The sequence below is a fragment of the Terriglobia bacterium genome, assembly GCA_020072565.1.
Classification (GTDB): Bacteria; Acidobacteriota; UBA6911; order UBA6911; family UBA6911; genus JAFNAG01.
This window is the reverse complement of the sequence record JAIQGI010000025.1, coordinates 1-85384: the sequence shown is the minus strand read 5'-3', so window position 1 is coordinate 85384 and position 85384 is coordinate 1. Positions and strand designations below refer to the sequence as shown.

The window sequence follows — 85384 nt, the reverse complement described above, 5'->3', positions numbered from 1 at the left end:
ATCCTCGCATCCGGTATCATGGATCAGCCCGTGCCAGTCCCCTGGTGGGACAATCGAATGCTCAGATTGACCACCTTCCAAGGATCCCCAAAACCGGCTAGTTCTTAGGCGAACGGTTGTCCGTGGAAATCCAGGCTAGTGAACCTGCCTTGCGCCCCCGAGAAGTACCTGGCCCCGAAGTAATCGAGCCCGGACTCGGCATCCCGTTCTTTGCCGCTGAAGCGCTGGTGGGTGTCGTCGGGGGCGCCGTAGCCGGGGACTCCGTATCTCGGGTCGCCCGGGGCCGCCGACGGCATTTCTTCGCCGAATGGCAGGTAGTCGTAGCGCGCGATGACGCCGCCCGTCTCATTCGTCGTCACTCGCGTGCTCCCGAGGTGGTCCTGCATTATGTACGTCGTTCCGGCCGATTCAAGCATCTGCGTCGAATACTCCGCTGCCAGCCGCCCCAGGGCATCGTAGACAAACCACGTGTCCACGCCTCCCTCCAGCTTGTGCACACGATGCCCGTCTCCGTCGTACTGGTAGCTTGCCTGACCGTTATTATAGCTCGTCTGCCGGTTCTCCGCATCATAGCCAAAATTCCGCAACAGCGCGTCCGACGTCTGGTTGCCCGCATAATCATATCCGCTCGCCACCAGCCGGTTATTGCTCGCGTTGAACGCGTCTTGCGATCGCGGCGTCAATTGCGAATTTGGTATCACCGGCCCCGACTCCACCCACCGGTTGCCGTACCGGTCGTACCCGTAAGTCTGCACCCGGGCACCCTCATCCACATACCTCAGCCGGTTCAACCCGTCGTACTCATACTCTTGAAGCCAAGTCCCCACCGGGGACGCTATCTGCTGGCTCCGGACGTTGCCGTTGTTATCGTTCGTGCCGTACTCGTACGTCAGCCCCAGTTTATCTAAACCTCCGTCCCAGCTTACCAGACGCAGCACGTGTGGCTGCAACCGGCTGTTGTACTCCGCCGTTTGCCACAGCCCGTTTCTAGTCCTCATCCTCACGCTCGCGCCGTGCGCCGCATAGGCCATGTCGCTCGCGTACGTCTTGTTTCCCGTCCCCGTGACCGTGCTGATCCGCCCGGAATCGTCGTAGGCCGTTACCACCTGCCGCCCCGACGGATAAGCGCCGCTGGGCTGTGCCCTCTACGAAATTCTTGACGAATTTGCGACCGAAATTGGGAGAGTAATTCGCCTCCCCCTGAGTTTAAGAATGCCGTGTGCAACGAGCGCACGGGTAATGGCCCGGCGGTCGATGGCCGCTCTCGTACCGGACACGGGATCAATGCCGGGCAGACAACCAAACTCCTTCCGTGTTTCCTCACGCAACATTTCCAAACTTGCCCGAAACCGCTCCCGTTCTTTCGGGGAGAGCAACATTCGGATGCGCCATTGGTCATTCGGAGTGGGCGCATGAAAGCCCCCAGGCCGCGAGGTTTCGTTGGCCATGAGGCGTGCGGCTTCAACATCATCGGAGGTCCACTCCCCGGGACGATCGTTGCGTGCTGACTCGTGATGGGCTCGGGTTTTCAAGGAACCGATTCCGGCTTCGCATGCCCCATTATAAGACGGCAGCCGCGGCGGCGACAGCAGATGATACACGTCGCGTGCCTCCAAAAAACCCTCGACCTCCTCGGCGGTGAAGGCGCTGCCGTTATCCGATTTCAGAACCAGCGGGGCGCCGTACTCACGGAAAGTGCGTGCAGGGCAGCGCATGTCTCCTGCGCCGTGGCTGCTTCCACCGGCAGAGCCAGAAGCTGCAGCCCGCTCGCAAGATCGCGCACGACCAGTATCGACCGGTAGATGCCATCGATGGGCGAGGGAGGAACCGTATAGTCCATCGCCCACACCGCGCCGACTCGTTGCCAGCGGAGAGCATGTACGAGTACCCGGCTCATTTTCCTATGCGCGTCCCGGTACCGACGCTGCAGGTCCTCCAGTTCGCGGCGGGCGACTCCCGGGAAGAACTCCTGCAATACCGACAGCCCGACTCCCGGACCCATGAGTTGAAACAGCGCGATCACACCGTCCCGCGTTTCGCGATCGGTTCTTTGCGCAGGCCGGCCGCGCGGCTCCGCATGCAACCTGACGCCCTCCCAATCCCGCTGCCACATCGAGACCGTGCTTGCGGAAAGTCCGAGGCACGCCGCCGCATAGCCCAGAGTCACGCGCTCGAGATGCATCCAGCGGGTAAAGGCCACGGCTTCGATCCGCACAATCCTCTCCAGCTCGCGCCGCGCCTGCTGCGCCCCGAAGCCCCGGACTTTCCTGTTTTCGTGCTCGAGCGTTCTCAACTCACAGATCCTCCGGATTTGTCCTGCGTGCCGCCTCTCCCGCCGCGCGATCGCGCTTTGGCTGCCGTTTTTTTTCCGCGCCCCTCCGGCACTTTCACCAGATGGGGCATCAGCAACGCCACTTCTTCCCGGATCTGCGCCGCCCGCAGTTCGATCCGCAACTGCCGGATCTCCTCCTGCATGTCCTCCGCCCGTTCGTCCAGCTCCATCCTGGCAGCCGGGGGCCTTCCCGGGGCCGCCGGCTCCAGGCTGGCCAGGGCCCCCGCGATCATCTTGCGGCGGGGGGGGATGGGGGACTGACAACGCCAAGGTGCTCACGGGTCGGAATTTTGGGGGATTACTATGACGCCTGGGATGCGGACTTTAGATTGAAAAATCGGCCTCCAATTCTTGTCTTAGGCCTCTCATAGAGGCACCCAACCTTCGGTTTTGCCAACTATATCAAACAGTTGCCGTCGTCAGTCCCCGTCCCCCGACCGGCCCTTCTGGGGCGAAGCCGGCGCGGACATCCTCGTGAATCCCTACGCGGATTCGGTTTACACGAAGGGCAACGTGCTGATTCGCGCATTTGTGGATGCGGACGTGCTGATCCGGCACCCGGAAGGCTTCTGCTTCTGCGATGGGATCACGCTGTGATTACCCTTGAACGCAGGGCCATAAGTGAATTGAGGGCTGCGGGCCGTAAGTTGGAGGGCTACGCAGCCCGTTTCGGCGTTGAGGCGCGGATCGGGGATTTTACCGAGGTGATCCGATCCGGCGCCTTCGCCGGCAGTCTCGCCAGCGGCCGGGACATCCTGGCTTTAGTCGATCATGACCGAACGCGGATCCTCGCACGGACACGCAGCGGCAGCCTGAAGCTGTCGGAAGACGGCAACGGATTGCAATTTGAATTGTCCGTTCCTGAAACGCAGCCCGGCAGGGATGTGCTGGCACTGGCCGAACGCGGCGACCTGGGCGGCATGAGTTTCGCGTTTACCGTACCGAAGAACGGCGAACGCTGGACCGGCCGCAAGCGGGAATTGCTGGCCGTGGACCTTCATGAAATCAGCGTCGTGTCGGCATGGCCGGCGTATGACGGGACCGTGGTCATCCCGCGATCAGCAACGCCGCGGCTGAACGTGGCTTCCCGTTACCTGGAGACAATATGAAACTGCTGAAACGAATTGCAAACTTCCTGGACCCGGAACGGCGCGGCATCTCAAGCCGGGATCCGGTTCTTGCGCGGGCTTTGGGCGGCCTGGACATGGGCGGATGCCTTGTCAATCCGAGGACTGCTGAGAACCTGTCAACCGTTTTGGCCTGCGTGGGCGCGATCAGTTCCGGGATTGCATCCCTGCCGGCCTACGTGTATCGCAGCGTGGCGAACGGCAGGGAGTTGGATGATAACCATGCTATCGCGCGTCTGATTGCTGCTGGACCGAACCAGCATCAAACGTGGGCCGACTGGTGCGAATGGACAATGGCCAGCGTCCTGCTGCGCGGCAATGCTCTTTCAGAGATTGTCACGGACAGCGCGGGCGCGGCTGTGGGCCTGCGGCCGGTTCCGTGGGAGTGGGTCGCGGTTCAGCTCCTGCCGAACGGACGCCTTGTTTACGACGTATCGGAAGTAACCAGCATCTACGGTGGGACCGGAGGAACGCGGCGATTGCTCCAGGACGAAGTGTTTCACTTACGGGACCGCACGGACGATGGCCTGATCGGGCGCAGCCGGCTGCAACGCGCGGCGGCCGTGGTCCAGGCGGGACTTAGCATTCAGACCTTTGCCAATTCCCTTTACGAGAATGGCGCGAATCCAAGCGGAGTCTTGGAAATCGCGGGCAAGCTCTCGCAGGAGGGCTTCCAATATCTCGTGCAACGATTCCGGGATGTCTATTCGGGACCGCAACAGGCGGCGAAGGTCATGGTCTTGGACCAAGGACTCACGTGGAAACAGGTATCAGTCAGTCCCGAGGACGCCGAATTTTTGGCTTCCAGGCAATTCACCGTTGAGGAGTTGGCGAGACTGTTCAACGTTCCTCCACCGATCATCGGAGATCTGCAATACGGGACATTCAGCAACGTCGAAACACTGCTGCGTTGGTTCGCACAGAATACGCTTTCACCCTGGATCCGCAAAATTGAGGCGGAATTCACCCGTAGTGTTTTTGGTGGATCCAGAAGCCATCGGCTAGAAATCGACCTGTCGGGACTCATGCGCGGCGATCCGGCGCAACGATGGCAAGCGTGGGAGATTGCCGTGAAGAATAACATTTTGACGGCGGACGAGGTGAGGGCCGAAGAAGGATGGAATCCACGGCCAACGCAGACGACTTAAACATTGGCCGGCCTGGAACTATTTCGAGTGCACTGTTAAAACCCGAAAGTTCTTGGGACCGCCTCCGCCAGCGCACAAAAGATCACCGTCGAAAACCTGACAATCATAAACAGAGTGCGGCAATGTCTGTTTGATCCAGGTAGTTCCACCATCTCTTGTAAATAGCATTTGATTGCCATTGCTCTGGAAATTGCTCTCGAACAGGAACCCCAGTCTATCGGAAACAAATCGCACCACAGATATCCAATTGCCTTTCCCCTGAAAGGCTAAATCTGTGTTGGCGACCCAGGTTTTCCCACCGTTTTCAGTGGAGTACAGATATGTCCCGCCGTCATTCAATTGCCATGTGACAAGCCAACCCCGGTTTGGGTTCAGAAAGAAGATATCTCGCACACTGGCTAATTCCTTAGGAGGCGTGGTTCTGGATTTTTCCCAATTCTCACCGCCGTTCGTAGTCCGGAAAACAAAGAAATCCTTACCATCAGTGCCCGCAAGCCAACCGATCTCGGGGGTAAGAAAGAACATGCGATCGATGAAACGGACGTCGGGAATCTGAGTCTCCGTCCAGTGGCGACCTCCGTCATTGGTACGAAGAAATGTAGTAACTTCGGTCCCATAACCCCGGCTATCGTCAAAGAAAACTATTTTCTGAGCGATCTTGTCGGATACGTCCAGCCAGTGCCGCCCGCCATCCCGCGTACGTATCATCTTTGGCTCTCGGGCTGGGTCCCACCACGCGATCCAGCCCCGCTCGGAATCGAGAAAGGAAAAGGCTGGAGGGCCATCTTCATCACCTGCATGCTCGCGTGTCTGGCGTAGTTCCCTCCATGTGTGACCGGCATCCTTGGTGTGAACAACTATAAAGTCTCCTGCACCCTGAGCGCCAGGTGGCGGGTAGGCGACTCCAACCGCCCAAGCTTCATTACGGCTCACAAACTGGATTCGACCAAGCATAAGAGCGGTTTGGCAATCGACGCACTTGCCCTCAACCCAAGCAAGACTAAACGGTACAGTTTCACCGAACTTGTCTTGTCCGTGAATGAGAGCCGAGATAGCGAACATCACAACTAAGGAACTGTGCCAGAATTTCACGAGATTCCCCTCCAAATGGCTCAAAGCGCAGCAATAAGATAATTTTAACGCAAAATGATTTTGTGGTACGTGGGGAAATTGGAACGGTCGAGGAATTGCTACCTCTGCGCTACCTTTTTGGTTCTTTTGTTTTGGATGGGATCAGTAAATTGTTGATTCTATTGGTGGAGCTGGCGAGGATCGAACTCGCGACCTCCTGACTGCCAGTCAGGCACTCTCCCAGCTGAGCTACAGCCCCACGGCGCATAACTCTACACGGGCACGATACTTGAGTCAAGCAACCTCCCGGGAAAGCTGCGACGAAAGCTCCGATGCCCGTTGCGCCGAGACTGTTCATGCCTCAGACAATAGCTCCGGTTGATCTCGCCGGCCGCGATATGGGTCCGGCGTGTTGAGCGCCATGAATTTGCCGAAACCGTGCCCACGCGACAGAATTTGAGGCTTATTGTACGAAAATTTTCGTTGACAATACGAAATCCTTCGTATTATATAGCGAATATGAAAAAGACAACCGATCCGCGACCTACCGGCGCCGAGCTCGAGATCCTCGGGGTGTTGTGGCACCGAGGTCCATCAACCGTCCGCGACGTCTACAACGTCCTGGGCCGCACCAGGCCCATCGGCTATACCACCGTCCTGAAACTGATGCAGATCATGGCCGAGAAGGGTCTGGTATTACGGAACGAAGACCAACGCGCGCACATTTATGAAGCGCGGGCGCCGCAAGACCAGACTCAGAAGCTGCTGGTGCGCGACCTGCTGGACCGCGCCTTCAACGGTTCCGCGCTCAACTTGGTGATGCAGGCCCTGAGCTCCCGGCGGGCTTCGGCCGAGGAGTTGGCACAGATCCGGAAGTTGCTGGACGAATACGAGCGAGGTGGCCGATGAATCCGCCGGCGTTTCTTGGGGAACCCCTCATGATTGCCCTGGGCTGGGCTTTGATGCATTTTCTCTGGCAGGGCACCGGGATCGCATTGATCCTCGCCGCTGCCAATGCCTCTTTGCGAAAATCGAGTGCCGGCGTCCGTTATGGCCTGGCGTGCATTGCCATGGTACTGATGGTGATGGCGCTGGCAGGCACGTTCGTCTGGTTCGCGTTTGCGCTTCCGGCCGCGCCCGCCGCGGCTTCCGATAAGGGTACTCTTTTTGCCGGGCCGGAGTTCGTTGCAGCGGTCGGCTCCTCCACGCGCGCCTTGCAGGTGAAGGCCCTGCTGGCAACATGCGCTCCCTGGCTGGATTGCCTTTGGCTGGCCGGCGTGATTGTGTTCTCGGCCCGATCTGCCGGCGGATGGGTGGCGGCGCAGAGGCTGAGGTGGACGGAAACGACGCCGGTCGACCCAATCTGGGAGCAGCGGGCAAAGCGACTGGCCCAGGCGCTGAGCGTCTCGTTCCCGGTGAGGATTTCGAAGTCGGCGCTGGCCCAGTTGCCGGCCGTGGTCGGCTGGCTTCGTCCGGTAATATTGGTGCCCGCCTCTGCGTTTGTGGGTGTGGATCCACAACAACTGGAAGCGCTGCTGGCGCACGAACTGGCGCACATCCGCCGTCATGATTACCTGGTGAATCTGATTCAAACCGCGGCCGAAACGCTGCTCTTCTACCATCCTGCCGTTTGGTGGGTCGGCAGGAGAATTCGCATCGAGCGGGAGAATTGCTGTGATGATCTGGCCGTTTCGGCTTGCGGCGATGTGCTCACATATGCGCGGGCGCTCGCCCGCCTGGAGGAACTGCGCGCCCGCACATCTAAATACGCCATGGCGGCGGATGGCGGCGTTTTGATCCCCCGCATTCGCCGGCTGATCGCGTCCGGCCGGCCGGCCGAACGCGGCACGAAGACCTGGCTTGCGGCAGTGCTCGCGCTGCTCACTCTAGGTGCGGCCTGGGTGGGGGCACAAGTGGCGTCCTCAAAACAGAGCCAGGCGGGCAGCCCTGTCACCGGGCCCGGCGCCAAGCCGCCGGCCGCGGTCGAATCCAAGAGCTTCATCGATGATCTGGCCGGTGCCGGATATGCGAACCTGACGGCGGAGCAGCTCATCGCTTTCAAGAATCAAGGCGTCACCGCCGGATACATCCGCCAGATGAACTCGGCCGGAATGGCTGATCTCGCACCGGATCAGCTGATCGCGTTACGGATCCATGGCGCCGAGCCCGAACGGATCAGAGAAATGCGGTCGGCTGGATTCGACCACCTGACTCCTGACGAGGTGCTTGCGATCCAGATCCACGGAGTGACTCCGGATTTCGCGGCACAGATGAAAGGCCTGGGATTCGGGGCGACAACGGTTGACCAGCTGATCGCACTCAGGATCCACGGTGTCACTCCAGAATACGCCGACGGAATCAAAGCCTTGGGACTGCCCGGAATGACGATCGACGAACTCATCGCGTTCCGGATTCACGGTGTGGAAGCGAGTCAAGTGCAGGAATTCAAGTCACTCGGCCTGCGAACGCCGACTGCGGACCAGATCGTGGCCCTGCGCATCCATGACGTCACTCCGGAATATGTCCGCGGCCTGAAGGCCGCGGGCCTGACGAATTTGAGCTTCGATGACGCAATCGCGGCGCGCATTCATGGCATCAGCGCCGCGTCTGTCTTCGAGGCGCTGAAGCAGGGCGCCAAAAAGGTGATGATGAATGTGCTCAACCAGTTGAAGCAGGCAGGGATTGTGTCACCCGACCGCCAATAAGGAGAACCGGAAAATGAGCCACTGGAAAGCTATTGCGATTGCTGTGTTTTGTTGCAGCCTGCTGACGGCACATGCGTTTCAGGATGCTGCGCCGGTCACCGGGCAGTGGTTGATAGATGGCCGTCCCGTGGACGGCAGGATTCAACTCACGCTGCAAGGGAATCGGGGCTCGTCCGGACATTTCAGCAGCGCTTCGACGCTGCCGCTGGATCAGCTCCGGGGCCTGGCCCGAGGGCAAATAGACTCGGCGGGAACCAACGTGCGCTTCGAGATTGTGCGCGATGCCGGCACCCTGGAGTGTGAAGGCTACTTCAAGAACGGCAACGGCTCCGGGGCGTTCACCTTCGCGCCCAATGCCGGATTTGTCTCGGAGATGCAGGCGCTCGGCTATCAAGGACTCTCGCCGGATATGGTGTTTGCCATGGCGCTTCACGACGTGAAGCTTTCGTACGTGCGCGATTTGCGCGGGCTGGGACTGGATCGCGTGACTTCGGATCAGCTGATTGCGCTGTGCATTCACGGCGTGGCGATCGAGTATATCAGGGAGATGAAGGCCCTGGGTTATAACGAACTCTCGCCGGACAACCTGGTTGCCATGCGAATTCACGAGGTCAGCGTCGACTTCGCCCGGGAACTTAAGATGCTCGGGTACAATCCCTCCGTCGACCAGATGGTTGCCATGCGTATTCATGGGGTGGCACCGGAATTCGCGCGCGAGATGAAAGCGCTCGGCTATGGCGCCATTTCTCCCGATCAGATGATCGCCATGCGGATCCACGGTGCCGACATCCCATTCGTGAAGGAGGTCAAGTCGCTCGGCTATGCTCCGACCGTTGACCAGCTGGTCGCCATGCGGATCCACGGTGCGGACATCCCATTCGTGAGGGAGGTTAAGTCACTCGGCTATACCCCGACCGTTGATCAGTTGGTCGCCATGCGGATCCACGGGGTCACTCCGGAATATATCCGCAGCCTGCAAGCCCGCGGCATGAAGAACCTGACGATCGATCAGCTCATCAGCCTGAAAATCCGCGGGATTTACTGAAAGTAAACCCCTGGTTTCGTCCTGCGACCCGGGGATGTTGACAATTCGGCCGGTTGAAACGAGGCCAGGCGAGCAGGACACGGATGAATGCGCGCGGACTTGGAGTAGATGGGCGCGCGTTCACCTGTGTCCGAATGCACGGCCTCAGGTCAATGCAAAGCGCCGACTGCTTGGGGCGGTTCACGAATCAGGCCTCCGGCATCGACGGCGATCTCCGGCCTGCATGGGATCTTCGTGGTTCAGTTTCCATCTTGAAACATTTCTGCTACAATCGCCGCAAATGCGGAGGTGAATCTGGCCCGGTGGCTGGCCTGGACTTCAAATCCAGTGGGATTTACCGGAAGGTAGGTTCGGTGGGTTCGATTCCCATGCACCTCCGCCACCTTTGGTTTCAATGAATTACCGGCTTCTCCCCGCTGGACGCATCTTTTTCCTCTTCTCCAGGCAGTGGCTGCAACTGTTGATTTTGTGCCTTAAGTGGGCCCGAACCAACTCGCACATGACGTTCCAGCTTGGCCGTGGCGTCTTTCAGATCCCGTTCATCAACGATTTTGGAGCGGTCGAAAACGGACCTGGTCTTATGCCCGGAGATCGTCCTCGCGATCTTGTCCGAGACCGCGGCGCGCACGAAGGCAAGGAAGGCCATCCCGAAGCGGCTCCCGTGCGCCTTTCGATAACCGGCTCGCCGCTCGCATCCGCTACTTTCCGGTGGGGACGAGGCGCCTGAGTTCCTCGAACCAGTTCTGGACGAGGATCATTTCTGTGACTGGTGTCGGTTTACTTGGTCCGTTCTTGACCACGAGAAATCTCTGGCTGTCAAGCGACACATCGTAGGAACGGATGTAGGCGCCTTCAGTGTAACCTGGGCGTTCAAATAGCATCCGCCGGTTGCTGATGGCGAAGCCGCCTTCCGTCTGGATGTCGACGACCCATACCTGATCCTGTCGTCGATAAAAAATCTGCCTGCCATTTCTCGCCCACATAGGCTGGAGGCCGCCGTCATTAGTGATCGGCCATTTGCCACCAGTACCGGCAACTGGCCTGACGTAAATTTCGTCGCGCCGCGAATCATCGGAAGTGTAAGCAATCCAGGTGCCATTGGGAGAAAACTCGGGATAGCGTTCACGATACTTTGAGTTCAGGAATGGACTCACTTTTCCTGAAGAAGTATCTAAGAAAACAATGTCAAGGCCAGTATTGGGATTATCTTCGATCATGGCAATCGTTTTTGAGCCGTGAGACCATGAGCTGGGATACTGAGAGTAGGTACTTGTTGTAAGGCGTTCCATAAGTGAGCTTTGATCGTAAGGCTGCCAGAATATGTTGGATGACAGGGATTTCGACCAGTAGAAGGCGATGCGCTTGCCGTCCGGGGCCCAGATCGGGTCGCCGGCCCTTCCTTCTCCCGTCAGCCTGATGTTCGTTCCAGTACCGATGTCGTACACCCAGATCTGACGTTCTCTTCCAAGAGTTGCGTAAGCAATGCGCCGATCATCAGGGGAAAGACGCGGCACGAAAAATGGAAACTTGAACGGAACTGCGGGCTGTTCTGACCCCCCCTTCTGATCCACCCAGACGAGGGAGTTCTCCGGTGGCGGCAGCATGCCGCCGGCTGCATAGACAACCGATCCTGACGCAGAAATGGCAAACTGACCCGCACCGCTGTGCCAGTCATCGCTTTGGCCGCCAAGCGCCTGCATGACGTTTGCCACGACAGGGTACGGCTGGCCTATCGCCTCCATCCTATCTGCGTCAAATCGGGAAGCCATGAGGATTCCCTGTCTCAGGAATACCAGGTATCCCGGAGGAAGATACCTGGCATCCGCAGCATCCTGGAAAAGCGTGCGCCATTGGCGCGTTTTGAGATCCATGAGGGCAATCCGGGGCTGCGCGTCATAGCCGTCCCGCATGACTGTGAACAGCACCGCTTTCCCGTTAGGCAACCAGGAGGGAAGGCGATGGCTCCACTCCACTCGCTTTGGATCGGGAGCAGGCAAATCCTCCGGCGTCCCGCCGTCAGCCGACACCCGTTTGAGGCCAGATCCAGAGCCTGAAGCAAATATGATGCTGTTGTCGATCCCCCAGCTTGCCCCGAAAATCGATGGAGCATCACACACAGTCGCAGGAACGCCGCCCTCAACAGGAACCTTCTTGAGCTGACCGCTCGCCCCGCTCGCCCAATATCCCACCCAGCGATTATCAGGTGACAGGAATGGATTGATGCCGCCCTCCGTCCCGGCGATGGGCTTAGCCTCCAGCTGATCGATTCTCCTCAGATATAATTGAGGTTTTGCCTTGACGTCTGGATTTTCCCCTATTGCGCTGTAAACGACAAAGCTCCCGTCGCCGGAGATTGCCATTGCCGTCCGGTTGGGGCGCTGTGCTTCATACTCCGTGCGGGAGCCATCCAGCCAAAGTCCCTGCTCGACCTTAATAATGCTTTTGGCCACCGAGGCGGCAGGCCTGTAAGCCTGAGATTTCGTCAGCAACCAACCAAGCAGAATGCCGACGAGAAGCATGACAGCCGCACCAACAGCCAGCCACAGAGGGGAGAGTCGCCGGGGGCCAAGCGCCGCTTCGGAGGGATAGGTGACGGACTCTCCAATTTCGATGCGGGCATCGCCAATGTCGTGGAGGCGGAGGACCGGATCCTTCTGGAGGCATCGCCGCAGCAATGATCGAACCATCGGTGGAGTATCGGCGGGCAAGGCATCCAAGTCGGGATCACTCTTGAGAATCGAGGCAACGATCTCGGTAATGGTCTCACCCTGAAACGCCCTCTTGCCGGTCAGGCATTCATACAGAACGCAGCCGAAGGCCCAGATGTCGGCCCGTTTGTCCACTGCTTTGCCTTTGGCCTGCTCAGGGGCCATGTAGGCTGCTGTTCCCAGGATCACCCCAGGTCGGGTCATCTGATCCGTGAGCGTCGGTGATTTCGATGCGTCTGCCGCTGCCGCTTCTCCCTGAAATGCCCTCGCCAATCCAAAGTCCAACACCTTGACTCTGCCCTCAGGCGTGATCTTAACGTTGGCAGGCTTCAGGTCACGATGGATGATCCCCTTTTCATGCGCGGCCTCCACACCTTCGGCAATCTGGCGGCAGACCTCCAGAGCTTCCTCAACCGGCAGCGGTCCCTTGGCAATCCGCTGCGCCAATGTCTCGCCCTCCACAAGCTCCAGCACCAGGAAGCGTTTTCCTCCCGCTTCCTCCAGACCGTAAATAGCGGCGATGTTTTGATGATTCAGCGAAGCCAGCAGCTTGGCTTCTCGCTCGAAGCGGGCCAGCCTCTCCGGATCACCGCTGAAGATATCGGGCAGCACCTTGATGGCGACCGGCCGATCAAGATTGGTATCCTCGGCGCGGTAGACTTCGCCCATGCCGCCTGCGCCGAGCTTTTCTGTGATGCGGTAATGGGAAAGCGTTGTGCCGATCATCGAGTGTCCTACCGGGTGTATTTGCGAACAAGCGCCTGGAAGCGGGGTTGGTTGCGCAGGGGATTCCAGGCGGGATCCAGCTTCAGAGCGGCAACTCCCAGGTCGAACGGGATCGACATCAGGTAATCGAGTTGGTCCATGGCCGCTGCGCTTTCTCCAACTGCCGCATAAATCCGCGCAAGATCTTCGACACGATAGGCGCCTCGATAAGCTTCCTTGCTCACCGGCAAAAGCTCAACACCCTGTTTACCCTCCCGTATCGCTTCTTCCTTTTTTCCCAAACCAGCCAGCGCGAGACCTAACGAGCTATGGTAGCGCGGGTCTTCCGGGTCCTCATGGATCCTGCGTTCAAGAAGGTCCCGGCTGATTTCATACTGCTTGCGTGCCACGTCTCGCTGACCCATGAGATCATAGATCTGAGCCTCAAGCAGCGGTTTCGGCATGTACCAAAACTGCTCCCCAAACCAATCGGACTGAGTCGAAGACAGCATCTTGAGCGCCTCGGCGTAACCGCCCGCACAAACTTCCAATAGAATCCCCTGATGCACAATGAATGGATTTTGGCCGACTCCCGCGGCCGCAGCCGCCTTTAGCGTGCTTCTAGCGCCCTTCAAGTCGGGCTCCAGGCGGAAGCGAAGGCGAACCTTATAAGCATATGGGCGAGAGTAATCGGGAGCGAGCGTGATAGCTTGGTCAAAGTACCGATCCGCTTTTGCCGGCATGCGCAGCAAAAGGTTCGTTTCACCAACGTTAAACAAAGTTGTTGATTGCCGCGGATCCAGCTGCAAGGAGCGCTCAAAGGTAGCGAGGGCATCAGCCAGCTTGCCTTGACGCCGTTGAACAGCGGCAATACCCTTAACTGTGTCGTAGTCGGCGGGTCTACCCTGCTGAGCCAGTGCAAACTCCTCGAGAGCGTGCTCGTAATCCAAGCGACACCAATAGTAGAAAAACCCGAGCGCCCTATGTGTTTCCGGTAAGTTCGGTTGGAGCTGCATGGCTCTGTCCGCTGCGGTCTTGGCTTGGGACACCCGCTCCTGACTTCGGTCCCAGTAAAACCACCACAAGGTTGCATGAGCCTCTGAGAGCCGAGCCTGTGCGAGTGCAAAACCAGGATCCAGACTTACGGCCTTTTCATATAATTGGATGGCCGTGCGAACCCGCGGCTCAATATCCGACACTTCATAGTATTGGTTGCCACGCAGGTAGAGTTCATACGCCTCCAGATTTCCAGTTGGCCTCCTCTCGATTTGCTCTCGTGCGGCCGTCGGGAGTGTCGCGCTCAATGCATTTGCGATTTGCGTAGCAACCTCGCTCTGGACGGCGAAAATGTCCGATAGCTCGCGATCATAGGTACCGGCCCACAGGTTCGCGTCTGTCCTGGCATCAATCAACTTCGCCGAAATGCGAACGCGATTTGCGTCGCGGCGGATGCTGCCCTCGAGAATTGTCTCCACATCCAATTCGCGTCCGATCTCTTTCAGACCCTTTCTTGTGTTCTTGTATTGCTCGACCGAAGTGCGGGAGATTACCTTCAGGTTTGGTATTGACGCCAGATGGCTGATGATGTCCTCGGTGATGCCGTCACTGAAGTAATCCTGGGCAGAGTCCCCCGACATGTTTTTCAACGGCAGTACCGCAATAGACAATCGGGCAGGCCTGCCAACCTTCATTATCGAGTCACGTAATCCCATGACGTTCAAAGCAAAGAGAGCGGCGAGTATCGTGAGTGTCCCGAGGAAACCCACCCCGATCGCCACCTTGCCGAACTTCCGTCGGCCCGGCTGCACATGAGCGAAAGCGTTGACCGATTCGGCGTGGACTGTTGTTTCAGCAGTTTTGGCGGATTTACCCGAATCGGACTCGCGCTTCAATCGCTTTAAATCGGCCTGCACATCGGATGCGTGCTGATAGCGAAGGTTACGGTCCTTCTCCAGCGCCTTGTTGATGACGCGTTCCAGCTCATTGGGAAGGTCAGGATTAATGCGGACAGGCGCAGTCGGCGCTGAGTTCAGGATCGCATTGAAGGTCGCCGCAGAGGTCGCACCCCGGAAGGGCAGCACACCCGTGGCCATCTCGTAAAGCACGACGCCGAATGAGAACAGGTCCGTTCGGGCATCCAACTCCTGTCCGAGTGCCTGTTCAGGAGACATGTAGGCGACCGTGCCGACAGCCGTGCCCGGGCTGGTGAGCATCTCCTCGGTGGCCCCGGCAGTGGGCGTGCCCGATGGCGCTTCCGCCGCTGTGTGGCGTTCCGGTGCGAGTTTGGCCAAGCCGAAGTCGAGAATCTTGGCATGGCCCCTCTTGGTTACGAAGATATTGGCGGGCTTGATATCGCGGTGAACGATCCCTTCGGCGTGAGCGGCATCGAGACCCTCGGCAATCTGGATTGCGAGTCCCAGTATTTCGTCCGTAGCAAGCGGCTTGCCGAGCATGCGCTCCTTCAGCGTTTTGCCTTCCAGGAATTCCATGGCAATGAAGTTCTGCCCCCCGTGCTGGTCGATGTCGTGAATGGTGCAGATGTTGGGGTGGTTCAGGGCAGACGCTGCCTGGGCTTCGCGCTGGAACCTCTCAAGGACATGGCGGTCCTTGGACATCTGCTCGGGCAGGAACTTCAGGGCGACGGTGCGTTTGAGCTTCGTGTCCTCCGCCTTGTAGACGACACCCATCCCTCCACCGCCCAGTTTTTCGATGATCCTGTAGTGCGAAATGGTCTGACCGGCCTCGGGCATGGGGCCTCCAGTTCGGCAAAACTGGTGCGATGCTGTGTGGTAGGGCCATTATAAGCGGCGGCGGCTCTTTCAGGAAAGGGAAAGGGGTGCCGCAAGGATGATCGTGGCACTCGTAAAGGCCGTAGCCGCCACCAGGTCCGACCTGCCAAGACAGGGCATCATGTCATTTCGTCCCCGGCGGCGCCGTGATCGGCGGGGAGGTGCCCAGCGGGGTCTGAGCGGATCGGAGGCGGAAGCGGATCCTCAAGGGGCATGCCCCCCTCTGCCCCGTCTTGTCCACGGAGGATGGCCTCGGGCATAAACGCAAGAGCCGCCCCGAAGAGCGGCTCATGTGAGCTATTCGCTGACCCGTGAGCAGATCGCTTCCGCTACTTTCCGGTCGGGACGAGGCGCTTGAGTTCCTCGAACCAGTTCTGGACGAAGATCATTTCTGTCGCGGGTTGCGGCTTAGTCTCCTCGGACTTCACCATCAGGAATCCCTGCCCATCGGGCCACAGATCCCAACTCCGGATGGGATTTCCAAAGCTTAATCCCTCCTGCTCGAACAGCAGGCGCGGCTTGCTGGCAGAAAAACCCCCTTCCGTTCGAATGTCGGCGACCCAAACCTGATTAGCCTGCCGATAGAATAGCTGTCTCCCATCCCTCGACCAGATGGGCTCCCCCCCACCTTGCGCCTCTTCCAAGCCGTAAATCGCCGCGATGTTGGGGTGGTTCAGCGAAGCCAGCAGCTTGGCTTCGCGCTCGAACCGGGCCAGTCGTTCGGGATCGCCGGCGAAGATGTCGGGCAGGAACTTGAGGGCATCCTTGCGATCCAGTGAGGTGTCGTGAGCCAGGAAAACCTCGCCCATGCCTCCTGCGCCGAGTTTCTCTGTGATTCGGTAGTGCGAAACCGTCTAGCCAATCATCGGAAGTTCTCCACCAACATCAGGTCGGAGCCCGAGGTCGCACTCTTGCTGAACAGGATAGTCTTCCGGTCTGGGCTCACACTCAGGCCCTGCTGCAGCGGACCTTCAACCTCGGTGAGGAGGCGGCTGGCGCCGGTAGAGAACTCGTAGAACTGGATAGGATACTGTTTGCCGGCACCGGGCCGTCCAATGTAGTAGATTCCATCCTCGAACACGGCGAAGGCACGCATGACGACGTGATCCAGGACTTGCCGTTCCGGACCACCATCCAGCGATCTGGCGAAAAGCGGCGAAGCGGTGCCTTTGGTGTAGAACAGGGTCCTGCCATCCGTGGATTCAAAGGCAGCGTCTCCACCGTTCTCGGTGACTTGCTGAGCCGCCCCTTCGCCAAGAGAGGCTCGCCAGACCTCCTTCCGACCCGTTCGGTTGGAGTAGAAGTAGATCCACTTGCCATTGCGAGACCAACTCGGTGCCCCTTCGGTGGACATCCCGGCGCCAACACGCCTCGGCCGCCCTCCATTCGCATCGATTACATGGATGTGCGATATCCCGTCCTGCCCTAGGGAATCGAAGGCGATGAGGCGCCCATCGGGAGACCACCGCGGTGTGCCTTGACCGCGCCCAGGCCCTCTCGTCAGTTGGACAGGGCGGGAACCATCGGCGCCGACGGTCCAGATTTCCATCACGTCGCCGGAGCGGCCGGAGGCAAAGGCGATTCTGCTGCCATCCGGGGAGTATTGTGGGCTGTAATCGTGAAGGGACGACCTGAGGAAGGGTTCCGGAACTCCGCCGACCTGGTAGCGCCAGACGTCGTAGTTCGATGTAATTACATAAAAGGCCAGCCGGTCTCCCGCCGGAGCGACGGAAGGATACAGTGCCTGGAAACCCGCCGCCAATTCCAGCCGCTCCGGCTGTTGCCCGCCACTGCTCCCTGCGCGCCACAGACGATGAATCACGCCCCAGCTCAACGACCCGCTGTAGATCAAGGACCCGCCGTTACGGCTCCAGGCAATACCGGAGATATAGAGGCCTTGCTGGGTGATCCGGCGCCGGTTTTGCTGCGGATTGTAGCTGGAGTCGAGCGGTTGAACAAACACGTCACAAGAATATGTGGATGCGCAGGAGGCGTAGGCCAGCAACCGCCCATCCGGAGAAAAGCTGGGATGGATGTCGAATGCAGGTTCCTTCGGGTTTGACAGGCGGCGTGGCTCACCACCGTCGACCGGCACCAGGAAAATGCCGCGCGCATCGCCAACATTCTCCGCGGAGAACCCCCGCGTGACAGCGAGCCATTTCCCATCCGGCGACCATGACATCTGTCCCATCGTTTGCACATCCGCCAGTTTCTGTTCGGCCCCACCCAAGGGAGAGACCAACCAGATTCCGGGTGCCCCCGGCTCACTGCGCTTGAAGGCGATCCGCTTCCCGTCCGGAGACCAGGCGGGCCACCCCTCCGGGGCTGGGTCCGTGGTGAGCCGCAGTGCATTTGTCTCGCCAACGAGCTTCACGTAGATGTCGTAGTTGTCCTCCTGGTCGCCGTCCCAGGCAAAAGCAACCTGCTGGCCGTCCGGAGAGAAGCAAGGATACATCTCGGAGCCTGGGTAGGAAGTGAGCTGAACCAGCGCCGGCGGCTTGGAATTGCGGCCGGCGTACTTCAAGAACAGCCAGCCCGCCGCGACCAAAAGCGGCAGTGCAAGCAGGGCAGCCAGAAACCTGCGACGGTATCGCTTGACGGGCGGCGCCGTAGCAGCCAGCTTGCCGGAGTCGGATTCTTCCTTCAGTTCTTCCAGGGCGACTTTTACGTCGTCCATGTGCTGGAAGCGCCTCGCGGGGTCTTTACGTAGGCAGCGGTTGATCAGCTTTTCAAGATCTCCCGAAATTGCCGGCGTGATGCCGCTGACCGGCTTCGGTTCCTGGTGCAGGATCGCCGAAAGCGTCGACATCTTGCTCGTGCCCTGGAACGCCTTCTGTCCTGTCACCATTTCATACAGCACCGACCCAAGGGAGAAGATATCCGAACGCGCATCGACCTTCTTGCCCTCGGCCTGCTCCGGCGACATGTAAGCCACCGTCCCGACGATGACGCCCTCTTCCGTGATCGCTCTTCCTTCCGCGTCAGCGGTGGCTGTGGATGCGGACTCATCGGCCTGGATCTGCTCCGTGAGCTTCGCCAGGCCGAAATCGAGCACCTTCACCACACCATCCTCGTTCACCATGATGTTCGCGGGTTTCAGATCCCTGTGGACAATGCCGGCAGAGTGCGCCTTGGCCAGCGCATCCGCAATCTGGACTGCATATTTGAGCGCGTCATTGAGGCGCAGGCCCCGGTGCCCGATGCGCTGATCGAGCGTCTTGCCCTCCACGTACTCCATGGCGATGAAATCTGTCCCATCAGACTGGTCGATGTCATAGATGTGCACGATGTTCGGGTGATTGAGGGCCGATGCGGCCTTGGCCTCTTGGACAAAGCGCCGTTTTCGTTCCGGGTCAGCGACCTTCTCCGCAGGCAGTACCTTGATGGCGACGAAGCGATCCAGGTGGGTGTCGCGGGCTCTGTAGACCACACCCATGCCGCCACTGCCGAGCTTTTCCACGATCCTAAAATGCGAAATGGTCTGGCCGATCTCGGGCATACGCGCCTCCGGTACGGCAGCTCAGGATGTGATGCGCTGTGGTGGGGTCATTATAAGCGGATGCGGCTCCTGCGCGAAAGAGAAAGGATTGCATCAGAATGCATTGAGCCGGTCTTTAATTCTGCCGCTAGTTGTCTCGGCTGCATTCCTGTCCGGGTTGGATTACCTGCGGACTCCACAATGCCGATATTGGCAGCGACAGTCACTGGGGGAAGCTCATAGAGTTCCGATTGCGATCCCGATTCCGATTCCGATTTGTCTATTTTCGAAGCAGTCGAGGACCATCCATCTACGACTCTGTTCGGGCTGTTCCAGGATGATACTTCGAAACCTGAGAGAGGGTGTGGCGGGAGACACTTCTCCACGGCTCCTTTAAAGTTGGAGTATTCCAGTACGAGATGGCGGGCTCATGGCAGATTCGGGTACTGGCGGAGCTGCGAAGGCGTGCCTCAACTGTCTGCAGATATACCAGCCACACCCAAAAAGCAGCATCGCGCCTAAAAAACCGTCAAGAAATCGGAATGTCAGGACGGCGGCCAGCACAAGGAGGCCCGCTATCCAGCCCCTCATTTTCTTCGCCTGCATCCGCCAGTTAACAAAACGGGCCAGCGCGGTGGGCCACCTGAAAATCCAATAGAAGTTGTAAAATGGCACAAAATGTAATGCAACCGCGCGCGCCGGTGTGATCGGGTGTTGATAGCCTGGAATTCGACCGACAGCGTCGTGGAATTTGAAAACACAATAAAGCCAGTAAAACCAAATCGAAAAACTGGTTAGCAGCGAAGCTACTGTTGCTCCCGTTGGCCCTTCGACGTTGGGCGACGAAACGCCCTCGATCAATTCCAAGACCAGAAACAGAATTCCCAGCAAAATACCTATCCACATTTTCGGCAGCGGTTGCTCCACTGAAGCGAGTTTGACTCGTGCAGAAAGTTCGCTCATTTCATCTCCTTCGTATTCTTGCCGGGCAGGTCAAACAAGCTGACCGACTTAACGGAGCGCGTCCGTGTCTGCGCCCCATTTGTAGAACACCTGCACAAGATAGTTGTGCAGCGCGAGCCATTCCGTTAAGGAACCAACACTTTGGCCAACAGATTTTACCCCTTCCAGCACCTCCTCCGAGTTTGCGGCGTGAAATCGTGAAAACACTTTGGTTGCCCAACACGTCCCAAGATCCAGGTTACGGCCCAATGAAAGGATTCCGTTGACGCGAATCCCAAAGCCACCCGGTGAAGTAAACATGTGCATTGCATGATCCGCACCAACAGACATGCCGACGATTATCACGTAGCCGGGATGGGTTTTGTTAACTACGTGGGCGTGAGCCTCAGTGGGATAGAGCAATCATCAAGCCGGTCCTGCACCCTGCAATCTTCGCTTGAATCCGGGCCAAGTCTAAGCTTGGTTCCGCGTGCGATCAACAGGAATTGCGGGCCCGTGGGCACACTGCCCTATAAGTCCCCCGAGCAGGTGCTGGGAAAGCCGCCCGATGCCCGCAACGACATCTACAGCCTGGGTATGGTTCTCTTCGAACTCCTAACCGGGAGAAAGCCTTTCGAGGCCTCGGAAGGCGTGGAACTCGCCATGGCGATTCTCACGCAGCGAGTGCCCGCCGCCGATCTTAATCCGAGCCTGCCGGACAGCATGAGCGGCGTTGTCGCCGCAGCGATGGCCCCCGAACCGTTTTTATTCTTCCGGCGACTTCATGGTCCCGGTCAGGTACTTGACTGCGCGCTCGAGCACCTCATCGCGCCCGGCGCGGATGCCGGCGATCGTGGGCTTGACCTCCACGTCTGGAATGAGTCCCACTCGCTGCAACTGACGCCCATCCGGGTAGCGCACGTCGTGGCCGGTGAACGACACGCGCAAGCCGCCAGGCAACACCGTGCTTGTGACGTCGCCGTTGGCGCCGGTCGTGGGGCTGCCGATGAATGTGGTGCCATTTGCAGCCTTGAAGAAAAGCCCGGTATGTTCGGCCTGGCTGATCGTGCGCTCGTCGATGAGCATCACGGTCGGCCGTTCGTATACCCAGGTTGTCGTCGGCGGGAGTGGCTGCAGAAAAGTGAGGCGATTGGTTGTCGACCCCGCCTCGAGGAGAGGCCGGAAAAAGAGGGCAGCGGCCGAAGGTTTCCGTGTGTTGATCCGGGGCGCAATCGCCCATGCCGTGGAACGCGGATAGCCTCGCATGTCGAAGATGATGCCGACGGCGTTCCGGAAACGGGCGAACATCTGCGGCACGTCGGCGACCTCCAGCCGGTCGAGGTCCGCATAGCCGATGTTGCCATCGAGAAGCCGCACGACCTCACCGTCACGCTGCGCGGCCGGCGTGGCACGCTCGGGACGCTGAACGGAAACTTCGCGCACGGCAGCGTCCGCGCCTCTGACAGCGAGACGTGCAGTAGATCCGGGGTCCCCGCTGAGCATGCGCGACTCGACGGTCCGGTCGCGCCCCGCAGGGGTTGAGAACGCAAGATACTGTTCCAGCCGCAGGCCTCTGGCTCCCGCCTGTTCGCCGTCCACCGTGACGATTTCGTCGCCAACCCTTAACCCAGCCGCGGCCTTGTCATCGAGAATCCGCGTCACGATGGGCTTGCCTTCGATAAAACGTATAAACACGGGCGGCGGCATTTCGCCGAGCCACTTCGACAGCGCTCTGCTCCCCGTGATGCCGATATGGCTGTCCTGTCCGCGCGCGGCCATCTGGGCCATCGTCTGAGCGTACTCAAGTTCGTTTTGCACCGCGAGCACACGCGGAATGAACTCCTCGAGCACATCGTCCCACGGCTTGTCGAGCAGGTGTTTGTAAGGGAAGAAATAGTCGAAGACACCCCACAGCCGGAACACCGCGAGCAGCCGATGGGCTTCCGATGGGCAGGATTCGTCGGCATAACCCGCTTCTGGTTTCCAGAGCGGCGACAGATCCTCGACACCCGGAGACGGGGGCCGCGCAGTAGCAATCAGTCCGGATGCCTGTATGTAGACGCGGTCATCGGGCTCGTTCGCTTCCAGCGTCGCATCGGGCCGTGCATCGATTCGACGACCGTTGCATACCAAATCACTGGCACGGATCACTGCATACGAGCCGCCGCCGAGCGCTATCGAGAGAACGCTCACCGGCATCAAGGGCGCCTGGCCAACCACGACGATGGCCCCTGATCCTTCGGCCTGAAGCGCCATCGCGAGTACAGGCACGGTCACGGTGCGGTCGAGCACGAACGCCACCCGCCGCGGGCCTAGACCGGGCCGCGGTAGCACCGTCGTCGCTGCGTCGATCGTGTATTGCGAGTTATAGAAAGCAGCCCCACCTACCTGCGCCCGGTAACCGGAGTGCAGAACATGCCGTGTTGCCGGAAGCGTTATGGGATGGGAGATCAGAAACGCTTGAAGCATGGATACCAGCTGAGTCCCGGTCGCCCGTGTGCCGCGAAGATCGACAATCATGCGCTCGGCCTTGGTGATCGCGTCCAGGTTGGCCGTGATGGTCTTTTGGATTGCAGCGAAATCCACCGGTGTTCCCGGCGCGCGCATGTCCAGGATAAGAGCGCCATCCGGGGAGGCCGCGATCTTGATGCCACTCCCGGCTGGGGATGCCTGGCTTCCTCCCGCGCCTGGCTCGCCCGGGTTGACGACGCGCGTCACCGGATCGTCGAGCGTGACGAGCATGGCGCCAATGGCCTCGGCAAAGGACTTGTCATCGGTGGCCGCTTTCACGCCCGGCAACGCGCTGACGAGCGCGCCATCCCAGTCTCGATCCGTGAGCGCGACGCGCGGGTGCGCAAACTTCGTGGTCAACCAGACTTTGCCGAGTTTGGCGAGCCGCTGCGTTTGGATGTCTGGCTCGCGACGAGCCGCGGCAGGCAATGTGGCTAGTGCGGCAAAAGCCAGCAGGATGATGAAGCCGACATGTCTTCGCATAGAAGTTCTCCGCTGCCCACGATGAATCATGGGTCTGAAGCCATGCGCCGAATAAATGACAGGCAAATGAACTTTCCTGTTGGGGAGATCATACGACGGAACGCTGATGCGGGCATGCGGAATTCTTTCTCCATGTAGGCACGCCGGCGCATTTGGAGCAGTCCCCCATGTGCCAGGGGCTCACCCTGCGACGCATGAAAATCGGGGCGATGGTGGGAGAGCTGAGGCGGGTCGCGGCTGCCAGACGCGACCCACGTCGTGGGCGCGGGCGGCCCGACCGCGCTCGGCAGAGTCTATTTTCGGAGCATGGATTGCAGCCGACCGCTCTGGTTTCCACATTACCGCGCAATCGGCAGCTTATTCGGACTGTTCATTTCGGCTGGATCGAGTGTGCCGGCAACGATATATTCAATAACAGCAGATATGGGGGGCGCCATGAACTTCGCTCTTTCAAAGAAGCAACTCCAGGCGATGGATGCTTACTGGAGGGCGGCAAACTATCTTTCGGTAGGCCAGATCTATCTCTACGACAACCCGTTGTTGAAGAAACCTCTTGCACCTGAACATATCAAACGGAGGCTGCTGGGACACTGGGGCACCACGCCGGGGCTGAATTTCGTCTACGTGCACCTCAATCGGATAATCAAAGAGCTTGGCCTCAACATGATCTTCATCGCCGGCCCCGGCCACGGAGGCCCTGCCGTGGTAGCCAACACCTATCTCGAGGGCAGCTATACCGAGTTTTATCCGAACATCTCCAAGGATGGCGAAGGATTGAGGAGACTCTTCAGACAGTTTTCCTTTCCTGGCGGGATCCCGAGCCACGCGGCGCCTGAAACGCCGGGTTCGATCCATGAAGGCGGCGAGCTTGGCTATTCACTATCGCATGCGTACGGCGCGGCATTCGACAATCCTGACCTCATTGTCGCCTGCGTCGTGGGGGACGGCGAATCGGAAACCGGCCCGATGGCCACCTCCTGGCACTCGAATAAATTTCTCAATCCGATCACCGATGGGGCAGTGCTCCCCATCCTCCACCTGAACGGATACAAAATCGCGAATCCGACGATCCCGGCTCGCATCAGCCGCGGGGAATTAGAAAGCCTGTTTATCGGTTACGGCTACAAGCCTTACTTCGTCGAGGGATCCGAACCGGAGGCCATGCATGAACTGATGGCATCGACACTGGATGTGATAGTCGCGGAAATCAGAGCTATCCAGGGCGAGGCGCGCGGGAGCGGCGTCGCCCGGCGCCCGAAATGGCCCATGATCATCCTGCAAACTCCCAAGGGCTGGACCGGGCCAAAGCAGGTCGACGGCCTGAAAACAGAGGGTTCATGGAGATCCCACCAGGTTCCGTTCTCCGCCGCGGCTGAGCAGCCGGAGCACATCAGACTGCTGGAAGAGTGGATGAAGGGCTACCGGCCCGAGGAGCTGTTCGACGATCGCGGCGCCATCAGACCCGAGCTGGCGGCGCTGGCACCCGAGGGGGATCGCCGCATGGGCGCCAATCCCCACGCAAATGGGGGGCTGCTGCTGAAGGATTTGCGCCTGCCGGACTTCCGCGATTACGCGGTCGATGTTCCCGGGCCGGGCGCCGTCACGGCGGAGGCGACCAGGGTAATGGGGCACTTTCTCAAAGATGTGATGAAGCAGAATATGGAGAGCCGCAACTTCCGGATCATGGGCCCGGATGAGACCGCGTCCAATCGCCTCGGCGACGTACTCGAAGCCACGGACAAGACCTGGATGGCGGATATCCTGCCGGATGACGACCATCTCTCTCCACAGGGAAGAGTCATGGAGATCCTGAGCGAGCACACCTGTCAGGGATGGCTCGAGGGATACCTGCTGACGGGCCGGCACGGGTTCTTTTCCTGTTACGAAGCATTCATCCACATCGTCGATTCGATGTTCAACCAGCATGCCAAGTGGCTCAAGATTACCAGACACGAAATCCCTTGGCGGCGCCCGATCGCTTCGCTGAATATCCTCCTCACGTCGCATGTCTGGCGCCAGGACCACAACGGATTCAGCCATCAGGATCCGGGTTTCATCGATCACGTCGTGAACAAGAAAGCCGATGTGGTGCGCGTGTATTTTCCGCCCGATGCCAATACGCTGCTTTCGGTCACCGACCATTGCCTCCGCAGCCGTAATTATGTCAACGTGATTGTTGCGGGCAAGCAGCTGCAGCCCCAGTGGCTCAGCATGGATGCGGCCGTCAAGCACTGCACCTCCGGCATCGGCATCTGGGAGTGGGCGAGCAACGACATGGGATCGGAACCCGACGTGGTCATGGCATGTTGCGGCGATGTTCCGACGGTCGAGACACTTGCTGCAGTCGAAATCATGCGTGAAAAGATGCCGGACCTGAAGGTGCGAGTCATCAATGTTGTGGATCTGATGACGCTCCAGCCCAAGGAGGAACATCCCCACGGACTCTCCGACAAGGAATTCGACGCCCTCTTCACCGTGGACAGGCCGATAATCTTCGCCTATCACGGATATCCTATGCTGATACACCGGCTGGCCTACCGACGCACCAATCACAAGAATCTCCATGTGCGCGGATACAAAGAGGAGGGAACCACCACGACTCCGTTCGACATGACGGTGCGCAACGATCTCGACCGGTTCCACCTGGTTGCCGACGTGGCCGAGCGAGTCCCGAAGCTGGGGCCGATCACCGCATATATCAGGCAGTTCGTGCGCGACAAGCTGGTGGAGCACAGGCAATACATTGCCTGTTACGGTCAGGACATGCCGGAGATACGAAATTGGATGTGGAAGAACCCGAGCGCCTGAGAAGAATGCGGGCCCCGACATGATGAACAGCATCCATTACATCCTTTGTCTGAACAGCGGCTCCTCCTCGCTCAAGTATGCCCTATATCGGATGGGGCGTGAGGACGAAACCCTGCTGGCGCAGGGTTCGATGGAACGTATCGGTCTTGATGGCGGGCGCATGTCGGTTCGCACCGGCATGAGGGCCGATGCCTTCGAGTCGAAACGGGATTTCCAGGATCATCGCGCCGCCGTGGATGCGGCATTTCATCAAGTCGAAGACCTCCGCCTTGCCAGGCCGACCGCCGTCGGCCACCGTGTCGTCCACGGCGGATTGACCCGTTTCGAGCCTGCGCGGGTGGACAAGGAACTCGTTGCGGAACTCAAAAATCTCGTCGGCTTTGCGCCCCTTCACCTTCCTTCTCAAATCGAAGGAATCGAGGCCGTGGCCGGCTACTACCCGGAACTCCCGCAGGTTGCCTGTTTCGATACCGCCTTCCATCGACGCATGCCTGAGCTGGCTCAGCTCTTCCCTTTGCCCAAGCGGTTCTGGGAGGAAGGACTGCGGCGCTACGGATTCCATGGCCTCTCCTATGAATACGTATTGAGCGCCCTGGGCGTCGCTGCAGTCGGACGTGTTCTCATCGCGCACCTGGGAAACGGCGCCAGCATGGCTGCGATCCGGGACGGCCGTCCCATAGACACAACCATGGGGCTCACGCCCACCGGCGGCTTCATGATGGGGACCCGCAGCGGGGATCTGGATCCCGGCGTGCTTCTCTATCTGATGAATGAAAAGGGATATACCAGAGGGCAGATAGAGGATCTGGTGGACAAACAGGCAGGACTCCTCGGAGTTTCAGGGATCAGCCCCGACATGCGCACCCTATTGTCCCGGCGAGAGCATGATTCCAACGCCGCGCTGGCCATCGATCTGTTTTGCTATCACGTGCGCAAGCACATCGGCGCGATGGCGGCAACGCTCGGCGGCCTCGATACTCTCGTGTTTACCGGCGGCATCGGCGAGAAGGCCGCGCCTGTTCGCTCGGCCGTCTGCCACGGCCTGGGCTTCCTCGGCATCACGCTCGATGAAGGGAGAAACGCGACCAACGCCGATCCGGTTTCGAGTCCGGGAAGCGGCTGCACCGTGCGCATCATCCCGACGAACGAAGATTTAATTATCGCCCGTCACACGTTCGGCCTGCTGGCACAGCGCCAACGGAGCCTGTAAGACATCATCAGCATGTTTGCCATGAGGAAGGCATCATACTACGGGAAAACGAATGCTGCGACTGTACCTGGTTCCGATGCCGTGAGGCCGGCGGCATTCAATGGGATCCGGGCCAGAGTTCGAAGACTTCGGCATAGGGAGCTCTCCCGGTGACCTCTCCTGCGGCCCGGCGGTTGACCTGAAGGATCCGTTCGTCGAATCCGCAACCTCGACTGTTGAGGTTTCGTTGTTGCTGGGAGCGATGGCAACGGAGCAGTTCCGCCTTCCAGCGCGCATCCTCTTCCTCAAAAAATGTGTATATATCCGGGCTCATATGCCGTGTCTTGGGGTCGCGGTTCAGAAGGGCCGCAGGAGGCAACCCGCTGCGCGCGGCAAAGCGCAGCAGCACATCGAATCCCAGGCGGTGCCCCGGATTCGGATCATTCCCGTGCGGCAACAGCACAAGATCCGGCCGGATCCGGAGCAGATGGGCGCATGCAATCGAATAATTATCTTCCTCCGCGCGCGGATCTCCCGCTTCATCCTCCACCAGGCGCAGGAAGACGATACGGTCGTCGGGCAAGCCGAACATGCGGCAACTCTCCCGCTGCTCACGCTCACGAAGCGCAGCCTTGACCGCGAGTGTGGGTGGAGCGCAAAAACTGTCCTCCACCCCGCTTGCGGAAGGGCTGAGGACCACGAGATGAATCTCGTCGCCCCTGTCCCGGAAGAAACGCAGGGTAACCGCGATCGCATCAAAATCGTCGGGATGCGGAGCAAGCTCGAGAACGCGCATGCGCGGCGGCCAGGGCAATTCGCGCAGATGCACGATCTCATTCTCGGCAAGGTTGCGCCTGATCGCGGCAATTGCTGGTGCCATTCGCGTCGGCATCATTCACCCGGAATCCGGAAGCCAGATGGGGCCTGCCAGCCCGGATTATTCATGAATATGCGATCAAAAGAAATCTTTGGACGCGGAAAAACGCTGACAGACGCTGACCGTTCGGTCTTGGTCGGCGTGCAGGAGCTTTTGCCGCGCCGCAGGCGCCAGCGCTTCGCGCTGGTCGTGCTTGCCCGGAACGGGCTGTCGAACACTCGCACCCCCAGAGGAACTGGTCCCAGACGAACACTCGGGAGCGCTCGACAGCCCGTTCCGGGCAAGCAGGACGGCAAAAGCTCCTGCCAGCGTTTATCCGCGTCCAATTCTGTTGCCTTTCACCGGCGTTCGGTTCTGCTTCACGAATAATTCGGGTCAGGTCATCAAATTACCACCAATCAGGCCAACCGCCAAGCCGCAGGGGAAGATCGGCGACCGGACCCGGCATGCAGTTCCTTTGGTGTTGACGCCCTTCGGTTTCAAGTGATGCCAGGCCCGTTTCGTATTCTCGGGCATGCTCAGCAGAAACACGTCGCACTCCGGATGTTGCCGGCGGCACGCCTGCGGTGCGTTTGCGTGCACTTCCTTCACTTCCCGGCGCATCCGTGAGACAATGGCGCCTCGAAGGAAGAGACCGATGAGCGCGAAAAACACAAAATCGCCATGTTCGATCTGTGACCCGGCCAGGGCGCAAGAAGGGGAGTATTGCGAACGGCACCAGGAGGAACTTCATAGCCTGGAGCATCGCTATGAAGGGCTGTTCCGGTTGCAGCGGGGCGCCCGCGGCAAGGATCACGAGGCCTACGACATCTATATGCAGTCACACTGCAGTCCTTGCGGCCGCGTGTTGCTGCAGGAAACGGGTCCTGACAATCTCGCGATCACTGTGCTCCTGTCAGAGGATGTCAAATTGGACACCGGACTCCCCGAATACGAGGCGTTGGGAATCCGCCGGACCTGGGGCGATCTGCTGCGCATCAAGATCTCTCAGGAGCTGGTTCACAGCTGGTACGGAGATGCACGAGCCTGCGTCGATCTGTTTCAAACCAATTTCGGGAGCCAGCTGCATTGGGATGTGGAGCCGCCAAATCCCATGATAGATGAAGATGAGAATGCTCCTCCCGAACCCCATTCCCACGGCGGCGGCAAGCACTCCATCCACTGATATCCGAATTTGCAGTTTGATCTGAAATCTTCAGGTCGGGAAATCGCTATTACCAGCAGACAAAATGTGGCAGACTCGGGTCAATTGAAGGTTGAATCAGTTTCCCGAGCAGGCTCTCGACCCCTCTCAGCCTTTTCTGGAACCAGGGCTGTTCTAAGAGTCCAGATCAGTCCGGGTTCCGCAGTCTAGTCAGCAGCAGTCGAACGACGCGTTACCGACGGAGGGCAGCGGCCGCCAGAATGCGGCGCGACGCAATCCCGTGCGCATCGCCAAATATCACAACGCTGGGGAATATTCTCCCGGAGAGGGTGGCAATGCAGTCTGCGATGGTTCATCAGCCTAAAGGAGGACTTATGTTGTTTCGCACCAAGAATTGCGCAGGATACCGTCGGCGCATCCTGGTTTCAATGTTGTTGATTGTCAGCTTTCTATTTGCCTTCAGCATGTCGCCGGCGTTGGCTGGCAGCGACAAACGCACTGTAAATGTCATGACTTATAACATGGATGCGGGCACCGACCTCGGATTAGTGTTCTTTTTCGCATCCCAAGGCCAGCTCGCATTAGGTGTAAGCGCCACCTATGGCGAACTTCTGCAAAGCGATATTTCAGGTCGCGCTGCGCTTCTCGCAGATGAAATCGCTGCCCAGCAGCCCTATCTGATCTCACTCCAGGAAGTGACATTGTGGCGGACGGGCTCGTCGGTCTCTAACGCGAATGATGTCTTATTCGATCAGCTGGAACTTCTGACGTCTGCGCTGGCTGATCGCAACCAACACTACGAGGTTGTTGCGGTTCAGAGGCTCACGGATGTCGCGGCTCCCCTTGATCTAAGCCTCATTGGGATGCCCGCAGATCCGGCCAAGGCAGCTCTCCGCTTTACCGATCGGGATGTGGTCCTTGCCCGCACTGACCTCAAACAATCTGAACTGGACCTCTCGAACGTGCAAAAGCATCTTTTTGAGCACACTCTTATCGTTCCCTTGGGCCAATTGAGCGTGACTTCGCTTCACGGGTGGATATCGGTCGACGCCAAAATTCGGGGCAAGAGTGTCCGTTTTGGATGCACGCACCTGGAGAGCACTTACCCAGACACACCTTTCGAGGTTCAGGCGAAAGGGATCCAGGCCGATCAAGCGGCTGAACTCATCGAAGCCATGAATGCCGATGAGCTGCCAGTGATCTTGGCCGGAGATTTCAACTCCGATGCGAGCGGCCTGGATATAGGACCGGATCAGACCTCCACATACGTCGATATTCTGAGGGCCGGGTACACGGACGCCTGGCAACTGGCGCTGTTGAGGGGCGATCCGGGGCTCACATGGCCACTCTTCCTTGAAGATCCCTTGGCTAGCAATCCGTTAGGTCCAATAGAACGAATCGACTTCATTTTCGCCCGCGACATGACAACCCTGGACGTCCGGCGGGTCGGTTTCCAAATCCCGTATGCTTCCGATCACGCAGGCGTGGTGGCAGTGCTTCGAATCGACAAATAGCGGGTCTACGCAGAACTTGAAAGCGAAGCCGTAGGATGCGGATGTACCCACAGAATGCGGCGGCATTGGCCACGAAACACCCTTTGCCGCCCATCCGTGTTTTCAGCGTGAATCCACGTCGCATGATTTTCCACAAGCAGGCGGACGGCCATCCGGTAGTCGTGGAACAGCCTATTCCACATAGGAACCGCCACAAGTCTGCCGCCAAACGGCTTCGGCCCATGCCGGATCAGGATCCGGTACCCCGTACAATCCCTGATGCACACGCCCATGGTTGTACCAGCGGATGAATCCAAGGTTTTGCGGGCTCTTTACCCGGCGGGATCAGCTCGCAGCGGCGGCAGCAGGTAAACGTCATCACGCGTTCAGGAGGGAATGCCTTCCAGTGAACAGTATTCACGCGGGCAACGGAGTTTTAGCCGGTGAATATCAGGATGCGTCCTGATATAGTATTGTGGCCAAGGTGCAGCTCGAATCGCCATTGGCTTCAACCGCGACAGGCAAGGAGGACATCATGTCGAAAGCCGGCATCCACGGGAACATCGCTCTCTGCTTCATCCTGTTTGCGACCGGTGCCGCACTATGCCTTGCCCGGCAGCAGCCCCTGACGGTTCAACAGATCAAAGGGACCATCTACATGGTAAAAGGCGGGGCAGGTGCCAACACGGGCTTCTATATCGGCGACAAGGAAGTCATGATCATCGATTCCAAGATGACCGCCGATGCCGTGAAACAGGAGATCGCGGAGATCAAAAAGCTCACGGACAAGCCCATCACCCGAATCGTCCTCACCCACAGTGACGGCGACCATGTGAACGGGCTGAATGCACTCCCAACCGGGCTCAAGATCTACGCCCACCCGCAGACGAAGAAAGACATGGAGGAAGCGGCGAAATCACCGAACACGCAGTACCTGCGCGACTATCTCCCGAACGAGGTTTGCTCGCCGTGCGCCGCATCGAAGAACAGTGTGATGGGCGTCAAGCTCGGCGGCGAGGATGTGTCGATCTATCATTTCGGGCCGGCTCACACCAGCGGCGATCTCGTGGTCTTCTTCCCGGCGGAGCGAGTCGCCTTCATAGGCGATCTGGCGTTTGTCGGGCGCGATCCGCTCATCCATCGCCAGAAGGGAGGCACGTCGGTCGGGTATGTGAATACCCTGAAATCTCTGATCGCTCTCAAGGCCGAGGTCTTCATCTCGGGGCACAACGATCCGCTGACCAGCCAGGACCTCCAGACCCTGGCCACATCGATTGAGGAAAAACAGAACAAAGTGAAGGCTATGATTGCGGAAGGCAAATCCCTCGATGACATAAAGAAAGCCTTCGGCCTACAGACCGCTGCCGCGTCATCCGGCCGGACCAGCTTCCCGAGCCTGATCGACGTAATCTACCTCGAGCTCACTGAAAAGAAGTAAACGCCCGGCCCGGCCTCACTTCGGAGTGACATCCTCACCGGTGGCTGTCCCGTCCACAAGAAGATCAAAAAGAAATCCCGGGAACTGTAGGCCCGCTACTTTTGACTTGTCCGCGCGGCGTCGCTCGGATAAAAATGCCTGTCGACCTCAAGCTCGGAAGGAGTATGCCGATGACCGTCACATTTCAGAACCGGGACATCATCTCGATAACCGACTTCTCCCGCGCCGAGATCCTCCACCTCTGCGAGGCGGGGAAGCGCATGTACGAGCTCGACAAGAGCGGCAAGCGCAACAGCCTGCGTGACGCGCTGAAATATCGCACCCTGTCCTACCTGTTTTACGAGCCCAGCACGCGCACCCGGACCAGCTTCAACACGGCAATGCGGGAGCTGGGAGGACGCTACGACGGATTCTCCGGCACCGAGGGGACGTCCGTGATGAAGAACGAAACCGTGCGCGACACGGTCTCCATGATGGGCGCCAACCACTTCGACGTGATTGTGATGCGCCATCCCCTGGATGGGTCGCTGCAGTGGGCGGCCGACGTGGCGCAGATCCCGGTCATCAACGGCGGAGACGGAAAAAATGAACACCCCACCCAGGCTCTGCTCGATGTCCTCACTCTCCATATCCTGAACCGCGGGAAGCTGGACGGCCTTCGGGTGGGCTTCGGCGGTGATCTATCCCACGGCCGCACCGTGCGCTCTCTCAGCCTCGCCCTTTCCCACTTTAGCGGGATCACCATTCGCTGGGCCGCCGAGGACTTCCTCGGCATGCCCGAGGATCTGGCGCGGCTCCTGGATGCGCGTGGTGTCAACGTGGTCCGCAACACGTCGGTGCGCGAGGTCATGAGCGACGTGGACTTCTACTACATGACGCGGCCGCAGCTGGAGCGCATGCCCGGCGTCACGCAAAAGGACGTCATGGCCATGATGCAGCGCTACCGGATCGACCTTGACAAAATCCAGGGATTCGATGTGCGCGTGCTCCATCCTCTGCCCGTCAACAGCGAGGTGGCGGAGATCGATTACCGGGTGTACTTCACTCCGGCGCAGGCCTTCTTTGCCCAGGCCGAGTTCGGCATCTTCCTGCGCAAGGCCCTGTTGCACGAGATGTTCCGCCAGGAGAGTTGCCTGCGCTACGACGGCCGGCTGCCCGAAGAACTGGCGCAGGGCAACAATCGCCTGGCTCGCATCATCCGTGGAAACAAGCAGCAGGCCATGTTCATCGACAAGATCCACAACGGCACCGTGATCGATCACCTGGCCGAGGGAACGCTGCGCGCCGTGGATGCGGTGCTGGGCCTGGAAAATCGCGGCCACTCCTGCACGACCGCGGTGATCACCGAGAAGAGAAATCCCTTCATCAAGACTAACCTCCCCGAACTCACCGAGCGGGACCTGAAACAGGTCGCCCTGGTCTCCTCTGAACCCACCATCAACTACATCAAAGACGGAAAGGTAAGGGAGAAGTTCGTGTACCTCCTCTGCCAGAACACCAACTGCATCACGCGCACGATCATTGAAGATGTCCCTCCGAAGTTCTACGCCGACGGAGATACACTCCGCTGCCGCTACTGCCGCAGACCTTATACGCTGCACACGCGGAAGGTGAGCGAGGAGGAAAAACGAACCTTCTTGCGTTCCCTGCCGGCGGGCATCGCGCCGGTTTTGTATCCCTGTTAGCTGCTTTATTAAACCACAAAACACACAAGTCACGCGCGAGAGGTCATCGTGTGTTTCGTACTACTTACCTGCAGATCCTTGCCGTCTAAAACGGAAACGGCATCAACTTTATCGGGGGAATCGGCTTCATCGCCGGCAGATTGAGGTTGTTGTCGGAAAGAAGCTTGAGGAGTGCCGGCAGCGACCTCGTGAGTGCAACATTCACATCCGCAATCATCCTGGCAAGCTCTTCGCGGGTGTCCCGGGCGAGCTGGATCTGCGACGCGTTGGGCCGCGAGGTCCATGCCATGATCTGACTCTTGAGAGCGGCCGCCTGCGTGCGGATGCGCTGCGCTCCGCTGCCGCCCGCATCTGCGCCGCCCGCGCCTCGCCCCCCCATGCCTCGACCGCCCGCAGGCTGTGCTCCGGCGCTGAACTGTTGCGCCAGCTCGGCAAGACGTTTTGCGAGAGTGTCCGCGGCCGCTGCGACCGCTGTGGGCGGGTTTGGCAGAGGTTTCAGCAGGTCTTGCACTGCACGAACCTGATCGCCTGCCGCGCCGATTGCCGCTGCCGCCTCGTTGATCGAGCGCGGAAGCTCGTGCAGCAGCAGGGCGACATCATGGTGGACCTTGCGATCCGCGTCGCTGATTGTGATCAGCGGATCCGCCAGCACGCGGAACGAACGGGAGCCCACGTCATCGCCATCGACCGTCAAGGTGACCTTGTAGTCACCCGGCAGGACGAACGGGCCGGCCGTCCCGCCGCCTCCCGGCCCGCCCCCGCCAAAACCCCGCCCCGACTGGCCGCGAGCGGCTTCCATCGGCTGATGCCGGAGATCCCAGCGCACGCGGTTCAAGCCCAGGCTGCGGTAGTTCTTGAGATCGTCGGCCGACATTTCACGCACCACCGCGCCGCCTGCGTTGCGGATGGCGAGCCGGATATCCTTGGGCCCGACGTTCAGGCAGTAGCTGATTCCGGCGCCAAACTCCGGATTTTGGCCATAGAAGCGCCGATCGCCCGGGTAATTGGCGTGTTCATTCGTGGGGCTGAACTCGACTGCAGGGCGGCGGATGTCGAACAGGTACGCTGCGGCTTTCGCCGCCTCGGCGGCCTGCTGGATGGGTGTGATGTCGTCGAGTATCCAGATGCTCCGCCCGTGCGTGGCCAGCAACATGTCGTTGTCGCGCGGATGGATCGTGATCTCGTCGATCGGCACGGTCGGCAGATTGTTCTTGAGGCGTACCCAGTTCAGGCCTCTGTCGAGCGTCACGAACAGTCCGAACTCCGTTCCGAGATACAACACATCCGGGTTTTTCGGATCCTCGGTGAGGCAGTTGACCGTCTGCCCCTGTGGCAGAGTCGATGCCAGCGATGTCCACGTGTTGCCGTAATCCGCAGTCATGTAAACGTACGGAGCGTAATCGTCCGAACGGTGATTGTTAAAGGTGGCGAAGGCCGTCGCCTCATGGAAGGCCGATGGCACCAGGCGCCCTGCCGGCGCCCGCGCGGGCAGACCGGGAAACCTGCCGCTGAGATCTGCCCATGTCTTGCCGCCGTCCCTGGAAACATGCACTGTGCCGTCGTCGGCGCCGGCGTAGTAGAGACCTGCCTTCTTCGGCGATTCGGCCAATGCGACAATCGTGGGATATGCGGAAACCCCGTCGTTCCTGGAGATCTTGATCTCCTTACCCGTCACGCCCATCAGCGGAAGCGTGTCGCGGTCCACCCCACTCGTCAGGTCCGGGCTGATTGCTTCCCAAGTGTCGCCGCGACTCGTGGATCTGAAGACCTTGTTGGCTCCGACCAGAAGGATATTGGAATCGTGGGGGGACAGGATCAGCGGAGTGTCCCAAGCCCAGCGCAAGGGCGGCTCACCGCGTGCCGCCTGGGGACGGATCGTCTTCCGCTCGCCCGTGTCGCGGTCGACCCGCGCGATGTTGCCGTCCTGCGTTTCTGCGTACAGGGTCCGCGCGTCGCGCGGATCCGCCAGGGCGACAAATCCATCGCCGATCGCGAGCGTGAACCAGTCGTGGTTGGTAATGCCGAGGCGGTAGCGCGCGGCGCTCGGCCCGCCCCAGACATCATTGTCCTGGAGACCGCCGTAGACGCGATAGGGCGTGTCCATGTCGTAACCGATGTGATAGAACTGGCCGATCGGCAGATTGTCTACGAAATCCCAGGTCACCCCGCGATCGTAGGATGCTGCGATCCCTACGTCCGAGCCGATGATGAGGTGTGACGAATCACGGGGGTCGATCCACATCGCGTGGACATCCAGATCGTCGCGCGGGCGATCGCCTCCCGGCCGCGTGTAGGAGGCGCGGACCTCTTTGAACGTCTTGCCCTCGTCGTCCGACACCATGAGCCGCACCCCGAGAACATAGACACGGTGCAAGTCGCCCGGATCAATGCGAACCTGGCTGAAGTAGAGCGGGCGGGGATTGGTCGTGCTCACCTTCGTCCAGCGTGCGCCCGCATCATCGGAGCGATAAAGCCCGGTTTCTGATTCGTGCTGGATGAGCGCGTAGACGATGTTCGGATTGCCGCGGTAGATGTCGAGCCCGATCCGGCCGAGCGGTCCTTCGGGAATGCCGTTGGTGAGTCTGGTCCAGGTTTTCCCGGCATCCATGGACTTGTAGAGTGCGCTCCCTGGACCGCCGCCGTTGAATCCCCAGGGGGAGCGCAGCCGCTGGTACATCGCGGCATACAGCACCTTGTTGTTCGACGGATCCATCACGAGATCGGTTGCGCCCGTCTGCTCGTCGACAAACAGCGCCTGGGTCCATGTGAGGCCGCCGTCGGCCGTCTTGTACACGCCGCGCTCCCTGTTAGGACCCCACAGGTGCCCCGTGGCAGCCACGTACACAACGTCGTGGTCGAGCGGATCGATGACAATGCGCCCGATGTGCCTGGACTCGACGAGACCCATGTTCATCCAGGTGCGGCCGCCGTTCGACGACTTGTATACGCCGCCTCCCCATGAGGAACTCTGGCGATTGTTGTCTTCGCCCGTCCCGACCCAGACCAGGTCGGCATTGTCCTGGGCAGTGGCAACGGCGCCGATCGAGGCAACCTCCTGATTGTCGAACACCGGTTCCCAGGTGGTCCCGTTGTTTATCGTCTTCCACAGGCCGCCGGTCGCGACTCCGGCATAGTAAATCGACGGTTGCCTCTCGAGCACGGCGAGATCGTCGACGCGCCCCCCCATGGTTGCGGGACCGATACCGCGAAACATCAGGCGATCGAAAATGCCGGCGGCCGGGGCAGCCGGCCCCTGGACAGCAGAATCCGCCGCGCCGATGCTCAAAAACAGAGTCGAAACGATGGCAACAGTAGGCAAACGAAGACGACGACAGCGACTCATGGCAATCTCCCGACTATTCGTGATGTGGTCAATTTATAGGACATTCCCAGCTGGAGCGCAAGCCGACTAGAGCGCAAGTGACTGGGAGTGCGGCAAGCTGTTCCGAAAGTGACTCTTAGCGCCTGCGAGTCTTTGAGTCTTGACGCTTAGCCGCCCGTTTAAGCGCTAAGAATCCAGGACTCGAAGACTCGATGCGTCCATCCTTTTTATGTGTCGTGAATGCGCCCCCGGCCCATGAGGGACTGTTTCGAGACTTCCCACGAACCCGTTTTCCCGTGCGGCATCGGAAGTCTTACCATATAGTCGCCATGAGCCGGCGGCGTGTGCTGCCTGATGCCTGTTCTCGTGATCGGATACTTTGCAGATGCATAAGGACGCTATTCCTGGTGTGGTCAGCACTCTGAGCTGGAGCATGATTCAGGATGTCATCGGGGACGTGCTGTATGCGGCTTTCATCGCGGCCGGCTACAAGATCCCTCCCGGCCTCGAAGTCGTGCGCCGCTTCGACGGTCACGCCTACTTCGATCTCACCGGGGTGCAAACGTGATCAGCGCCGAGCAAGGGTATCGGGTTCTCGACCTTGCGGCGGCAGCACGAATTGACGAGACAGCACGGCGTTGGCTCCAGGCCCGGAAACCCCCCTCCGAGTGGGTGACGCTTCCCGGAGACTCTCCATTTCGAGTGCAGCTGAAGCGCTTTCTCGAGGAGTTCGGCCATCGCGCCGTTTATGAAGCCGACATCATGAACCCGCGCTGGAGCGAAGATCCGGGCTACATCCTCGAGCAGGTGCGTCAATACATCGGGGAAGCGGAACTTTCTCCCCGGACATCCGCGCGAGCCCTGCGGGAACAGGCCGAGAGCGAAGTGCGCCGCCTGACGCTGTGGCGCCGCCCGTTGATCCGGTGGCTCGTCAGGCGGCTCGGGCAGGGCATGGCGCAGCGCGAGGCGGCCAAGTCGGCCATGGGCGCCACCGTCGAGCCGGCACGCAGGGTCTACCTGGAGATTGGCCGCAGACTGGCCGAGGCCGGCAGCCTCGGCCAACCGGCCGATATATTCCATCTTTCCTCCTATGAGATTCAGAGTTACCTGCTGAACGAATGGGACGGCCGCGGTGCGCGCGAGCTGGCTGAGGACAGGAGAGCACAGCGGGAGCGCTGGCTGACTCTGCATCCGCCGGACGTGATTGTGTCGGACGGCCGCTCGTGTCGGCACGAAGAGCGGCCACAGCTTGATCGGGGATCCGATTCTCCCGGATGGTCCGGGATCGGCGTCTCAGCCGGGCAGGCACGAGGGGCCTGCCGGATTGTTCTGCATCCGGCGGAAGGGAGTAACCTCAAGCGCGGAGATATCCTGGTTGCGCCCTCGACTGATCCCGGCTGGACCCCCCTGTTCCTGCGCGCTGCCGGCATCGTGATGGAGACGGGCGGCTATCTTTCGCACGGCGCAATCGTTGCCCGAGAGTATGGCATCCCGGCTGTCGTCAATATTCCCGGAGTACTCGAAAAGGTTCGCAACGTCGACAGGCTCCTGGTAAACGGTGACCTGGGTATTGTAAAGGCGATAGAGTAAGATCGCTCCCGAAGGAACATGTTCGGCCAAAGGGGAGGCCATGATGAATGGGGAGAACGCGCGCCGGTTTCACGCCGGCGATTCGCTCGATGATCTGTGCCGCGCATGCAAAACGGTTCGCAGTCATACGGTGATCGTTGCGGATGCGAACGGAGGAATCCTGAGGGTGATCTGCGATTATTGCGGCAGCCAGCACAACTACCGGGGCGGGGAAGCCCGGGATAGTGCCGCCAAACCGCCATCGGCACGTTCGCAGCCGGCGGCGGTTCCGCTGGTTACGGAAAAAGAAAGGAGCTCGCCTGTGGCAAACATTACCGTGTCGGATGGCAGCGCCGTTGATCTTGAGTTGCTGCTGCGCAGAATCATCCGGGAGGAAACCGGGCTCACACCTGTGCCCATGGCCGACAAATGGCGCGGCGGCGAAATGATTCTCCGGCCCGGACGCGCGGATCTGCAGGAAAAAGGCTGGCCCATCGAGACCTTCTTCCACAAGGTGGTGATGCTGAGAAATCGCCTGCGTGTGCTCGAGCAGCAGATCAACGGCGCCGACATCCCGGAGGATCTGAAGATCAAGCTGCAGGGCTACATTACCGGCTGTTACGGCACCTTGACCAGCTTCAACATCCTCTTCGCCGAAGAAGAGGACCGGTTTCACGGCAGTTCGGAAAAAGACTGAATCTCTGCCGCATTTGACCGGGACGCACGAAGTCTCCACCGCGGCTGTTTTTTACCTGCTTAGCTAAATCAATTCACAACTTCTGTGAGCCCTTGCGGCTTGACTCTGCCTGTCGAGGGCGGACCGCATTATTTTCCAGTTGACATGCGGGGCAAAATCTATATACGTTATAAACATATATGCCTAAATCGTCTATGCTGGAGCGTGAACTCAAAAAGGGGAGCACCGAGCTTCTGACGCTGTCGCTGGTGGAAGAGCGGTCGCGCCACGGCTACGAGATCCGCAAGCTGATCCAGGAACGCTCCGGGGGAGTCATCCGGTTGCACGTGGCTTCGTTGTACCCGTTGCTCTACCGTCTGGAAACCCGGGGCTGGATTCAGGGACGCTGGGTGGAAAAACCCGGCCAGCGCCGCCGGCGCTTCTACCGCCTCACGGCCGAGGGCCGCAAGGTGCTGGCAGCGCAGCGCAGCGTCTGGGAAGAGTTTGCGGCCGCCATCCAGCGTGTGACCCGGTTGCATCATGCCTGAATGGAAAGAACATATCCGCCGGTGCCTCGCCCGCCAGTCTCTTGACGGCGCGCGCGAGCTGGCGATCATCGAGGAGATCTCCCAGTACCTGGAGGACTGTTACGCCGAGGCGCGTGCGTGCGGGGCCGCCGAGGAGGAAGCCGTTCGGATTGCACTCGCTGAACTGGACCAGGGAGAACTTCTCGGGACGGAAATCCGGCACGCCATCACGCGCCCGCTAACACAGCGGATGGTTCGGGGCACGCCTGGCAGTCAAGCCTCAATTCCCCTGGGAAAGGAACGGAGCGGGAACATGCTGTCGGACCTGGGGCAGGATCTTCGTTTCGGCATGCGCATGCTGCGAAAACACCCCGCATTCACGGCGGTGGTGGTCATGGTGCTGGCGCTGGGGATCGGGGCCAACACGGCGATTTTCAGCGTCGTGAACGCGATGTTGCTCAACCCGTATCCGTTTCCGGAGCCGGGCCGCATCGTGACAGTTGAAGCACATCATGTGAGCGGGCGGAACAGCGGCACGGGATACCGGGATTTTCTCGATTGGCGCGCGCAGAATGCGGTGTTTGAGGAGATGGCGCTCCCGGCCTGGTCGGCTTCGTATACCCTTACAGGCAGCGGCGAACCCGAGCGGATCACGGGCACGCACGCTACGGCGGGCTTCCTCCGCGTTCTTGGCGTGCAGCCTGCCATCGGGAGATTTTTCACCGCGGAAGAAGACCAGCCGGGTGCGCCGCAGGTGGCCGTGCTCAGTTATGCGGCCTGGCGGCGCCGGTTCGGCGGCAGCGCCGATGTTCTCGGGCGGGTGATCATGCTCGACGGCAAGCCGGCCACAATCATCGGCGTGATGCCGAAGGCGTTTGCCTACCCCGGCATGCGGACCTGCGATTTCTGGCAGCCGCTGCAGGACAATCCTGCGAACGACCGCTACCAGCACCAGTACCACGCCATTGCCCGGTTGAAGCCGGGAATCACTGTGTCGCGGGCCCAGGCGGACATGACTGCCATCGCATGCCGGCTCGAACAGCAGTACCCGGCGACCAACACAGGCTGGGCCGTGACGGTCACGCCGATCGGGCGGACGCTCGCCGAACAGACCGCAGCGCCGGTCACCGTACTGTTCGCGGCTGTGGTGCTGGTGCTGCTGCTCGCGTGCGCGAATGTGGCCGGCCTGATGCTGGCGCGCGCTTCGGGGCGGGCGAAGGAAATGGCGGTGCGCGCGTCACTCGGGGCCAACCGGGGGCGGATCGTGCGCCAGATGTTGACGGAAAGCGTGCTGCTGGCGTGCGCCGGCGGTGCGCTGGGCCTCGCGTTCGCGCCCTGGTTCGTGGATGTCGTGCGCGCCGCGGCGCCGCCGGATTTCGGTCTCGAATCGGCACTCCGCATCGATTCGACCGTATTCGGTTTCACGCTCGTGGTGTCCCTGCTGACCGGCGTTGTGTTCGGTCTCGCTCCGGCGCTCTTCGGCTCGAAGGCCGACCTGAACACCGGGCTGAAAGGTGGGATCTGGTGCGGGGGTGGCGCGCGGTTGCGCACCCGCTTCCAGTCCGCCCTGGTGGCGGGGGAGGTGGCCCTGTCGCTGATGCTGCTGGTCGGTGCCGGCCTGCTCATGAGAGACCTCCTGCTGATCCTGCGCCTCGATACCGGCGTTCAGGTCGAACGCGTGCTTACGTTCACACTCGACTTGCCGCAGGCGAAGTACGCGACGGCGCAACTGGTCACGAACTTCTACACCGAGCTGATCTCCAGACTGCGGTCCGAGCCCTCTGTGACCGCCGCCGGTGCTGTCGGGACGCTCCCCATGACCGGCCAGTACAGCGGCGGCGGGTTCGAAATCGAGGGGCGCCCGAAGCCGGCGGACTGGATGGAAATGGATGCCCAGTACAACAGCTCGACGCCGGGCTACTTCCGCACCATGGAGATCCCCTTGCTGCGGGGGCGTGACTTCGACGAGCGGGATACGGCCGCCGGGCCGCCCGTGGCCATCATCAACGACACGCTCGCGCGGCGGTTCTTCCCCGGTGAAGACCCCGTCGGTCACCGGATCAGGTGCCGCCGCTGGCTGACAATTGTGGGGGTTGCAGGCTCGGTGAAACATCAGCAACCGATGAATGCCCCCGTGTCTATGGTCTACTTTCCGTACACACAAGCGCCGGACCCGGGGATGTGGGTGACGATACGCACGGAGAGCGATCCGCAAAAACTGGCAGCTGCCGTGCACGGGACGGTGCGCGCGCTCGATCGCGACCTGGCCGTGCTGAAGCTGCGCACCATGCGGCAGGTGATCGCCGATTCGCTCATCGAGACGAGGCTGATTGCATGGTTCATCGCCGGCTTTGCCGCATTCGCGCTGGCGCTGGCGGCTGTCGGCATCTATGGAGTGATCGCCTATTCGGTGAGTCAGAGGACGCACGAAATGGGCGTGCGCATCGCGCTCGGCGCTTCGTACGACGATGTCATGACGCTCGTGTTGAAAAAAGGCGCATTGCTTGCCGGCGCGGGGATCGTGATCGGAGTGCCGGCCGCGCTGGCTGCTTCACGGGTCATGGCGTCGCTGCTCTACGGAGTCAGCCCGCATGACGGCATTGTCTTCATCGGCGTCCCGTGTGTGCTGCTGTTGGTGGCGCTGGCGGCGAGCTATGTTCCGGCGCGCCGCGCGGCGAAGGTCGATCCCGTGGTCGCTCTCCGCGCCGAGTAGACCGGGCGTGAAAAGGGAACCATCCGAACGTTGATATGGCCAGACACAACCACTAACCCGGATTATTTCTGAATGTGCGACCAAAATGCAGTTTGGGACGCGGAAAAACGCTGACCAACGCCGACCGTCCGGTCCTGGACCGCGTCCGATTTTGTTGCTTTTCACGGACGTGCGGTTCTGCTTCATAAATCATTCGGGCTAAGCTTAGATTTGCACTCTGTCTCGGGCTGCAGAAAGCCAATCGCGATAAAATGCCTCGCTGCAGCGACTCAGGTCCGGAGGATTCGACGTTTCGAGATCGCGGCGAACGCCGTTCACGCGCAGGGAGCTGAATATTCCGGACCTGACCACGGTGATCGCCGAAGAGTACCCGGCCGACATTGCCTGTGACGGCCGCGACGATGACCGCTTGCCGCTTCCCGTGATGTGTCAATGACCCCATTTTCTAACTCCACGAGCAAGGTTGCTGCGATCAGCAGTTGCCTTTGGCATGGGGCCGAGCGATAATCGCTCCCCGAATTCCTGGAGGAACGCCCATGGAGTGCAACAGAGATCGCAACCGTCGCGCCTGTAACTGCAGCTACGAACCGTGCCCGCGCAAAGGCGTGTGCTGCGATTGTCTGAGCTATCACCGCGCCAGTCGGGAATTGCCGGCGTGCTTTTTCCCCGCCGCTGCCGAGCGTACATATGATCGCTCGTACGAGCACTTCGCCCGGTTGCTGGGCGCCGGCAAACTCTGAACTGCTGGCGTGATCCGGGCCCCGGGCTCAACCCCTCCTGCTGCCCGGGAACCGGAAACCGGCCCGTCGGGATCCCGTGCCGGTGAGAGCGATCGCTTTTCCAGGATCGGCGCGATAATTGCGATCGTGGGCGCGACCAGCCGTGATATTCTGCTACCGTTGTGAAGAAGGCATCTGCCACTGATTTCCACCGCTTTGCCGGGGTGCGCACGTGTATTTTCGATCCGCTCTTCGCAGCCTGGTTCGGATGCCGGCTTTGGCATTCATGAGCATTGGCGCCGTCGCCGGGCCCTCTGCAGGGATGACCTGCGGCCCTACCCGGCACCCCGCTACGGCGGATCGCGTTTCAGTCCCACATGCGGAGCAAACGAGGCTGCTATGAACCGGAGACAATTCCTTCACACCGTGGGCGCCGGCGCTGTGCTGGGCAGCCGCACCATGGGCAAGGGGATTCCCGCTCACGATGCCCGCCAGCGCTCGAAATCCCGACCTGCGCTCAAGAACTGGGCCTGGATGCGCGGCGGCATCAAGTCGATGGACGATTGGCGCCGCAAGCTCGCCGAGATGCGCGCGGCCGGCATTAACGCGATCCTCATCAGCGGCAGTGCCGATTTCTATCGGACGGCTATACCGGTTGTGCGCCAGGAGGGCCTCGAGATACATGCGTGGATCTTCACGATGATGCGCGGCGAACACGTAAAGACGCATCCGGAATGGTACGCCGTCAGCCGCAAGGGGGTGTCGACCGCCGAGAAGCCTCCCTACGTCGACTATTACAGGTTCATGTGCCCGGCGCGCGACGACGTGCGGCAGTTTCTCGTCGGATATGTCCGCGAGCTTGCCGAGATCGGCGGGTTGGCGAGCGTGCACCTCGACTACATCCGCTACCCGGACGTCATCCTCCCCGTCGCGCTGTGGCCGAAATACAACCTGGTGCAGGACAAAGAGTATCCGGAGTTCGACTTTTGCTACTGCCGTGTCTGTCGTGACCGTTTCAAGCGCCAGGCGGGCACGGATCCCCTGGAATTGCAGGATCCACCCAGTCACCGCGCGTGGCTGCAGTATCGCTACGACACCATCACCGAGGTTGTCGGCCTGCTGGCGAACGAGGTGCACGCGCACAAGAAACAGGTGACAGCGGCGGTATTTCCGACACCGACGATCGCGCGCACGCTGGTGCGCCAGGACTGGGTTCGATGGCAGGTGGATGCCGTCCTGCCCATGGTGTACCACGCGTTCTACAAGGAGGACGTCGCATGGATCGAGCGCGCGACGCGCCTGGGTGTGGACGCGCTCGGCAGCCGCATTCCGCTCTACACGGGGCTCTACGTGCCGGATCTCACGCCCCCGGATCTCGGCCGCGCCGTCGAGCGTGCGCTCGCGGGCGGCGCGCAGGGTGTCAGCCTGTTCCAGGGCAACACGCTGACGCCTGCGCACTGGGAGGAGTTTTCCGCGGCCGTGAAGCGGGCCGGCGCGGAGGGAGGCAGGTAATGCGCATTATGTTCTGCCGAGGAGCCTTCCTGGTTGTGCTGCTCGTGACGTCAGCCGCGGCCACGCGCCTGCAGACACAGGCAGCGCGCGATCCCGAGGCCATGCCATTCGCACCCAGCCGGTACGTGTGCTACCACACGTTTTCAGCGCCGAACGTCGACGGCAAGCTCGATGAGGCCGCATGGCGCGCGGCGCCCTGGACGAACCTTTTCGTCGACATCGAAGGCGACACTCGTCCGCGCCCGCGGTTCAGAACGCGTGCCAGGATGCTCTGGGACGATGCCAACTTCTACGTGGCGCTCGACATGGAGGAGCCCGACCTCTGGGGGACGCTGACCGAGCGTGATGCCATCGTCTACAACGATAACGACGTCGAGGTGTTCATCGATCCCGACGGCGACACGCACAACTACTACGAGCTCGAAGTGAATCCGCTGGGCACGGTCTTCGACCTGATGCTCGTCCAGCCGTACCGCGACGGAGGGCCCGCGATCATCGCCTGGGACGCCGCCGGCCTGCGGATTGGAGTCGACCTGCGCGGCACGGTGAACCGGCCGGGCGATCGCGACGAAGGGTGGACCGTTGAAATGTCAATCCCCTGGCGCATCCTGCGCGAGGCCGCCCCAGGCAAACGGCCGCCCAGGGCCGGCGAACAGTGGCGCATCAACTTCTCGCGCGTCGAATGGCAACTCGACGCGAAGGATGGCCGCTACTCGAAGCGCATTGACCCGGCCACGGCCAAGCCGATCCTTTCGGACAACTGGGTGTGGAGCCCCCAAGGCGCCGTCGACCTCCATATGCCCGAACGCTGGGGCTTCGTCCAGTTCTCCGGGATCGAATCAGGAGCTGGTGCGGAGTCGTTCGTCGAAAATCCCAACGAGCGTGTGAAGTGGGCGCTCCGCCGGCTCTACTATCGCCAGTGCCGCGCCAGGGCCGCCACTGGACAATACGCGCCGGATCTGGCCGCGCTGGATGCGGGCAATATCCGGGTGGAAGGGATCGAATTCCAGCCTGCCATGCAGGCTACGGCGGACCTATATCAGATCAGCGCCAAGGGGGCCGGCGGCACAACCGTGTGGATTCGCCAGGACGGCAAGACTTGGGTCACACGCTGACCTGAATTATTCATGAAGCAGAACCGCACACCCGTGAACAGCAAGAAAATTGGACGCGGATGGACGCGGGCAGGAGCTTTTGCCGCCTGCGGCGCGGCAAAAGCTCCTGCACACCGACTAGGACCGGACGGTCGGCGTCGGTCAGCGTTTTTCCGCGTCCAAAACTGCATTTTGGTCGCACATTCATGAATGATTATGGCTAGCGCCCGTCCCGGGCGGCTTCAAAGACGGTCCAAGGGTGCGCGAGCATGTCTTTGAGGAATTCCTTTTCCCAGTCGAACTCCGGATGCGCCTTCAGGTGTGCTGCTGCCTGGAAGTGGGTGCCGCAGGCGTGGCCGGCGGCTGCCGTGAATGACATGCGCTCCGCCATGGTGGCATCAGCGACCTTGTTTTGCACCGCACCGGCGGCCCCGTAAGGAAGCTGCCAGCTTCCCAAGCCGCGCGGGGAGAGATCAATGTGGCCGCAGAGGGTGCGCTCACTCGGGTTAATCTTTTTCTCGTAGGTATCGTAATGATCGGCCAGGAAGCGCTGGGCGGCCGCCACGTCGATTTTCCCCTTGTTCTCGGCCATCAGCTGTTCCCAGCGCGCGTGCCGTGCATTCTGGCTGTTGCCCATGTCTTTGGTGTCGAACTTTGTCTCCTCGCGCGTCAGCTTGGGGTTAATAGGGAAATTGGCGCCCACAAAATAGCCGTCCTTTTTGTGCTCGAGCGTCACATTTCTCAGGCCCAGTTCGAGGCTGGCGATCTCGTTGGTCTTCCGGTCGGCAATCAGCCAGTCGTTGGCGTAGCCGCCGTTGTTGCCTTCTTTCATGATGCGGGCAAAGTCGTCGATGGACGTGGAGTACTGCATTGCCCTGCGTGCCCGGACAAACTCCGGCATGCCGCCCGGGTCATAGCCTTCAAAGTCGCTGATCGTGGTCTCGGTGATCATGATACCGGCCGAGTTCACGCCGAAATCGTCGTCGCTCGATATGAATCCCGGGAGACCATCCATCAGGATACGGTAACCCTTGGCCGGAGCGATGTCGAAGACGATGGTCCACCGCCTGCCTTCCATGTAACTCGTCCAGTTGTTGTGGGCGATGATGACCTTGCCGTCTTTGGTGTAGCTGCCCGTGGCGACGAAGGCGCTGCAGCGCTCCGCCTTGCCCAGGGAGTCTGGGGAAGGGATCTTGCGCTGCTTGTTGTACTCCTTCACGTAGTAATCCCACTCGAGCAGCCCGTTCATGGCGACGATGTCCCACAGATCAAGCTTGACTCCGCGGGCGTTGACGCCGTCGGTGATCCCCTGAAGTTCGTCGCGGTACTGCTGCTCGATGCGCGGCCACATCATGTCGCGGGCGGCGCCCCGGAAAAACGCCCAGTTTTTCTCGCTGCCGTGCTTCAATTCGAGCTCGGCGAGCTTTTTCATGTCAAGGATCTCCGCGGCCAGCAGATGTCCGTGCTGGTAGCCGATTTCGGACGGGGTCCCCTCCAGGTGCACGAATGTCCAGCCATTTGCCTCGGGGCGCCGGAAGGATTTTTTCAAGCGTGGGTCGGCCTTCTGCTCCTGTGGGAACGATGCGATCGCGACGATCGTGAACAGCAGGCAGAACAGAGCGACAATTTTTCCGTGCATGATTCCTCCGGCGCCATGGGCGCTACCCACTCCTGTCTTTTCTTGGCCTGTACTGGATAAACCCTATTCTAATTCATCCGGGCACAATGGTCATGCGATTATACATTTTCGCGGCCAATCACCCTAATTCTGTCCCCCGTTGTGCCCGGTAGCAATCGGCCTGCAATCGGGGGTAGGATAATGCGCGTTCGATCGCGCAGGTTTAAGAGAAGGGAGAAGAGCATGCGCCTTGCCAATATGATTCAAGCCGTTGATGCCCATGCGTGTGGGGAACCCGGAAGGGTAATTGTCGGGGGCGTGCTCGATGTCCCGGGAGCCACCATGTTCGACAAGATGCGTTATCTCCAGACGCACATGGACGGCTTGCGCAAGCGCATGTTGCGCGAGCCGCGCGGATATCCGGCCGCAAACTGCAATCTGATCCTGCCACCCACGCACCCCGGCGCCGATGCCGGCTTTGTCATCATGGAACAGGTGGAGTATCCCGGCATGTCGGGGACGAATACCATCTGTGTCACTACGGTCTTGCTCGAAACCGGGATGCTGCCGATGCGGGAACCGGTCACGGAGTTGATGCTGGAATCCCCGGCGGGATTGATCCGGGTCCGGGCAGACTGTGCCAACGGCAAAGTCGAGCGCGTCACTTTTCAAAATGTGCCGGCGTTTGCGGCCTACCTGGATGCGCGCATCGAGGTTCCGCACCTCGGGACCGCAACCGTGGATGTTGCGTATGGCGGCATGTTCTATGTCATCGCCGAGGCGGCCCCGTTCGGGCTGCGCCTGACGCCCGATGAAGGACGGGACATAGTCCGCATCAGCGAGATGATCAAGGCAGCGGCCCAGGAACAGTTGCCGGTGGTGCATCCCGAGCAGCCCGGCTTTTCCGGGATCACGATTGCGGAACTCTCCGCGCCTCCGACCCGTCCGGAAGCTCATATGAAGAATGCCGTGACGGTCTCCACGGGTAAACTCGACTGGAACCGCCCGGCCACCTGGACCGGCGCCATCGATCGCTCACCATGCGGCACCGGCACCTGCGCGAAAATGGCGACGCTCTATGCCAGGGGCAAGCTGGGACTGAACGAGGACTTTTGCCACGAAGGGATCCTGGGCACGATCTTCACCGGCCGTCTGACCGGAGTGACCCAGGTCGGCAAGTACCAGGCGGTCATACCAACCCTCAGCGGGCAAGCATGGATCACGGGACTCTGCACCTATGTCGTCGATCCCGAAGATCCGTTTCCGGAAGGATTCACGGTCGGTGACATCTGGGGTTAATTGATCCAGCCATAAACGCCCACAGGGCAGGAATTCCGCCAAGACCCTGAAGGCTCTGATTTCCCGGCGTCCTGGCGGCGCCACCGGCCCCCTGACCGACTAAGAGCACTTCTTAGTCAGGTCCTCGATGTCGGCCTTCTGGATGTCCTCAAAAGTCAAAGCAATTCTATGTCTTACGTCGGCGTTGAAGGTCAGGAGCCAAGGCATGGTTACGGCCGGAAGCTTGGTCTGGTCGGTAACGTTGACGACCAACATCGCCCCCCGTTTTCCATCCTGTTCCGTAAAATAGACTGCCTCCGGCCTGGTTTCCTCGAGGATATGGCGCAACTTTTTCCCTCAGGTGCCGTCCCTGAGAGCGGCATTAAACTCCTGGTTTGGAATGCTCACGTTCATCAATATCCGCGTCGCGTCCTCCTTACTGTGAATGGCCGAGTACCATGGTTGATAATTTTCAGTTCGATCCCTCCGGCATCGGAAGCGTTACAGAGAAAACTTTCAGGCGAACGGAAGCACAGGCGGCCGTGTTATAGGTAGTGAGCGGCGTGGCAGGATCGGGAGGGTCAAGTGACCGGCGGCAAGCTCGACAATCTGGCACTGGCAGTGCATCGAAACGCAGACGGGGCCGTGGAACGTCTGGTCCGAAACTACCAGGATCGGCTCTACAGCTATGCGTTGCGTTTGCTTCGCGATCCCTTCGATGCACGGGAGGTGACCCAGGACGCATTCATGCGCGCCTGCGACGCACTTACCAAACGCTATGATGAGCCGATGTGCCGCAATCTCGAATTGGGGCCCTGGCTGTTCCGCATCACCCGCAACCTGGCATTCACGCGATGCCGCAGGCGACGGGTGAGGAGAGAGGTTTCTGTCGAGGATTCCGTCGAGGCGCAGGCATCCGGTTCAGGCCCAGCAGCTGAAGGGATCCGGAATCTGGAGACGGGGGAGAAGCGCAGGGCTTTGCAGTCGGCGCTGGATCGTCTTGACCGCGAAGCGCGCGATCTGGTGGTGCTCAGATTCATGGAAGAGCTGTCCTACGCCGAAATCGCGGCCATCGTTGGGTCCGGCGAAACTTCCGTGCGGGGCAAGGTGTTCCGCGCTCTGCGTAAATTGCGCACGACTCTGACAAAGAGCGGAGGCAGAAATGCGCTGTGATGCAGTATTGAAACGACTGGATGTTTTCCGCACCGGCGAATTGAAGCGGGCCGAGCAGGCAGAGGTTCTCGCGCACCTGTCTCAATGCCCGGAGTGCACCCGCGAGCTGGCCGGAATTGGAGAATTGGCAGCGGATTTGGGCTGGCTGCAGGTCAGGGCTCCGTCCGGCATCCTCGCGCATGTGCAAGAAAGAGCTGGCGAGCGTTACTCCTCGGTAGAAACGGATCTCGGCAGGCTCTGGGTGGGATTTAATGCTCACGGTGTGACGATGGTGGACCTGGGCGGAAGCGACTCCTCATCCTTCGAGGACCTGTACCGGAAGCGATTGGGCGGGCGGCCTCTCCGAGGGGAACTTCCCGAATCCTATGCCCGTGCCGTAAAGTCGGCGGCGACGGGCAACCCTCCTCCGACCGTACGCGTGGATTTGTCCAGACTCTCGGCTTTCGAGCAGACGGTTCTGACGCTCTTGCGGCAGATTCCCCGCGGCGAAGTACGCCCCTACAGCTGGCTGGCGCGTGAGGCCGGCAGGCCCAGAGCGGTTCGGGCGGTCGGGAACACGATGGCGCACAATCCCGTACCGCTTCTCCTGCCTTGTCACCGGGTGGTTCCCGCGGCAGGCGGCATCGGCCGATATGCGTTCGGCACGTCGCTCAAACGAGCCCTGCTTGCGCGCGAAGGGGTGCCGGTGGACGAACTTGAGAAGTATGCAAACGAGGGCATACGTTACATCGGCTGCAAGAGCACCGGCATTTTTTGTTTTCCAACCTGCCGCGACGCGCGCCGCGTGCAGGTCCGGAACCGTGTCTTGCTCGCAAGTGGTGCGAACGCGAGGGCAGCGGGCTTCCGCCCGTGCCGCCATTGCCGTCCCGAGTGACGTACGAGAGGTATGAGTTGCGCGCTCTGTGGATGGATATTCGTCGCTGGAATTTCGCTGGTGGCGGCAGGAAACCACGGAACAGGCTGAAGGATTCGGTGCCTTTCATGGTTTTGTTTGAGACCGCACTCAACGCGTGAGGTTGACTTCGAGGGCAAGCTTCACTGTTTTGGGCGGCAGGCAAAGCTCCTCATTGCAGGTCTGGAAGCTCACGTTGACTCTTACCTCCGACTTGCCGGCAGTTGCGGTTGCCGCCACCTTCACCGGGATCGTGAAGGCGGCCTGCCCTTCATAGTATTCGGTCATGAGATTGAAGTTCGGATCCATCGCAGACTTGGGTTCTGAGGATTCGATCGTGCCCGCCTGTTCAAACGACTGATCCGATGGCACCACGATGCGTGTCGGTGTCGGCCCTCCTTCTGCCTGATCCGTGGCATAGAGATGCCAGCCCTCCTCGATTTTTGCCGTCAGCTGCAGGGTGAGTTTATCACCCGGCTTGAGCGGTTTGTCAGGGAGCGTGGCTTTGATGGACCACTTGACAGGTTCCCTCGGTATCTGTCCCGAACCCTCGGTGGCGGCTCCCGGGATGAGTAGAACACAAATAAGCACCAGAGCTAAAACCGCTGTGCTCCCCAATCCTCTATCCAGCATTTCTTTACCTCCCCTGATTGCGGATCACCTTGTACCAACAACCCCCGGCAGGTTACAACTGGAAAACGTGATTCCGATCGCACAGGGCGGCATGTTTGAAATCCGTGGCAGTCCTTTAGCCGGGGATTATACGGATTTTACTGAGGCGCGCAGCGACAGCCCTGGATTGGCCAGGGACTCCACCATCTGCTCGTGAATCGCCTGATCGAGCAGATAGAAAAGCTTCCCCTCCTCGTGTACCGGTGCGGCATGTCCTTTGGAGACCAGCAGAAGGCACAGTTGCTGTTCCCCGGGGCTCAATCCGGACGCATCGACGCGGGCCATTCCCTGGGGGCTCGGGATCAGCTTGCGGAGAAGATTCCTGGTAAAGACCTGATCGTCACTGGAATCCATGACCGCGCCGGCCGAAATCCAGCGCTCTTCCGGCGCCCCGAAGAAGTATGGGCCCGAGGAGTATGCCAGCAGGAATACGATCAGGTCGATGAACGCTGCCAGGGCGAAGGCGAAGACGTGCCGGCTGCCGGGCGCGGATACCAGTTCCTGGAACGCGATCAGAAGATCCTCCTGCCCGCTGGCCGAGCGATCCACGAAGTCGGTATAGGAGGGCACCGCCGGGAGCGCGAAATTCTGGGTGTGGAGTGTCTCTTTGACTTCCTGCCAGGGGACGGCATCGAAGACCTGCTGGAAGCTCCGAAGCTGGTTTTCGGTCGATTCGAGCGGCTTGAGATTGTTCCGGAAATCGGTCAACGATTGCTGTGCCGCCTGCATGCGTTCCAGGGACTGACGGGCCAGTTTTGCGTAGCGATCGAAGGCTGTGTAGCGCAGGCCCTGGCCGATCCCTTCCGGATAGCTGGAGTTATAGGTCTGTGCTTCACGCGCCACCGCCTCCCGGATCCTGGCCAGGTAGGGATCGGAGTCATGAGCTCTGGAGATGTATCCATGAGCCTTTTCAGCGCCCGTCATCTCTTCAAGGGCGAGAACGTGCTTTTGACCTTCGCTGATCGCGCCCGCCACGAGTTCCTGCGCCTGTCCCGATGCAGTGCTCAACGAGTCGTAGAGTTTGCGTTGGATTGTCGCGGGCCGCTCGCGGGCGGAAAACCACGTGTAGAGGCAGGCGTAGGAAAACGAAATCGACACCATCGCCGTGATGGCGTACACGGCGATGAGGAGGGCGCGCTTGGTTTTGCTTATTCCTACCAGCCAGGCAACCAGAACCAGGGCCGACTGCACGCCGAGGGATGCCAGAAGTGCGAACCAGGGCGCCAGGTAAAGCGCCATGCCCTGCTGGGTCGTATACCATGAGACGATTGACAGCAGGCAACTTGCGATAAACAGGGCCTTTACCATGGGACGGCTGACGCCCACGAGGGTTGAGGGTGCTCCGGACATAGAACCTCCTTGTCGAGTTACCGATAAAACGATTTCCCGCTCCCTATGGTTCCATGAATCCCACACCCGAGCAGGCGGCACCCGACCATCTTGAATAAAGATTGAAGATACCCGGGCCAAAGTTCAAGTCCTCGCGCCAAGGGGGGCATTCCGAATCGCTCGTTCTCACGCCGCGACATGTGGATGCGGACTGGAAAATCGGAATGTCCGTTTCGGTCCAGGTGTAGAATCAGCCTGCACAACGGAGGCAGGCTATGTCGCGCAAGCACCGCAGACACAGGATTTCAGCACCGGCTTTTCCCCGCAGATCCTTGCCCGGGAGCGCACCCGGAACTCTGATTGTCGATCCGCAGGCGCCCAAGCCGGTCATCCAGGTGATGGCATACAGTCCGGAAAAGGTGCTCGAACAAGACATAGACGACGTTCACAGCATCCGGTCATTCTTGCGCGAATGGCCGGTGACGTGGGTCAGCGTGATGGGATTGGGCGATGTTTCCGTGATCACCAAAGTGGGCGAGATTTTTAACCTGCATCGGTTGGCGCTGGAGGACGTGCTCAACGTTCATCAGAGGGCGAAGGTAGACCAATTCAAAGACAACTGCTTCATCGTGGTCCGCGCCATCAACGCCGAAGAGGCGTACTCATCCGAGCAGTTGAGCATCTTTCTCGGCAAAAATTACCTGCTGACCTTCCAGGAACGAACCGGCAGTTATTTTGATCCCGTGCGCGAACGCATCCGGAAGGATACGGGCCGCCTCCGCCTCGCCGGTCCCGACCATCTGGCCTATGCCCTGATCGACGCCACCATCGACTGGTACTTTCCAGTGCTGGAAAAGTACGGGGAAACACTGGAAGTCATCGAAGACGCGGTCGTCGCGCAGCCTGAAAAACGATTCATCAGGCAGATTCACGAGATGAGATATGCCCTGCTCACTCTCCGCCGGACAGTTTGGCCGTTGCGCGAAGCGGTGAACGCCCTATGCCGGGACCCTCTTCCTCTGATCTCGGATGAGACGCGCATCTACCTGCGCGACTGCTACGACCACACGGTGCAGATCATCGATTTGCTGGAAAACTATCGGGATGTGGCTTCGAGCCTGATGGAAGTCTATCTGTCCAGCCTCGGCAACCGGACCAACGAGATCATGAAGGTGCTGACGATGTTTGCCGCGATATTTATCCCCCTGTCCTTCATCGCCGGCATTTACGGAATGAATTTCGACATTCCCGAACTCAAATGGGCGTTGGGCTATCCCTATGCGCTGGGTCTCATGGCTCTGGTTGCGATCGGCCTGCTGTATTACTTCCGCAGAAAGGGCTGGCTCGGTTCTGAAAAAGAGCCAACCCAAAACTCAGAACCACCAACCAGTCAAACCACGAAGTCCCCAAAGCAATAAAAGAGGGCGACTGTCCGGCAATTCAGAAGCTGTTATTGTATTTCGACCACAGCAGTTCGCCGACTTTCCAGTAGTCTTCCACTGCCTTGTTGGCGATTCCATGGCAATACTTCGTGAGGTACTCCCCGGCTTTGGCGGGGTCGGTCTGGTAGAGGCGCAGTGCTTCATCCTCTGTCGCCTTCTGTTTCGCGAAAGCATCCGCTTCGATCGGCTGCCAGACCCTCTTCAAATCCTCCTTCATCACCTGGTACCGGATGTAGGAGAGCTTGCTTGCCTGCCGGAAAGCCCACCAGGCACAATCGCGCCGGTACTTCTCCCTCCCATCGATCATGAAGGACTCCGGCATCTGTGAGATTCCGATGTAGAAGGGCATGTGGGGCGTGGTCGCAGGATTGTCGTACCCCAGCCAGACCAGGCCCCCGATCGGGTTGGGCAGCCAGGAGCGGGATTGCGTAATCTGCAAATAAGTGGCGGTGGGAGAGCAGATCGTTCTTTCGCGCTGGATGCGGAACAGTGAAGTCCAATCGCTGTTCATGAACGGATTTGCCACAGGGCTCTTGACGGCCTGGCCCTGTTGGTTGACGACCGTGAGATTGCGCGTCATGTCAAAGGGAGTGGCGTCGTAACTGTCCCGGAAAATCGCGAGCACATCCTGAACCGACACCTTCTTGTCCGGCTTCACCGACAGCGGGTAGTTCTCCGCGTTGGGATCCAACCTGAGCGACGGGGCCAGCAAGCTCAGGACCCGCCACTCCCGGCGACGGCTGCCCATGCTGCTTCTGTCGGCGTAGGCATAGCAGAACTCGAACGGGTGGCCGCTTTTCGGATCCCACCACCCCATTTCCTGCGCCAGCGCCAGAACGTTGTCCGAGGCCATGTAATAGTCTTTGTTCTTGAGGTCGAGCTGCCGGATCCTGTGGGCGTTGGCCGACACCCCGATCTGGTCGTCCGGGATGCGGACTGCAGCCCATACCGCGCCGACTTTCCCTCTCCCGGGACCCAGAATCTCGAAATGCCACACTTCGTTCGGGTCGGCGAAGGTGAAACACTCCCCGGCGTCGTTGTAGCCATACTTTCTGGTGAGCTCGTCAGCGACTTGGATGGCCTCGCGTGCAGTCCGGGCTCTTTCCAGGATCAGGCGGTAGAGCTCCGGCGCATCAATGATCCCTTCCTTACTTTGCAGCTCACGCTTCCCGCCGGTCGTTGTTTCGCCGATTGCGAGCTGATGCTCGTTCATAATGGGATAGGCGGCGTTGAGGTACTTGTAGGTTTCGGCAACCTGTGGGATCTCTCCCGTGGGCACGCGATCGGTATCGTCGGGACCTTTGGTCAGCTTGGGCTCCAGCCAGACCTTGGCCCGCTCGCCCGCACCGTGTTTCTGGCGGGGGACGATATTCATCCAGGTTCTGTCGCTGCCGCTGTCGCAAGAGTGGGAGGTCATCGTGGAGCCATCGGCCGACGCGAGCTTGCCGACCAGGATGCTCGTGCAACTCTCAGAGTCCGGGCTCTGCACCTGCGGCGCCGGCGCCGACGCCAGCGAAATCAACAGCAGAAATGCAATGGCGATCGGAACACTTCGCCGCATCGGGCGTTCTGGATGCATTGGCCTCGTCATTTCACTCTCCTTGCTGCGAATGATGGTATCGGAACCTGGATCAGGCAATCTTAGCGCGTGAGAAACCCTGAAATACACGAAAATTCTCTTCGTATTTTTGTATTGAAATCAAATACTATTCGTACTAATTATATAGTCGTCTCGCCAAACGAAAATTTCATCAACCTTTTGGGGATTTTCGGCGTCTAATAGACGAGTCATTTTGACGGATTAGTCGCAGTGCACTCCCCCGATTTACCGCACTGCCTCAATCAGCACAACCTGGTGAGGGTATTCTCCCCAACGGAGTGTCCAGCTGTGACCTGCGCAATCTTGCATCGACTCATCACATCTGCCCATACCGTGTGCCGTCCCCGGCACGACCGGAACTCGTCGACCAAAACCCTGCAGGCTCCGCGCAAAACGGCGCCTATGCTGCTTCTCGCATTGACTGCCGGCGCGATCCTGCCTTGGGCGGCCTGCGGCCGCCCGGCGCGGGGAGTGACGCAGGGCTCGGGCGGGGAAAGCAGCCAGTCTGCCATTGTGAGAGTTGAAAGGCGCAATTTCCGGCGCACTGTCCGCCTTCACGGGGCCGTGGGCGCAGTCCAATCGTACGGGGTGCTCGCTCCTCGTCTCACCGGGCAGATGGCAAGCACGATGGTCATCACCAGGATCGTGCGCAACGGCGCGCGGGTCCGTGCCGGCGACATCCTGGTGGAGTTCGATCCCCAGACCCAGACGAGAAATATCCTGGACCGGCAGGCCGATTACGACAATCTCATCCAGCAGATCAAGAAGAGACAGGCGGATGAGGCCACCGCGCGCGCCGCGGACGATACCGAGCTCAAAGGCGCGGAGGTGGATCTCCAGTCGGCGCGGGTGGAGATGCGCAAGAACGATTTTATCCCGGGTTTTCAGGCTGAGATCAACAAGCAGAACCTTGCGGAAGCCGAGGCGAAACTCAAGCAGCTCAAGGATACTTTCGCCCTGAAGCGTGAGGCGGCGGCCGCGGATTTGCGCATCCTCGAAATCCAGCGTGACCGTGCGCAGAAGGCCGTGACGTATGCTCAGAACAACATGGAAAAGATGAGCATCAAGTCGCCGCTGGACGGGCTGGTGGTCCTGAGTCCGATCTACAAGGGCACGCGCATGGTGGATCCGCAGGAAGGGGACGAAGTGCGGCCTGGCGGGGGCATCATGCTGGTGGTGAATCCGTCGGCCATGCAGGTCCTTGCCCGCCTGAATCAGGTGGATGTCTCCCAGGTGCACCTCGACCAGCCCGCCGAGATTCGTCTTGACGCCTATCCGAGCCTTGTCTTTCCCGGCAAGGTGGAGCGGATCAGCGCGATCGGCACATCCAGCTCCTATTCGAAGCGGATCCGGTATTTCGCAGCCGTGATCTCGATCAAGGGGAGCAACCCCAAACTGCTTCCCGATCTGACCGCGGCCGTCGACGTGCAATTGGAGGCTCTGGACAACGTGCTGTGTCTTCCTCGAGAGTCGGTCGTCATGCAGGAAGGCCGGGCCATGGTCAACGTCCTGGTGAACGGCCGGCCTGAGCCGCGCGCAGTCAAGCTCGGCTCGATGAACGATTGCGAAGTGGTGATTGAATCGGGACTTGAGGAGGGACTGACGGTTATGCGTAATCCGCACATCGCGGCCGGCGCGGGCAAGCTGCCGGAGTAGGACTGGAGCAGGAAAAGCATGAGACATACGGCATCCCGCAGAGCGTCCTTGGTCAAGAGACTCTGGCTCGGCCTGTTTGTGCTGGCAGCGGCAGCGACGGCAGCCGGCATCTGGGGCCCCTGGAGAAAAAGCAAGTTGCCGGCGGTTGCTACTGCTGAAGTCAAGCTCGGCGATTTTGTGGACTATGTCGAGCTTCGTGGAGAAATCAGGGTGCGGACCTCTACCGTGATCACGGCTCCCACCAACGCCGGCGATCTGCAGATTCTCAAGCTCTGCCGTGACGGGGCCACGATCAAGAAGGGAGATGTGGTCGTCGAATTCGATCCATCCAGCTTGAAGCGCAACGCCGACCAGTTCCGTTCCACTCTGAGGCAGGTGGAGGCCGAGATTCAGCGGGCCAACGCCCAGCAGCGCCTGCGCGAGGAGCAGATCCTCACCGACGTCATGAGCGCGCAATTCGGGCTCGACCGGGCGCGCCTGGATGCGAGCGCGCAGGACCTCAATTCCGCGATGGACAATGAGAAGAATCTCCTGGCGGTCGCCAAAGCGGAGCAGAAGGTGCGCGAGGTGCAGAGCCGGATCGAATCCAGCCGTGTCGGGGCCCAGGCGGACCTCGCCGGCACTATCCGGAGACGCAACAAGGCCCAGGCGGATCTCGAACAGGCCGAACGCAACCTGGCCGCGCTCACGCTCTCGTCGCCGGTGGACGGTATCATCACTCTGCTGCCCAACTCGCGCGCCCGCACCAGCTTTATGGGCGGCGGCACCACGCCGGTGTTTAAGGAAGGCGATCGCATTTGGTCCGGTGCTTCGATCGCCGAGGTGCCGGAACTTTCCACCATCCAGGCCAACGCACCCGTATATGAAGCCGATCGCGGCAAGATTGCCCAGGGGCAGCCCGTAAGTCTGCGCGTCGATGGGGTCCCGGACAAGGAGCACAAAGGCCGCGTGGGCGACATCAGCACGCTTGCCAAGCTCGACTACTCCACCTTCCCGACCCGGAAGAGTTTCGATTTGATGGTTAAGCTGGATGAGCCCGACCCCAGGCTGCGCCCGGGGATGAGCGCGAACTTCCGCGTCGAGGTCGAACGCCTGCCCAATTCCATCGTGATACCGGCCGCGGCTGTCTTTGAGAAGGGCGGCCGGAACGTAGCCTATGTGCTCGTTCCCAAAGGCTTTGAGGAGCGTGCCGTGCAGGTCGGGCGACGAGGCGACGAACAGGTCCTAGTGGCCGGCGGATTGAAGCCCGGGGAGCGCATCGCGCTCAAGGATCCGACGGTGTCCGATGAACAGAAATGACCTTGCACCCGCGAAAGGCATGAGACCGATGAAAACCTACTCGCATACTCCAGGACTTGAAGACAGAGCATTCGGGATGAGCGCGCGAGGAACCTTGGTTCTGAAAATCACGCTGGTGGTTCTGGCGTTGGGCATGAGTGCGGCATGCACGATGATCGCGAGCCTGACAAACTTGAAAAAGGCCGGACTTGTCATCCCGACGGTCCGGGTGGTGCGCGAGCCGGTGGAGGTGAAGGTATACACGGTCGGCGAGCTTCGGCCTGCCCTGACTGCCATGATCGTGGCCCCGCCGGTGGCCGGAGGCACCCTGCAGATCATTCACATTGTCAAAACCGGCACCCGGGTCAACGAAGGAGATGTCGTGGTCGAGTTCGACCCGAGCGAACAGGAGTACAACCTCGAGCAGGCCCAATCCCAGCTGGATGAAGCCGACCAGCAGATCAAGAAGATGAAGGCCAACCAGGCAGTCCGGGTAGCGCAGGAAGGTGTCACTCTGCTGTCCGCACAGTTCAGCGTCCGCCGGGCCGAGTTGGCGGTGAAGGGGAACGAGTTGCTGGGCGCGATCGAAGCCAAGAAAAACCTGATAAACCTCGAAGAGGCCAAACGCAGGCTCGAACAGTTGCAACGTGACGTCAAGTCGCGCGCGAGTTCGGACCAGGCGGATCTGGCTGTCCAGATGGTGGCTCGCACTAAGTCTCAGCTGGGCATGAAACTCGCCCAGCAGAACATCGATAACATGACCTTGCGCGCGCCGATCAACGGCGTCGTGGTTCTGGGGCAGAACCTGGAAGCCTTGATGTCGGCCAGCGGCGGCATTTCCATATCCTCCGCGACGGAGATTCCCGAATTCCGGGAAGGGGATCAGGCGTATCCCGGCCGCCTGATTGCGCAGATCCAGGATGCGGAGCAGATGGAGATACAGTCTAAGGTCACCGAGAACGATCGCGGCAGTCTTAATCCCGGCCAGCCCATCGAGGCCTGGGTAGATTCGCGACCGCTGAAAAACTACAGCGGCAAGATCAAATCCCTGGCCCTGTCGGCATCCTCATCCTCGTCCTCGTATCTCGATTATCTGGAAGCGCTCTCGACCCGGAGTTTCGACGCGACCTTCGAGCTCGATCCCAACGGTGAGCAGCTGAATCCGGGGGTGACCACGCGAGTGACGATCCGGGCAACAAATGTGAAGGACGCCCTCTCGCTTCCACGGCAGGCTCTGTTCCAGAAGGAAGGGAAGCCGGTCGTGTACGTCAGGCGCGGGGAGGGCTGGGAAGCACGCGAGGTCCAGATCAAATACCTCACCGAGAGCCGCGCCGTGATTGAAGGGCTCGCAGAGGGGACGGAGGTCGCTCTGGTGAATCCGGATCTGCAGAAGGGCAAAGCCGCGGGGAAAGCCAGTCCCCTGGCTTCGATTCTCGGAGGGGCGACTCGATGAAAGGCAAACGCGGAGGGGATGTGGAAAAACTCCGATGGCGGAGAAGACAGCTGCTGCCGGATCTGCGCCTGGCCTTGCAGAATCTGGGCGTGCGCAAACTCCGTTCACTACTCACTATGCTGGGCATGATTTTCGGCGTTGCAGCGGTAGTTTCGATGCTGTCGATTGGCGCCGGCGCGCAACAGCAGGTTTTGGCCTTTATCGAGCAGCTCGGTGTGCGCAACCTGATCATCGAGGCCAAGGATGTGACCGATTCCCAGGAACTGGTCAGAACGCGGAAGATTTCCCCGGGCCTCTCGTTCAAGGATCTCAGGGTGATCCGCGCCAATGTCGGTGATCTGACGGCCTCAACCCCGCGCAAGCGCTTCGCTCCATCCAGCATGCTCCCCAAGCCGCGGCAGGACATGCCCGGCGTCTACGGCGTGGCCCCTGAATATCAGGATATTGCAGGGCTGAGACTGATCGCGGGGCGCTTTTTTGACAAGGGCGATAATGATCGTGTGGCGGCGGTCTGTGTCCTGGGGGGGGGCGCGAAGGCGAATCTTTTCCTCCAGAAAGAGGCCGTGGGGGAGTACATCAAGGTCAACGAGCAGTGGTTCCGGGTGGTCGGAGTCCTGGGAGCCCAGCTGACCGCGCAAAGTGAGCTCTCCGGCTTGAAATCGCAGGATTTGAACAACCTCATCTACGCGCCGATCGACAGTGTCATCTATCGCCTGGAAGACAATAAGAGCTCCCTGAGGGATGAAGTCGACGGCCTCTATCTCCAGCTGGCCAAGACTGCCGACAGCAGCGTGGTCGGGGATGTCGTGCGCGGCATCCTGAATGCCTCGCATCGCAATGCCGGCGATTTCAGCCTGGTCGTCCCCGCAGAGTTGCTTGCCGAGCAGAAGCGCACGCAGCGCATCTTCGAAATGGTCATGACTGCGATTGCCTCGATTTCGCTCCTGGTGGGCGGGATCGGCATCATGAACATCATGCTGGCCAGCATCCTCGAGCGTACCCACGAGATTGGCGTGCGCCGGGCCGTGGGAGCACGCAAACGCGACGTTCTGCGCCAGTTCCTGGTGGAAGCCATCCTGATATCATTTGTCGGCGGCCTGCTCGGGATCGGCTGCGGGTTCGGCATTTCGCGCCTCGTGGCCGTGATGGCAGGCTGGTCGACGATCGTGACCCTGAACTCCATCCTTCTGGCGTTCATGGTTTCGGTCTCGGTCGGCTTGATCTTCGGCATTTATCCGGCGGTCAAAGCCGCCCGTCTCGATCCCGTCGAAGCCCTGCGCTACGAATGAGATGCCGGGAGACCAAGACTCACTCGGGGTACTTGGCGTCTTTCGCGGTCGGGTTCATGAAGGCGAGCAGCAGGATGATGGCGGCGAGCACCAGATAGGCCGTCGCGAACTGGTAGGGAATGGCCCGCTGGAGCGGGCTCGCCAGATTCCACGGCAGATAGACGCTTCCTTCAGGCAGAGCCGAATGAATCACGCCGAAAAAAGTGGCTGCCGCAAGAATGCCCAGGTACAGCGATGCGAGCTTGAAGCGCTTGTTGATCAGTACGGCAAGGAAGGCGCCCCAAAGCATGGCGGTCAGAATGAAACCGTTTCCCATTGCGACCGTGACGAGAGCTTCCGGCAACTCCCTGCCCGGCGTGCTCATGAGTTGAACAAAGCGATCGGTGGGCACAATAGCCGGATTGCTGTATTTGATCGCCAGCAAGCGTGCCAGCGTAGGGAAATAAGCGAAGGCAACCGCGGGCGCATGCGCGCGCGGGCAGGCGACGAATGCCTGCGCCATGATCTCGAGGGCGACGAAAATCAGAATCGGTGCAAGCACGGCGCGCGGTATCAATTCGACGATGAACGAGACGTAGCCTAAAACGCCGCCCAATCCAATGAACAGTCCCGTCAGCAGCGTGTATCCCGCCCGCGAACCCATGCCTTTGTACGCAGGCTGCCCGATGTAGGGTGTGGACTGCGCGACGCCGCCGCACAGTCCGGCCACCAGGGTCGCCACCGCCTCGGTGAGCAGGATGTCCCGTGTCTTGAAATCGTCTCCGGCGACCCGGGCGCTTTCGGTTACGTTGATGCCGCCGACGACTGTGAGCAGCGCAAACGGGATCGAGATGGGCAGGTAGCGGAGCGCTGCGGTGAAACCTTTCACGAAAGCGAGGGTCGGCATCGGGAATCCCAGGTGCAGTTCGACCACCGGGGCTGTGTAGGAAGATCCTATCCACCCGGCAGGGCCCAGCAGGTGATACAGCGCCGTACCAAGGGCGATGGCTGCCAGCACTCCGGGGATGTTCCCGGGCAGCCGCACTTTGGCCACCAGGGTGTAGAGGATCAGACCTAAAGACATCAAACCCACCAGGGGCAGGCCGAAGATGTCGACCAGAGGCGTGAAGCCGATCAGCGCCAGACCGATGCCTGCGAGCGATCCCAGCAGGCCGGCCTGCGGAACCACCTTCTGGATCCAGCCGCCGCAGAAGGAGAGCGCGAGCTTGACCACTCCCATCATGACCATGGTGGCCATGCCGATGTACCAGGTCATCAACGCCGCATCTCGCGCCTCCATCCCGCCGGCCTTGAGGGAAACGAAAGCCGGTCCGAGGACTACCAGCGCCAGGCCGATGGTCGAGGGCGTGTCGAGACCGAGCGGCATCGCCGTGACCGTCGGATTTCCCGTGCGCCGGGCAAGCCGGAAGGCCATCCAGGTATAGACCAGGTCGCCGAACAGGACCCCGAAGGCGGTGCCGGGGAACATCCGGGTGTAGACGATGTCGGCCGGAAACCCGAACGCGAACACGAGGACGCCCGCCAGAAAAGACAGCACGGTGACGTTGTCGAACATCAAACCGAAGAACCCGTTGATGTCGCCGAGGGCAAACCATCGATACTTGCGGCCAGCCGTCATGCCCGTCTCCTTTTCAGGCGATGATTACCAGATTCGGTTTCGTGGCAATTTGCAGGAGCTTGGAAACCGGCACGATGCCGAATACCTGCTCCATGGTCATGGGGGGCTTGTCGAAATGGCCTGCCTTTTCCCAGGTATTGGGGTAAAAAATCTTGATGCCGCGAAACCTGATGGACGGGTATGTCTTGGCATCGGTCATCCGGTTGTACTTCCAGACCTTCAGCGATGGGGTGCCGAGGCCGTCGGCGTCGATGACCAGTTCGACGTTCTCGAAGGTTCTGATCTCCTTTTTGTTCTCGATCATAGTGCGTGTGCCCACACTGACAGCCTGGTCGATGAACTGGTGCACGATCAGCATTTTTTTCGTCTTGAAACCCTGTGACTTGACGTAGTCGTCGAGGATCCGTTGCACTTCATTGATCTGAGCCGCCTCGACCGTTCCGACCGGTATGCCCGGAGTCAGTTTGTCCGGATAGACGTGGAACTCGGGATCAATCGCCACGTGGACGTTTTCGTATTTGAGATACCCTTTTTCAATCATGCGGTTGACCTGTGCCACGGGATTGGAGCGCCCCAACTGCGTGTCAAGGACGACAATCCAGCCCCGCTCCGCAGCGGGCTTGATGTAATTGTCGATGATGAGGCTCGCCGGGCCTTCCAGGTATTGCAGGCAATCCCCGCGTTCCTGACACGGAACCGCCAGCGCGTATATCAAGTGCACCCCGGGCACGACGGGTTTGTGATCGTTGAGTTTTTTGACCTGATCCACCCATTTGGGGAGGTCTTCAGCCATCGCATCGAAATTCTTATAGGTGCCGAGGCGCCCTAGAATCGGGGCCCTGTCGAAAGCGCGCCCATAGACCGTGAAGACGGTATTGTTCTCCAGCAGTCCCTGTGCCCGGGTCGGGGCGGCTGGAAGGCGAGGCTCCTGCATGTCTAGGGCTGGCGCAGTCTGCAGTTGTTCCTGGGGGCCGGGAGCCGGAGGATCGACCTGTCCTCGCGTCAACACGGATGTGACCAGAGACAGAACCATTACGGCCAAGACCAGGCCGACGCACATCAGTCCCTTTTTGGATGGTATTCGAACAACGATTGATCTTGCCATTCTCGCCTGGAAAGATGGGTTTGTTGCAACTCATGCACCCTGCTTATGGTGTGGGAACCACCACAGGGAGGATGCCCCTGCTACAATCCTTCATCGAAGTAGTTCACGACTGTTGAGGATTGCGGCTGTCACGTACGGCCGCGCTTCCCCGATGGGCCGCGGCCAGTGATCGGGTGGCGCTGCTGCGGGTCGTTGAACCAGTTCAAATCGATATTGATCTGCCCTCTCTCTTTTTGTTCCCGTGGAACCAGCACGAATCGCTGTCCGTCGGGCGAGACATCATAGTTTGGGAAGAGAGGAATGTCACCGGTTTCGTAATCGCCCGAAACGACGAGGCGAGGCGAATCCGGATTAAACTCCGGCTCTGTCTGGACCTCCACACTCATCAACCCTTTCCAGCTCCGGAAGAACAGTTCCCGCCCGTCGCGTCCCCAGACGGGCTCGCGGCCCTCGGCCGTCGAGATCTGAAATCGCTCTCCAGGGCCCGGAAAGGGACGTACATAGACCTGGGCCGGGCCTGAGTCGTCGGAGATGTATGCAAGCCAGCGGCCTTCCGGAGAGAGCACACCGCCATACTCGGCATACTGGGTGCACAGGAACGGCCGTGCGCCTTGCTCTGCCTCCGTCGACAGGACCCAGAGATCCGGCCCTGTGTCGGGCGCGAATTCGGTGAAAACCAGATCCTTGCCGTCCGGCGACCAGGAGTTCGGCACTTCGGGATTCTCGCTTGTTCGCAGCAACGCTGCCGTCCCGCTGCCGTCGGCGGGCATCCAGAAGATCTGCCACTGGCCATCTCGATCGGATGCAAATGTCAGACGTTTGCCGTCGGGAGTCCATAAAGGCATCAGGTTGTTCCCTTCGTAGGTCAAGCGCGTGAAGCTGCCGCTCGCGACATCAACGGTCCAGATGTTGGACTTCTCCTGCTGCGAGTCGACGACGACGGCCAGCTGCAGCCCATCGGGGGAGAGCCGCGGGTAGGAAAAGGCGCCGCGGCTGATGGTCAGCCGTTCGATACCCCCCTGGCGGTCTGCCCAGACCAGAGAGCGCAGATCGTCATCTTCCACTGCTGTGGAATATGCGAGCGCACCGGTGTATGAGAAGGCGAAGTAACCGGCCCAAACCGCCTTGTCCGTTCCGACGCCTTGCTTGACCAGGAATGGATCTCCCTGCACCAGAAGGCGGGTGGGGTCGAAACGAACCGCCATGAGGTCGCCCCCGCGCATAAAAAGCAGATGTCCGGTTGGTGAAAAGCGGGCGTCGGAAACCCCGTCGAGAAGCACTTTTTTTTGGCCGGATTTCAAGGAGAGCGCGGCGACACACGGTGTGCTGGTGGCGCCGGCGGTCCCGATCGTGAAGATCACCGCCTTGCCGTCCGGCAGGATCTGGGGCCAGCGGTGCGTGAACTCCTTCTGCTGCAGCCGGGTTACGGGCTCCGCCGTACCTCCCGCTGCCGGGATGCGCCAGAGGCCCGAGAAGACGTCGGGGGAGAAGATGATGACATCGTCCATTCCCCAGGAAGCGCCGAGACCGAAAGGCGCCCGGCACAGAACCACGGGTTCTCCGCCCTCAAGGGCTACCTTCTTCAACTTGGAGTCACGCGCGTCGAAGTAACCGATCCAGGAGCCATCCGGCGAAAAGAATGGGCTGTAGGCACCTTGAGTGCCGGGAAGCGGCCTCGCCTCAATTTCGTCCAGCGCACGCACGTACAGCTGGGTGCTGTAATCGATCTGCGCCACGTATGCCAGATGAGTGCCGTCGGCTGACAATGCAAGGGGATTGGATCTCAGCGCCAGCGGAGCTGTGCGCGGCAAGGCCATCACAAAACGCATGGGCGGCAGAGGCGGGCCCGGCCGGGTACCATACCACAGGGCAACGCCCCCCCCGAGCGCCCCCATGATCAAGCCGCCGACTCCCCAGGCGAGGGCGCGGAGAAAACCGCGCCGGTCATGCATCGTGGCTTCGGTTCGCGGCGGTCCGGAGCCTTCAGGCGCAGGCGGGGCTGTTTCCTCTTCACCGGGATGCTGCGACTGAATATTCGACCGAGCGCTGGCCATGCTTTCTCCTTCGGACATCCTAGGCAAGGCCATTAGGCAAGTCCACATCAAAAACAGATCATAAGATAAAGGAAATGCGCCGGACCACCTTTCGTGCCCTCGCTGTTTCGCATGGTTCCTAAGGATGGGCAACAAGGCGTCAAGAAACAACAAGATCTTGCAAATTTACCCGGCCATCGTGGAGATAGACTTATTGCATTAGTGCCCGGAGTATGACAAAGTTTGTTGGAAGGGAGTCGGAATCTGCGCCTCTACCTTGACCCTATGTTCCCCAGAACCGAAGGCTTTCTTACGGATCGCCGGCAACAAATGCGCTCTCGACTTTCCTCATAAATGGTTGCCGATCCGGAGACCCCGGGGCTCGCATGCCAGGGCGTAGTCTCGTTCGGCGCCTCGACCCATTTCAGGAGGGTTTATGTCAAAAAGGCTCTATGTGGGAAACCTGCCTTACACGATTACCGAAAGCGCTTTACAGGAAATGTTTTCCGAAGCCGGGCAGGTGGAATCCGTGAAACTGATTACAGACCGGGACACGGGCCGTTCCAAAGGTTTTGCCTTTGTAGAGATGGCTACCGACGAGGCAGCGGAGCATGCCATCGCGGAGTTCAATGGCAGAAAGATTGAGGGCCGTCCCATGACAGTCAATGAAGCAAAGCCGCAACAGCCGCGCGAGGGCCGCATGGGCGGCGGCGGAGGCAGGCGGTCTGGTTTCGGCGGGCGTTAAACCGGAAGCCCGACCAGGTGCGCACACACGCCTCGGCTCTCCCGGCTGCAGATGCCCTGAATCCCGGAGGAACTAGGAACCGGGCCTCCCCACGCCCCACGCGAAAGCAAGCCAGCCAAGCAGGAAAGCCGCACCACCCATGGGTGTGATCGCTCCCAGGGAGCGGTCGCCGCTCAGGGCCATTGTGTACAGACTGCCTGAAAAAAGCACGGTCCCGGCCACAAAGCACCAGCCGGAGAATTGCAGGATGGATCCGGGCCAGCGCCCAACCGCCCAGGCGACCGCCAACAGGGCGAACGCGTGATAGATCTGATAACGCGTTGCGGTTTCAAAGATGGCCAGCATGTCTGGCGGGAGTTTCTGGCGCAAACTGTGTACCCCGAAGGCTCCGGCGGCCACCGCCATGAAAGCGGACAGGGCGCCGACAACTGCGAAGGTTCTCTCCATTTTTCACGCTCCTGGTATGGGGTCGCTGTTTCTCTTATTCAATTGCCGAATGTCCGCAAAAATGCTATCATAAATCAAAATAATTCTGCGCGCACAGGCCCTTATGAGAAAACCAAGCGAGTCTCCTGGCGCAAGTCATCTAGTCGAACGTCAGATGTTGTTGTCCCACGTAAGAGAGAAGGCAGCTCCCAGACAGGTGGAAGCCGAACCCGCAGCTTCCTACCGCTTCATCACCATCACGCGTGATGTGGGGGCGTTGGGCGACGACGTCGCATCGGGGCTGGCGAAGCATCTCGATTGGCATGTATTCGACAGGGAAATCGTGGACCATATCGCCGTGCACAGCCATGTGCGACAGGACCTTGTGCGCGAGCTCGATGAACGGTCCCAAAGCCTGATCCACGATACGGTCGCACGTCTGCTTCTGATGGCTGAAGGGATATCGTTTGGCAACGAGGAGTATCACGAAGCCCTGCTCAAGACCCTGGCCCTTCTGGCCGCACGCGGTAAAGCCATCATCGTGGGGCGTGGCAGCGCCTATGCTTTGCAGGGAGAGCCCGGCCTGCACCTGCGCGTCTTCGCGTCGCCGGAGGTGCGCGTCCGGCGCCTGGCGCTACGGTGGCAGGTCACGCCGGAGGAAGCACGACGGCGCATGGAGAAGATCGATATCGAGCGGCGCAGTTTCCGACAACACCACTTCCGCCAGAGCGTCGAGGACCTGCGCTTTTTCGACGCGGTTTTTGACACCGACCGGATGTCGGTCGAACAGATCGTCCATGCCGTCCTCGCCATGCTGACGTCGCCTGAGCATACTCGACATGCCCCCGAGCCTTCGTTACAGGAGACCGTCCCGCGCCCGACTCTCACGCCCCACGTGCCCGAACCAAGCAATGCCGCCAGGTAAGTCCGGGTACTGGAAAGTCCGATCTCTGTTTCCCTCCACATCCTCTCCGTTGAGCTGTCCAGGCTCGAGGTAGTTATCATGCGCGTGCGTTCGTTCCAGGCGCATGAAAGACTGTCCCGGAATCGGGGAGTGAACAGCCTGTCACCCGATTTCTATTCATCGGGTGTTTTTTGTTTGGTTGCGCGGCCCGCGAAGGGGGTAGTACTATGCCAATTGAGGCTGCCGCCGATAGGGGGAAAGGCAGCGCCCGCTGAATTCTTCGCCGAGGAGGTGCCATGGAGACCCTATGGTCCCAGCGCTATGCGCTGCGGACACGACGGATGCAAAGCTCAGTCGTGCGGGAGCTGTTAAAGCTGACCGAAAAGCCCAACTTGATATCTTTTGCGGGAGGGTTGCCCGCTCCGGAAATATTTCCGGTGGAGGAATTTCGAGAAGCTGCAGAACGCGTGCTCATGCAGTCCGGCCCCCAGTCGCTGCAGTACAGCACGACCGAAGGCTGTCCGCGCCTGCGCGAGATGATCGCCAGGCATACCGCCCGCTATGGCATCATAATTCAGCCGGAAAACATACTGATCACCAGCGGATCCCAGCAGGCGCTCGATCTGATCGGAAAAGTATTCCTGAACTCTGGCGATCGTATCGCGGTGGAGCGGCCCACCTACTTGGGAGCACTGCAGGCGTGGAATGCCTATCAGGCCCAGTTTCTGGGGGTTGCTATGGACGACGAAGGGATGCAGACCGATGAGCTCGAGTCCGTACTTCGCTCCGGCCCCAAATTCCTCTACGCTCTTCCCAATTTTCAGAACCCGACCGGCGTGACGATGTCGCTCAAACGACGCGAAATCCTCATCGACATGGCCGACCATTTCGGCGTGCCGATCATCGAAGATGATCCCTACGGCCAGTTGCGCTATGATGGCGAACATCTCCCCTCCCTGAACGTGCTGGACGCCCGCGCCCGCGACGGCAAGCCGTTCAGCGGCAATGTCATCTACCTCAGCACCTTCTCCAAGATTCTGGCGCCCGGACTGCGGCTCGCCTGGGTTGTGGCTCCTGCCGAGGTCATTCAAAAGCTGGTTCAGGCAAAGCAGGGAACGGATCTGCATACCGGCACATTCGTGCAGATGGTTGCCTACGAGATCGCACGCGGCGGCTTCCTCGATAAGCATGTGCAGCACATCCGTTCCGTCTATGGCGCGCGGCGCGATGCCATTCTGGCTGCCCTCCAGAGACACATGCCGGCAGGGGTGCGCTGGACAAAACCTCAAGGGGGTCTTTTCATCTGGGCCGTCCTTCCCGAATACCTCAATGCCACGGATCTTCTTAAGGAAGCGATTGACGAGCTGGTTGCGTTCGTGCCGGGCACGCCTTTCTATGACGATGGCTCGGGGCAAAATACCATGCGCCTGAACTTTTCGAACGCCACTCCGGAAAAAATCGAAGAAGGTATGGCGCGCCTGGGGGTCGTGATCAAGCGCGCTCTGGAGCGCCAGCCGGAGATGAGCCCACAGAAAGCGTGACAACCTGATGGCGGTTGGACCGCCCGGCCTCCGCCCTTGGTATCGGGAAATTTGCCCCAATTCAGGTTACCTCACGGTTCCCGCCTTTCCGTCCGTCCCGGGATCATGACAACAAATAATTGAAAATACAATACTTGCCAGATAGGCATTTTCTGAGCGTTCTGGTATCGAAATTGCCTTTCATCTGTCAGACCCACATCTCGGGGGTAGGAAGATACTGATGAACCAGAAGGTACCGACAGCCGTCCTGGGCAATTGCCTGGTTTGCGGCGTCAGCTATCAGCGCACACCGATCGAGGTCCGCGAACGGATATCGATTCCCGGGCATATGCTTGCCGATGCCCTGCAACATCTGATGAGCCTGCCAGCGGTGCAGGAGTGCATGATCCTTTCCACATGCAATAGGACCGAGATTTACCTTTCGGCCCCGGAATGGTGGAATGGCAGGGAGTCGTTCTGCCGCCTTGTCCGTGCCGTGCGCGGCTTTGACATGGCGGACCTGCAGGATCAGATTTACGTGCTGCGCGGTGCCGAAGCCGTCAAGCACTCCTTCCGTGTCGCCTCGAGCCTCGATTCTCTGGTCCTCGGCGAGCCCCAGATTCTGGGGCAGTTCAAGGATGCTTTTCGTGCGGCCGAAAACCAGGGCTGCATTGACCGCGAGCTGCATCGGTGGATACCACGCGTTTTTGCAGCCGCGAAACAGGTGCGCAGCGAAACGGGCATTTGCGATGCGGCCGTCAGCATCAGTTATGCCGCCGTGCAACTTGCCCGGAAGATTTTTGAAGACCTTGCCGGAAAATCGGTAGTATTGCTGGGCGCCGGAAGAATGGGGGAACTTGCGGCACTGCATCTGAGGGAGGCAGGAGCCAGGTCCATCATAGTGATCAACCGGACGCCGGCCCGTGCCGAGGAGGTTGCGGCGCGATGCTCCGGCACAGCGATGGCTTATGAGCGCCGCGAAGAGCAGATTGCCGGAGCGGACGTGGTCATCTGTTCCACGGACGCTCCGCAATATGTGCTGCTGCGCGAGGACGCCCGCCGCATCCTTTATGGTCGCAGTGACCGGCCTCTTCTTCTCCTCGACATTTCCCTCCCGCGCAATGTGGATCCTGGAGCCGGGGAACTGAAGGGGATCTACCTGTTCAACATCGACGATCTCGAAAGTGTGGTACAGGCCAACCGCAGAAATCGTCAAGCTGCCGCAGCCCGAGCGGAGCTCATCCTGCAGAAGGCGCTCGAGCATCTCCTGCATGACGAGAAGCGATCTCAGATGGCTCCGGCAATCGCAGCCATTCGCAACCAGGTTCGGTCGCTCTGCATGGCCGAGCTCGACAGGCTGGCGCAGAGAATGCCTGAAATGTCGCTGCAGGAGCGCGAGGAGCTGGAGCTCATGCTCCATCGCATCGCCCAGAAAATCGTGCATCCTGCCATTATGGAGTTGAAAGCCATCGATGCGGTCGGAGACGGCCGCGTCCGCCAATCGCTGGTCGAGAAGCTCTTCGGCATCCATCGTGAGACAGCGGACAGCAGGCAATAGACGGTTTCCACAAATAGACAAATCGGTCTCGGAATCGGGATCGCAATCGGAACTCTTAGCCGGCAAAAGCCGTTAGCGATCCCGATCCCGACGTTCGCCGACCAGAGACGCACTGATTTCCTTAAGTGACAGCTGCGGAAATGACGATAGAGCCCCCGTACCCAGCATCGAGGAGCACAGAGCCCGTGGGGCTTGCCGCGGCTCATTCCTTTTGCACAGGCAGGGACCCTCTCGGGGGGGCAGTATGCGGTTTTCAAGCGAATCCGCCCAGTGGATGGCAGTAGCTCTATCCACGGACGGACTCATCACTTCCTTTTCGAGTGCTGCTGAGCAGGTGACCGGCTACTCGGCCCACGAGCTCGCAGGTCGGCCGATCACCACCATTCTCGCGGAGCGATCCGTCTTCGAAGTCCCTCAAATGATGAAAGCGGCCGGTGATTGGGGCCTATGGGAGGGCGAGATCGTACACCGCAACCGGAGCGGCAAGTCGCTCCAGGCGCATGCGAGCATGGTGCAGCTCAGCGCACATGGAAACTGCTGCACCGGGTTTCTGCTGCTCTCTTGCCTGGATTATCGGCTCGCGGGGGATGCGGCAGGCGCCTCGTTGGGTGATGTGGCCGCGCGCCTGCGCGAGACCGCTCATGAACTGAATAATCCGCTCGCGGTAATGATGGGTTTCACCCAGCTGATCCTGCTCGACCCGCGCTGTGAGGGGAAGATGCGCGCCGATATGGAACGTATCTACTCGGAGATGCAGCGGGTTATACAGGTAGTGGAAAGACTGCACGCCTACGCCGTATCCCTGCAGGAAAGCAAGCCTGAACCGGCGCTCAAGACCATTTGAGGAATGGGTTTGCCGGCAGGCCAAACGCCGATCAAACATCCGCGTTGGCCGGCTTTTGTCTGCCGTTGAGTCGTGTCAGTAACGATAGCCCGTGAACTGGTCCAGGGCATTGGTATTGATGCGGATCTGGCCTTTCTTGGTCAGGTCGTCTGTGACTCTCCGGATGTATTCATCGAAGTAAGCTTCCCTCGCTGAGAGCAGTGCCTGCTCTCTCAGCATCGGCCTCTGCTTCGCATACTCGGTTTCGTTGAAGGGAGACAGGGATTTGAGCTGAAGCACGGCCGCCTGCTTCCCGCCGGCAATTGTAATCGGGCCGCTTATGCCGCCCACGGCCAAACCGAAGGCAGCTGCAGTGAAATCGGGTGCAGAACCGATTTCCTTTGCGGGCGTGCCGTCACGTTTGAATGAATCGCTGGTCTTGACCGCAATTCCGGCTTTCTGTGCGGCCTTTGTCAGATCGCTCAGCTTCTTGGCCTCATCGGACAGTTTCTGCGCCTGCTCCTGGAGCAGTTCGGACGCTTTCGACTCGATATAGTCTTTCTTCACTGCCTCTTGGGATTCCTTGAATTCAGGGGGCTTAGGCAAGTTGATCTGAAGCAGTTTGGGGATCGCCTGGCCCGCCGGCAGTTCGACGGCCTTGCCTAAAGAGTTGATCTCCTTCAGACGGAACACCTCGTCGATAAACTCCTGCGAGAGCCCATTCGCAGCGGGATCCGAGCTGCGATTGAAAAAGCCGGTCTCCTGGATCTTGGCCGGCACGTTCAATTCCTTCGCGACTGAGGCCAGGTCCTTCTGCTTTTCCAGGAGTTTCTGAGCTTCGGCCGCTTTCTGCTTTGCGATCTCGACTGCCTTGTCAACCTGGACCGAGCGAATCAGATTGGGACGTTCCGCCTCTTTGTTCGGTTTCTCATGGGAGAGCACTTTGATAATGTGGTATCCGACCTCCGTGCGCACGAGGTCGGAGATTTCGCCAGGTTTGAGACTGAATGCGGCAGCCTCGAAAGCCTTGGGCATGCGCCCTTGTGGGAAGGGTCCGAGATTCCCTCCCTGCGGCGCCGATCCTTCATCCTGGGAGTACTTTTTGGCCAGCTCGGCAAAGTTCTCGCCCGCCTTGGCACGCTTCAGGATCTCCTCGGCTTTGGCCTTGACCTCGGCATCTTTAGACGGGTCATCGACCTTGAATAGAATGTGACTTGCGTCGACCGTTTCCTGTCGATCCATTCGTGCCCATGCGTCATCAATTTCACGGTCGGTGACCTTCTGCGTAGCCGCTATATCCGAAATGGGAAGCAGCAGGTACTGGGCGCGACGCTCTTCCTTGATGTGGTATTTCTCCTTATTTGCCTCGAAGTATGCGCGCAGGTCGGCTTCGGTCGGATTGACCTTTTTCTTCGCCGCTTCCTTGTCAAACAAGACATACAGAACCTGTGCTTCCTGGTTCTGGCGCGCAAAATTCTCGCGCAACTGCTTCTCCGGTATGCTGAGCGAGTCGGCAAGGAGGTTCGTGACCTTCTTCGACAGCAGCATGAAGCGCACGCTGTCCTCGAACTCCGTGATCTCGATGCGATTTGCAGCCAGCAGAGCCTTGTATGCGTCCACGCCGATGAATCCGGCCTGGTTTCGAAGGTTTGGATTCGTTTCAATCGCCTGGCGCACCTCGTCGGTCGTGACGTCCAGGCCCAGGCGTTTGGCGGCATAGGTCACCACCCGGACCTGGATCAACGCATTCAGAGCCTGTTTATCCACGCCCAGGCGCTTCAGGATTTCCGGGTCGGTCCTGTTTCTCCCCCCGGCGCTGTAGTTCTCCACAAAATGGCGATAGGTATCGCTGTAATCCTTTACGGAGATGGTTTCGCCGGCCACGGTAGCAATGGAGTTGTCAAACCCTTGGATGCCGACATTCTGTCCTGGGACGAAAAGCAGTAACATGCCCATGCCGAGACTGATGATGACGAGCCATAATATGAGTTTCAGCCGCTTCTTGCGGCGCATGATATCGAGCATGTTGAGTTGTAGCCTCCGAAGAAAATGCCTAAACAATCTATTATAGCATAGCCATCCGCCCGTCAAGCGCGAGATTGTTTGCGCATAGGCCTCCGCGGCGAGTCGATCTTGACATTCTGTGGCGGGCGGCGTCAAAGTACGTCGCGCCGAATCACAATGTTCGGCAGAGGATGTAAGTGTCTGGATTTCCACAGGCAAGGGCTCGCCCGTGGAAGCGCGGGAAATTGTGTGTTCGGTCATTTTATGTTGGGACCAGATTGGATATAATGAGCCCCCTAAATTGTTCGATAAAGAGGGTAGCGAGAGCAGTGCCTTATGCGGTGGTCTGATCCAGCCTGCGCGCTAGTTGTTCCTTAGCTTGCGTTTTCAGCCTAAGACAACTTAAAGATCGCTTTCGTCTTTACCAGACGCCAGCGGATGCCGGCAGGAAAGTGGTCCTCTGGAGCCGGGGCTGGCAGGCGAGGACACTCTTGGAGAAGAAGGCACACGCAGAGCCTCTGATATCAGTCCGATGATTTCAAGACGATCTGCGGTCGGCGATTGATGGATGTGCGAAAAAACGATATGTCCGAAGCACTGAAAATCGGCGTGATTTACAAGAGCCAGAGCCCTCAGGTTCTCGCCGAATCGATGCCCGAGGGAACGCCCTGGCATTTCGAGTTCTTCCAGGAGACTGCCATCATCGGCACCCCGGTGGCCCCGCGCGCCGATTTCTTAGCTGTTTTTTTCCCCCGCGACGAATCTCCGGGGCTCCGCGATTACCTTGCCAGGATTTTCCCGGCTGCGGAAATCATCGGTTATTTGAACCCGACGACCGCCGCTGCACGCGAGCCGATCCGCACGGACGGGTCAACCCCGGTGGTGATCCTGCCCATGAGCCTCGCTTTCGCGCACTTTATGCTCGACAGCTTTGCTGTCATCCATGCCGGCAGAAAAGAGCAGGCGCTGATCCGCGACCGTGCGGACGACCTGCGCACGTTCTTCGATGCGTTTGTCAATATGGTGGAATCCTCCGGCACCGTCACCGACCGCAAGCCCGCCATGAGCCTTCTGCTCAACCGGATCATCACCAGGCTGCGTGCGGAGGAGTGCCTCGTCTATCTCTGCAACGAAGCAGGTGTGACCCTGGAGCGGGCCTACGGAACCGGCAACATCCGGGACATCGATCTGTTCGAACATCAGGCCAACAGTAACATCGTCGACCACGTTTTGCAGACCGGCACGGCGCATCTGGACAACAACCTCAAGTTCGAAATCAAGGTCCCTTTCGGCACGGAGAGTTCTTTTATCCGTTCCATTCTGTGCCTGCCGTTGATTCACCGCGGGCAGAAGATCGGGGTGATCGAGATTCTCAACAAAGCCGCCGGTGTGTTCACGGAGGATGACCGGAGCCTGATGGAAATGCTGGTAAGGCCGCTCGCGGTTGCCATCAACACCATTCGCATGTTCGACAATGCCGAGCGCCTCACCATCACGGATGATCTGACCAAACTGTACAACTATCGATACCTGATGCAGTATCTTGAATCCGAAGTGAAGCGCTGCCTGCGCTACAAGAAAAAGGTCTCCCTGCTGTTCATTGACGTGGACGGATTCAAGCACGTCAACGATACTTTCGGCCATCTTGTGGGCAGTCTGGCGCTGGCCGAGATGGGGCAGGTCCTGCGCAAGATTCTCCGGGAGACGGATGTCGTGGGCAGATACGGGGGGGACGAGTTCGTCGTCGTATTGCCGGAGACCCCGCTCAATGGCGCATTGGTCATTGCGGAACGCATCCGCAAAAAGGTGGAAGATTATGAGTTTGTCGCGCAGGATCTCAGCATTCATTTGACGGTCAGCCTGGGCATTGCCAACTGCCCGAAGCATACGCTCACGGCGGAAGGGCTGATCAAGAAAGCCGATGCTGCCATGTATCGCGCGAAGGAACTTTCCAAGAACAGCATTAAAGTGGCCGTATAAGGAATTATGAATTTCAGATCTGTTTTCGGTTTTTTCTCCAGCGACCTGGCTATCGATCTGGGAACTGCCAATACTCTCGTCTATGCCAAAGGGCGTGGGATTGTAGTGAATGAGCCGTCGATTGTCGCGCTGGACAAGAACAACAAGCGGGTTCTGGCTGTGGGCCGGGAGGCCAAAGAAATGCTGGGGCGGACCCCGGCTGATATCGTGGCCGTGAAGCCCATGAAGGATGGAGTCATTGCCGATTTCGACGTCACCGAAGTGATGTTGAAGTATTTCATCAAGCAGGCGCACAAGCGCAACCACCTGCTCAGCCCGCGCATCGTCATTGGCATTCCTGCCGAAATCACGCAGGTGGAGAAACGGGCGGTTCAGGAATCCGCTCTGCGTGCCAAGGCGAGCGAGGTCTATCTGGTGGAGCAAGCCATGGTTGCCGCGATCGGGGCCGGTCTGCCGATAACCGAGGCCTGCGGCAACATGATTGTCGATATCGGCGGCGGAACCACGGACATAGCGGTGATTTCGCTTTCCGGGATTGTCTACAGCCGCTCGGTCCGGGTGGCGGGCAATGAGATGGACGAGGCGATCATCCAGTACATCAAGCGCAAGCACAACCTGCTGATCGGGGAGCGTACCGCAGAGATGATCAAGATTCAGATCGGGTCGGCAGCCCCGCTGGAGCGTCCGTTGACGACCGAGATCAAGGGGCGCAACCTGATCGAGGGTGTCCCCAAGACCGTCACCATCGGGGACGAGGAAATCCGGGAAGCGCTCAGCGACAGCATCGGGATCATTATCAACGCCCTCAAAGTGGCGCTCGAACGCACCCCGCCTGAGCTCTCCGCCGACATCATGGATCGCGGCATCGTGCTCACCGGAGGCGGAGCCCTGCTGAAGCGCTTCGATAAGCGGATCGCGGACGAGACCGGGCTCCCGGTATTTATTGCCGAGGACCCGCTTTCGTCAGTCGTGTTGGGGACCAGCAAGATGTTGACCGATTTTAAGCTGCTCCGGAGGATTTGTGTCCATTGAGTTTGCCGCAAAAGGTGAAGGACGGATCCTCTATGTGGTGATCGGGCTTCTTCTCCTGCATCTGACCTTGATCTCGATCCAGGTCGAGGATCCCGCCGGCACCGTGCTCATCAAGCGCTGGGTGCTGGCGGCGAGTGCGCCTATTCTCAACGGCTCCTCCAACGTATCGCGCGGACTCGGCAACCTGTGGACCAGCTACCTCTGGTTGCACGGCGCACGCGGAGAAAATGCGCGGCTTAAAGAAGACGTCCGCCAGCTCACCCTCCTCAACAGCAGCCTGGCGCAGGCTCAGGAGGAAAACGCGAGGCTGCGGCGGCTGCTTGCCTTCAGTGCGGCCTTGCCTGGCCAGACGCTGGGGGCGCGGGTGATCGGCCGCGCGCCCAATTTTTTGGCCAATACCCTGTACCTCGACCGCGGTTCGGCCGACGGTGTCCGGGCAGACCAGGCTGTGGTGTCGGATGCCGGCATTATCGGACGCACCGTGCTCGTGACCCGCAACAACAGCCAGGTTCAATTGCTCACGAACGCCGACGCTTCGATCGGGGTGATGATTGAGCGCACCCGGGTGCCGGGAGTCGTGAGGGGCACGGAGAACTTGCTGCTCAATCTGAATTTCATCAGCAATACCGAAGACGTGAACGTCGGCGACACGCTCGTCACATCCGGCCTCGACGGCATATTCCCCAAAGGTCTGTCGGTCGGCAAGGTGGTGGAATCACAGAAGGGAAAGACGGGATTCCGCACGATCCGGGTCGAGCCGGGCGCCGACGTCGTCCGGTTAGAGGAAGTTTTGATTCTGCTCGGCACGCCGAAGGTCGTGGCGGACCCCCCCGCGCCCCGCGCGGGAAAGTAGCATAGAGTGACTTATGAAATACCTGTTTCTGGCCGGCTCGTCTTTTTTGGCGATCATGGCACAGATGATCGCGGGAAATAACTTCTTCCTCTTTAATTTCGTCGATCTGTCGCTGGTCCTGATTACCTACTGGGCCCTCTACCGCAACCGCGCCCAAGCGCTGTTCGTCGGATCCCTGACCGGGATTCTGCAGGACGCGGTTCTCGGCTGGCCGCTAGGATACAACGGTTTCGGCAAGACGCTGGCGGCATTCGTCATTGCAGAGGCGTCCCGCCGCTTTGATGTCGAGGGGGGCCGGATCCGCTTCATCCTGATGGCCGCCTCCTCCTGCCTGAGCTCGCTCAGCATTTTCATCCTGTTCGCGCTCCTGCAGCGATCTTCCAGCACCATTTTCCTGGGCGCTTCGCTCATGCAGGCTTTGATCACGGCTGGAGTAGGCACTCTTCTGTTCGCGGTCCTGGATTCCTACAATCGCGTCTATAGAGCAAAAGAGTAGGTTGATGGTCAAGCTCCAGCTGGAATCCAACCGGCAACCCATCCAACGACGGCTGAATTGGCTTTACCCCCCGCTGGTTCTAATTTTCGTCCTCCTGGCGGTGCGTCTCTGGTGGCTGCAGATCCTGCAAGGTGCCGAATACACGCGGTTGGCAGAGCAGAATCGCATACGCAGCATCCAGGTAGTGGCCCCCCGCGGTCCGATCCTCGATCGCAACCACATCCCGCTTGTCGACAACCGGCCTTCCATGAACATCGTACTCTATCGCGAACTGATGAAGGACCCGAGTGCCACAGTCGCGTTTGTGACCGAGAAGCTGGGCATCTCTGCCGAGGATCTGGCGGCCCAGTTGCGCCGCAACAAGCGCGCCGGGACTTATCAGCCGATCGTCATCAAGGAGGACGTCGGCATCGAAGATGTTTCCATCGTCGAGGCGCACAAGCGGGAGCACCCTGAGATTCAGCTGGGACCCGAGCCGCGCAGGCTATACCGGTTCGGCAATCTGGCCGCGCATGTGCTGGGCTATGTAGGAGAGATCTCGGAGGACGACCTTGCCGGCAATGTTTTCCCCGGCGTCCAAGGCGGCGAGCTCGTGGGGCGGTCCGGCGTCGAACGCACTTACAACCAATGCCTGATGGGGCAGAATGGCGCGCGCGAAGTTCTCGTCGACAGCCTGGGCCGGGAACTCGGCATGGTGGCCGAAAGGGATGCTGTCATTGGCGGCGACCTGCAACTCACCCTCGACTTCGACCTCCAGAGCCAGGCTGAGAGCCTTTTGGCGGGCAGTGTCGGCACGATCGTGGCGATGGATCCGCGCAACGGTGAGATCCTGGCGATGGCCGGCGCTCCTTCCTTCAACCCCAACAGTTTCTCCTCGCGCATCTCGGCCAAGGACTGGAACGCCCTCATGAGCGATCCGGATCTCCCGCTTCTAAATCGCGCCATCCAGAACACGTATCCGCCCGGATCGATCTTCAAGCTCGTCATGGCGGAGGCAGGCCTCGCCGAAGGTTTCGTCGACGACAGCACCCATGTCATCTGTCATGGAGCCGCCCCGTTCTATGGACGCGTATTCCACTGCTGGTGGGAACCCGGTCACGGCTACATCAATCTGGAAGGCGCAATCACCAATTCATGCAACATCTTCTTCTACACGCTGGGGGAGCGTATGGGCATCGAGAAGATCGCCCAACATGCCAAAGCCCTCGGCTTCGGCGAGGGTACCGGAATCGATCTTCGCGGGGAACAAATCGGCGTGGTCCCCTCGCCGGAATGGAAGCAGCAGGTTCGTCACGAGAAGTGGTATGCCGGTGAGACCATCTCGGTCTCGATCGGACAAGGCCCGATTCGTGCCACGCCGCTGCAGGTGCTGCGCGCCGTGAGTGCCATCGCTACCGACGGCAAGCTGATCATGCCGCACCTGCTGCTGCACGCCGAGCGCGGACCCGCTCCCGACCGGTGGCCGGAACAACAGCTGCCGATCAAGCCTGAAAACGCGCGCAAGATCCGGGCGGGCATGTGGGGGAGCGTGAACAATTACGGAACCGGCCACAGCGCCGCTCTTCCGGGTCTTGACATCTGCGGAAAAACCGGCACCGTCCAGGTTATCAGCGCGGAGCGTAAAAAGGAGATCAAGACCGACCCGTCGGACGTCGCCAACCACGCCTGGTTCGCCGGGTTTGCCAGCCGCGACAATCCCGAAATTGCGGTGGTTGTTTTCCTCGAGCACGGTGGCGGAGGCGGCGCCAAGGCCGCGCCTATGGCCCGGGAGATTTTCCGGACTTACTTCGCCAAGAAAGACCATCCGGAGTTGATCAGTCAGGCGGTTGTGCGTCCTGCCGGAGGTGAAGTGCGATGAGGATGAACCGGCGTTTGTTGCTGAGCTTTGACTGGCTTTTGTTCCTTGCGCTGCTCCTGCTGGCAGCGGCCGGCGTCATGGCCATATGGAGCACTACCCTCGGAACCAACCTCAACTACTTTGTCGGCCGCCAGCTCATGTATCTCGGAGCGGCCTTCGTGGTTTTTCTGGTCGTGCTCTACTTCGATTACCACGTCTATACCGATTACATCACTCTTGCCTACCTATGCGGGGTCGCGATCCTTGCCCTGGTGCTGATAGCTGGTCATACCGTCCATGCCAACAAGAGCTGGCTCAACCTCGGCATTTTAACCTTTCAGCCGTCCGAGTTGGTGAAGGTATTGGTGATCATAGCGCTGGCCAAATACTACGCCGACACCGAGCGCGATTACCTCGAGTTGCCCGAACTCTTGTTCGGTGGGCTGATCGTGTTGGTGCCCATGATTCTGACTATCCTCCAAGGGGACTTGGGCACCGCCGTCACCTTTGTGCCGATCTATGCCGGCCTGTCATTCCTCGGAGGACTGAAACGCAAACATGTTTTCGCCCTCCTGATCATGACTGCCTTGACCCTTCCCGCCGGCTGGATGATGCTCAAGGATTATCAACGGGGGCGCATCGAGACGGTGCTGAACCCGGCGAGTGACCCGCGTGGGCTTGGATACCAGTCCCAACAGTCCAAAATCGCCATCGGCTCCGGCAGGTTTCTCGGCAAGGGATGGAAGCAGGGAACTCAAGGACAGCTCGGCTTTCTTCCGGCGCGTCACACCGACTTTGTTTTTGCCGTCCTGTCGGAGGAGCGGGGTTTCCTAGGCAGTGTATCAATCCTGGGACTCTTTCTGTTCGTCGCGCTGCGACTCCTGCGCGCGAGCCGTGAAGCCAAGGACAAGATTGGATCGATGGTGATTCTGGGGGTTCTTTCACTCTTTTTATTCCACGTCCTGATCAATGTCGGCATGAACATCGGGTTGCTGCCCATCGCAGGAATCCCCCTTCCTTTGGTCAGCGCCGGTGGGTCCTCGCTACTGTCGTACTTCGCCGCGATGGGCCTGTGCATGAACATCAATATGAGGCGTTTCGTAAACTGATTGTTGCCGCGCGTGCCTGGTGGGGTATACTGCAAATCAGGCCATTGCCGGCCACGAGTTTAAGGGCTTGGCCACGGATGACGAGGATTTCACCGGTGAAGTCCACACCTGTGAGTATCAGGGGCACCCTGTGAAATCCGGCATTCCGCGGCAGATCTGATTCATTTTGGCAGTGATTTGTCAATTAAAGGAATTGGCATAGAGATAAACGCAAACGGATGAACAGCTGGTGTTTGCGGCTGGCAGGAACAAAATTCGAAGAACGGGTTTTCATTTCGGGAAATATATCGGCCCCGCCCGGCGGATATTGCGCCGGTAGGCAGAAATGCGCAGACAATCATGGGGCGCAATCCCCTGCGGGTCCCGTGACACACCAAAGGGATCACGCGGCTGGTTCCCCGGGGTTGCCGAAACCGCCGAGACCGGAGTTGGCCATCGAATCGGATGCCCGCAATGGAGGGGCATTTCCCCCGCCGGGATGAGAGGGATCCCCTGAACGGGTCCTGTTTCCGGATGTGATATCCGTTCGGCAGCCTGGTGCTTCACGAGATCCGCTATTCGAGAAATTCCTACGCTGCGCCATGACGGTCCCAGGACCGCAGCTTCCGCCTGCCGCCTGCCCCGTTTCAGCATCCATGGGAGCAATTCATGATTAAGGAAATGATCGTCAACAGCAGTGCGCTGGAGACGAAAGTCGCGATTTTGGAGGATGACCAGCTTGCAGAGCTCTACATCGAGCGCAACCGTACTCGGGGCATCCTGGGAAACATCTACAAAGGGAGAGTGACCAAGGTACTTCCCGGCATGCAATCCGCTTTTGTTCAGATCGGCCTGGAGAAGGACGCCTTCCTCTACGTCTCCGACTTCGTGGAAGATACCGAGGAGTATGACAAGGTCTTCACCGAGGCAGAGGAGAAAGCTGAGACCGCCATCACGGAAATCGAGGCTCAGGAGCGCCCTGTGCGGCGGGAACGGGAGCGGGACCGTGACCGAAAGCCGGAGAGAACCCGCTGGCGTGAACGCAGGGAGCGGCAAGAAGCAGGCCGGCCCGCGCCTTCGCCGGCACCCGTCGATGAGGAGGTCCCGGATGCCGCCGCCCGCTGGAACCTGAGCCGGGAGACAGAGAGAAGCTTCGAGAATGATCCCGAGCTCGCGGGCCGTTTTATACCTGAGCAAATTCCGGCACCCCTGGCTATCGCGACCGCTCTACCCGCCGAGCCGTTGATCGAACCGCCTTCGAATGCGCAGCCGGACCTGGCCGCGCCGCCGGCCGAACCGGAGAATCCAATCCGCGCCCTCGAATCCGAGGCACCGCCGCTCGACAACGCAACCCTGGGAGATGGCGGAGGCGAGGTGCTGCCGTTCTCAATGGACGCGGGGGCAGGGGCGGGCGGCTACAATGCACGCCGTCGCGGACCAGGCGCCCGCCGCAAGCGCTATACTGCGGCTCGCCACACGCATAAGCCGGAACGCCAGTCCATCGACGACATGCTGCGTGAAGGCCAGGAGATCCTGGTGCAGGTGGCAAAAGAGCCGATCGCGAAGAAAGGAGCCCGTGTAACCAGCCATATCGCCCTGCCTGGAAGATACCTTGTCTATATGCCAACCGTCGATCACGTGGGTGTATCCAGAAAGATCAGCTCGGAGACAGAGAGGCTGCGCCTGCGGGATGTGATCCTTAAACAGCGCGATCAATTTCAGGGCGGAGTCATCGTCCGCACGGCGGCGGAGGAGCACAGCGAAGAGGATCTCACGAACGACCTGAATTATCTGGTGAAAGTCTGGGAGGATATTCGCACACGGGCGGAGCACGTGTCTGCGCCACGAATCATCCATTCGGAACTAAACCTGGTCCAGCGCCTCCTGCGCGACCAGTTCTCCTTCGAGTTTGCGAGCATCCGGATTGACGATGAGATCGAGTATCAGAACATCGTCGAGTTTATCGACAAAATCTATCCGAACCTCATTCACCGGGTGAAACTGTACACCAAGGATAATCACATCTTCGACGAGTTCGGCATCACGTCCGAGATCGACAAGCTCCTGCAGCCGAAGATCTGGTTGAAGAGTGGCGGCTACATCGTCATCAATCAGACCGAAGCCCTGGTCAGCATCGATATCAACACGGGCAAGTTCGTCGGACGCGGCAACAGCCTGGAAGAGACCATTACCCGCACCAATCTGGAAGCCGTAAAGGAAATCGTCAAGCAGATACGCCTGCGGGATCTGGGCGGCATCATTGTCATCGATTTTATTGACATGGAGGAGCGCAAAAATCGGAAGCGGGTCATGGAGGCGCTGTCCCAGGAACTGGCGCGCGACAAGGCTCCGAGCAAGATTCTCGAGTTCAATGAATTCGGTCTGGTGGCCATCACCCGAAAACGCGTCAAGCAGTCGCTGGAGCGTGCGCTCTGCCAACCCTGTCCCTATTGTTACGGCTCGGGCATGGTGAAGTCGGTCGCGACCACATGCTACAACATCTATCACGAGCTGGAGAAGATGAAGGGGTCGCTGGAAGAACAGCATGAAATCATGATTCGGGTTCACCCCGATGTGGCCCGGGCGCTGCGCGACGCGGAATCCAACGTTCTCGATGAAATCCGCGGCCTGCTGGATCGCGATGTGCTCGTAAAATCCGATCCCAGTTTGCACATCGAGCACTTCAATATCGTCACTTAGTACTGTTCCTGCTGTTTGGCCTCCTCCCACAAGGCGTCCATCTCCGCCAGAGATGTATCCCTCAGCTCGCGGCCCTGCTTCTTGATCTTCGTTTCCAGATAGCGGAAGCGCCGGCTGAACTTCTTGTTGCTGCGCCGCAGGGCCGTCTCCGGATCAACGCCTAGAAACCGCGCAACGTTGACGACGACGAACAGCAGATCCCCGACCTCCTGGGCCGCATGCTGGTTGTGGTGCGCGGCGTTTGCGGCTGCAAGCTCGGCAGCCTCCTCGTGGAGCTTTCTCAGGATGCCGTCGAGATCCGGCCAGTCGAACCCGACCCGGGCCGCTTTAGACGTCATCTGATAGGCCTCATGCAGAGCGGGCAGCTTCGAAGGAATGCCGTCAAGGAGGGATTTTTCGGATTCGGGAAGGGAAGAGGATGGGACGCCTCTTTCATTCGCCTTGATATCTTCCCAGTTCTTCAGGACATCTTCCGATGTCCTCAGGTCGGCGGTGCCGAAAACATGCGGATGGCGTCGGATCATCTTATCGTGGAGCCGGTCAATCACTCCGGCAAGATCGAATTCCCCCATCTCCCGTGCGATCTGCGCATGGAATACCACCTGGAACAGCAGGTCTCCCAATTCCTCCCTCAGCTCCACCGGATCCGAGCTGTCCAGCGCATCAAGCACTTCATAAGCTTCCTCGATGAGCATCGGTTTGAGTGTTTCCCGGGTCTGCTCTCTGTCCCAGGGGCACCCGTTGTTGCCGCGCAGGCGCGCCACAAGATCCACCAGCTTTTGCATGTCGGCTTGCTTGTCCATCTACACTTCCTCTCTGTCCTGCCCCTCGTGCAGGGGAACCAGAAATCTTACCCCAGATCCCCAAGCACTACCGGCCAAAATCTCATCGCGGCCGGCGCGCACAAAAGCACTTGCAAAAACAGATGACAGCCGCAAACGACACGGTGCGGAATATCCGCAACGTCAAGCCTCAACGGAGAGGGCGCAGAGGCCGCAGAGGATTTTCGTTTCTGTATCACTCTTCTCCGCGACCTCTGTTCCGAAAATTCTTAGGCTCAGGCAGCCTCTTCCGTTAGTTTTACTTTGTAGCCCAGATGCTCAAGTCTTTTTACATGGTATCGACGAATTCGGTCTCGGTGAAGGCGTTCAAAGTAATCGGCGCCAAGATCA

62 protein-coding genes, 2 tRNA genes and 2 pseudogenes are annotated in these 85384 nt (G+C 59.7%); 41 read left to right on the top strand and 25 right to left on the bottom strand.

Annotation, left to right across the window (positions count from 1 at the left end; translation table 11 throughout):
- Positions 1 to 104: 104 nt before the first annotated feature.
- From LAP85_16830 to LAP85_16820, 3 genes are all read right to left on the bottom strand, one after another.
- Positions 105 to 1106 carry a hypothetical protein gene (locus LAP85_16830; GenBank protein ID MBZ5498066.1) on the bottom strand — a complete coding sequence of 334 codons (1002 nt, stop codon included), beginning with the start codon at positions 1104 to 1106 and terminating at the stop codon, positions 105 to 107.
- Between the two features lie 557 nt (positions 1107 to 1663).
- Entirely contained in the window at positions 1664 to 2293 is a 630-nt protein-coding gene (locus tag LAP85_16825) for a hypothetical protein (protein ID MBZ5498065.1), read from the bottom strand.
- Positions 2290 to 2502 (bottom strand): hypothetical protein, encoded by a 213-nt coding sequence (locus LAP85_16820; protein MBZ5498064.1) that lies wholly within the window; start codon positions 2500 to 2502, stop codon positions 2290 to 2292. Before LAP85_16820 ends, LAP85_16825 begins: the two co-directional genes overlap by 4 nt.
- Before the next feature lie 423 nt (positions 2503 to 2925).
- Here LAP85_16820 and LAP85_16815 point away from each other — a divergent pair, with 423 nt between their 5' ends.
- Together LAP85_16815 and LAP85_16810 are read left to right on the top strand one after the other, a co-directional pair.
- Positions 2926 to 3441: an HK97 family phage prohead protease gene (locus LAP85_16815; protein MBZ5498063.1), complete on the top strand. Its 516-nt coding sequence runs from the start codon at positions 2926 to 2928 to the stop codon at positions 3439 to 3441.
- The gene (locus LAP85_16810; GenBank protein ID MBZ5498062.1) at positions 3438 to 4607 is read left to right on the top strand and encodes a phage portal protein; all 1170 of its coding nucleotides are present in this window, start codon (positions 3438 to 3440) and stop codon (positions 4605 to 4607) included. Before LAP85_16815 ends, LAP85_16810 begins: the two co-directional genes overlap by 4 nt.
- Positions 4608 to 4625: 18 nt before the next feature.
- On the opposite strand, the gene LAP85_16805 is transcribed toward LAP85_16810, so the two are convergent.
- Both LAP85_16805 and LAP85_16800 read right to left on the bottom strand, forming a co-directional pair.
- Positions 4626 to 5699: a hypothetical protein gene (locus tag LAP85_16805; protein MBZ5498061.1), complete on the bottom strand. Its 1074-nt coding sequence runs from the start codon at positions 5697 to 5699 to the stop codon at positions 4626 to 4628.
- Between the two features lie 162 nt (positions 5700 to 5861).
- Positions 5862 to 5937: transfer RNA gene (locus LAP85_16800), tRNA-Ala, on the bottom strand.
- Between the two features lie 260 nt (positions 5938 to 6197).
- Here LAP85_16800 and LAP85_16795 point away from each other — a divergent pair.
- The 4 genes from LAP85_16795 (at position 6198) to LAP85_16780 (ending at position 9810) form a co-directional block, all read left to right on the top strand.
- On the top strand, positions 6198 to 6587 hold the full coding sequence (locus LAP85_16795; protein ID MBZ5498060.1) for a BlaI/MecI/CopY family transcriptional regulator: 390 nt from the start codon (positions 6198 to 6200) through the stop codon (positions 6585 to 6587).
- On the top strand, positions 6584 to 8383 hold the full coding sequence (locus LAP85_16790) for a M56 family metallopeptidase (protein ID MBZ5498059.1): 1800 nt from the start codon (positions 6584 to 6586) through the stop codon (positions 8381 to 8383). The genes LAP85_16795 and LAP85_16790 overlap by 4 nt, the downstream gene beginning before the upstream one ends.
- A 13-nt stretch (positions 8384 to 8396) precedes the next feature.
- Positions 8397 to 9428 (top strand): hypothetical protein, encoded by a 1032-nt coding sequence (locus tag LAP85_16785; GenBank protein ID MBZ5498058.1) that lies wholly within the window; start codon positions 8397 to 8399, stop codon positions 9426 to 9428.
- A gap of 284 nt (positions 9429 to 9712) precedes the next feature.
- Positions 9713 to 9810 (top strand) — tRNA-Sec (locus tag LAP85_16780).
- A 9-nt stretch (positions 9811 to 9819) separates the two neighbouring features.
- Here the strand turns inward: LAP85_16780 and LAP85_16775 are convergent.
- The 6 genes from LAP85_16775 to LAP85_16750 all read right to left on the bottom strand — a co-directional run bounded on the left by LAP85_16775 (position 9820) and on the right by LAP85_16750 (position 20071).
- Positions 9820 to 10074 (bottom strand): hypothetical protein, encoded by a 255-nt coding sequence (locus LAP85_16775; GenBank protein ID MBZ5498057.1) that lies wholly within the window; start codon positions 10072 to 10074, stop codon positions 9820 to 9822.
- A 52-nt stretch (positions 10075 to 10126) separates the two neighbouring features.
- The gene (locus tag LAP85_16770) at positions 10127 to 12862 is read right to left on the bottom strand and encodes a protein kinase (GenBank protein ID MBZ5498056.1); all 2736 of its coding nucleotides are present in this window, start codon (positions 12860 to 12862) and stop codon (positions 10127 to 10129) included.
- Between the two features lie 8 nt (positions 12863 to 12870).
- Complete coding sequence (locus LAP85_16765; GenBank protein MBZ5498055.1) at positions 12871 to 15591, bottom strand: protein kinase; 2721 nt, start codon at positions 15589 to 15591, stop codon at positions 12871 to 12873.
- A 368-nt stretch (positions 15592 to 15959) separates the two neighbouring features.
- Positions 15960 to 16439 carry a hypothetical protein gene (locus LAP85_16760; GenBank protein ID MBZ5498054.1) on the bottom strand — a complete coding sequence of 160 codons (480 nt, stop codon included), beginning with the start codon at positions 16437 to 16439 and terminating at the stop codon, positions 15960 to 15962.
- A 53-nt stretch (positions 16440 to 16492) separates the two neighbouring features.
- Positions 16493 to 19129, bottom strand: coding sequence for a serine/threonine-protein kinase (locus LAP85_16755; protein MBZ5498053.1), 2637 nt, complete (start codon positions 19127 to 19129; stop codon positions 16493 to 16495).
- A gap of 372 nt (positions 19130 to 19501) precedes the next feature.
- A complete protein-coding gene (locus LAP85_16750; GenBank protein ID MBZ5498052.1) occupies positions 19502 to 20071 on the bottom strand; it encodes a hypothetical protein in 570 nt (189 codons plus the stop codon).
- A gap of 309 nt (positions 20072 to 20380) precedes the next feature.
- On the opposite strand from LAP85_16750, the pseudogene LAP85_16745 reads away from it, so the two are divergent.
- A pseudogene (locus LAP85_16745) lies at positions 20381 to 20686 on the top strand (hypothetical protein).
- A 129-nt stretch (positions 20687 to 20815) separates the two neighbouring features.
- On the opposite strand, the gene LAP85_16740 reads toward LAP85_16745, so the two are convergent.
- A complete protein-coding gene (locus tag LAP85_16740) occupies positions 20816 to 23044 on the bottom strand; it encodes a hypothetical protein (GenBank protein MBZ5498051.1) in 2229 nt (742 codons plus the stop codon).
- A gap of 423 nt (positions 23045 to 23467) precedes the next feature.
- Here LAP85_16740 and LAP85_16735 point away from each other — a divergent pair, with 423 nt between their 5' ends.
- Together LAP85_16735 and LAP85_16730 are read left to right on the top strand one after the other, a co-directional pair.
- The gene (locus tag LAP85_16735; GenBank protein MBZ5498050.1) at positions 23468 to 25852 is read left to right on the top strand and encodes a phosphoketolase family protein; all 2385 of its coding nucleotides are present in this window, start codon (positions 23468 to 23470) and stop codon (positions 25850 to 25852) included.
- 22 nt (positions 25853 to 25874) lie between these two features.
- Positions 25875 to 27062 (top strand): acetate/propionate family kinase, encoded by a 1188-nt coding sequence (locus LAP85_16730; GenBank protein ID MBZ5498049.1) that lies wholly within the window; start codon positions 25875 to 25877, stop codon positions 27060 to 27062.
- A gap of 97 nt (positions 27063 to 27159) precedes the next feature.
- Here LAP85_16730 and LAP85_16725 read toward each other — a convergent pair whose 3' ends face one another.
- Positions 27160 to 27837 carry a PIG-L family deacetylase gene (locus LAP85_16725; GenBank protein MBZ5498048.1) on the bottom strand — a complete coding sequence of 226 codons (678 nt, stop codon included), beginning with the start codon at positions 27835 to 27837 and terminating at the stop codon, positions 27160 to 27162.
- A 718-nt stretch (positions 27838 to 28555) separates the two neighbouring features.
- On the opposite strand from LAP85_16725, the gene LAP85_16720 reads away from it, so the two are divergent.
- The 4 genes from LAP85_16720 to pyrB all read left to right on the top strand — a co-directional run bounded on the left by LAP85_16720 (position 28556) and on the right by pyrB (position 33678).
- Positions 28556 to 29083 (top strand): hypothetical protein, encoded by a 528-nt coding sequence (locus tag LAP85_16720; protein ID MBZ5498047.1) that lies wholly within the window; start codon positions 28556 to 28558, stop codon positions 29081 to 29083.
- 353 nt (positions 29084 to 29436) lie between these two features.
- Positions 29437 to 30576, top strand: a complete 1140-nt coding sequence (locus LAP85_16715) for an endonuclease/exonuclease/phosphatase family protein (protein MBZ5498046.1) — start codon at positions 29437 to 29439, stop codon at positions 30574 to 30576.
- Positions 30577 to 31090: 514 nt separating this feature from the next.
- Complete coding sequence (locus LAP85_16710) at positions 31091 to 31993, top strand: MBL fold metallo-hydrolase (protein MBZ5498045.1); 903 nt, start codon at positions 31091 to 31093, stop codon at positions 31991 to 31993.
- Positions 31994 to 32163: 170 nt separating this feature from the next.
- Entirely contained in the window at positions 32164 to 33678 is a 1515-nt protein-coding gene (pyrB, locus tag LAP85_16705; protein MBZ5498044.1) for an aspartate carbamoyltransferase, read from the top strand.
- Between the two features lie 85 nt (positions 33679 to 33763).
- Here the strand turns inward: pyrB and LAP85_16700 are convergent, their stop codons facing one another.
- Positions 33764 to 37021: a hypothetical protein gene (locus tag LAP85_16700; GenBank protein MBZ5498043.1), complete on the bottom strand. Its 3258-nt coding sequence runs from the start codon at positions 37019 to 37021 to the stop codon at positions 33764 to 33766.
- A 364-nt stretch (positions 37022 to 37385) separates the two neighbouring features.
- Here LAP85_16700 and LAP85_16695 point away from each other — a divergent pair, with 364 nt between their 5' ends.
- The 8 genes from LAP85_16695 (at position 37386) to LAP85_16660 (ending at position 45831) form a co-directional block, all read left to right on the top strand.
- Positions 37386 to 37568: a hypothetical protein gene (locus tag LAP85_16695; protein ID MBZ5498042.1), complete on the top strand. Its 183-nt coding sequence runs from the start codon at positions 37386 to 37388 to the stop codon at positions 37566 to 37568.
- Entirely contained in the window at positions 37565 to 38590 is a 1026-nt protein-coding gene (locus LAP85_16690; GenBank protein MBZ5498041.1) for a hypothetical protein, read from the top strand. Before LAP85_16695 ends, LAP85_16690 begins: the two co-directional genes overlap by 4 nt.
- 40 nt (positions 38591 to 38630) lie before the next feature.
- Positions 38631 to 39266, top strand: coding sequence for a hypothetical protein (locus tag LAP85_16685; protein ID MBZ5498040.1), 636 nt, complete (start codon positions 38631 to 38633; stop codon positions 39264 to 39266).
- A gap of 194 nt (positions 39267 to 39460) precedes the next feature.
- Entirely contained in the window at positions 39461 to 39793 is a 333-nt protein-coding gene (locus LAP85_16680; GenBank protein MBZ5498039.1) for a PadR family transcriptional regulator, read from the top strand.
- Complete coding sequence (locus LAP85_16675) at positions 39786 to 42485, top strand: ABC transporter permease (GenBank protein MBZ5498038.1); 2700 nt, start codon at positions 39786 to 39788, stop codon at positions 42483 to 42485. Before LAP85_16680 ends, LAP85_16675 begins: the two co-directional genes overlap by 8 nt.
- 536 nt (positions 42486 to 43021) lie before the next feature.
- A complete protein-coding gene (locus LAP85_16670; protein MBZ5498037.1) occupies positions 43022 to 43225 on the top strand; it encodes a DUF6485 family protein in 204 nt (67 codons plus the stop codon).
- Positions 43226 to 43603: 378 nt separating this feature from the next.
- Positions 43604 to 44716: a hypothetical protein gene (locus LAP85_16665; protein MBZ5498036.1), complete on the top strand. Its 1113-nt coding sequence runs from the start codon at positions 43604 to 43606 to the stop codon at positions 44714 to 44716.
- The gene (locus LAP85_16660) at positions 44716 to 45831 is read left to right on the top strand and encodes a carbohydrate-binding family 9-like protein (protein MBZ5498035.1); all 1116 of its coding nucleotides are present in this window, start codon (positions 44716 to 44718) and stop codon (positions 45829 to 45831) included. Before LAP85_16665 ends, LAP85_16660 begins: the two co-directional genes overlap by 1 nt.
- Positions 45832 to 46030: 199 nt before the next feature.
- Here LAP85_16660 and LAP85_16655 read toward each other — a convergent pair whose 3' ends face one another.
- Positions 46031 to 47449, bottom strand: a complete 1419-nt coding sequence (locus tag LAP85_16655) for a peptidase C45 (GenBank protein MBZ5498034.1) — start codon at positions 47447 to 47449, stop codon at positions 46031 to 46033.
- Between the two features lie 222 nt (positions 47450 to 47671).
- Here LAP85_16655 and LAP85_16650 point away from each other — a divergent pair, with 222 nt between their 5' ends.
- Positions 47672 to 48727, top strand: a complete 1056-nt coding sequence (locus LAP85_16650) for a proline racemase family protein (protein MBZ5498033.1) — start codon at positions 47672 to 47674, stop codon at positions 48725 to 48727.
- A gap of 99 nt (positions 48728 to 48826) precedes the next feature.
- Here the strand turns inward: LAP85_16650 and LAP85_16645 are convergent.
- Positions 48827 to 49120: pseudogene (locus tag LAP85_16645) on the bottom strand (panthothenate synthetase).
- Between the two features lie 171 nt (positions 49121 to 49291).
- Here LAP85_16645 and LAP85_16640 point away from each other — a divergent pair.
- Both LAP85_16640 and LAP85_16635 read left to right on the top strand, forming a co-directional pair.
- A complete protein-coding gene (locus tag LAP85_16640; GenBank protein ID MBZ5498032.1) occupies positions 49292 to 49879 on the top strand; it encodes an RNA polymerase sigma factor in 588 nt (195 codons plus the stop codon).
- Positions 49869 to 50753: a methylated-DNA--[protein]-cysteine S-methyltransferase gene (locus LAP85_16635; GenBank protein MBZ5498031.1), complete on the top strand. Its 885-nt coding sequence runs from the start codon at positions 49869 to 49871 to the stop codon at positions 50751 to 50753. Before LAP85_16640 ends, LAP85_16635 begins: the two co-directional genes overlap by 11 nt.
- A gap of 129 nt (positions 50754 to 50882) precedes the next feature.
- Here LAP85_16635 and LAP85_16630 read toward each other — a convergent pair whose 3' ends face one another.
- Both LAP85_16630 and LAP85_16625 read right to left on the bottom strand, forming a co-directional pair.
- Entirely contained in the window at positions 50883 to 51404 is a 522-nt protein-coding gene (locus LAP85_16630; protein MBZ5498030.1) for a protein-disulfide reductase DsbD N-terminal domain-containing protein, read from the bottom strand.
- A gap of 126 nt (positions 51405 to 51530) precedes the next feature.
- Positions 51531 to 52793: a hypothetical protein gene (locus tag LAP85_16625; GenBank protein MBZ5498029.1), complete on the bottom strand. Its 1263-nt coding sequence runs from the start codon at positions 52791 to 52793 to the stop codon at positions 51531 to 51533.
- A gap of 254 nt (positions 52794 to 53047) precedes the next feature.
- Between LAP85_16625 and corA the strand changes: the two genes are divergently transcribed.
- Positions 53048 to 54190, top strand: a complete 1143-nt coding sequence (gene corA, locus LAP85_16620; GenBank protein ID MBZ5498028.1) for a magnesium/cobalt transporter CorA — start codon at positions 53048 to 53050, stop codon at positions 54188 to 54190.
- Between the two features lie 22 nt (positions 54191 to 54212).
- Here the strand turns inward: corA and LAP85_16615 are convergent, their stop codons facing one another.
- Entirely contained in the window at positions 54213 to 55793 is a 1581-nt protein-coding gene (locus LAP85_16615) for a C69 family dipeptidase (protein ID MBZ5498027.1), read from the bottom strand.
- 309 nt (positions 55794 to 56102) lie between these two features.
- Here LAP85_16615 and LAP85_16610 point away from each other — a divergent pair, with 309 nt between their 5' ends.
- Genes LAP85_16610 through LAP85_16595 form a run of 4 tightly spaced genes read left to right on the top strand, consistent with a single transcriptional unit; the run spans position 56103 to position 61490 of the window.
- Complete coding sequence (locus LAP85_16610) at positions 56103 to 57470, top strand: efflux RND transporter periplasmic adaptor subunit (GenBank protein ID MBZ5498026.1); 1368 nt, start codon at positions 56103 to 56105, stop codon at positions 57468 to 57470.
- An 18-nt stretch (positions 57471 to 57488) separates the two neighbouring features.
- Positions 57489 to 58769 (top strand): efflux RND transporter periplasmic adaptor subunit, encoded by a 1281-nt coding sequence (locus LAP85_16605; GenBank protein MBZ5498025.1) that lies wholly within the window; start codon positions 57489 to 57491, stop codon positions 58767 to 58769.
- A gap of 28 nt (positions 58770 to 58797) precedes the next feature.
- Positions 58798 to 60201, top strand: coding sequence for a biotin/lipoyl-binding protein (locus LAP85_16600; GenBank protein MBZ5498024.1), 1404 nt, complete (start codon positions 58798 to 58800; stop codon positions 60199 to 60201).
- A complete protein-coding gene (locus LAP85_16595; GenBank protein ID MBZ5498023.1) occupies positions 60198 to 61490 on the top strand; it encodes an ABC transporter permease in 1293 nt (430 codons plus the stop codon). Before LAP85_16600 ends, LAP85_16595 begins: the two co-directional genes overlap by 4 nt.
- A gap of 19 nt (positions 61491 to 61509) precedes the next feature.
- Here LAP85_16595 and LAP85_16590 read toward each other — a convergent pair whose 3' ends face one another.
- The 3 genes from LAP85_16590 to LAP85_16580 form a co-directional block, all read right to left on the bottom strand.
- Positions 61510 to 63108: a hypothetical protein gene (locus tag LAP85_16590; GenBank protein ID MBZ5498022.1), complete on the bottom strand. Its 1599-nt coding sequence runs from the start codon at positions 63106 to 63108 to the stop codon at positions 61510 to 61512.
- 13 nt (positions 63109 to 63121) lie between these two features.
- Entirely contained in the window at positions 63122 to 64213 is a 1092-nt protein-coding gene (locus LAP85_16585; protein ID MBZ5498021.1) for a hypothetical protein, read from the bottom strand.
- Positions 64214 to 64341: 128 nt separating this feature from the next.
- Positions 64342 to 66267, bottom strand: a complete 1926-nt coding sequence (locus LAP85_16580; protein MBZ5498020.1) for a hypothetical protein — start codon at positions 66265 to 66267, stop codon at positions 64342 to 64344.
- Positions 66268 to 66682: 415 nt separating this feature from the next.
- Between LAP85_16580 and LAP85_16575 the strand changes: the two genes are divergently transcribed.
- Positions 66683 to 66991, top strand: a complete 309-nt coding sequence (locus tag LAP85_16575; protein ID MBZ5498019.1) for an RNA-binding protein — start codon at positions 66683 to 66685, stop codon at positions 66989 to 66991.
- Between the two features lie 72 nt (positions 66992 to 67063).
- Here LAP85_16575 and LAP85_16570 read toward each other — a convergent pair whose 3' ends face one another.
- The gene (locus tag LAP85_16570; protein MBZ5498018.1) at positions 67064 to 67438 is read right to left on the bottom strand and encodes a DUF423 domain-containing protein; all 375 of its coding nucleotides are present in this window, start codon (positions 67436 to 67438) and stop codon (positions 67064 to 67066) included.
- Between the two features lie 103 nt (positions 67439 to 67541).
- On the opposite strand from LAP85_16570, the gene LAP85_16565 reads away from it, so the two are divergent.
- The 4 genes from LAP85_16565 (at position 67542) to LAP85_16550 (ending at position 72243) form a co-directional block, all read left to right on the top strand.
- Positions 67542 to 68342 carry a cytidylate kinase-like family protein gene (locus LAP85_16565; GenBank protein MBZ5498017.1) on the top strand — a complete coding sequence of 267 codons (801 nt, stop codon included), beginning with the start codon at positions 67542 to 67544 and terminating at the stop codon, positions 68340 to 68342.
- Positions 68343 to 68617: 275 nt separating this feature from the next.
- Positions 68618 to 69862, top strand: coding sequence for a PLP-dependent aminotransferase family protein (locus LAP85_16560; protein MBZ5498016.1), 1245 nt, complete (start codon positions 68618 to 68620; stop codon positions 69860 to 69862).
- 220 nt (positions 69863 to 70082) lie between these two features.
- Complete coding sequence (hemA, locus tag LAP85_16555) at positions 70083 to 71399, top strand: glutamyl-tRNA reductase (GenBank protein MBZ5498015.1); 1317 nt, start codon at positions 70083 to 70085, stop codon at positions 71397 to 71399.
- Positions 71400 to 71643: 244 nt separating this feature from the next.
- On the top strand, positions 71644 to 72243 hold the full coding sequence (locus LAP85_16550) for a PAS domain S-box protein (protein ID MBZ5498014.1): 600 nt from the start codon (positions 71644 to 71646) through the stop codon (positions 72241 to 72243).
- Between the two features lie 75 nt (positions 72244 to 72318).
- Here LAP85_16550 and LAP85_16545 read toward each other — a convergent pair whose 3' ends face one another.
- A complete protein-coding gene (locus LAP85_16545) occupies positions 72319 to 74247 on the bottom strand; it encodes a peptidylprolyl isomerase (protein ID MBZ5498013.1) in 1929 nt (642 codons plus the stop codon).
- A gap of 564 nt (positions 74248 to 74811) precedes the next feature.
- On the opposite strand from LAP85_16545, the gene LAP85_16540 reads away from it, so the two are divergent.
- The 7 genes from LAP85_16540 (at position 74812) to LAP85_16510 (ending at position 84212) form a co-directional block, all read left to right on the top strand.
- Positions 74812 to 76206 carry a sensor domain-containing diguanylate cyclase gene (locus tag LAP85_16540; GenBank protein MBZ5498012.1) on the top strand — a complete coding sequence of 465 codons (1395 nt, stop codon included), beginning with the start codon at positions 74812 to 74814 and terminating at the stop codon, positions 76204 to 76206.
- Between the two features lie 6 nt (positions 76207 to 76212).
- Complete coding sequence (locus tag LAP85_16535) at positions 76213 to 77238, top strand: rod shape-determining protein (GenBank protein ID MBZ5498011.1); 1026 nt, start codon at positions 76213 to 76215, stop codon at positions 77236 to 77238.
- Positions 77228 to 78091 (top strand): rod shape-determining protein MreC, encoded by an 864-nt coding sequence (gene mreC / locus LAP85_16530; GenBank protein MBZ5498010.1) that lies wholly within the window; start codon positions 77228 to 77230, stop codon positions 78089 to 78091. Before LAP85_16535 ends, mreC begins: the two co-directional genes overlap by 11 nt.
- 13 nt (positions 78092 to 78104) lie before the next feature.
- The gene (mreD, locus tag LAP85_16525; protein ID MBZ5498009.1) at positions 78105 to 78587 is read left to right on the top strand and encodes a rod shape-determining protein MreD; all 483 of its coding nucleotides are present in this window, start codon (positions 78105 to 78107) and stop codon (positions 78585 to 78587) included.
- A 4-nt stretch (positions 78588 to 78591) separates the two neighbouring features.
- Positions 78592 to 80445 (top strand): penicillin-binding protein 2, encoded by a 1854-nt coding sequence (gene mrdA / locus LAP85_16520; protein ID MBZ5498008.1) that lies wholly within the window; start codon positions 78592 to 78594, stop codon positions 80443 to 80445.
- Complete coding sequence (gene rodA / locus LAP85_16515) at positions 80442 to 81533, top strand: rod shape-determining protein RodA (protein MBZ5498007.1); 1092 nt, start codon at positions 80442 to 80444, stop codon at positions 81531 to 81533. The genes mrdA and rodA overlap by 4 nt, the downstream gene beginning before the upstream one ends.
- A gap of 648 nt (positions 81534 to 82181) precedes the next feature.
- On the top strand, positions 82182 to 84212 hold the full coding sequence (locus LAP85_16510; protein MBZ5498006.1) for an Rne/Rng family ribonuclease: 2031 nt from the start codon (positions 82182 to 82184) through the stop codon (positions 84210 to 84212).
- On the opposite strand, the gene mazG is transcribed toward LAP85_16510, so the two are convergent.
- Complete coding sequence (mazG, locus tag LAP85_16505) at positions 84209 to 85015, bottom strand: nucleoside triphosphate pyrophosphohydrolase (protein MBZ5498005.1); 807 nt, start codon at positions 85013 to 85015, stop codon at positions 84209 to 84211. The genes LAP85_16510 and mazG overlap by 4 nt on opposite strands.
- Positions 85016 to 85384 lie beyond the last annotated feature (369 nt).

What these genes read in the sequence shown, in the direction of transcription:
- LAP85_16585 (MBZ5498021.1), bottom strand. Translation starts at nt 64,213, where the DNA reads ATGGCAAGATCAATCGTTGTTCGAATACCATCCAAAAAGGGACTGATG.
- LAP85_16575 (MBZ5498019.1), top strand. Translation starts at nt 66,683, where the DNA reads ATGTCAAAAAGGCTCTATGTGGGAAACCTGCCTTACACGATTACCGAA.
- LAP85_16695 (MBZ5498042.1), top strand. Translation starts at nt 37,386, where the DNA reads ATGCATAAGGACGCTATTCCTGGTGTGGTCAGCACTCTGAGCTGGAGC.
- LAP85_16615 (MBZ5498027.1), bottom strand. Translation starts at nt 55,793, where the DNA reads ATGCATCCAGAACGCCCGATGCGGCGAAGTGTTCCGATCGCCATTGCA.
- LAP85_16670 (MBZ5498037.1), top strand. Translation starts at nt 43,022, where the DNA reads ATGGAGTGCAACAGAGATCGCAACCGTCGCGCCTGTAACTGCAGCTAC.
- LAP85_16710 (MBZ5498045.1), top strand. Translation starts at nt 31,091, where the DNA reads ATGTCGAAAGCCGGCATCCACGGGAACATCGCTCTCTGCTTCATCCTG.
- LAP85_16755 (MBZ5498053.1), bottom strand. Translation starts at nt 19,129, where the DNA reads ATGCCCGAGATCGGCCAGACCATTTCGCATTTTAGGATCGTGGAAAAG.
- LAP85_16750 (MBZ5498052.1), bottom strand. Translation starts at nt 20,071, where the DNA reads ATGAGCGAACTTTCTGCACGAGTCAAACTCGCTTCAGTGGAGCAACCG.
- LAP85_16740 (MBZ5498051.1), bottom strand. Translation starts at nt 23,044, where the DNA reads ATGCGAAGACATGTCGGCTTCATCATCCTGCTGGCTTTTGCCGCACTA.
- LAP85_16510 (MBZ5498006.1), top strand. Translation starts at nt 82,182, where the DNA reads ATGATTAAGGAAATGATCGTCAACAGCAGTGCGCTGGAGACGAAAGTC.
- LAP85_16820 (MBZ5498064.1), bottom strand. Translation starts at nt 2,502, where the DNA reads ATGGAGCTGGACGAACGGGCGGAGGACATGCAGGAGGAGATCCGGCAG.
- LAP85_16560 (MBZ5498016.1), top strand. Translation starts at nt 68,618, where the DNA reads ATGGAGACCCTATGGTCCCAGCGCTATGCGCTGCGGACACGACGGATG.
- LAP85_16650 (MBZ5498033.1), top strand. Translation starts at nt 47,672, where the DNA reads ATGCGCCTTGCCAATATGATTCAAGCCGTTGATGCCCATGCGTGTGGG.
- LAP85_16655 (MBZ5498034.1), bottom strand. Translation starts at nt 47,449, where the DNA reads ATGCACGGAAAAATTGTCGCTCTGTTCTGCCTGCTGTTCACGATCGTC.
- LAP85_16580 (MBZ5498020.1), bottom strand. Translation starts at nt 66,267, where the DNA reads ATGGCCAGCGCTCGGTCGAATATTCAGTCGCAGCATCCCGGTGAAGAG.
- LAP85_16810 (MBZ5498062.1), top strand. Translation starts at nt 3,438, where the DNA reads ATGAAACTGCTGAAACGAATTGCAAACTTCCTGGACCCGGAACGGCGC.
- LAP85_16775 (MBZ5498057.1), bottom strand. Translation starts at nt 10,074, where the DNA reads ATGGCCTTCCTTGCCTTCGTGCGCGCCGCGGTCTCGGACAAGATCGCG.
- LAP85_16565 (MBZ5498017.1), top strand. Translation starts at nt 67,542, where the DNA reads ATGAGAAAACCAAGCGAGTCTCCTGGCGCAAGTCATCTAGTCGAACGT.
- LAP85_16685 (MBZ5498040.1), top strand. Translation starts at nt 38,631, where the DNA reads ATGATGAATGGGGAGAACGCGCGCCGGTTTCACGCCGGCGATTCGCTC.
- rodA (MBZ5498007.1), top strand. Translation starts at nt 80,442, where the DNA reads ATGAGGATGAACCGGCGTTTGTTGCTGAGCTTTGACTGGCTTTTGTTC.
- LAP85_16680 (MBZ5498039.1), top strand. Translation starts at nt 39,461, where the DNA reads ATGCTGGAGCGTGAACTCAAAAAGGGGAGCACCGAGCTTCTGACGCTG.
- LAP85_16625 (MBZ5498029.1), bottom strand. Translation starts at nt 52,793, where the DNA reads ATGTCCGGAGCACCCTCAACCCTCGTGGGCGTCAGCCGTCCCATGGTA.
- LAP85_16595 (MBZ5498023.1), top strand. Translation starts at nt 60,198, where the DNA reads ATGAAAGGCAAACGCGGAGGGGATGTGGAAAAACTCCGATGGCGGAGA.
- LAP85_16760 (MBZ5498054.1), bottom strand. Translation starts at nt 16,439, where the DNA reads ATGGGCGAGGTTTTCCTGGCTCACGACACCTCACTGGATCGCAAGGAT.
- mrdA (MBZ5498008.1), top strand. Translation starts at nt 78,592, where the DNA reads ATGGTCAAGCTCCAGCTGGAATCCAACCGGCAACCCATCCAACGACGG.
- LAP85_16550 (MBZ5498014.1), top strand. Translation starts at nt 71,644, where the DNA reads ATGCGGTTTTCAAGCGAATCCGCCCAGTGGATGGCAGTAGCTCTATCC.
- LAP85_16735 (MBZ5498050.1), top strand. Translation starts at nt 23,468, where the DNA reads ATGGGGGGCGCCATGAACTTCGCTCTTTCAAAGAAGCAACTCCAGGCG.
- mreD (MBZ5498009.1), top strand. Translation starts at nt 78,105, where the DNA reads ATGAAATACCTGTTTCTGGCCGGCTCGTCTTTTTTGGCGATCATGGCA.
- pyrB (MBZ5498044.1), top strand. Translation starts at nt 32,164, where the DNA reads ATGACCGTCACATTTCAGAACCGGGACATCATCTCGATAACCGACTTC.
- LAP85_16770 (MBZ5498056.1), bottom strand. Translation starts at nt 12,862, where the DNA reads ATGATCGGCACAACGCTTTCCCATTACCGCATCACAGAAAAGCTCGGC.
- LAP85_16665 (MBZ5498036.1), top strand. Translation starts at nt 43,604, where the DNA reads ATGAACCGGAGACAATTCCTTCACACCGTGGGCGCCGGCGCTGTGCTG.
- LAP85_16635 (MBZ5498031.1), top strand. Translation starts at nt 49,869, where the DNA reads ATGCGCTGTGATGCAGTATTGAAACGACTGGATGTTTTCCGCACCGGC.
- mazG (MBZ5498005.1), bottom strand. Translation starts at nt 85,015, where the DNA reads ATGGACAAGCAAGCCGACATGCAAAAGCTGGTGGATCTTGTGGCGCGC.
- LAP85_16700 (MBZ5498043.1), bottom strand. Translation starts at nt 37,021, where the DNA reads ATGAGTCGCTGTCGTCGTCTTCGTTTGCCTACTGTTGCCATCGTTTCG.
- LAP85_16660 (MBZ5498035.1), top strand. Translation starts at nt 44,716, where the DNA reads ATGCGCATTATGTTCTGCCGAGGAGCCTTCCTGGTTGTGCTGCTCGTG.
- LAP85_16730 (MBZ5498049.1), top strand. Translation starts at nt 25,875, where the DNA reads ATGAACAGCATCCATTACATCCTTTGTCTGAACAGCGGCTCCTCCTCG.
- LAP85_16715 (MBZ5498046.1), top strand. Translation starts at nt 29,437, where the DNA reads ATGTTGTTTCGCACCAAGAATTGCGCAGGATACCGTCGGCGCATCCTG.
- LAP85_16765 (MBZ5498055.1), bottom strand. Translation starts at nt 15,591, where the DNA reads ATGCCCGAGGCCGGTCAGACCATTTCGCACTACAGGATCATCGAAAAA.
- LAP85_16790 (MBZ5498059.1), top strand. Translation starts at nt 6,584, where the DNA reads ATGAATCCGCCGGCGTTTCTTGGGGAACCCCTCATGATTGCCCTGGGC.
- LAP85_16675 (MBZ5498038.1), top strand. Translation starts at nt 39,786, where the DNA reads ATGCCTGAATGGAAAGAACATATCCGCCGGTGCCTCGCCCGCCAGTCT.
- LAP85_16545 (MBZ5498013.1), bottom strand. Translation starts at nt 74,247, where the DNA reads ATGCTCGATATCATGCGCCGCAAGAAGCGGCTGAAACTCATATTATGG.
- LAP85_16600 (MBZ5498024.1), top strand. Translation starts at nt 58,798, where the DNA reads ATGAAAACCTACTCGCATACTCCAGGACTTGAAGACAGAGCATTCGGG.
- LAP85_16570 (MBZ5498018.1), bottom strand. Translation starts at nt 67,438, where the DNA reads ATGGAGAGAACCTTCGCAGTTGTCGGCGCCCTGTCCGCTTTCATGGCG.
- LAP85_16720 (MBZ5498047.1), top strand. Translation starts at nt 28,556, where the DNA reads ATGAGCGCGAAAAACACAAAATCGCCATGTTCGATCTGTGACCCGGCC.
- hemA (MBZ5498015.1), top strand. Translation starts at nt 70,083, where the DNA reads ATGAACCAGAAGGTACCGACAGCCGTCCTGGGCAATTGCCTGGTTTGC.
- LAP85_16535 (MBZ5498011.1), top strand. Translation starts at nt 76,213, where the DNA reads ATGAATTTCAGATCTGTTTTCGGTTTTTTCTCCAGCGACCTGGCTATC.
- LAP85_16540 (MBZ5498012.1), top strand. Translation starts at nt 74,812, where the DNA reads ATGTCCGAAGCACTGAAAATCGGCGTGATTTACAAGAGCCAGAGCCCT.
- LAP85_16795 (MBZ5498060.1), top strand. Translation starts at nt 6,198, where the DNA reads ATGAAAAAGACAACCGATCCGCGACCTACCGGCGCCGAGCTCGAGATC.
- corA (MBZ5498028.1), top strand. Translation starts at nt 53,048, where the DNA reads ATGTCGCGCAAGCACCGCAGACACAGGATTTCAGCACCGGCTTTTCCC.
- LAP85_16630 (MBZ5498030.1), bottom strand. Translation starts at nt 51,404, where the DNA reads ATGCTGGATAGAGGATTGGGGAGCACAGCGGTTTTAGCTCTGGTGCTT.
- LAP85_16785 (MBZ5498058.1), top strand. Translation starts at nt 8,397, where the DNA reads ATGAGCCACTGGAAAGCTATTGCGATTGCTGTGTTTTGTTGCAGCCTG.
- LAP85_16725 (MBZ5498048.1), bottom strand. Translation starts at nt 27,837, where the DNA reads ATGCGCGTTCTCGAGCTTGCTCCGCATCCCGACGATTTTGATGCGATC.
- LAP85_16590 (MBZ5498022.1), bottom strand. Translation starts at nt 63,108, where the DNA reads ATGACGGCTGGCCGCAAGTATCGATGGTTTGCCCTCGGCGACATCAAC.
- LAP85_16605 (MBZ5498025.1), top strand. Translation starts at nt 57,489, where the DNA reads ATGAGACATACGGCATCCCGCAGAGCGTCCTTGGTCAAGAGACTCTGG.